The sequence below is a fragment of the Nocardioides marinus genome, assembly GCF_013408145.1.
Classification (GTDB): domain Bacteria; phylum Actinomycetota; class Actinomycetes; order Propionibacteriales; family Nocardioidaceae; genus Nocardioides; species Nocardioides marinus.
In genome coordinates this window covers 2,060,001-2,175,343 of sequence record NZ_JACBZI010000001.1, presented here as the reverse complement: position 1 = coordinate 2,175,343, position 115,343 = coordinate 2,060,001, and the positions used below count along the sequence as shown (strand labels likewise).

Below are 115,343 nucleotides of genomic sequence, written 5' to 3'. Positions count from 1 at the left end.
CCGAGCGGTGGTGCGTGGCGTTGATGTCCACGCCGACGGCCACCTTGTCGGGGAAACCGTGCAGGGCCGCCCCGATCGAGCCGAGGGACTCCGCGAGGACGACCGAGGCCCCGCCGTGCAGCAGACCGTAGGGCTGGGTGTTGCCCTCGACGGGCATCGTCGCGACGATCCGCTCGGGGGAGATCTCGACCAGCTCCACGCCCATCTTCTCGTTGAGTCCGCCCATGCCCTGGGGCATCGCGGCGAGGTACTTCTCGACGGAGGCGAGGTCGTGGTCGGGGCGTGGGAGGTCGCTGCTCATGCCAGGAAACCTAGGTCACCCCGGCTCGGGCGTCGCGCCCGGCCCGTGACTGCCCGAGCCCGGCGCGACGCCCTGCGTCCCTCAGTGGTGCGACGTCATCGACGGCTCACACGCACATCGCGGACTTCGCCGCCGCCGCGATCTTCGCCTGGGCCTCGAGGTCGCAACGCTGGGCGCCGGTGCCGCGGGGCCCGTAGGAGTTCCACCTCATCTTCCCCCACTTGACGTACCCCTCGCCGCTGCCCTCCAGCGCGCTGCAGTAGCTGTACTTGGCCGTGCCCTTGGCCGCCAGGCGGCCGGCGTAGATCACCACCGAGGTGGCCTTGGGGATGACCTGCTTCTTGTAGACGGTGATGTCGTAGGACTCCTTGCTGGTGCTGCCCAGCTTGGTCGTCAGGTAGGTCGCCGCGTTGGCCTCGCCGTAGACGCTCACCACCTTCTTGAACAACCCGCTGGCCTTGACCGAGGCAGTGGCCTTGTACTCGCCCTTGGCGCTGAAGTTGTTGCTCTTGCTGGAGGAGAACGTCGTCTGCTTCTTGATCACGTGCTTGCCCGGCCAGGTGCGCTCGGTGAGGCGCGTGAGAGCGACGTAGGGGCTTCCCTTGACGTCCTTGACCTTGCTCTTGAAGCCCTTGGCGTTGCAGGGCTTGCCCGCCTTCGCCGCGGTCTCGGGGGCCGCCGCCGAGTGCGGTGCCGCCGAGAGCGCGGGGCTGGCGACGCTGGTGCTCAGCGCCAGGGCGGTGGCCGCGACGAGGAGTCGGAGTGAACGTGGCATGGGGGGTCCCTTCAGGGCGAGGGGGCGCTCATCCCGAGGCGCCCGGTGGGAGCGGACTACCCCTCTGCGGCCGACTCCAACCCTGTCGGTGGTCACGGATAGTCTCGTCGGGTGCCCGAGACGAACGCCCGCCCCCGGCTCCTGCTGCTCGACGGCCACTCGCTGGCCTACCGCGCGTTCTTCGCGCTGCCGGTGGAGAACTTCTCCACCACCACCGGCCAGCACACCAACGCCGTCTACGGCTTCACCTCGATGCTCATCAACGTGCTGCGCGACGAGCAGCCGACCCACGTGGCCGTCGCCTTCGACGTCTCCCGGCAGACCTTCCGGATGCAGGAGTACTCCGAGTACAAGGCCAAGCGGAACAAGACCCCCGGTGAGTTCTCCAGCCAGCTGCCGCTGATCGAGGAGGTCCTCGATGCGCTGCACATCCCCTTCTTGAAGAAGGAGGGCTTCGAGGCCGACGACATCATCGCCACCCTGGTGACCCAGGCGCTGGCCGAGCCGGACATGGAGGTGCTGATCCTCACCGGTGACCGCGACTCCCTGCAGCTGGTCACCGACCGCTCCACCGTGCTCTACCCGATGCGGGGGGTCTCGGACCTGGCCCGGATGACGCCGGAGGCCGTGGAGACCAAGTACGGCGTGCCCCCGCACCAGTACCCCGAGCTGGCCGCGATCGTCGGGGAGACCTCCGACAACCTGCCCGGGGTCCCCGGGGTCGGTCAGGGGTTCGCCGCGAAGTGGCTGAAGACCTACGGCGACCTCGACGGGGTGATCGACCACGCCGACAAGATCACCGGCAAGAAGGGCGAGTCGCTGCGCGAGCACCTCGGCGACGTCATGCGCAACCGCCGGCTCAACGCACTGGTGCGCGACCTCGAGCTCGAGCTGCACCCCCGGGACCTCGCGCTGCGGCCGTGGGACCGCCAGGCCGTGCACACGTTGTTCGACGGCCTGGAGTTCCGGGTCCTGCGGGACCGGCTCTTCGAGACGTTGACCTCCGACGAGGACGTCCTCGACGACTCCGGCTTCGAGCTCGCCGGCACCCGCCTGGGCGCCGACGAGGTGGGGCCGTGGCTCGCCGAGCACGCGTCTGGGGACGCGGCGACCGGTGTCGCCGTGCAGGGCAGCTGGCGGGCGGGCACCGGGGAGGTCTGGTCGCTGGCGGTGGCCGCGGCCGACGGCACCGCGGCGTGGTTCGACGCCGCCGAGGTCACCCCGGCCGACGACGCCGCCGTGGCCGCCTGGCTGGCCGACGCCGCGCGACCCAAGGTGCTCCACGACGCGAAGGGCCCGATGCTGGCGCTCGCGGCCCGGGGGTGGCCGCTGGCCGGCCTGCAGAGCGACACCGCGCTCGCGGCGTACCTCGTGCGCCCCGACCAGCGCTCCTACGACCTCGCCGACCTGACCCTGCGCTACCTCAAGCGCGAGCTGAAGCAGGGCGAGGCCGACGACGGCCAGCTCAGCCTCGACACCCTCGGCGACGAGGGGGACAGCGCAGCGGCCGACACGGCCATGCTGCACGCCCGCGCGGTCCTCGACCTGGCCGAGGCGCTCGACACCGCTGTCGAGGAGCACGGCGGCACGACCCTGATGGCGCAGATCGAGCTGCCGCTGGTGCACCTGCTGGCTCGCATGGAGACCCTGGGCATCGCCGTCGACAGCGACCACCTGGAGTCCCTGGAGCAGCACTTCTCCGCCGAGGTGCGCGCCGCGGCCGAGGAGGCCTACGCGGTGATCGGCAAGGAGATCAACCTCGGCTCGCCCAAGCAGCTGCAGGTGGTGCTCTTCGACGAGCTCGACATGCCGAAGACCAAGCGCACCAAGACCGGCTACACCACCGACGCCGACGCCCTGCAGGCGCTCTACGTCAAGACCGAGCACCCGTTCCTGCTGCACCTGCTGCGTCACCGCGACGTCATCCGGCTGCGGCAGACCATCGAGGGGCTGCTCAAGACCGTGGCACCCGACGGGCGCATCCACACCACGTTCAACCAGACGATCGCGGCGACCGGTCGCCTGTCCAGCACCGACCCCAACCTGCAGAACATCCCCATCCGCACCGAGGAGGGCCGACGCATCCGCGAGGCGTTCGTCGTGGGCGAGGGCTACGAGTCGCTGATGACGGCCGACTACAGCCAGATCGAGATGCGGATCATGGCTCACCTCTCCGAGGACGCGCTGCTGATCGAGGCGTTCCGCTCGGGGCAGGACTTCCACTCCATCACCGCCGCCCGGGTCTTCGACGTCGCTGCCGACGCGGTCTCCACCGAGCAACGGGCCAAGATCAAGGCGATGAACTACGGCCTGGCCTACGGGCTCTCCGCCTTCGGCCTCGGGCAGCAGCTGGGCATCGAGCCGGGCGAGGCCCGCGGGCTGATGGATGAGTACTTCGAGACCTTCGGCGGGGTGCGCGACTACCTCGGTGGCGTCGTCGACGAGGCCCGCCGCACCGGCTTCACCGAGACGCTGCGGGGCCGTCGGCGCTACTTGCCCGACCTCACCAGCGACAACCGCCAGCGTCGCGAGATGGCCGAGCGGATGGCCCTCAACGCCCCGATCCAGGGCTCGGCCGCCGACCTGATCAAGGTCGCCATGCTGCGTCTGGAGGAGGGCATCGCCGCGGCCGGCCTACGCTCACGGATGCTGCTGCAGGTCCACGACGAGCTCGTCCTCGAGGTCGCGGCGGGGGAGCGGGAGCAGCTCGAGCAGCTGGTCCGCGAGCACATGGGCGCCGCGGCCGACCTGCTCGTCCCGCTGGACGTCTCCGTCGGCACCGGTCACTCCTGGCACGAGGCCGCGCACTAGGGGGTCGGCTGCGCCTCGACCGGCACCGGCTCCTTGAGCCGCCACAGGCTGATGCCGAGCAGGGCGGCGAAGAGCGCGGCGTCGATGCAGACCACCACGGCCACGAGCGTGCCGAGCTCATCGACGGTGCCGGCCAGGGCCACCATCGCCACGACGGCCATCCACACCAGGTACGTCGTCTTGGTCCCGCGCCGGGCAAGGACCGAGTAGACCAGCAGCTGCAGCATCGCCAGCAGCGTGCCGAGCACGGCGAAGACCCACAGCCGCGACTGCACGTCGGAGTACTCCGCGCCACCGACGAAGACCATCGCGATCCCGCTGAGCAGCCAGGCGCCCAGGGTGCAGCCCACGCCGAGCAGCCCGACGACGAAGAGGCTGCGCAGCAGCGCCCGACGCCGCTGCGCGGGGGTGGACATCGCGGGGAACGCGACGACGACGACGAACTGCGGCAGGAACAGCACCGCCTTGGTGAGGATCAGCCCGGCGGCGTACAGGCCGGCGTCGTGGTCGTCGAGCACGTTGCGGGCCACGACGATGTCGAGGTTGGAGAGCACGAAGAAGGCGAGCAGGGCCAGTGACGCGCTCCCGGTCTCGGTGACCACCCGGCGGGCGGTGTGCTGGTCGCTGTGCCGGTCGCTGTCGCGCACGTGCATGCCTGGGCGCCGCAGGGCCAGCCACCCCACGATCGCGGGGGCGAACATCGCGATCATCACGCCGAGCATGGCGGCGGACTCGGTGGGGGAGACGACGATGCAGATCGTGCCCACCACCACCCGACCCAGCCCCATCGCCAGGTAGATGCCCGCCAGCGAGAACCACCGACGCTCGCCCTGGAGCACGCCGGCCTGGCCGCCCATGATCGTCAGCGGCACCGCGGAGACCGCCAGCAGGACCGCCGGGACGACGGAGTCCAGGCGCAGCACCTGGTGGACCACGGGCGCCAGCACGAGCATCAGCAGGCCCAGCCCGAGGGCCGCGCGGTAGGTGACGCGCAGGACCATGCGCTCGATCTGGCCCACGTGCTCGGGCTCGGCCGAGATGCGGCGGGCACCCGTGGCCTGGAGCCCGAGCTGGAGGACGGCGACGACCATGAGCAGCGCCATGAGCGAGGCGACGGCGCCGTACTCCGTGGGCCCGAGCAGCCGGGCGGAGATCATCTGGAACGCGTACGTCGCGACGTTCATGACCGCCATCGCCACGGCGATTCCGGCGCTGCTGCGCAGCAGCGTGCGCAGGTCGGGCAGCCGTCGACCGCCCTCCGGTCCGCCTGGGGCCCCCGAGGCCCGCTCAGTCGTGGTCGTCACCCTGTGAGACTAGGTGAGGTCCTGTCCGCCCGGGGAAGTGTCGGCCAACGCCGGAGAAAAGGCGAGCGACGGGCGGACGTGCTTTGCTCCTCCGGTGGTGACCCCGGATCCGCGTGCGGCCTGGCAGCGTGTCGTGGTCGCCGTCTGGTCACTCGTCCTGGCGCTGCTGCTCCTGGGGCCGGCCCTGGCTCCGGGCTACGTCCTGTCCTACGACATGGTCTGGGTCCGCGACCTGGCCGTGCGCGCCGACGTGCTCGGGCTGGGCAGCGGGCTTCCTCGGGCCGTGCCGAGCGATGCGTGGGTGGCGGTGCTCGACGAGCTCGTGCCGGGGATACTGCTGCAGAAGCTGGTGCTCGTGGGTGTCCTGCTCGGGGGCACCGCGGGTATCGACCGGCTCCTGCCCCGTGTCGGGCTGGTCGCCCGGCTGGCTGCGGTGACGCTGTGGCAGTGGAACCCGTACGTCGTCGAGCGGCTCGTGCTCGGTCACTGGCCGGTCCTCGTCGGGTACGCCGCGCTGCCCTGGGTCCTCCTGGGTGCCCTGCGCTGGCGCGCCACCGGGCGTGCCCCGTGGTGGCTGCTGCTCGCGGTCCTCATGGGCAGCCTGAGCGTCAGCGCCGGGCTCGCGACGTCCCTGGCGCTGCTGGTCGTGCTGCTGGTCGGTCCCGGGGGCCGGCGCCCCTGGGGTCGCGGGCTGCTGCTGGCCGGTGCGGCCCAGGCGCCCTGGCTGGTCTCCGGGCTGCTGCACGTGCGCGACGCCGTCACCGACCCCGCGGCTGCCCGCCTGTTCGCGCTCTCTGACGAGGGGCCCCTCCCCGGTCCGTTGGCTGCGCTGACCCTCGGCGGGGTCTGGAACGCCGAGGTGGTGCCTGTCAGCAGGACCGGCCCGGCGACCCTGGTCGCCCTGGTCGTCCTGGCAGCGCTGCTCGTGCTGGGCATCGCCGTGGTCCGGCGCAGAGGCACGGAGCCGGCGGTGCCGTGGACCCCGCTGGTGCTGCTGTGGGCCGTCGGGTGGGTGCTGGCGATCCTCACGTGGCTGGCTCCCGGCCCCTTCGGCGTGCTCGCCGCCGTCGTACCGGGTGGGGGAGTGCTGCGTGACGGTTCCCGCCTGCTGGTCCTGTGCGTCCCGCTGCTGGTGGCCCTGGTCGCCGTGGCCGTCGACGCTGCCTGGGACTGGTCCGGCGCCCGCTGGCCCCTGGCCGCCCGGGTCTCCCTGGCGGTGGTCCTGGTGGTCTGGCCGGTCACGGTCCTGCCCGACGGGGCCTGGGGTGCCGGTGGCCGCCTGGGCGCAGTCGACTACCCCGCGGCGTACGCCGCCGCGCGCAGCGCTCTGGGCGACGCGCCCGGCGACGTGCTGGTCCTGCCCCTGTCGAGCTATCGGCAACCGGGGTGGAACGACGGGCGCAAGGTCCTCGACCCGCTGGGGCGGGTGCTGGTCCCGGTGCCCGTCGCCTCCGACGAGCTGGTCGTCGACGACGTGGTGATCGCGGGGGAGGACCCACGGGTACGCCGGGTCCGCGCGGCCCTGGAGAGCCCCACACCGCAGGCGCGGGCGGCGGCGCTCGGTGCCCTGGGCGTCGGTGCCGTGGCCACGGACCTGACCGCTCCCGGGCCGGCCCCCGACATCGCCGGTGCCGTGCTGCACGACGACGACGTGCTGCGCGTGGTGCGACTGGCTGCGGTCGACGAGACCGTCCCCCCGCGCCCCTGGTACCTCGCCATGGGCCTCGCCTGGACCCTCCACCTCGGCGTCCTGCTGGTCTCGGTCGTGGGCGGCGTCCGTTGCGCTCGGCAACGGTTTCGTCGGAATTTGTCCGGATAGGGCGTGAGACTGCTAACGTTTTCCTACCTTTGAGGGAGGGTGGAGAAGTGGGAACAATTCTTGGCACCGTCGCGGCGATGATCGTCGGCGGCGCGGTGGCCACCATCACGGTGGTCGGCGTCGTCTCGTCGCAGACGAGCCCGCAGGGTGACTCCCCTGCGAACGTCAACGCACCTGTCGTGGTGTACGGCTCTACCAACTAGGGCCTCACGCGTACCACCGAAAGGCCGGCAGCCACGAGCTGCCGGCCTTTCGGTGCGCCCACACGAATCGAGGAGGCGCGCCAACGCCGTCCCCTTCCGCTGGTCGAGGTGCGAGGAGCGTCAGCGACCGCACTGGTGGTCGAGCAGGCGAGCGCCAGCGAGCCGTCGTCGAGACCCCGCACGACGACAAGCAACCTCATCCACGGGGCGACTGGAGGGTCTGCCGTGAACCCCTTTCACGCCACGCCCTCCGGTCCGGTTCGACTCCGTGGTCGCCGCGGGTGGGCGCCTGGACGTTCGCGCTGCAGCAGGCCCTTCCTTCATCGAAGCCGTGCTCACGGTAGGCATGGATTTCGGTACCTGGTTGCGGTCCGCCCGAACGGTCCGGCATCGCCGAGGTGCTCGCTTCGGTTGCGGCTGACTCGTCCTCCACAGATTCGTTCGGTGCCCTCACGACCATTCCATTCGAACACTTGTTCTAGTAGAATCTGGTCATGGCACTCGGGCACCGGGATCACTCGGCACAGGACACCGCTCCTGTCCCGACCGGTGACCTGCTGTCCCTCGCCGTCGCGCAGAAGCAGGCCGCCGACGACGCCGACCGTCAGCTCTTCATCACCGTCGCCGCTTGGGCCGACCGCCACACCACCGGCCAGCTGCTCCCCGACCTCTACGGCACCTACGGGCTCGCCGACGACGACGCCCACGCCGCCGCCGAGAACGCCTGGGTCGCCCGGTTCGGGATGCCCGGTGCCGACACGATGCTCGAGCTCGCCGGCCCGGGTGCCCCCGAGGTCTCGGAGTTCGCGGTCATCGAGCTGGCCGCCGCGTTGGGGCGCTCCACCGACTCCGGCCGGGCCCTGGTCTCGGATGCGGTGGAGGCCAAGCACCGGCTCCCCAAGGTCTGGGCCCGCCTCGAAGCAGGCCAGGTGCAGGTGTGGCGGGTACGCCGGGTCACCGAGGTCACCCGCACCCTCACCGCCGAGGCCGCGGCGTTCGTCGACGCCCACCTCGCCCACGTCGTCCACACCGCCTCGTTCGCCACGGTCAAGAGGTTGGCTGCGGAGGCTGCGGCACGCTTCGACCCCGAGGGATGCGAGATGGAGGAGGTCGACACCGCCGCGTCCCTCCACGTCCACCTCGACCTCAGCACCGCCTGGACCATCGGCACCGCCAACGGCGTCCCCCTCACCGGGCTGCTGGACCGCGCCGACGCCGAGGAGCTCGAGCACGCCATCCGCACCATCGCCGACCAACTACTGGCCGCCGGCTCCACCGACTCGCTCGACATCCGCCGCGCCAAGGCGCTGGGCTACCTCAGCCGCGGCGACCTCACCCTCGACCTTGCTGATGAAGGTGGTCGACCAGCGACGAGCGCCAGCGAGGAGCGGGCGTCGAGACCACCCCGCAACCCCCGCCAAGTCGTCCTCCACCTCCACCTCTCAGAAGCCGCCCTCCGCGGAAACGAAGGACCCGGCGCCCCCCAGGTCGACCCCGACACCGGCCGGCTCGGTCTCCACCTCGCCCGCCTCGAGAACCACCACCAGACCCTCACCGCCGACACCGTCCGTGAGTGGCTGACCATGCCCGGCGCCAACATCGTGGTGAAGCCGGTCATCGACCTGCACGACCAGATCGCCGTCGACGCCTACGAGATCCCCGACCGCATCTCCACCCGGGTCAAGCTCAAGCGCACGACCTGCGTCTTCCCGCACTGCACCCGCACCTCAGCACGCGTGGACCTCGACCACATCGAGGAGTACGTCCCACCAGACCAGGGCGGACCACCCGGCCAGACATCAACACAGAATCTGGCCCCCTTGTGCAGACGCCACCACCGAGCCAAGACCCACCCCTCCCCGGCCTCGACAAGCTCGACCAACACCAGGTGGGACTACGACCAGCTCACCCCCACCACCTGGCTCTGGACCAGCCCCCACGGCATCCGCCTGCTCGTCCACCCCGACGGCACCACCGAGCTCTGACACGGAGCTGTGAGGGCGACCGCTGACGGTCGTCGTGCCCACCCGCCCCGGGCGGTCACCCCACCTGGCGCACGAGCACCTCGAAGCGGCGGCCGTCGGTCGAGGCGTCGAACTGCCCGACACGTTCGAAACCGAGTGAGGTGACGGTGCGCAGCGCCCGGAGGTTGAACGAGGCGACCGTGACCCTGAAGGCCGGGGGAGCAAAGGCCGCCCGTCCGTACTCCAGTCCGACGCGGATCGCCTCCCTACCCAGGCCCTGACCGACCAGCTCAGGACGAAGGCCCCCGCCGGTGTCCAGGGCGCTGTCGTCGTACGCCCAGCCCGGCACCTGCCCGTCCACGCCGAAGGAGCGGAAGCCGATGAGCCGGTCGGCATCATCGAGCAGGGCGTGGAACCCCGCATCAGGGTCGAGCAGCTCCTCAGGCCGTGCACCAGCCATGTCGTAGCAGTCGTAGGGCGCCGGGTAGCGCCACGAGCAGATGTCGGCCGCCTGGACCGGGGAGAGCGGGGCGATGCGCACGGGGGACCGGGAGCCGGCGCGGCTCAGGCGCGGGTGGTGCCGGGGTCGTCGGCCTGCAGGATGCGTCCGTCGAGCCGCGCGGAGACGACCTCGGCGAAGGAGCGCTGACTCTGCGTCCACGTGAACCGGTGGCTGACCTCCAGCGCGCCGGAGGAGAGCCGCCGGCGCAGCTCGGTGTCGGTCAGCAGCCGGCGCAGTGCGTCGGTGAACTCCGCCTGCGTGTCGACCAGCAGTCCCGAGTGGCCGTCCTCGATCGACTCCTGCGTGCCCCCGGCCGCCCGGTAGGCGACGGCGGGGGTGGCGTGCATGCCGGCCTCGCCGATGACCAGGCCCCAGCCCTCCTTGAGCGAGGGGAGCGCGAGCACCCAGGCCCGCTCGTAGACCTCGTGCTTGTGCTCCTCGGTGACGTGCCCCTCCAGGACGACCAGGTCGCCCGCCCCCACCTTCTCGACGTACGCCGCCAGCTCGGCCTCCCACCAGCCGGACCCGACCACGTGCAGCCTCAGCGAGGGCAGCTCGGCCTGCAGTGCCACCGCGGCGTCGATGGCGTGCTCGACCTGCTTGTGGGGGACCAGCCGCCCGACGACGGCCACCACGGGGTCGGGGCTCTTCCCGGGGTCGACCGCCCGGTAGGGGTCGGTGCCGTTGTGCACGACGGCGATCCGGTCCCGGCCGATGCCGAGGGCGACCATCTCGTCCCGGGTGGCGCGGGAGACCGCGACGTACTGCTCGCGGCGGTAGAGCCGGGGCGCGAAGCGCCGCTCGATCCACCAGCCGATGCGCCCGCTGAGGCCGGGGTAGACCACGGGCCACTGCTCGCGGTGCACGTGGTGGATGAGCACGATGACGGGGACGCCGGTGACCATCCGGCTGAAGAACGGCAGCCCGTTCTGCACGTCGACGACGAGGTCGGTCCGACCCTGCGGCCCGTCGAGGTCTCCGCGCCGCAGCGCCCGCATGCCGGCGGGGTACACCGACAGCTTCGTCCCCCGCCGGACGAACCGGATGCCGCCGCGGGTCTCCTCCGGGGGAGCCGCGGCGTGGGCGGCACAGAAGATCGTGACGGTGCAGCCGCGCTCGACCAGGCCCTCGGCCATCTTCTCGAGGTAGCGCTCGGCGCCGCCGCCCTCCGGGTTCGCGGTGTCGCGCCAGCTCAGGAAGACGACGTGGCGTCCGTCCAGCGAGCCCTCGTACATCGGGCGGAGCCTATAGGGTCCACGTCGTGCCACGCTCGTCCACCAAGCCCTTCCGGGCCTCGCTGTCGAGGTCGGTGCGCCTGTTGCGGGAGTTCCGCTACGAGCAGCCCGACCCCGCCCGCTTCTACACCGCGCTGGCACAGGACTCCGCCGCGCAGGTGGCCCACTACGCGCCGCTGGAGTCGCGGCTGGTCTTCGACGTGGGCGGTGGACCGGGCTACTTCCGCGACGCCTTCCGCGCCGCCGGTGCCCGCTACCTCGCGCTGGACTCCGACGTCGGTGAGCTGGCCGGTCTCGGCGACATCGCCGCCGGCACGGTGGTCGGCAGCGGGATGCAGCTGCCGGTGCGCAGCGACTGCGTCGACGTCTGCTACTCCTCCAACGTGCTCGAGCACGTCCCGCAGCCGTGGACCATGGCGCGCGAGATGGTGCGTGTGACCAAGCCCGGGGGCCTGGTCTTCATCAGCTACACCGTCTGGTTCGGGCCCTGGGGCGGGCACGAGACGGCGCCGTGGCACTTCCTGGGCGGGGCGCGGGCGCGTCGGCGCTACACCCGGGTGCACGGCCACGAGCCGAAGAACCGGTTCGGGGAGTCGCTGTTCCCGGTGACCGTGGCGGCCGGGCTGCGCTGGGCCCGGGAGCAGGAGGCTGCGGGATCCGTCGACATCGTCCAGCTCACCCCGCGCTACAACCCCTGGTGGAGCCGCTGGCTGCTGCGGGTCCCGGTGGTGCGGGAGCTCGTCACCTGGAACCTCGTGCTGGTGCTGCGCCGTCGATGAGGCGAGCATGAGCAGGTTCGCCTGGCGGGTGCTGGCGGGCTGCGGGCTGCTGGTCGGCCTGGCCTTCACCCAGGACCCCGGCTACGTCGTGGCCGACACCAAGTTCGACCTGGTGGCCGCGCCGGGGGACTTCGTGCTGCGCGCCCTGCACCTGTGGGACGGCGAGGGCGCCTTCGGCCAGCTGCAGAACCAGGCGTACGGCTACCTCTTCCCGACCGGGCCGTTCTTCCTCGCCGGCGTGCTGGCGGGGGTCCCCGGCTGGGTGGTGCAGCGGCTGTGGTGGGGACTGGTGCTGGCCGTCGCCTTCGCCGGCACCGCCCGCCTGGTGCGGGCGCTCGGCGTGCGCAGCGACCTCGCCTGCCTGCTGGCCGGCGTGGCCTACGCGATGTCGCCACGGATGCTCACCACGCTCGGACCGATCTCCAGCGAGAGCTGGCCGATGGCCCTGGCGCCGTGGGTGCTGCTGCCGCTCGTGGTCGGTGCCGAACGCGGGTCCCCGCGGATCGCCGCCGCTTGGGCTGCGGTCGCAGTCGCCCTCGTCGGCGGCATCAACGCCGCGGCGGCCTTCGCGGTCATCCCGCTCGGGGCGGTGTGGCTGCTGACCCGTACGCCGGGTCCCCGCCGCCGTGCGCTGATGCTGTGGTGGCCGGTGCTCACCCTGCTCGGCACCCTGTGGTGGCTGGTGCCGCTGGTCGTGATGGGGGCCTACAGCCCGCCGTTCCTGCAGTGGATCGAGACCGCCTCGGTCACGACCTTCCCCACCACCGTCGCCGACGCCCTGCGCGGCACGTCCAACTGGGTCGCCTACATCGACACCACCTCCCGCGCCGGACGTGACCTGCTGAGCACGCCCTACCTCGCGCTCGACGCCGGCGTCCTGCTGCTCCTGGGTGCCACCGGCCTGACGCTGCGCAGCAACCCCCACCGCGCCTTCCTGGCACGCGGCCTTGCGGTCGGGCTGCTGCTGGTCACGCTCGGCCACGAGGGGGTCGTGCAGGGATGGGGTGCGGCCACGCTGCACGACCTGCTCGACGGGGCCCTCTCGCCGATCCGCAACGTCCACAAGTTCGACCCGATCATCCGTCTGCCCCTGGTCATCGGGCTCGCGTACGCCGTCGAGGCGCTGCGTGCGGCGTCCACCACGCCCACCCCGGCGACCCCCCGGTTCCGCCTGGACCGTGCCGTGCTGACCGCCACCGCCGTGGCCGTCGTGGCGGCGGGTGCCGTGCCCGCGCTGACCGGCCGGATCGCGCCGCGCGAGCCGGTGGTGGCCGTGCCCGGCTACTGGTCGGCCACGGCTCAGTGGCTGGAGGAGCGCGACGCCGCCGACGGCGACGCGACCGCCCTGCTGGTGCCCGGCTCGGGGTTCGGCCGCTACCAGTGGGGCTCCCCGGACGACGAGCCGCTGCAGTGGTTGGCCGACTCGCGCTGGGCGGTCCGCAACGTCGTCCCCCTCGTCCCCGCGGGGCAGATCCGGATGCTCGACGGCATCGAGCGGCGACTCGCCGAGGGCCGCGGGTCGCCGGGGCTCGCCGACGCCCTGGCGCGTGCGGGGGTGCGCTACGTGGTGGTCCGCAACGACCTGACCCGCTCCGACGACGTCCCCGACCCGCTCCTGGTGCGCCAGGCCCTGCAGGAGTCCCCGGGCCTGGTCGTCGCGCAGACGTTCGGCCCGGTGCTCGGGGGCGAGGCGCGGCTGGAGGGGACCGACGAGCGGGTCGTGGTCGACGGCGGGTGGCAGACCCGCTACCGCGCCGTCGAGGTCTGGGAGGTCGCCGGCGCCGAGCGCGCGGTCCTCGCCGAGGACCTCCCCGTCGTGGTGGGCGGCCCCGAGGACCTGGCCGACCTCGCCGACCTCGGGGCGCTCGACGAGCGACCGGTGCTGCTGGGCACCGACCTGCCCGAGGACCTGGGGTCGGAGGTCGACGACGACCTGCGGTCGGCACTGGGGCCGCTGGTGCTCACCGACGGGCTGCGGCTACGGGAGCACGCCTTCGCGCGGACCCACGACGCCGACAGCCCGGTGCTGGAGCCGGGTGCCCCGCGACGCAACGGCAACCCGACCCCTGACTACCAGCTGGACGGGGACACCGAGGGGGACACCGAGGGGGACGACCGGTGGCGTACCGCGGCCCGCCTCGAGGGGGTCGCGTCGGTCGACGCGTCCTCCTCCGATGCCTGGACCAGCTCGCTGGGCCCGGTCCGACGCGCGGCGCAGCCCTGGTCGGCCCTGGACGGCGACCCGCGGACGGCGTTCCGCACCGGCCCGTTCGCGAGCGGGACGCAGTGGTGGGAGGTGACCTTCGAGGAAGCCCGGGTGCTCGACCGGGTGACGCTCACCGGTGGCGACGAGGCGCTCGAGGACCAACGGGTGCGGGTGGTGACCGACGAGGGCGCGACCGAGGAGCTCGCGCTCGGACCGGGTCAGTCCCGGGTCGTCCTGCTCGATGGTGCGACCTCCGCCTCCCTGCGGGTCGAGTCAGCCCTGCCCGACCGCCCGTTGCAGCTGGCGGAGGTCGACGTCCCCGACGTCGAGCCCCGGCGACCCTGGGTGCTCCCGCCGGTGCCCGAGTCCTGGCTGGCGCTGTGGGACCGGCCCGACGTGATCGCCCTGCGCGCGGACCGCGACGCCCGTACGGGGTGCGTGGTCGCCTCGGACCTGCGTCGCACCCGCGAAGAGGTCCGGTGCGTCGACCGCCGCGCCGTCGCCGACGAGGAGCCCGACGGCCTGGACCGGGTGGTGACCCTGCCCGCCGCCGCGACCTACGAGGACGTGACCCTGCGGGGAAGGCCCCGGGCGGGTGCTGCCCTCGACGCCCTGGTCGTCGAGGGCCGCGCGATCACCGCCCGAGCCTCCTCGACCGCGGTCGCCGACCCCCGCGCCGGCGCACTGGCCGCGATCGACGGGGACCCCGGCACCACCTGGATCGCCGATGCTGCCGAGGACTTCCCGAGCCTGGAGGTGTCCTGGCTGCAGGAGCGCGACGTCGCCGGCCTGAGGGTGCGGCTCGACCCCGACACGGCGGCATCGCGGCCCACCGCCCTGCGGCTGACCTGGCCGGGCGGGACCCGCGACGTCGAGCTCGTCGACGGCCGTGCCGACCTCGCCGACGACCCGGTGCGCACCGACCGACTCACGCTCCGGGTGCTGGGCACCGAGCCCACCAGGGACCTCGGGTTCGACGGGGTGGGACGACCCGTGGGTGCCGGGATCAGCGAGCTCCGTCTGCTCGGGGTGCCCTACGAGCCGCTCAAGCCGTCGCTGGAGACCCGGCGCTTCGGCTGTGGCACCGGTCCCGACCTCGAGGTCGGGGACCGGCTCGTCACGACCCGGTTGGTGGCCAGCCCGGCGACGCTGCTGGCCGGCGACGACGTGGAGCTGCGCCCGTGTGGTCGGGAGGTCCGACGCGACCCGGTCCTGACGCTCCGCGCGGGGGAGACCCGTGTCCGACTACGGGACACGGCCGCGGTCGAGGCGCTCTCCGTGGTCCTCGGCACCCTCCCCTCGGGTCCGGACCCGACCAGCGTCACCGTCGACGAGGGGGCCGCGACCCGGGCCTTCGAGCTCCCGACCGGGAGCACCGGGGTGCTCGTGTCCCGGGAGAACGCCAACCCTGGCTGGACCGCCCGCCTGGACGGCACCCTCGCCGCGATCACCGTGGACGGCTGGCAGCAGGGCTGGCTGGTGCCGTCGGCAGCCGGAGAGGACGAGCCGGTCGTCGCGACCTTCGGTCCGGACCGGCCCTACCGGATCGGGTTGGTCGTCGGTGCGCTCACGCTGGCGCTGCTCCTCCTGGGGACCGCGGTCGCCGCGTGGCGCTCCCGGCGCCGGGAGCCTGCCGGGGTGCCACCCGCCCTCGGTGGTCGCAGGCACGGCCCGTTCGTGGCGGCGCTGAGCAGCACCGTGGCGGGCGGGCTGCTCGCCGGCACTGTGGGCGCCGTGCTCGGTCTCGTGGTCGGGGTGCTCGTGCCCGTGGCGTTGCGCCGCCTCCCAGCCGGCGCCGTGGACGCGGTGCCGTGGCTGCTCGCGGCGCCGCTGCTGGCCGTGGGCGCGGCGTACGCCGTGCGTCCCTGGGGCGATGCAGCGGGTTGGGCCGGCGCGTGGGCGTGGCCCTCCTACCTCGCGCTCGTGCCCGTGCTGGGTGCGCTCGCCGTCGCCGCGGACCCCGCCCGGCGGCGGGCCAGCGGGTGGCGCCCCTTCAGGCGCAGCGCGGGCCGCTCGACCAACCGGTAGGCGAGCTCGGCGGCCACCAGGCTGACCGCCAGGGTCGCGAACCACAGCGGCCAGAAGTCCACCGTGAACACGTCCCACGCCGTGGTGGACGTGAGCAGGTGCAGCACGGGCACGTGGAGGCAGAACAGCCCGTAGGACGTGAAGCCGAGGTGCCGGGCGACCGGGTGCAGCAGCACCCGGTCGTACGCCGTGGGGTGCGATGGCACCTCGCGGAGCACCGCGGGCAGCACCACCAGGCCGCCGATCGCGGCGTAGAGCAGGTTCTTGGTGAGTGCCTCGGCGTCGGTGGGCGGGTCGAGCACCAGGGGGCCGGCCAGCGGCGTGGTCGCGATCAGCAGCAGTGACCCGGCCAGGAGCCAGCACACGCCGGGCTGGGCGGCCAGGGAGCGCAGTGCGGCCACTACCCGGCCTCCGCGACCCTGCTCGTGGAGCACCGAGGCCAGGGCCAGGCCGATGCCGACGGCGAACCAGTCGAGGTACCCGACCAGCCACTGTGGCGTCGCGACCAGGCTGTCGCCCAGCGCCCAGGCCGCACCGGAGAGGTGCCACCAGGCGCTGAGGGCGGTGAGCACGACCAGCAGCGCGACCACCCGCGGGGTGCGCAGCCTCCGCCCCACGCCGATCAGCATCAGCAGCGGCAGCAGCAGGTAGAAGTGCAGCTCCACCGCCAGGCTCCACATGTGGGTCAGTCCCGCCGGGAAGCTGACGTCGACGAGCGTGGAGGCCAGCAGGTACGTCGCGACCCGGTCGCCCCAGCCCAGCCCTCGGTTGGCCTCCACCAGGGCCAGCGCCAGCGTGGCGGTGACGACGTAGACCGGCAGGATCCGCAGGGCCCGCTTCCACAGGTAGTGACCGGTCCCCGGGGCCGGGCGGCCCACGGCGGCCCGCGCAAGCCAACCGCGCGAGAGCAGGAAGCCGCTGAGGGTGAAGAAGAGCGCGACACCGACGTCGAGACGCGCCAGCAGCGCGCCGACGGTGCCGTTCGTGCCGTAGCTGGCCGACCAGAAGCCGACGTGCGTGGTGAGCACGGCCAGGGCGCCGACGGCGCGCAGGGTGTCGACGTGGGGGAAGGTCGTGCCGGTCTCGGGCGGCGTCTCCACGCCCAAGCCGGAGTCGACAGGCATGCTCACCGCGCCACCTCCAGCTCCCCGACGACCACCTCGTCGACGCACAGTGTCTCGCCCTCCGGCAACCCGCCCAAGCGCACGGTGTCGAAGTCGCCCTCGACGCGCACGAGCACCTCGCCCAGCCCCTGCACCACCGGCGCCCGCACCGGCTCGTCCCCGTCGACCTCGACCAGCACGTCGGTGCCGGCCGAGGCGAGGTAGCCGATGCGCAGCCACCAGACCAGGTCGATCGTCGGACCGGACAGCGGCACCGTCGTCCAGCCCGACCGCACCCGCCAACCGCAGCCCTCCTCGGGGCCGGTGCCGGAACGGATCTCGCCGTCGACGCTCGCCTCGACCAGCGACCCGCGCTCGTCGAGCACGTGCAGGTCCTCGCTGGCGTCGGGGAACCGCGCGTTGTCCACCAGCAGGGGCAGCAGGTACGCCGTGGTGTTGCGGGGGAAGTGGTAGCCCGGCACCACGTCCTCGGGCACGACCTGGTCGGCGACGTCGACCGGGCCGGCGCCGGCGAGGGAGTCGGTCGCGGCCGTGAGGTAGGCCCGACCCGGGTTGTCGGTGTGCCACTCGTGGACGTAGCGCCACGAGGACGCCGCTCCACCCAGCACCACGGCGACCAGCAGCACGGCACCCGTCACCGAGGTGGCGCGGTGCGGGGCCCCGGCCCGCTCACGGGGCGCGGAGGAGCCCACGGCCCCGGGCAGCCCGAGGACGGCCAGACCCACGGCCAGCAGTGCGACCGGGAGGACGTCGGTGAGGTAGCGCAGCTCGGTGCCGATGACCGACCCGATCACCTGCGCCCGGCTGGTGGCCACCAACGCATAGGCCAGCGCGGCGTAGCCGCCGACCAGCAGCCAGCAGCGCAGCGTCCGGCTGCGGCGGCGCCACAGCCACCCGGCCAGCACCAGCAGCACCAGCCACGACAGCGCGACGGCGACGGCGGGTGGGTCCGCGCGGCTCACCGGCGGGTTGTCGACGGCCCAGCGCCACGGTCCGCCGAGCAGCGCGGTGGGCAGGGCGCGACCGAGCATCTGCCACACGAGGTCACCGGCCACGCCGGAGTCGACGTCCTCCTCGACCACCTGCGGGACCTGCGTGGCGTAGTAGCCGGCGTACGTCGCCGCCAGGACCCCGAGTGCCACGGCGGCCGGCCACGCCCGGACGAACGCCGCGCGCACTCGCTGCACCGGCCCGCCCTCGACGAACCAGCCCAGCAGGAGCGCGGCCAGCACGAGCAGCACCAGCGCGGTCTTGACGTACGCCGTGAGGCCGAGCAGCAGGAGCCCGGCGGTGGCCGCGAGCCAGCGCAGCCGCCCGGTGCGTAGGTAGGTGACCCACGTGGCGAGGCTTCCCCACAGGGCCACCTGCAGCGGCAGCTGGTTCAGGGAGGCCGCCCACCACATCGTCGCCGGCAGGGTCAGTGCCGAGGTCAGGTAGACCGCCAGCAGGGCCAGCACCGCCGGGCGGGCCCCGAACAGGACGACCAGTGCGACCAGGCAGACCAGGCCGGCCAACGCCGAGGCGACGAGCGCGGTGGTGGCGGCGACCGCCCAGCTCTCGTGGCCCGAGGCCGTCACCAGCCACGCCAGGGCGCGACCGAGCGGCATCAGCTGGGAGTCGAAGGGCTCCAGCAGGTCGGCGGGGGAGCGGCCGGTGAGTGCGTCACCGGCGAGACGGTGGTCGTCGGTGTAGAACCACGAGCCGTACAGGGCCCACGCCCGTCCCGCCGTGGCCAGCGCCACCATCAGCAGTCCGGCCACCCAGACCGCCGACACAGTGTCCGTCCGGCCCGTCGGCTGCGGCTCCTCCCCACGCACCGCGCGAGTGTGGCACAGCGTGCGGCGGGGGAAGGGATTGTGGCGAATGCCACGAAAACGTCTGCGGTGCAGTAGCGTGGATTCGTTGCATGACCGTCGCCTGGGAGGGGACGGGACTTTTTCCTGGGGAGGGAATTGTGCGTAGTTGGATCGGCCGTGTCGTCTTCGGCCTTGGAGGGTTCCTGGTCGTCGCCGGCCTGTTGGGTCTCGTGTGGGCCCCGGGCGTGGTGGAGAAGACGCCGGTGGACGTCAGCACCATCACCTACCTCGACGGCGAGGCGGGCAAGCTGGATGCCGCGACGGGTGAGCTGGTGCGCAACCCGATCTACGCGATCAGCGACACCAGGACCGACAGCGAGGTCTCCACCGACGACACCGTCGCGTGGGTCTCCTTCTCCTGCGTGATGATCGACCGCGGCGGCGAGCGCGAGTGCGTCGACGGGTCGCCGGACATGATCACCGCCTCGGTCGACGTGTTCGCCAGCGACCGGGTCACCGCGGAGGCCGTCAACGAGGGCGTGGACCTGCCGGCCGACGCCACTCCGCACGAGGGCCTGGTCAACAAGTGGCCGTTCAACGCCGAGCAGACCACCTACCCGTACTGGGACGGCACGCTGGGCCGCACCGTCGACGCCGTGTTCGACCGTACCGAGGACATCGACGGCCTCGAGACCTACGTCTACCAGGTCTCCGTCGTGGAGGCGCCCGCCGAGATCGCCGCCGGCACCCAGGGCACCTACTCGACCGCCAAGGAGATCTTCGTCGAGCCCAAGACGGGCTCGATCGTCAACCAGACCGAGGACCAGCAGCGCTGGCTCGCCGACGGCACCCCCGCCCTGGACCTGCAGCTCGCCTTCACCGACGAGCAGGTCGAGACCTCCGTGGCCGACACCAAGGACAGCCTCTCGCTGCTCACCCTCATCGAGGTCGTGCTGCCGATCGTCGGCTTCGTCGGCGGTGGCCTGCTCCTGGTGGTCGGCTTCCTGATGATGCGCCGCCCCGCCGCCCGCCCGGTGGCGCACCGTGAGCGCGAGGTCGTCGGCGCCGGTCGCTGACCCTCGATCTCCCCCCGGCACCTGATCGGGTGCGACCTCAGCCGAGGTCGCACCCGATCACTGCTGTTCCGGGCCCGATCCGGCCGCGGACGCCCGACCAGCCGCCCCACACACGCTCGTGCCCCTCGGGCCACTCGGGCTCGAGGAGGTCGGTGATCCGGAAGCCGTGACCGGCGAGGATGCCCACCCAGTCGCCCAGGGTGCGGTGGTGCTCCACGTAGGACACCGCACCGGTCGACTCGTCCACCTCGACGTAGGGCGTGCGGTCCCAGTAGGACTGCGAGGCGACCAGCCCGTCGGTGCCCGGGTCGTCGGGGAACATCCACCGGGTCGGGTGGGTGATCGAGAAGGCGAACCTGCCCCCGGGGCGCAGGACCCGCGCCACCTCGCCCACCGCCTCGCCGAGGTCGGCGACGAACTGCAGCGCGCCGAAGGACGAGAACACCGCGTCGAAGCTGGCCGCCCGGAAGGGCAGGGCGGTCGCGGTGCCGAGGACCGAGGGCACCCACAGCCCCGTCGACTCGTCGAGCCGACGCGAGTGCTGCAGCTGGCGGTACGAGAGGTCCAGACCGACGCCGCGACCACCGCGGGAGCGGACCCAGCGCGAGCACTGCCCTGCCCCGGAGCCGACCTCCAGCACGTCCTTGTCCCGTACGTCGCCGAGGACCCCGGCCTCGGCCTCGGTGAGGCCCTCGGGACCCCAGACGAAGCCGGCGTCGCCCAGGAACTCCCCGTGCGTGGCCTGGTAGTCATCGGCGTAGCGGTCCCAGTCGGGTCCGTTGGCGGCCCGTGACTCGGCCTCGTCCACCGCGCGGCGCTCGACCCGCACCGGGGGCAGCGGAGGGTGGTCGCGCGAGTCGGGGGTGACCGGGGGGAGCTGGTCGCTCACGCCTGGGACCCGGCCGGCAGCGGCCGGCGGCGGTTGAGCGGCAGCCTCCCCGCCAGGTCGCCGAGGGGGCCCACCGCGCGGTGCAGCGCGTCCGCGGAGGTCGACAGGGTGGGCACGACCTCCGCCAGCTCGGCCAGGCGCGGCTGGATGGACTCCAGCGTGTCGCCGAGCGCGACCAGCTGGTCGAGGGTGCCACCGTCGGCGAGCAGACGCTCGACGAACCCGTCGTCGGTGAGCATCCGGTCGGCGAGCCCGCCGGGTCGCAGGACCAGCTCCAGCAGCCCGCCGGGCTGGGTCAACCGGTCGACGGGACCGCCCGGCTCCAGCAGCCGCTCGAGCACACCCTCCTCGGCGACCACGCGGTCCAGCGCCCCACCCTCTCCGAGCAGCCGGTCGAGCGGCCCGTCGGCCGCCAGCAGGCGGTCCAGCACCCCGTCGCGGGCGACCAGGCGGGTCAGGGGTCCCTCGTCGGCGAGCAGCCGGTCCAGCACCCCGTCGCGGGCCAGCATCCTGCCCAGCGGGCGGTCGGGGGCCGTCAGCTCGTTGACGACCGACGCCAGGCGCATCGGGCCGTCCTCGTCGGTCAGCAGGTCGACCAGCTGCTCGGCGTACCCGTGCTCGCCGATGACGCGCAGCACCAGGTCGGCGTACCCACCCGGGCGACGGATCGGGCCGTCGGGGGAGACCAGGGTGTCGAGCTGGAGGGTCGTCTGGGTGGCGGCCACCGCGAGTCGCCAGGGGAGCAGTGCAGCGTCGAGCGCGAACGTGGCAGGGGGACGGGCCATGGGAGCACGCTACGTGGGCACCGCCCGGCGGTGGGAGGATCCGCCCCATGTCGGACGCCCATGATGCCCACTCGCCCACCGGGTTCGCGGACATGCGGCCGCTGCCCGGTGGGTGGTCGGGACGCACCTTCCTCGCCGAGGCCGGTGGCGAGCGCACGGTGGTGCGGGTCCACGAGCCCGAGGACCGTGACGGTCCGACGCGGGATGCGGCCGTGCTGGCCCTGGCCGCCGCTGCGCTGGAGGGGTGCGCGCCCGTCCCGGGCGTCGTCGAGGTCCGGGAGGGGGATCCGGCGAGCGGCGCGCCTGGCCTGCTCCTGACCGAGCACCTGCCGGGGGAGCGGGGCGACCTGTTGCTGCCGCGGCTGGACGACCAGGGACTGGCCTCCGCGGGCGCCGCGCTCGGCGAGGTCGTGGCGCGGCTGGCCGGCACCGTCCAGCCACGACCGGGCCGGTTCGCCGGGGCCACCCTCGAGATCGAGGAGTGGGAGCCACCGTGGGACACGGAGCTGGTGGTGGAGCTGGGGGCGGCACTGGCGCCGCGACTGGGGCTCGACGAGGCCCAGGCCCGTGAGCTGGCCGCCCTGTGCCGGCACGCCGACGACGTGCTCGGGGACTCCTCGGGAGCCGTCCTGGTGCACGGGGACCTCAACCCCAAGAACGTCCTGCTCGAGCAGGACCCGGGCGGGGCCGTGCGGGTCAGCGGGGTGCTGGACTGGGAGTTCGCCCACGCCGGGACGGTCGGCGCAGACCTGGGCAACCTGGTGCGTTTCGACCGGTCACCGGCGTACGTCGACGCCGTGCTGGGCACGGTGGCGCAGCGACGAGGTGTCGACGAGCCGACCCTGCTGGAGCGCGCCCGCGCGGTGGACCTGGTGGCGGTGATGGAGCTGGCCACCAGGAGGGGGACGAACCCGGTCGCCGAGCGGGCCCACCGCCAGCTGGTGGCGATGGTACGAGCCGGCGACCTCCACGCCACGGCGGATGCTCCCTAGACTCCCCTCGGGCCACAGGTGACCCGAGGGGAGCCCCGCCCCGCCATGGTGCGGTCCAGGTTCCCTCCCCGGAAGGGGCTACCTCAGGGGTGCCCCGGGGTGCTGCGGGGGTCGAGCGGGTCGCTGCCCGCCCGGACCTCCTTGCCGTCGCTGGCACCGCCGCGGTCCGTGTCCTTGGTGCACGGGTCGGTGCCGTAGCGCTTGATCTCCTCCCGGTCGGTCAGGCCGTCCCGGTCGGAGTCCTTCCTCTTGGGGTTCGTCGGGCACTTGCCCCAGTCCTTGTTGGCCGTCCCCTTGATCTCGACCTTGTCCTTGAGGCCGTCCCCGTCGGTGTCCTTCTTCAGGGGGTTGGTCTTGTAGCGCTTGACCTCCTGGCCGTCCTTGAGGCCGTCCTTGTCGGTGTCCTTCTGCTTCGGGTTCGACCCGATCTTGAGGACCTCGCGGCCGTCGCTGAGGGTGTCGCCGTCGGTGTCGGCGTCCAGCGGGTCGGTCTTGTAGGTGTTGACCTCCTCGCCGTCGAGCAGGCCGTCACCGTCGGTGTCGGGGTCGTTCGGGTCGGTGCCGAGCACGCCCTCCTCGGTGTCGGTCAGCCCGTCGTCGTCGGAGTCGACGACGTTCTGCTCGTCGTTGGGGGTGTTCGGGTCGGTCGCCGGCGTGGAGGAGGTCTCCTCGCCGTCGGTGAGGTCGTCGTCGTCGGAGTCCGCGTCGAGCGGGTCGGTGGGCTCGTTGCCGAAGGTGTCGTTCTCCGAGCCGGTGACCTCCTCGAGGTTGGTCAGCTCGTCGCCATCGGGGTCCTCGTCGGCGTCGGAGGTGCCGTCGCCGTCGGTGTCGGCCTCGTTCGGGTCGGTGCCGGTGAGGTCGATCTCCTGGGAGTCGGTGAGCTGGTCACCGTCGGTGTCGGCTGCGTTGGGGTTCGTCGGCTCGTTGCCGTAGCCGTCGTTCTCCGAGCCGGAGGTCTCCTCGCCGTCGGTGAGGCCGTCGCCGTCGGAGTCCGCGTCGAGCGGGTCGGTGGGCTCGTTGCCGAAGGTGTCGTTCTCCGAGCCGGTGACCTCCTCGAGGTTGGTCAGGCCGTCGCCGTCGGGGTCCTCGTCGGCGTCGGAGGTGCCGTCGCCGTCGGTGTCGGCCTCGTTCGGGTCGGTGCCGGTCTCGTAGATCTCCTGGCCGTCGGTGAGCCCGTCGCCGTCGGAGTCGGGGTCCCGCGGGTCGGTCGGCTCGTTGCCGAAGGCGTCGTTCTCGTCACCGGAGACCTCGTCGCCGTTGGTCACGCCGTCGTTGTCGGCGTCACCGGCCGGGTCGAGCACGTCGTCCGCGGCGTCGTTGGGGTCGGTCGCCGGGGTCGCGGCGACCTCGTCACCGTCGGGGACGCCGCCACCATCGGTGTCGGCCTCGTTCGGGTCGGTGGGCTCGTTGCCGAAGGAGGTGTTCTCCGAGCCGGAGGTCTCCTCGCCGTCGGTGAGGCCGTCGCCGTCGGAGTCCGCCACCAGCGGGTCGGTGGGCTCGTTGCCGAAGGTGTCGTTCTCCGAGCCGGTGACCTCCTCGAGGTTGGTCAGGCCGTCGCCGTCGGGGTCCTCGTCGGCGTCGGAGGTGCCGTCGCCGTCGGTGTCGGGGTTGTTCGGGTCGGTGCCGGTGAGGTCGATCTCCTGGCCGTCGGTGAGCCCGTCGTCGTCGGAGTCCGCGTCGTTGGGGTTCGTCGGCTCGTTGCCGTAGCCGTCGTTCTCCGAACCGGTGACCTCCTCCAGGTTCGTGATCCCGTCGCCGTCGGCGTCCTCCTGCCCGTCCCCGGTGCCGTCGCCGTCGGTGTCGGGGTTGTTCGGGTCGGTACCGATGATCGGCTCGACGTCGTCGTCGAGGCCGTCGCCGTCGGAGTCGCCGGCCGTGCCGCAGGTGATGCCGCCGGCCGGTGCGGTGGCCGACGCTGCGAGGGGGAAGAGGTCGACCTCGGCGACGTCGATGATCCCACCCAGCGTCAGCTTCACGTGGAGGGCCGTTGCCTCGGCGGAGATCGCGGTCGGGGTCTTCGTCGTCGTGACCAGCCGACCGGCGGACAGCTCCAGCAGCATGGCGCTGCCCGGGATGCTCTCGTCGAGGACGAAGTCGGCGTCCTGGGCGAGGTCGATGAGGGGGCCGCCGTCGATGGAGATGACGGGGGCCGTGTAGGTGGCCTTCGTGCCTGCCGCCGTTCCGTCGGTCTCGACCTTGAGGCTGGGGGCGCTCACGACCTGCAGGAGGCCGAGACCGGCGATCTGCAGGTCGGCGGTGCTGCCCCGGGCCTCGGAGACCAGGGTGCGGCCGCCATTGGCGCGACCGTTGTCGACCAGCGTGGCTCGCTGGGAGACCGAGGCCGTTCCGGGGAGCCCGACCAGACCACCGTCGACCGCTGCGCCGAGGAGGGCGACATCCGCCGTCGAGACCATCGAGTCGGTGAACGGCACGTTCGCAGGGACGCAATTGCCGTTGGCCAGGAACCGGGCCTGCGCCGACGCGTTCGAGACGCCCAGGTCCAGGATCGGGTCCAGGGCGTCGGCGGGTCCACCCGGGTTCAGCACCAGTCCGTCGACGACGGGCTTGACGTTGTTGGGCGGTGCCTCCTGGTGGACGTCGCCGAGCAGGAACTCGTTGAGCGCCGAGGTCAGCGGCGCGAGCCCGGCCACGTCGGCAATGTTCTTGGCGTCGGCCACGGCGCGGGGGTTGGCCCCGTTGAGGCTCCCGCTGGCCTGGGCGACCGACAGGTCCGCCACGCCGCCGACGCCGGGCAGGGACAGGGCGCGGACGTGGGCCAGCTCGGCACTCGCCGCGGCGGTCGCGGTCGGGGGCAGCTGCAGCGGCGCCGCGCTCGCTGCGGGAGCGAACGGGACGGTCATCACCGTGTAGAACGCGGCCGTCGTGAGGCCGAGTCCCGCAGCGAGAGCGCGGCGACGCCGGGGGGTGGGGGGAGATGAGGACGGGGGTGCGGACATGGATGTCTCCTGTGTTTCATGGCGGGGAGGCACCGCGGCGCGCCGGAGGAGACAGACCCGGAGGTGGAGGGAGCTGGACCACCCGGGCGGCTGCGGAGGGGCGAGAGGCGGCCCGGCCGTCCTGGGGGGAGGGCACGGACCGACGTCGCCGTAGGATGGCCGTACCCGACCGCCGCGGTCCGATGCGCTGGGCGCCCACCGGTCCAGACCGGCGGCCGCCGACGGTCTCGTCCGCGGCCTCTCGCGCCGGTTGGACTCCCCGCTCCGCGGCGGCGTACCCTGACAGACGCGCCTGTGGTCTGCCTGCGTCCCGAACGGAGTGGACCTGGCTCGGCCTCGACGGTCGGCGTCGCCCTCACGGGCAGTGCCTCCACCGCCGTCACGTCTGAACCGGACCCTGACGCGTGTCCGAACGACTTCTGCCCATCCAAGGAACCACTTCCCTTATGACGACCCTCTCTGCTCTCCCCGACTACGACGCGCCGCAGGTTGCGGTCAACGACATCGGGTCGGAGGCGGACTTCCTCGCCGCGATCGACGAGACCATCAAGTACTTCAACGACGGCGACATCGTCGACGGCACCATCGTCAAGGTGGACCGCGACGAGGTCCTGCTCGACATCGGCTACAAGACCGAGGGCGTCATCCCCTCGCGCGAGCTGTCGATCAAGCACGACGTCGACCCCCACGAGGTCGTCGAGGTCGGTGACAAGGTCGAGGCCCTGGTCCTCCAGAAGGAGGACAAGGAGGGTCGCCTGATCCTGTCCAAGAAGCGCGCCCAGTACGAGCGCGCCTGGGGCACGATCGAGCAGGTCAAGGAGGAGGACGGCGTCGTCGAGGGCACCGTCATCGAGGTCGTCAAGGGCGGCCTGATCCTCGACATCGGTCTGCGCGGCTTCCTGCCGGCCTCGCTGGTGGAGATGCGTCGCGTCCGCGACCTGCAGCCCTACGTCGGCCAGACCCTCGAGGCGAAGATCATCGAGCTCGACAAGAACCGCAACAACGTGGTCCTGTCGCGCCGTGCCTGGCTCGAGCAGACCCAGTCCGAGGTCCGCCACGGCTTCCTCACCCAGCTGCAGAAGGGCCAGATCCGCAAGGGCGTCGTGTCCTCGATCGTCAACTTCGGTGCCTTCGTGGACCTCGGTGGCGTCGACGGCCTCGTGCACGTCTCGGAGCTGTCCTGGAAGCACATCGACCACCCCTCCGAGGTCGTCGCCGTGGGCGACGAGGTCACCGTCGAGGTGCTCGACGTCGACATGGAGCGCGAGCGCGTGTCGCTGTCGCTCAAGGCGACGCAGGAGGACCCCTGGCAGCACTTCGCCCGCACCCACCAGATCGGTCAGATCGTCCCGGGCAAGGTCACCAAGCTGGTGCCCTTCGGTTCGTTCGTCCGCGTCGAGGAGGGCATCGAGGGCCTGGTGCACATCTCCGAGCTGGCCGAGCGCCACGTGGAGATCCCCGAGCAGGTCGTCCAGGTCAACGACGACGTCATGGTCAAGATCATCGACATCGACCTCGAGCGTCGCCGGATCTCGCTGTCGCTGAAGCAGGCCAACGACACGGCGGCGGCCGCTGACGTGGAGGAGTTCGACCCGACCCTCTACGGCATGACCGCCACCTACGACGAGCAGGGCAACTACGTCTACCCCGAGGGCTTCGACCCCGAGACCGGCGAGTGGCTCGAGGGCTTCGACGAGCAGCGTGCGAAGTGGGAGGCGGACTACGCCAAGGCCCACGCCCGCTGGGAGGCCCACGTCAAGCAGAAGCAGGAGGCCGCGCAGGCCGAGGTCGAGGCCGGCGAGGCCACCTCGTACTCCTCCTCCAACGAGGTCGAGAGCAGCGACACCAGCGGCTCGCTGGCCTCCGACGAGGCGCTGCAGGCGCTCCGCGAGAAGCTGACCGGCGGTCAGTGACCCGCTAGCCGTTCCACGCAGAAGGCCCGCCAGGCTCGACCTGGCGGGCCTTCTGCCGTCTCGGGGTCAGGTCGGCGTGCGCTCGGCCAGCAGGTCGCGGCGCACCTTGCCGGTCAGCGTGCGCGGCAGGTCGTCGGTCACCAGCCAGGTCTTCGGGCGCTTGGGCGGTGCGAGCCGGTCGCGGCACCAGGCCGCCAGCTCCTGCTCGTCGGCGGCCCCGACCACGGCCGCGCACACGCGGCGCCCCCACGTGGGGTCGTCCACGCCGTACACCGCGACGTCGACGACGTCGGGGTGCTCGCGCAGCACCTGCTCGACCTCCAGCGGGTAGACGTTGACGCCGCCGGTGATGATCAGGTCCTCACGGCGGCCGTCGAGGAAGAGGTAGCCCTCGTCGTCGAGGCGTCCGAGGTCCCCGACGGTGAAGGCCGGCCCGTCCGGGGTGTCCCGCCAGGCGGCGGCGGTCTTCTCCGGCGCCGCGTAGTAGCCGAACCGGGCGTGCCGGGGCACGACGCACCAGATGGTGCCGTCGGGGTCGGTGCTGAGCCGGCGTCCTGGCCTGGCCCGCCCCACCGTGCCCGGCCTCGCCAGCCACTCCTCGGAGCGGCAGGCGGTGAACTGTCCCTCGGTGGAGCCGTAGAACTCCCAGGTGCTGCCCGGCGGGAAGGTCCCGAGCAGGCGGCGCTTGACGTCGTCGGGGCACGGCGCCCCCGCGTGGGCCAGCAGCCGGAAGCACGACAGATCCGGTGTTCCCACGGTGTCCCAGTGCCGGAACAGCCGCTCCAGGTGCGTCGGCACGCAGAACGCGGTCGTCGGTCGCTCCTGCTCGATCGCCGCGGTGACCGCCTCCACCTCGAAGGGGCCGGGGACGACCAGGCGGCCGCCGGCGAGCAACGTCCCCATGGCGAAGCGGAGCGGGGCGGAGTGGTACAGCGGGCTGAGGACGAGGTTCACGTCGTCGGCACGGAAGCCCCACAGCTCTCGCTCCTCCACCACCAGCGCCCGGGCGTCACGCTCGTCCAGCAGGCCGCTCCACACGCCCTTGGGGGTGCCGGTCGTGCCGCTGGTGCAGTGCATGGGGCGAGCCAGCGGGAGCCACGCGGTGGCCGGTTCGTCCGGTCGGTGGGTGGCCAGCAGGTCGGCGAGGACGACCTCGTCGGTGACCACCAGGGTGGGATCCAGGCCCCCGAGGATGCGTCGGCGCTCGTGGTCGGTGAGCCGGGGGTCGAGGGGGATCGGGACGATGCCGCGGGCCAGGAGCGCGAGCACGGTCTCGACGTACGCCGCGGTGGCCGGGACGAGCAGGGCGACCCGGTCGCCGCGGTGCAGCGGGGTCATCGGCGTACCCCGGGCATGAGCAGGGTCTCGACGCCCAGCCACTGCGCCAACGCGTCGACCTCGGCGTGCACGGCGTCGCGGACCTCCCGGGTCCAGGGGTCGTCCTCGTGGATCGCGTCCACCCGCAGCACACCCTCGGTCGGCTCCGTGGTGCAGTCGACCTTGCCCACCAGTCGGTCCCCGTGCAGCACGGGGAGCGCCCAGTAGCCGAAGCGGCGCGTGGCGGCGGGCTTGTACATCTCCAGCTGGCAGTCGAAGTCGAACAGCGCGGCCATGCGGGCGCGGTCGAAGACCAGCCGGTCCAGCGGCGAGAGCAGCGCCGTGCGCGGCGCCCAGGCATCGAGGGCCGCGACCTGCGCGGGGTCGACCCGCCAGGTGCCACGCACGCCCTCCACCCGCGCCGGGACGCCCACGTCGCCGACGTCGTGGGGCTCGCCCGGGGCCACCGCCGCACGGGCACGGGCCAGGCCGAGGGCACGGAGCCGGCGCCGCCCGAGCTCGGCCACCGCCTCCTCCAGCGAGGGCACGGGCTCGTCGGGGAAGACCCTCTCGGCCAGGTCCCACAACCGGTGCGGACCCTCGCGTCCGACCACGACGACCTCGCCGCGGGCGGCGAGCATGTCCAGCAGCTTCAGGACCGACTTGTCGTCGGTCCACCCCGACGAGCGCCAGGGGCGCACGATCGAGTCCGGAAGGTCGGGGGCGCTCAGCGGCCCCTCCTGGCGCAGGGCCTCCAGGACGTCGCGACGGCACGCGGCGTTGTCGTGGAGCCACCCGAGCACCTCGTCGTGCCAGGGGCGGTGCGGGCCCGGCCCCGGCCACGCGGCCATCACCGCACGGTGCAGGGGGACCTGCTCGACCGCACGGGCCATCCCGCCGATCTCGACCAGCCGCCCGTCGGTGATCGCGTCATCGAGGTCGGCGCGCTCGTAGTCGCCGCCGATCCTGCTCCACAGCACGAGGTGGGCGCTGGGCGCGACCGCCTTCGTGGGGTCCAGCTGGAGGGCGCCGAGGTGGGCGACGACCTCCACGACGTCGTCGGGGCGGGGGAGCGACAGCAGCTGGGCTCCCACGGCGATGCGCCGAGCCTGCTCACGGCTCAGCTCGACGGTTCCACTCACCCGGTCGAGCCTAGGGCGATGCCTAGGCTGGCGGGGTGACCACCACCCCCGACAGGGCCAGTGCCCTCCTCGACCTCCACCGCGACCCCGCCCTGCTCACCGTCGTCAACGTCTGGGACGCGATCTCCGCCCGGGTGGTCGCCGACGTGCCGGGCACGCGCGCGCTTGCGACCGCCAGCCACTCGATCGCCTCGATGTACGGCTACGAGGACGGTGAGCACATCCCCGTCGACCTGATGCTCGAGGCGGTCGGCCGGATCGTCGCCGCCACCGACCTGCCCGTGACCGCGGACCTTGAGGGTGGCTACGGCGATCCCGCTGAGACCGTGCGCCGAGCGATCGGCCTGGGCGTGGTGGGCTGCAACCTGGAGGACCAGCTGCGGCCCCTGGACGAGGCCGTGTCGCGCGTGGAGGCGGTGCTCGCGGCCGCGGAGGCCGAGGGGGTGCCGGACTTCGTGCTGAACGCCCGGACCGACGTCTTCCTCAGGGCCGGGGACCGCGACCCCGCGGAGGTGCTCGACGACGCCGTACGACGCTGCCGGGCCTTCCTCGACGCCGGCGCGCCGGTCGTGTTCGTGCCCGGCTTCCTCGACGCGGAGCAGGTGCGGACCCTCGTCGAGGCGACCGGCCCGCAGCGCCTGACGCTCATCGCCCTGCCGGGGCACCCGTCGCTGGCGACCCTGGAGGAGCTCGGGGTGGCGCGCGTCTCCTTCGGCCCGATCTCGCAGAACGTCGCGCTCACGGCCCTCCAGGAGCTCGTCGAGGAGGTCCACCGCGGGGGCACCGCGCCGGCCACCACCCGGCGGCTGAACTGAGGGGCAGTCCTACGCTGGTCGTGCCGATCACCCGAGAAGGGGGCACGCGTTGAACGACGTGACCGATGACCTGCCGCAGGCCCCGCGCCGTGCGCGGCACCTGATGGACCCGAACGCTCCCCAGCGCGACACCATCAACTCCGCCGGCACCACCCGGGTGCAGAAGTGGGTGATGTCCACCCTCGTGGTGACCACGATCCTGCACCTGGCGGGAGGCCTGCTCGTGGCCGCCTGGTTCATCGAGCCCGACCAGACCGCGCCACGCGTGGGTCTCTCGGTGATCGCCGGTGCCTTCGGCGTGCTCGCGGTCGCCGCCGGGCTGGCCATCCACAAGCGCCCGCTCGTCACGCCCTGGCTGCTGCTGGGGCTGCTGCCCATGGTCGTGGGCCTCGTGCTCTTCGTGTGAGGCCCGCCGACTAACCTGCGGGCATGCGGGTCGGACTCACGGGGGGAGTGGCGTCGGGCAAGAGCACCGTCGCCGCCATGCTGGCCGAGCTCGGTGCGGTGGTCATCGACGCCGACGCGATCGCGCGGGAGGTGGTCGCCCGGGGCACGCCCGGGCTCGACGCCGTCGTCGCGGAGTTCGGTGCCGAGCTGCTGACCGCGGAGGGCGAGCTGGACAGACCCGCCATGGGCCGCCTGGTCTTCGGCGACGAGGACGCCCGGCGCCGGCTCGAGGGGATCGTGCACCCGCTGGTCTTCGAGCGCTACGCCGAGCTGGAGGCCTCCGCGCCCCCCGACGCCCTGGTCGTGCACGACATCCCGCTGCTGGCCGAGTCCGGGCGCGGGGAGGACTTCGATGCCGTCGTGGTCGTCGACGTGCCCCGCGAGCTGCAGGTGGAGCGGATGCTGCGCGACCGCGGCTGGACGCTCGAGGACGCCGAGTCGCGCATCGCCGCCCAGGCCACGCGTGAGCAGCGGCTCGCGCTCGCCACGCACGTCGTGGAGAACACCGGGTCGCTGGAGCAGCTGCGCGCGCGTGTGGCCGAGGTGCACGCCGAGCTGACCGCATGAGGCGTACGACGCTGGCGGCCGTGGCCGTCCTCCCGCTGCTGGCCGCGGGCTGCTCGACCGTCTCGACCGATCCCGCACCGCCCGACGCCGGCGCCGACCGGTCCACGACCTCGCCGACCGTGCCCGCGACGACCGGGCAGGCGCAGGAGGCCAAGGTCGACCCGGACGCCCCGCTCCCGTGGGGCCCCACGGCCGGTGAGCTGGCCGATGCCGAGGCCCTGGTCGCGGGCTGGGGCTCCGAGCAGCTGGCGGGGCAGGTGCTGGTCGGCCGCTACGCCGGCACCGACCCCGAGGTGCCGGCGGCGCTGGTGCGCGACCTGCACCTGGCGGGCGTCTGCGTCACCGCCGACAACGTGGTCGACGAGGCGCAGGTGCTGGCCACGACCGCGGCCGTCGAGGCTGCGGTCGCCGAGGACGGGCGCGACTTCCCGGCGGTCATCGGTGTCGACGAGGAGGGCGGGTCGGTCGCCCACCTGCGGGGGGTCGCCACCGACTTCCCGGCCTTCGCCGCCGCAGGCGAGGCGATCGCCGACTCCGGGCGCCGTGGCCGGGTCGCGGTGAAGGACGCCGCCCACGCCACCGGTCTGGAGCTGCGGCTGCTGGGCTTCACCTGGGTCTACGCGCCGGTGGCCGACGTGACGATCGGCGCCGCGGACGTCACGATCGGCTCGCGCGCCCCCTCCGACGACCCCGTGCTGGCCGGTGCGGCGGTCAAGCAGGCCGTCGCGGGCTACAACCGCGCGGGCATCGTCTCGACCACGAAGCACTTCCCGGGGCACGGCGGTGCGACCGCCGACTCCCACACGACCCTGCCGGTGCTCACCGACTCCCTGGCCGCGCTGCAGGCGCGCGACCTGGCGCCGTTCGCGACCGCGGTGCAGGCCGGCGCCCCCTCGGTGATGATCGGTCACCTCGACGTGGAGGCGATCGCCCCCGGGGTCCCGTCCTCGCTGGCCCCGCAGGTCTACGACTACCTGCGCGGGGAGCTCGGCTTCGAGGGCGTCGCGATCACCGACTCCCTCGGGATGGGGGCCGTGGCCGGCACGCCGACGCTGGCGGTCAAGGCGCTGCAGGCGGGGGCCGACCTGCTGCTGATGCCGGCCGACACCCGCCGCGCCCACGCCACCATCACCGCCGCACTCGAGGACGGCACGCTCGACCGCGCCCGGGTGGAGGAGGCCGCCGCCCGCGTCGTCGCCCTGCAGCGCTGGCAGGCGCGGATCGCCCAGGACCGCCCGGTCGACGAGAGCGCGGTGGAGAAGGCCGAGGCCGCCTCCGCTGCGTTGCGTGAGGCGGCCTACGGCTACTGATCGGTTGCGACGAGCCCCCGGGTGGGCCCGGGGGTCAGGCGGCGGAGCCCGCCGCCAGGTCGGGGTCGGCGAAACGGCGCAGCTTCTGCAGCGCCTCGCGCTCGAGCTGGCGGACGCGCTCGGCGGAGATGCCGTGCTTGGCGCCGATGTCGGCGAGCTTGTGCTGCCGGCCGTCGGTCAGGCCGTAGCGGGAGCGGATGATGTCGGCGGCACGGTCGTCGAGCTGGCCGACCAGGCTGTTGAGCCGCTCGCGGGACTCCACGTCGAGCACCGTCAGGTCGGGGCCGGGGGCGGTCTCCTGGGCCATCAGGTCGCCCAGCGAGGTGTCGCCGTCCTCGTCGACGGGGGTGTCGAGCGAGACGTGCTCGCGACCCCAGGAGAGCAGGTCGAGCACCCGCTCGACGTCCATGCCGAGCTCGTCGGCGATCTCCTGCGGCTCCGGCTCACGGCCGAGCTGGCGCTCCAGGGTGCGTCGCGCGCCGCCGACCTGGTTGAGCTCCTCGACCACGTGCACGGGCAGCCGCACGACGCGGGCCTGCTGGGCGATGCCGCGGGTGATGGCCTGCCGGACCCACCAGGTGGCGTAGGTGGAGAACTTGTAGCCCTTGGTGTAGTCGAACTTCTCGACCGCGCGGATCAGGCCGGTGTTGCCCTCCTGGATCAGGTCGAGCATCGGCATCTGGGCCCGGCCGTACTTCCGCGCGATCGAGACCACGAGGCGCAGGTTGGCGGTGATGAAGGTGTCGACGGCCTTGCGCCCCTCCTCGGCGAGCCACTCCAGCTCCTCCTGGGAGGCCGACATCGGGGCGCCGCCCTTGCGACGGCCGACGCGGCCCTCCTTGAGCAGGGCCTCGGCCATCAGGCCGGCCTCGATCGTCTTGGAGAGCTCCACCTCCGCCGCGGCGTCGAGCAGGTCGTTGCGGGCGATCTCGTCGAGGTAGAGGCCGACGCTGTCGCGTCCCTCGATCTCACGGGTGCTCGCGCGGTTCGTGCGGGTGGCGGTGGCCATGGGAACCCTCCTTCGGCGCGTGGACGCCGGTCACGTCTCACGATCTCCAACGCCCCACCGGTGCCCGGGATTCCCCTGGGGAAACCCACCCGGCCGGTGAAGCCTTCACACTCCTCGACGTGTGACGCCCGTGGGGAGTTGCGTCCGCAGCCAACTCTCAGACACTTCTCAGGGCCTCACCCGTACGAGGGGTTCGAGACACCGGTGCCCACCGGATGGGTCACCGAAGGGGTGAGATGCCGATCAGGCCCCGGCCAGGCCCATCCGGTCCAGCATCCAGGCCAGGGTGAAGGCCCGGTCGTGCCAGGACTTGTAGCGTCCCGAGACCCCGCCGTGGCCGGCCGCCATCTCCGTGCGCAGCAGGACGTCGGGGCGGTGGTCGGCGGCGGTCGCCCGCAGCTTGGCCACCCACTTGGCCGGCTCGACGTAGAGCACCCGGGTGTCGTTGAGGGAGGTCTCGGCCAGGATCGCCGGGTAGTCCTGCTCGGTGACGTTGTCGTAGGGGGCGTAGGAGGCCATGTAGTCGTAGACCGCGGGGTCGGCCTCGGGGTTGCCCCACTCGTCGTACTCGGTGACGGTCAGCGGCAGGGAGGCGTCGAGCATCGTGGTGAGGGCGTCGACGAACGGCACGCCCGCCACCAGGCCGCTGAAGAGCTCCGGAGCCTGGTTGGCGACCGCCCCGATGAGCAGCCCGCCGGCGCTCGCGCCCTCGCCGACCAGCGTCTCGGGGCTCGCCCAGCCGGTGTCGACGAGGTGCCGGGCGCAGGCGGCGAAGTCGCTGAAGGTGTGCTGCTTGCGCATCAGCTTGCCGTCGTCGTACCACCTCCGTCCCATCTCGCCGCCGCCGCGCACGTGCGCGATGGCGAAGGCGGCGCCCCGGTCGAGCAGGGAGAGCCGGGCGATGGAGAAGTAGGGGTCCATCGAGGCCTCGTAGGAGCCGTAGGCGTAGAGCAGGGTCGGCGCGGGGCCGTCGGCGACGGCCCCGCGGCGGGCCACCCAGGAGATCGGGATCCGCTCGCCGTCCTCGGCGGTCGCCCACAGCCGGTGCTCCTCGTAGTCGGCCGGGTCGTAGCCGCCGAGCACCGGCGCGCGACGCAGCAGGGTGAGGGAGCGGCTGCGCACGTCGTAGTCGTAGACGCTCGAGGGGATCGCCATCGTCGTGTAGCCCAGGCGCACCGTGGGCTGGTGGAAGCCGGGGTTGCCGGAGGCGCCCACGGTGTAGACCTCCTCGTCGAAGGAGACGAGGTAGTCGTCGGTCACGGGGGCCTCGGGCGTGCCGGCGTCGCCCAGCTCGAGGATCCGCAGCTGGGTCAGGCCCTCGCTGCGCTGGTGCACGACGAGGTGACCGGCGAACGCGTCCACGTCCTCCAGGCGTACGGCGCTGTCGTGGCCGACCAGCGGGCGCCACTGCCGGCGCGGGGTCGGTGCGCAGGGGGCGACGGCGAGCTCGAAGTCCGGTCCGGTCGCGTTGTGCAGCACCAGCAGGGCGTCCTGCCCGGCGAGCACGGCGTGGTCGAGGGAGTACTCGATGCCCTCCTCGCGCTCGGCGAAGACCCACCAGCCGCGCTCGGGGTCGTCGGCGTCGAGCAGTCGGTACTCGGTGGTGGTCTTCGAGCCCGCCGCCACCACCATGAACCGGTCGGAGCGGGTGCGGCCGACGCTGGTGAAGAACCGGCCGTCGGTCTCGTGGTGCACCAGCTCGTCGGCGTCCTGGTCGGTGCCCAGGGCGTGGCGCCAGACCTTGTCGGCGCGCCAGGACTCGTCGACGGTCACGTAGTAGAGGTGCTCGCCCGCGCGGTCCCAGGTCGCACCGCCGATGACGCCGGACACGACGTCGGGGAGCAGCTCGCCGGTGCGCAGGTCCTTGACGCGCACGGTGTAGCGCTCGTCGCCGACGACGTCGGTCGCGTAGGCCAGCAGGGTGCCGTCGGGGGAGACCGCGGCACCGCCGAGGGAGAAGAAGTCGTGTCCCTCGGCCAGGGCGTCGAGGTCGAGCAGGACCTCCTCGCCGGGCAGTGCGGGCTGGTCGGGGGCGCAGTCCTCGGCCGGGCGGGGCGGGGTCCAGTCGTCGGGGTCGGCGACGGGGACCCGGCAGGTGGCGCCGTACTCCTTGCCGGCGAAGGAGCGCCCGTAGTACCAGTGCCCGCGGTTGCGGGTCGGCACCGACAGGTCGGTCTCCCGGGTCCGGGTGCGGATCTCCTCGAAGATCCTCGCCCGCAGGTCGGCCAGGTGGGCGGTGCGAGCCTGCGTCCACGCGTTCTCGGCCTCGAGGTGGCCGGTCACCTCCGGTGACTCCTTCTCCCGCAGCCACTCGTAGTCATCGGTGCGGGTGCGCCCGTGGATCTCCCGGCTCGTGGGGCGGCGGGCTGCGACCGGGGGCTGCGACGGCGTGGGCATGTCGCGACCCTAGACGCGCCCCGGGAGCGGCGGGACGGCGGCCGCGCGGGGCACTAGGTTCGGGGGCGTGCGCCACGTCGACCTGAACGCCGACCTCGGGGAGGAGGTCACCGACGACGCCGCCCTGCTCGCCGTCGTGACCAGCGCCAACGTGGCCTGCGGCTACCACGCGGGGAGCCCGGCGATCATGCGGGCGGTGTGCGCCGAGGCAGCGGTGCGTGGGGTCTGCGTCGGCGCCCAGGTCTCCTACGCGGACCGGGCGAACTTCGGCAGGGTCGCGCTCGACGTGCGCCGCTCGGTGCTCCGCGAGCAGGTGGCCGACCAGGTCGGCACGCTCTCGGTGATCGCGGGGGAGGAGGGCACGACCGTGCGCTACGTCAAGCCGCACGGCGCGCTCTACCACCGCACGATGGACGACGAGGAGCAGGCGCTCGCGGTGCTCGAGGGCTCCCGGGACCTGCCGGTGCTCGGGATGAGCGGGAGGCTGCTGTCGCTGGCCGCGGAGCGCGGTCGGCGGGTGTGGCACGAGGGCTTCCCGGACCGCGGGTACGCCGAGGACGGCCGGCTGCTGCCACGGGACCGCCCGGGGGCCCTGGTCACCGACGGCGCGCGGATCGCCGAGCGGGCCGTCGAGCTGGCCGCCACCGTGGACTCGGTGTGCGTGCACGGCGACCACCCCGGGGCGGTCGAGCACGCCCGGGCGGTGCGTCGCGCGCTGCTCGCGGCCGGGCACGCGCTGCGGGGGCTGGTGTGAGGGCCGGGGTGGGAGCCGGGGTGGCGGGGTGACCGGCCCGCCGGCGTACCGCGTGGTGCCGTGCGGCCCGGCCGCGCTGCTGGTGGAGGTGAGCGACGCCCCGGCGGCGCTGTCGCTGGCCGAGCACCTGCGCGCCGGGCTCGGGGCGACCGACGTGGTCCCGGGTGCCCGCACCGTGCTCGTGGACGGGACCGAGCGGGCGCCGGTAGAGGAAGCGCTGCGCCGCTGGGACCCTGCCACGGGCACCGACCCGGGGCCACTGGTCGAAGTGCCCGTCGTCTACGACGGTGCCGACCTGGCCGACGTCGCCGAGGTGTGGGGCTGCACGCTGCGCGAGGTAGTCGAGCGGCACACGTCGCTGGAGCTGGTGAGCGCGTTCTGCGGGTTCGCGCCCGGCTTCGCCTACCTCTCCGGCGCGCCCGAGGAGTGGGCGGTGCCCCGGCTGGCGTCGCCCCGTCCGCGGGTCCCCGCCGGCTCGGTGGCCCTCGCCGACACCTGGTCGGCGGTCTACCCGACCGCCTCGCCCGGCGGCTGGCGGCTGCTCGGGCGCACCGACCTGGCCCTGTGGGACACCCGGCGCACCCCGCCGGCGCTGCTCGCACCGGGCACCCGTGTGGTCTTCCGCGAGGTGCGTGCGTGAGCGACGCGGTGCTGGAGGTGCTGGCGACCGGGCCCCTGGTGACCGTGCAGGACCGCGGCCGTCCCGGGCACGCCCACCTCGGCGTCCCGCGCTCGGGTGCCCTCGACGCCGCGGCCCACGCCCTGGCCCAGCGGCTGGTCGGCAACGAGCCCGGCGCCGCGGGCCTGGAGGTGCTCATGGGCGGGCTCACCGTCCGGCTCACCGAGGACCGGTGGGTGGCCGTCACCGGGGCCGAGGTGCCGCTGCGGCTGGGGGACCGTGCGGTTCCCACGGGACGGGCCCTGCGGCTGCCCACCCACACCCCCCTCACCCTCGGTACGCCGCTGCGCGGGGCTCGCAGCCACCTGGCCGTCTCCGGGGGGCTGGTGGTCGACCCGGTGCTCGGCTCACGCTCCACCGACACCCTCTCCGGGCTCGGGCCGCCCCCGGTGCGGACGGGGGACCGGCTGCCCGTCGGCGTACCCGCGGGGGTGCCGGCCGCGGTCGAGGTCCCGCCCGCGCCCCCGAGCGGCACGCTCCGCCTGCACCCGGGCCCCCGGGCCGACTGGTGCGACGGCGACCCCGTCGACCTGCTGGTGCGGGGCGCGTGGACCTGCGGCCCGGACTCCGACCGGGTGGGGCTGCGCCTCGAGGGCGGGACCCTGCCCCGGGCCCGCACCGACGAGCTGGCCTCGGAGGGCGTGCTGCTCGGGGCGGTCCAGCTGCCGCCGGGTGGGCGGCCGGTCGTGTTCCTGGCCGACCACCCGACGACGGGCGGCTACCCGGTGGTGGCCGTGGTGGAGCCGGCGGACCTGTGGCGCTGCGCGCAGCTGCGCCCCGGGGACCCGGTGCGCTTCAGCCGGGCTCGGTGACGTCCTCGGTCCCGTGCTCGGTCACGTGCTCGGTGCCGTCCGGGTCGTCGGCGACCTCGGGCTGCCACCGGTGCAGCGCCGGGTCGTCGACGGCGAAGGACCGCACCGGCCCGGCCGGGCTCTCCCGGGTCTCGAAGCGCACCGTGACCACCCCGCGTCCCGACCCCCACACCCACCCGCGGCCGTGCTCGTCGTGGACCACGTCGGCCCCGGGCGACCAGCCGGTGGGCCGGGCCCGGGGCGGCTCGGGGAGCTCCTGGGGCTCCTCGGCCCCCTCCCGGGCATCCTCCGGGGTGTCCTCGGCGAGCCCGGCGAACAGGTCGTCCTGGACCCAGTCGGCCAGGCCGGAGACCCCGACGCCGAGCAGTCGCACCCCGCCGCGCAGGGCCGGGCCGGTGTCGACGCCGGCCGCGAGCTCGGCGAGCAGCGCCCGCACCACGCGGGCGATGACGGCCGGGTCGTCGGTGGGGGAGGGCAGCGTGGAGGAGCGGCTGGTGGTGGTGAAGTCGTGCAGGCGCACCTTGATGCTGATCGTGCGGCCCGACAGCCCGGCCTTGCCGAGCCGGGTCGCCACCGCGGCGGACTGCCGCACCAGCAGGTGCTCCATCAGGCGCAGGTCGGAGAGGTCGGAGTCGTAGGTGCCCTCGACGCTGACCGACTTCGCCTCCCGTTCCGCGACCACCGCTCGGTCGTCCTGCGCCCGGGCGAGGTGGAACAGCGAGGTGCCGTGGGCGGTGCCGACCAGTCGCACCAGCTCCTCCTCGCTGACCTCCTCGAGCTGGGCCACCGTCTGCACCCCCACCCGGCGCAGCCGCTCGGCGGTCGCCGGGCCCACGCCGGGGATGACGGTGACGCTCATCGGGCGCAGCAGCTCGCGCTCGGTGCCCGGGGCGACCACCACCAGGCCGTCGGGCTTGTCGAGGTCGCTGGCGACCTTGGCCATGAACTTGCTGGTGGCGACGCCGACCGAGCAGGTCAGCCCGTCAGTGGCCTCGGCGACCCGGGCCCGCAGCAGCTCGGCGTACTCCGTCACCGCCGGCACCTCCAGCGACGCCAGCGCCGGGTCCTCGGAGGCGGCCAGGTCGACGAACGCCTCGTCCAGCGACAGCGGCTCCACGAGGGGCGAGGCCGCACGCAGGACCGCCATCACCGCTCGGCTGGCCTCCCGGTAGGCCGGGAACCGCCCGCCGAGGAACGCCGCGTGCGGGCAGCGCGCCCGCGCCTCGCGGGTCGACATCGCCGAGCGCACCCCGTACCGACGGGCCTCGTACGACGCCGTCGCCACGACCCCGCGACCGCCGGTGCCCCCGACGACGACCGGCCGGCCGCGCAGGGAGGGCTTGTCGCGCTGCTCGACGGCGGCGAAGAACGCATCCAGGTCCAGGTGGAGGACCGAGGACTCGCCGCGCACGTCGCGCACGCTACCCGCGGACCGTCCACAGGGCGGTCCTCGCCCGCGCCCGTCCCCAGGCAGCGGCTCTGCGCCCCCACGGGGCCCCGCGTCCGAGCAGCCTGCCGCCATGGACGCACACGACCGCCACCCCGACCGCCCAACGACCGACCGGCCGACCGACCGGCCGACCGACCGGCCCGTCCAGGGGCCCGACGCCCCCTACGTGGCCCGCACCCCCGAGGACCTGCTCGCCACGGTGCCGCTGGTGCTCGGGTTCGTCCCCGAGGAGTCGGTGGTGATGCTGACCTTCGGGGCGCCCCGGTGCTTCCACGCGCGGGTCGAGATGCCCACGCTCGCCGAGGAGGTGATGCCGATGATCGAGTCCCTCGTCGAGCCCGCGGTGCGGCACGGGGTCGCGACGGTGGCCCTGTTCGGCTTCCACCACGCGGACCGCTGGACCGCCGACGTGCTGCGGGTGCTGGCCAGCGCGCTGCGAGGCCACGGGATCGGCGTCGTCACCTGCCTGCGGGCGCACGGGGGCCGCTGGTGGCGGGTGGGGACCACCGCGGAGCTCGACGACCGGGGGGAGGGGCAGGCCTTCGACGCGGCCAGCCACCCCTTCCGTGCCCGCTCGGTGCTCGAGGGGCGCGTGACCCACCCCGACCGGGCCGCGGTCGCGGCGACCCTGGCGCCCGACCCGGGCGGGGTGGCGGGGGAGGTGCTGGCCGGGCTGGTGGAGCCGGTGTCCGTGACGACCCGTCGCTTCGAGGAGCTGCTCCGGTCGCGGTGCGGCAGCGGGACGCCGGTGACCGACGCCGAGGTCGCCGAGCTGCTGGTCGGGCTGCGGCAGGGCAGGTGCCGGCAGGCGGTGGCGCGTCACCTGCGACGTGACACCGCACGCGGCCAGGTGGACCTGTGGTCGGAGGTCCTGCGACGCGCCCCGCGCGAGCGCGTCCCGGACGCGGCCGCCGCGGTCGCGCTCGCCGCCTGGGTCGTCGGCGACGGGGCACTGGCCTGGTGCGCCGTGGACCGTGGCGTCGAGGTCGAGCCCGAGCACCCCGACTGCGCCATGGTCGCGCGCCTGCTGCAGCGGGCGGTGTCGCCCGAGGGGTGGGAGGGCTCCCTGAGACCCCTCGCCGGGTGAGGTGGGGAGCCCTAGGGTTCGCTCATGGGAGAAGAGGTGGAGCAGCAGGAGTTCACCCGCGCCGATCGCACCCGGCACCGGGAGAAGGTGCGCCGCAACCTCGACGTCTTCGCCCGGATGCTGCGTGAGGCGGCCTTCGACACCGACGACCCGATGACCGGCCTCGAGGTCGAGCTCAACCTGGTCGACGAGGCCGGTGACCCGGCCCTGCGCAACGCCGAGGTGCTCGAGCAGATCGCGGACGCCGACTTCCAGACCGAGCTAGCCCAGTTCAACGTCGAGATCAACGTCCCGCCGGTCCACCTGCACGACGACGGCCTGACCCGCATCGAGGAGATCCTGCGCGAGGACCTCAACGACGCCGAGGAGCGCTCGGCCGCGATCGGCGCCCACCTGGTGATGATCGGGATCCTCCCGACCCTCGCCGACGGACACCTCGGGCGCGACGCCATCAGCGCCAACCCGCGCTACGCCCTGCTCTCCGACCAGATCCTCGCCGCCCGCGGCGAGGACATCGAGATCCGGATCGAGGGCGCCGAGCAGCTGCGCACGACCGCCGACTCGATCGTGCCGGAGGCCGCCTGCACGAGCACCCAGTTCCACGTCCAGACCTCCCCGGACCAGTTCGCGGCGTACTGGAACGCCTCGCAGGCCATCGCGGCCGCCCAGCTGGCGGTCGGCGCCAACGCGCCGTACCTGCTCGGCAAGGAGCTGTGGCGCGAGACCCGCATCCCGTTGTTCGAGCAGGCCACCGACACCCGCGGCGAGGAGCTCAAGGCCCAGGGGGTCCGTCCGCGCGTGTGGTTCGGGGAGCGGTGGATCACCTCGGTCTTCGACTGCTTCGAGGAGAACGTCCGGTACTTCCCGGCGCTGCTGCCGATCACCGACGACGAGGACCCGCTCGCGGTGCTGGAGTCCGGCGGCACCCCCGCCCTCTCGGAGCTGCGCCTGCACAACGGCACCGTCTACCGCTGGAACCGGCCGGTCTACGACGTCACCGACGCCGGGCCGCACCTGCGGGTGGAGAACCGCCTGCTCGCCGCCGGCCCCACGGTCCTGGACACGGTCGCCAACGCCGCCTTCTACTTCGGGCTGGTGCGCAGTGTCGCGGAGAGCGAGCGGCCGTTGTGGAGCCAGATGTCCTTCAGCGCCGCCGAGGAGAACTTCCACGTCGCTGCCCAGCAGGGCATCGACGCCCAGATCTACTGGCCCGGCGTCGGCCAGGTCCGCGCCACCGAGCTCGTGCTCCGGCGGCTGCTGCCGATGGCCCACGAGGGCCTGGAGCGCTGGGGCGTCGCCGCGGAGGTGCGCGACCGGCTCCTGGGCGTCATCGAGCAGCGCTGCCTGTTCGGCACCAACGGAGCGGAGTGGTTCGTGGGCCGGGTGCGGGCCCGGTCCGGCGAGGACCGGTGGGACGCCCTGCGCGCCACGCTGCTGGAGTACCGCGAGCGGATGCACAGCAACGAGCCCGTCCACGCCTGGGACTGAGCCCGAGCCACCGCGTCCTCACCCCCACCCCGTCACCGGGGCCGCCGACGGTCCCGGATCCGTCGCCAGGTGCGGGTGGCGCCGCTGGTGGGGTCGTGCCAGCCGTGCCGGGTGACCACGAGGAAGCGGCTCGCGACGCCGACCTCGGCGCCGGCGGCGCGCCACCCGGCGTACCAGTCGGCATCCACGTCCTGCCAGGACAACGACCCCGTGCGGGTCAGCCACACCAGCGGGCGCTCGTCGCGCCGGTGCCACAGCAGCGCCCCGAGCACGTCGGCGCGCAGCGCGTGGTCGGGACCGTGGTCGGCGGGCAGCACGACCGCGCGGCCGGCCGGATCGCCCACGTGCACCAGCGCGGGGTGGTGACGGCGGTGCTCGCCGCGCGCGAGCTCGAGCACGGCGGCTCGTGCGCGCTGGTCCGGGTCGAGGGGCACCCGCTCAGCCTGCCCCGATCCGCGGACCTGCGGGGTCGCCCATCCACAGGTGCCTGTCGACAGGCACCCGTCCACAGGTGTCGTCCCCGGGCGGGTGGGGCCGGGGTCGGCTACCGTGCCCGAGAGGTCGAGCGAGCGTCCGAGAGCCGGGTCGTCGGTGTCGGCCGGAGCCGGGAGGACGCGATGAGCACGGTCGTGGTGGGGTACGTCGCCAAGCCTGAGGGGGAGGCAGCGCTCGACAGGGCGGTCGAGGAGGCCCGGCTGCGGGGCTCCTCGCTGGTGGTGGTCAGCTCCCACCGTGGCGGCCAGGAGTACGACGAGGCACGCGCCGCGGCCGCCCAGGCCGAGCTCGACGGGGTGCGCGCGCGGCTGGAGGCCAGCGGGCTCGCCTTCACCCTGCGCCAGACCGTCCGTGGGCTGGAGCCGGCCGAGGACCTCATCGAGGTCGCGGAGGAGCACTCGGCCGACCTGCTGGTCATCGGGCTGCGTCGTCGCTCGCCGGTGGGCAAGCTGATCCTCGGCAGCCAGGCGCAGCGGGTGCTGCTGGACGCGCCCTGCCCGGTCCTGGCGGTCAAGGCCGGCTCGTGACCTCGCGCGTCGACACGGGGTGGGGTATCCGTGGGCCGGTGGCTCGTCAGAACGGGTGAGGACGCCTCCTAGGGGCCTCGGTAAAGGCCACGCTCAGCGCTGTTCGGAGTTGTTCGGGAACCGATTCCACGCCTGACGGGCCACGTAAAGCCGCCCAGACTTGCTTCCGTGACCGACCCCCGACCGGTCTCTCGGACGAACTCTGTTGGAGGCTCGCGTGCTCGACGTCTCGATGCCCTCGCCCACCCGGGCAGTGGTCGCGGCGACAGTCCTGGTCACCCCGGTGGACCACGACGACCTGGAGGTGCGGGTCTGGCCGCCCGAGGCGGTGTGGCAGGTCGCCACGAGCCTCGGTGAGGCCGGGCACCGCTGCGACCCGGTGCTGCCGGACGAGACCGGCCTGCCCCAGTCGCTCGTCGTCGCCCGGCGTGGTGCCGCCGCCCTCGAACGCGTGCTCGACGGCCTGGCCCAGCCGGGGCTGAGCGCCATCGCCTACCTCGAGCCCGACGCGCGGGGCGAGTGCCGCCGGGTCGCCGGGCAGGCACCCGAGGGCCGCGACGACGTCGTCTTCCTCGAGCTGCGCGAGCTGCCCTACGGCGGTCGGTGGCAGCTGCGGGGCTTCGGGTCCCCGGCCGCGCTGAGCACCCTGGCCGGCGCCTGCGCGCCGCTGGCGGTCGGCCTGGTCGAGCCCGACCCGACGACGTACGCCGATCGCTCGGTCGTCCTGGAGCTGCCCGGCCGGCCCACCGTCGTCCAGGAGCTCGTCGAGCGCCTCGACGCCGCCGGGCTCGACGGCCACGTGCGGGTGCTGCGCGTCCAGGAGACCGCGGGGGCCTGAGCCGCACTGCCCGCGGCCCTGTGCGGTCGTGCAGGATGGGCGCCATGGCGATCCACATCACCGGCGACGAGGCCGCCGACCAGGTGCTCACCGATGACCCGTTCGCGCTACTGGTCGGCATGATGCTCGACCAGCAGTACCCCATGGAGCACGCCTTCCGCGGGCCCGCCAAGGTCCTCGAGCGCTTCGGGACCCTCGACCCGGCCCGCATCGCCGCGGCCGATCCCGAGGAGTTCGCCGCGCTGTGCGCGACGGCACCGGCCATCCACCGGTTCCCGGGGTCGATGGCCGCGCGCCTGCAGGAGCTCGCGCGGCTGGTGTGCGAGGAGTACGACGGCGACGCCTCGCTGCTGTGGTCCGGGGCCTCCGACGGTCGCGACCTGCTCAAGCGGGTCATGGCGCTGCCCGGCTTCGGCAAGCAGAAGGCCCAGATCTTCGTGGCGCTGCTCGCCAAGCAGCTGCAGGTCCGCCCCGACGGCTGGGAGAGCGTCGTGGGGGACTACGCCCTGGAGGGGCACCGCTCGGTGGCCGACGTCGTCGACCCCGACTCCCTGCAGAAGGTGCGGGACTTCAAGAAGCAGAAGAAGGCCGCCGCCAAGGCCGGCACCTGACGCGTCGTGGATCGTCGCTGAGGCCCTGCTGAGGCGTTGCTGAGAGGCTGCTGAGCCCGCCGGCCCCGTGCAGCGGAGCGGGACAGGCCTGCGAGACCGTCCCCGTTGCGGGGACGTCATCACCCCCGTGGCAGAATGAGCCCGCGGCTCTTGACGACTCCGGGCCCTGCCGCGCCCCCACGCCAGTTCACGAGAGGTGTTCGTGACTTCGAACGCACGCAAGATCCCTGCCGAGGTGCTCTCGCACCCCGCCATCGTGACCCTCGTCGAGCGAGGTGCCCCCACGGGCAGCGTCACTCCCGACGAGGTCCGGAGGGCCAGTGAGGATGCCGCGATCGAGCCACGCCACCTCAAGGCGCTGCTCGGTCACCTGAGCGAGCAGGGCATCTCCGTGAACATCGACGTGGCGAGCACCCGCGCGGTCGCGGCGACCTCGACGCGCAAGACCACCACCGCCACGGCGAAGAAGACCGCCGCGAAGAAGGCGGCCCCGGCGAAGAAGGCCGCCCCCGCCAAGAAGGCGGCTCCGGCCAAGAAGACCGCGGCGAAGAAGGCGACCGAGACCGTCGAGGTCGAGGTCGAGGCAGCCGCTCCGGTCATCGGCCCCGACGGCAAGAAGGTCCTGCCCGACGTCCCGGACGAGCAGTTCGAGAAGGACGTCGCCGCCGACCCGACCATCAAGGCCGACGAGGAGGAGGCCACCGCCACCTCGAGCTTCGTGGTCTCCGCGGCCGACGAGTCCGACGAGCCGGTCCAGCAGGTCATGGTCGCCGGCGCGACCGCGGACCCGGTCAAGGACTACCTCAAGCAGATCGGCAAGGTCCCGCTGCTCAACGCCGAGATGGAGGTCGAGCTCGCCAAGCGGATCGAGGCGGGCCTGTTCTCGGAGGAGAAGCTGGCCAAGGGCGGCAAGATCAAGGCCGACCTGCTCGAGGAGCTCGAGTGGATCGCCGAGGACGGCCGCCGCGCCAAGAACCACCTGCTCGAGGCCAACCTGCGCCTCGTGGTCTCGCTGGCCAAGCGCTACACCGGTCGCGGGATGCTCTTCCTGGACCTGATCCAGGAGGGCAACCTCGGTCTGATCCGTGCGGTCGAGAAGTTCGACTACACCAAGGGCTACAAGTTCTCGACCTACGCGACGTGGTGGATCCGCCAGGCGATCACCCGCGCGATGGCCGACCAGGCACGCACCATCCGCATCCCGGTGCACATGGTCGAGGTCATCAACAAGCTGGCCCGCGTCCAGCGCCAGATGCTCCAGGACCTCGGGCGCGAGCCCACCCCGGAGGAGCTGGCCAAGGAGCTCGACATGACCCCCGAGAAGGTCATCGAGGTCCAGAAGTACGGCCGTGAGCCGATCTCGCTGCACACTCCGCTCGGCGAGGACGGCGACTCGGAGTTCGGTGACCTCATCGAGGACTCCGAGGCCATCGTCCCGGCCGACGCCGTGTCGTTCACCCTGCTCCAGGAGCAGCTGCACGCCGTCCTCGACACGCTCTCCGAGCGCGAGGCGGGCGTGGTGTCGATGCGCTTCGGGCTCACCGACGGCCAGCCCAAGACCCTCGACGAGATCGGCAAGGTCTACGGCGTGACCCGCGAGCGGATCCGCCAGATCGAGTCCAAGACCATGTCGAAGCTCCGCCACCCCTCGCGCTCGCAGGTCCTGCGCGACTACCTGGACTGACGAACCGCCCGCCGAGCCGGCGTATTGATACGCCGGCTCGACGGGTCAGGTCCGGTTCGTCGTCGCCGACCAGCTCAGCCGGCCGCGACCAGGCCCACGGCCAGCGCGCACAGCGCGAGGCCGACGGCCTGGCCGCTGCCGATCTGCTCCTTGAGCACGGTGGCGGCCAGCAGCACGGTGAAGGCCGGGTAGAGCGAGGCGATGACGGCCACGACGCTGAGGTAGCCGCCGTGGCTGGCCACCAGGAACAAGCCGGTGGCCAGAGCGCCCAGGAGGCCCGCCAGGGCTCCCCAGGCAACCGGGAGCGACCGGGGGACCCACTCGCCCCCGACGGCGGCGGCCAGGCCGGCGACGACCACGGCCGCGACGACCTGGTTCAACGCCAGGGGGAGGAGGCCAGCGGAGTCCGGCACCTGGCCGAGCCCGGCGAAGAGGGTCCCGAAACCCAGACCGGCGAGCACGCCGTCCAGGGTCCCCGCCGCCCGGTGCCCGGGTCGAGCGTCCTCCTCGGCGTGCTCCTCGGCGTCCACCTCTGGGCGGGAGACCCACCAGATGCCCGGGAAGGCGGCGGCGACACCGAGCCAGACCAGGGCGGAGGGGCGCTCACCGGAGCCGAGGCCGACCAGCAGAGGGACCAGGGCGGCACCGACGGCGCTCACCGGTGCGACCACGCCCATCCGGCCGCCGGCCAGCCCGCGGTAGAGGAATCCCGTGCCGACTCCGTTCCCGACACCGGCGACGACCGCCCACAGGTGATCGGTCGTCGTGGGGGAGCCCGGGTCGACCCACGCGACCACGGCCGTCGTCGTACCCCCGGCGAGCAGGGCGAGGAACCCCACCGACCACGACGCGCCGGTGCGTCGCGACGTCAGCCCGCCGACGAAGTCGGCCAGGCCGTAGGCAGCGGCCGAGGCCAGGGCGAGGACGACCGGCACGGGGAGTCTCCTGTCTGCAGACGCCGACGGCCCCGGACATCACTGTCCGGGGCCGTGCGGGTGGTCTGGTCGGGTGGGCTCAGTCCAGGCCGAGCTTGTGCGTCTCGTCCTGGACGGTCACGGCCACCTGCTTGAGCGCGTCGCCGTGCTCGCGGGCGTGGTGGGCGCAGAAGAGCAGCTCACCGCCCGTCTGCAGCTCGACACGGAGGTAGGCCTGTGCGCCGCAACGGTCGCAGCGGTCCGCTGCGGTCAGCGCGGTGCTCGGGGCAACGGCAGTAGTCACTTCGGCCTCATTTCTGTACTCACTCGGTGCTGGTGACAACGTAGCGAGGGACCTGAAAGATTCCTCGTCACGTGTGGCGCACGCGACAGTGGGTGGTGCGATGCTCCCATCGGCCGCCCTCCTGTCCGGTTGAGTGGATCCGGTGCGTTCTCAGGTGTCCGGAACGACGTTGTCCCAGGTGATGTTCCCCCACCCGGCGGAAGATCACTCGCCCGCCTGGGTGAAGTCTCTCGCGTCCTGGGACGTCCCGTGGACGGTTCCGGATCCCGAGCCCGATCGTGTCCACATCGTGACGTCCCGGAGGACGTGTCCTGCGGTGCTGCGGTTCATCGGTGGTGCGGTGCTGCGAGGAAGTGATCCGACACTAGACCCGGGTGCGGGGGCGTGCCGCGAGCCGGGGACGGCGTGTCGTCGACTAGATTCTGGCCAGTGACGCAGGCACCCGAGACCGCCCCGAAGCGCCAGCACCAGAGGAGCTCCGAGATCGCCGACAACACCTACAACGCCGCCCACCTCCTGGTCCTGGAGGGCCTGGAGGCGGTGCGCAAGCGGCCGGGCATGTACATCGGGTCCACCGACACCCGCGGCCTCATGCACTGCGTGTGGGAGATCATCGACAACGGTGTCGACGAGGCGCTGGCCGGCGCGGCGGACCGTGTCGAGGTGCTGCTCCACCCCGACGGCTCGGTCGAGGTCCACGACAACGGTCGCGGCATCCCCACCGACAAGGAGCCGCGCACCGGCCTGCCCGGTGTCGAGGTCGTCGCCACGAAGCTGCACGCCGGCGGCAAGTTCGGCGGCGGCTCGTACGTCGCGACCGGCGGCCTGCACGGCGTGGGTCTCTCCGTCGTCAACGCCCTGTCCTCGCGCATGGACATCGACGTCGAGCGCTCACCCGCGGTCCAGGGGCTGTCCTTCCAGCGGGGCGTGCCCGGGGTGTTCGCGGCAGAGGGCCCGGGTGGGGACTTCGAGGCGCGCTCGGGGCTGACCCGCAAGGGCGCCCGCGTCGCCAAGGGCCGCAGCGGCACCCGCATCCGGTTCTGGCCGGACCGCCAGATCTTCACCCGCGATGCCACCTACGTCCTCGACGAGCTGCTCACGCGCGCTCGGCAGACCTCCTTCATCGTGCCCGGCCTCGAGATCGTCGTCCGCGACCTGCGGGGCGAGGAGCCGGTCGAGGAGAGCTTCAAGCACGAGGGCGGCATCACCGAGTTCGCCGACTTCCTCAGCCCCGACGAGCCCGTGAGCTCGATCCTGCGGCTGCAGGGCTCGGACACCTTCACCGAGACTGTCCCGCTCCTGGACGCCCAGGGACACATGACCCCGCAGGAGGTCGAGCGCGAGCTGACCGTCGACGTGGCGGTGCGCTGGGGCACCGGCTACGACACGACGCTGCGCTCCTTCGTCAACGTCATCGCCACCCCCAAGGGCGGCACCCACGTCAGCGGGTTCGAGACCGCGCTGACGAAGACCTTCAACGACGTGATGCGCGCGACCAAGGCGCTCAAGGTCAACGACCCCGACGTCATCAAGGACGACGTGCTCGAGGGCCTGACCTCGGTGGTGACGGTGCGCCTGGCGGAGCCGCAGTTCGAGGGGCAGACCAAGGAGATCCTCGGCACCCCGGCGGCCCGCTCGATCGTGCGCAAGGTCGTCGCACGCGAGCTCAAGGCGTTCCTGACCTCCACCAAGCGGGCCGAGAAGGCCGAGGCCAAGCTGGTGATGGAGAAGGTCGCGGGCGCGCAGAAGACCCGCATCGCCGCCCGTCAGCACAAGGAGACCCAGCGCCGCAAGAACGCGCTGGAGTCCTCCGCGCTCCCCGCCAAGCTCGCCGACTGCCGCTCGGGCGACAACGACCGCAGCGAGCTGTTCATCGTCGAGGGTGACTCCGCGCTCGGCACCGCCAAGCTCGCCCGCAACTCCGAGTTCCAGGCGCTGCTGCCGATCCGCGGCAAGATCCTCAACGTCCAGAAGGCCTCGGTCGGCGACATGCTGAAGAACGCCGAGTGCGCCTCGATCATCCAGGTCGTCGGCGCCGGCTCCGGGCGCACCTTCGAGCTCGAGGCCCGTCGCTACGGCCGGATCATCTTCATGGCCGACGCCGACTCCGACGGCGCCCACATCCGCTGCCTGCTGGCCACGTTGTTCTTCAAGTACATGCCCGACCTGATCCGCGACGGCCGCGTCTACACCGCCGTGCCGCCGCTGCACCGCATCGAGCTGTCCAACCCCAAGAAGGGGATGGAGAAGTACGTCTACACCTATTCCGACGCCGAGCTGCAGCGCAAGCTCGCCGAGCTGCGGAAGAAGAACGTGCGGTGGAAGGACCCGGTCCAGCGCTACAAGGGTCTGGGTGAGATGGACGCCGACCAGCTGGCCGAGACCACCATGGACCCCCGCCGCCGGACCCTTCGGCGGCTGACCATCGACGACGCCGAGGGTGCCACCGAGGTCTTCGACCTGCTGATGGGCTCCGACGTGGCTCCTCGCAAGGAGTTCATCGTCCAGGGTGCCTACGACGTGGACGTCGAGGCCCTCGACGCCTGACGTGACCTGTCTCGTGCGGCTCAGCGCGGTCCATGGCACGCGCTGGGCCGCACGAGGCGGTGCGGCCAGTCCGGCCGGATCAGCACTTCTGGTCGAGCAGGCCGCTGTCGACGTCGTAGAGGAAGCCGCCCACCTCGACCGACTCCGGCACCAGCGGGTGCGAGCGCACCCGGTGCACGTCCAGGCCGAGGGTGGCGACCTGGTCCTCGATGACGTGGAAGCGCTGCCAGGTGGCGTCGACGCCCGCGGAGGCGGCCACGCGCTCGCGCAGGGTCTCCTCGGAGTTGGACGCGACGGCGCAGCGGGTGTGGGGGACCACCAGGACGCGCTGGACGTTGAGCAGGTGTACGCCCAGGACGATCGCCTCCAGCGCCGCCTCGGTCACGCGGCCGCCGGGGTTGCGGAAGATCTTGGCGTCGCCGGGCTCCAGGCCGATCATGCGCAGCGGGTCGATCCGGCTGTCCATGCAGGTCACCAGGGCGATGCCGGCCTTGGCGATGCCGTCGAAGCCGCCGTAGGCGAAGTCGGTGGCGAACTCACGGTTCGCGGCGAGCAGGTCGTCGAATGCGGAGGAGTCGGTCACGAGGGGGAAGTTAGCCGATCCCCAGGCCCGTCCGGGTGGCTGTCCCCCTGGTGGCCGCTCCGCGCAGCAGGACGAGCGCCAGGACGGCTGCGACCAGGGCACAGCCGGCGGCGCCGAGGAACACCGTCTGCTCCTGGGCGATGCCGGCGGCCTTGAGCAGGTCGGAGTACTCCGAGCAGCGCGTCGTCCCGGCCGGGCAGACCTCCTGCACCGGCGGGACCCCCGCCTGCTCGGCGTAGTAGCGGCGCAGCCCGATCGTGGTGAGGGCCGAGATGCCGACCAGCATGCCGACCATCCGGGCCACCACGACCATGGCCGAGGCCACCCCGTGCACCGCGTCGGCGGTGCTGGCCAGGATCGCGGCGTTGACCGGCGCCAGCGCCAGGCCGAAGCCGAAGCCGCCGACCACCAGTGGCACCGTCGACGTCCACGACTCCAGGCTGGTGATGTCCCAGCGGGACATGGCCAGGAAGCCTCCGGAGGCCATCAGCATGCCCGCAGCGGTGACGACGCCCGCGGGCAGGGAGCGGGTGAGGTAGCCGCCCACGACCGCGCCCACCGGCAGCGCCGCGAGGAACCGCAGCAGCACCAGGGCCGCCATCAGCTGGGACTCGGGGTAGACCGTGGTGCGGGCGAAGAGCGGGACGTCGATGAGGGCCGCGATCAGGGCGGCGCCGACGAAGAAGCTGACGACGACCGAGCCCCAGGCCGGGCGCGCCGCCAGGGTGCCGCGGGGGAGCAGCGGGGCCTCGGCGCGGCGCAGGTGCACCACGAAGGCGACGGTGCCGATCGCGGCGCCGAGGAGGTACCACCAGCCCTGCTCGGAGAAGACCTCGACCTTCGGGTCGGCGGTCGCGAACGCCAGGATCACCCCGCCGAGCGCCACGGCGAGGTACGTCGCCCCCACCAGGTCGGCCTCGCGGAGCGAGCGGCCCCAGGCACGCAGGTCCACCAGCGGGCGGCGGGCCGTCAGGGTGCGCACCAGCAGCAGGACCACCGCGGCGATCGCGACCGCCCCGACCGGGGTCAGCCAGCGGCCACCGTCGTCGACGAAGGGGATGAACAGCTGGCCCCAGGTGAGGTCGGTGAGCAGCTGGGTGGGCGGCTGGAAGACCAGCGCCCCGGCGACCATCGCGAGCAGGAGGAGCAGGACGCCGAGCCAGTCGAGGTGGTCTCGACGCCCGCTCGTCGCTGGCGCTCCTCGCTGCTCGACCACCGGGGGTGGCCCGCTCGTCGCTGGCGCTCCTCCCTGCTCGACCACCGGAGGTGGCCCGCTCGTCGCTGGCGCTCCTCGCTGCTCGACCAGCTGCTCTCGACCGGCGACTGCGGCGATCGCGGCGGCGAGGACGAGGCCGACGGCGAGGTTGAGCAGGAAGATCGCCCGCCAGTCGGCGACGGCGAGGACCACCGCACCCAGCAGCGGGCCCAGCACCGAGCCGATCTCCTGGACCGCGGAGACGATCCCGAGCGGGATCGCGCGGCGGTGCACCGGGTAGAGGTCGGCGACCAGGGCCAGGGTCGCCGGCACCAGCCCGCCACCACCGACCCCCTGGAGGAAACGGCCCCCGACCATGGTGGTCATGTCGTAGGCGGCCGCGGTGAGGATCGAGCCGAACGCGAAGACCACCAGGGCCGCGATGAGCACCGGGACCCGGCCGCGCAGGTCGGCGATCCGCCCGATGAGCGGCAGCATCGCGACGTACCCCAGCAGGAAGCCGGAGACGATCGGCGCCGCCCGCTGCAGCTGCTCGGGGGAGAGCCCGATGCCCTGCATCATGTCGACCAGCGCCAGGACGACGACGTAGGTGTCGGCGGCGGCGAACGCGACCGCGCCCGCCGCCAGACCGAGCAGCAGCCGGGACCGGGTCACCGGCCCGTCGGTCGGGGCGCTCACTCGGGGGCGGAGATGCTCGGCTCGGCGCCGTAGTCGGCGAAGGTGATCGAGTAGGTCATCGACCCGGCACCGTAGAAGTCGCCGGTCAGCTCCATCGAGCGCAGTTCGTCGTCGTCGCTGACGGTGTACGTCGCGTCGAAGTCGCCCGTCGCGCTGGGGATGATCCCCGAGACCACGTCGCCGGCGACCGTGCCGGTGTAGGTGGTGAGCACGTCGCGGTTGTCGGTGCCGCCGCGGACCTGCTCGCCCTGCTCGAGCCCCTCGGTCTCCACCAGCAGGGAGGAGAAGCCGGTGTCGGCGTCCATCAGCCCGGCCGGGTCGGGAGCGCCGTACTCGGCCGGGTCGACCTCGGACCAGCCGATGGTCAGCGGCACCTGGGCGTAGACCGTGCCGTCGATCGCCACGACCGGGACGGTCGGCTCGATCCCGGCGTAGCGGACCACGATGGAGCCGTCGAAGGCCGGGTCGTGGGTGCCGACCCCCTCGGCGCGCAGCAACCCGTCGACGCCCTCGGACAGGTCGTCGGTCGAGAGCGTGATCCGCACCCCGCTGGTCTCGTCGAAGGTGGTCTTGGCCGCGGCCATCACCTCGGCAGGGTCGGCGGAGTCCTCACCCGGCTCCTCGGAGCCGCTGCAGGCGGTGACCGGCAGGGCGAGGAGCAGGGCGGCGAGCGGCGCGGCGGCGCGGCGCGCACGCCGGGGTGCACGGGTCGAGGGAGCCATGTCCTCAGCCTTCCACAGGGGCGGTCGCGGGCACCCGGGCCGACACCGGGCCGGCCACCGCCGCGATGGGCTGGCTGGCCGGGAGGCCGGAGCCGTCGCGGCGTCCGGTGGCGTCGGGCAGCTCGACCGGCGCGCCGCTGCTGGCGGCCGCCCGGGCCGGGGCGGTGCCGACCCACGCAAGCACCAGGGTGTCCTCGCCCTTGAGGAACCGGTGGCAGCGCACCCCGCCGGTGGCCCGGCCCTTGGGCGGGTACTCGCTGAACGGCGTCACCTTGACCGCGCCCGCGTCGGTGCCGGCCAGCGCCGAGGACGCGCCGGAGACCGTGACGACCACCGACCCCTCGGGGACGCCCGGGTCGACCGCGCCGAACCACACGACCTGCTGGCCGTCGGTGACCCGCACGCCCGCGATGCCGCCGCCGGCCCGGCCCTGGGGGCGGACCCCGTCGGCGCCGAAGTGCAGCAGCTGGGCGTCGGAGGTGACGAAGCACAGCGTCTCCTCGCCGGTGGCCAGCTCGACGGCGCCGACGACCTCGTCGCCGTCCTTGAGCCCGATGACCTCCCACTCGTCGCGGTTGAGCACCTCGGGGTTGACCCGCTTCACCACGCCCTGACGGGTGCCGAGCGCGAGGCCCGGCCCGTCCTCGCGCAGGGTGCACAGCGCCAGCGCGCGCTCCCCGGACTCCAGGGAGAGGACCTCCGAGAGCGGCAGGCCACCTTGGAGGTTGGGGTCGTTGGCCGAGGCGGGGATCGCCGGCAGGTCCAGCACGGCCAGTCGCAGCAGCCGTCCGCGCGAGGTGAGCACGCCGATCTCGCCGCGCGCGGTCGTGGCGACCACGCTGGTCACGACGTCGTGGTTGGCCCGGCCGCCGCCCGAGCCGGGTGCCTCACCGCTGCTCGAGCGGGCCAGCAGACCGGTGGAGGAGAGGAACGCGAAGCAGGGGTCGTCGGGCACCTCCAGCGGCACCGCGGCCGCGGCGGCGGGCGTCCCGGCGGACTCCAGCAGCACCGTGCGGCGCGGCGTGCCGTAGGTCTTGGCGACCTCGGCCAGCTCCTCGGAGACCACCGAGCGCAACAGGGCGTCGTCGCCGAGGATCGCGTCGAGCTCCTCGATCTCCCGGCGCAGCTGCTCCTGCTCCTTCTCCAGCTCGATGCGGCTGAAGCGGGTCAGGCGCCGCAGCTGCATCTCCAGGATGTACTCGGCCTGCGGCACCGAGAGGTCGAAGACCCCCATCAACCGCTCCTTCGCCGCCGACGCGTCGTCGCTGGAGCGGATCACCGCGATGACCTCGTCGATGTCGAGCAGGGCGATGAGCAGGCCGTCGACCAGGTGCAGGCGCTCGGCCTTCTTGCCCCGGCGGAACGCCGAGCGGCGGCGTACGACGTCGTAGCGGTGTGCGAGGAAGACCTCGAGCATCTGCTTGAGGCCCAGCGTGCGCGGCTGGCCGTCGACGAGGGCGACGTTGTTGATGCCGAAGGAGTCCTCCATCGGCGTGTGGCGGTAGAGCTGCTCGAGCAGCGCCTCGGGCACGAAGCCGTTCTTGACCTCGATGACCAGCCGCAGGCCGTTGGCGCGGTCGGTGAGGTCCTTGATGTCGGAGATGCCCTGCAGCTTCTTGCCCTGCACGAGGGTCTTGATCCGCTCGACGACCTTCTCGGTGCCCACGCCGTAGGGCAGCTCGGTGACCACGATGCCCTTGCGGCGCCCGATGGTCTCCACGCGCGCGGTGGCGCGCATCTTGAACGAGCCCTTGCCGGACTCATAGGCGTCGCGGATGCCGTCGAGGCCCACGATCTTGCCGCCGGTGGGCAGGTCGGGGCCGGGGATGAAGCGCATCAGGTCGTCGAGGTCGGCCTTCGGCTGCTTGACCAGGTGCCGCAGCGCCTGCACGACCTCGACCAGGTTGTGCGGCGCGCAGTTGGTCGCCATGCCGACCGCGATGCCGCTGGTGCCGTTGACCAGCAGGTTGGGGATGGCCGCCGGCAGCACGCTCGGCTCCATCTCCCGGGAGTCGTAGTTGGGCCGGAAGTCGACGGTGTCCTCGTCGATCGAGGCGGTCATCGCGACCGCCGGGGGCGCCATCCGGCACTCGGTGTAGCGCATCGCCGCCGGCGGGTCGTCAGGACTGCCGAAGTTCCCGTGGCCGTCGACCATCGGCAGCCGGACCGTCCAGCTCTGCGCCTGCCGGACGAGGGCGTCGTAGATCGCGCCGTCTCCGTGGGGGTGCAGACGGCCCATCACCTCACCGACGACGCGGGCGCTCTTGACGTGCCCGCGGTCGGGGAACAGGCGCATGTCCTGCATCGTGTAGAGGATGCGCCGCTGCACCGGCTTGAGGCCGTCGCGGGCGTCGGGCAGGGCCCGGGAGTAGATGACGGAGTAGGCGTACTCCAGGAACGAGGCCTGCATCTCGTCCCGGATGTCGGTGTCGAGGATGTGCTCCTCGAAGTCGTCGTCGGGGAGCTCGCTCTTGGTACGCCGTGCCATGGCCCCCATTCTCACTGTCGGCGCCGACGGTCCGGGCAGGGGCGCGCCGACCGGTACATTTCCTGACGTGAGTGCCGCCCCCGAGCAGCCCCCGGCCCCCGCAGCGCCCCCGCGGCACTGGGAGGCCGACGTCCTGCTGCGCGACGGGAGCACCGCGCACATCCGGCCGATCCGCCCCGAGGACGCCGAGCTGCTGGTCGACTTCTACAGCCGGGTCTCCGACCGCTCGAAGTACTACCGCTTCTTCTCGCCGATGCCGCGGCTCTCCGACCGCGACGTCGAGCGCTTCACGAAGGTCGACCACGACCGCCGGGTCGCCCTCGTGCTGGTGCTGCAGGGCCGGATGATCGCGGTGGGGCGCTACGACACCCTGCGCGCCGGCGAGGCCGAGGTCGCCTTCCTCGTCGAGGACGCCCACCAGGGCCGTGGCATCGCCCAGCTGCTCCTCGAGCACCTCGCCCAGGCCGGCCGCGAGCGCGGGCTGGAGAAGTTCGTCGCCGAGGTGCTGCCCGACAACTCCCGGATGATCCAGACCTTCCGCGACGCCGGCTACCGCGTGGCGACGGAGTACGAGGACGGCGTGCTCGTCCTGGAGTTCCCCATCGACGCCACCGACACCGCCATCGGGGTCATGCAGGGCCGCGAGCACCGCGCCGAGGCCGCCTCCATCGAGCGCTTCTTCAACCCCCGCTCGGTCGCCATCATCGGCGCGAGCCGCCGGCAGGAGACGATCGGCCAGACGCTGGTGCGCAACCTGGTCAACGGCGACTTCACCGGCCGGGTCTACGCGGTCAACCCGACCGCCGGCGCGGTGTCGGGGCTGCCGGCGTACAAGTCGGTCACCGACATCCCCGACGACGTCGACGTCGCGATCGTGGCCGTGCCGGCCGACGCGGTGCAGGACGTGGTGCTGGACTGCGCGGCCAAGGGCGTGCACGGGCTGGTGGTCATCTCCAGCGGCTTCGCCGAGACCGGCGAGGAGGGGCGCCAGCGCCAGCGGCGCCTGGTGGGCCTCTCCCGCTCCTACGGGCTGCGGCTGATCGGCCCGAACTGCCTGGGCATCATCAACACCGACCCGAGCGTGTCGATCAACGCCTCGCTCTCCCAGGTCATGCCGCCGCGCGGTCGGGCGGGCTTCTTCTGCCAGTCCGGCGCGCTGGGCTCGGCGATCCTGGAGAAGGTGCAGAACCGGGGCCTGGGCCTGTCCACGTTCGTCAGCGCGGGCAACCGTGCCGACGTGTCGGGCAACGACCTGCTGCAGTACTGGGAGGAGGACGACTCCACCGAGGTCGTCCTGCTCTACCTCGAGTCGATCGGCAACCCGCGCAAGTTCTCGCGGATCGCGCGCCGGGTGAGCCTGCGCAAGCCGATCGTCGCGGTCCGCTCCGGTCGCACCACCCAGGGCGTCCCCATGGGGCACGCGGTGCGCAAGATCGCCGCCCCGCCGGCAGCGGTCGACGCGATGTTCCGCCAGGCCGGCGTGATCCAGGTCGACACCCTCGAGGAGATGTTCGACGTCGCGCAGCTGGTCGCCCACCAGCCGCTGCCGCGCGGGCGCCGGGTCGCCATCGTCGGCAACTCCGACGCGCTCGGGCTGCTGGCCGCCGACGCGGCGGCCGCCGTCGGGCTCGTCGTCAACAAGTCGGTCGCGCTCGGCGCCGAGGCCGGTGCGGAGGACTTCGAGGACGCCCTGGACGCCGCCATCGACGACCCCGACGTCGACTCCGTGGTCGCGGTCTACATCCCCCCGCTCAACGTGTCCGGGGAGGAGGTCGCCAACGTGCTGGCCGCCATCGGCGAGCAGTCCGACAAGCCGCTGGTCTCGACCTTCCTCGGTGTCGAGGGTGTCCCCGAGCTGCTGCGCGTCCCCGACGTGGCGGGATCGACCGCCGGCCGCGGGTCGGTGCCGTCGTACCCCGCCGTGGAGGCGGCCGTGCGTGCCCTGGCCCGCGTCGTGGAGTACGCCGTGTGGCTGCGCACCCCCGACGGACCGCCGCCCAGCCCCGACGAGGTCGACGGCGACCGGGCCCGCGAGATCGTGGGCCGGCTGCTGGGCGACCGGCCCGGTGGCGTCGACGTGGCCCGCGACGAGCTGCGCGAGCTGCTGGCCTGCTACGACATCGACCTGTGGCCCGCCCCGTCCGTCTCGACGCTCGAGGAGGCCGTGGCCGCCGGCGAGGCGTTGGGCTGGGACGTGGTACTCAAGGCCACCGCCGAGCACCTGCGCGAGCGTCCGGACCTCGCGCACGTCTGGCGCAACATCGACGGGCCCGACCACATGCGCGACGCCTGGGCGTCGCTGCACGAGCTCGTCGGCGAGGACGACTCCGGTGGCTTCATCGTGCAGCGCACCGCCCCGCCCGGCGTGCCGATCGCCATCCGCAGCCTCGAGGACCCGCTGTTCGGGCCGGTGGTCTCCTTCGGCATCTCCGGTCCGATGACCGAGCTGCTGGCCGACCGGTCCTACCGCATCCCGCCCCTGGGCTCCCGGGACGCCGCCGCCATGGTGCGCGAGGTCCGCTCCGCCCCGCTGCTGTTCGGCTACCGGGGCGCCGACGTCGTCGACGTCGGGGAGGTCGAGCGGCTGATCCGTCGTGTCGCCCAGCTGCAGAACGACATCCCCCAGGTCAGCGGCCTCGAGCTCGGCCTGGTGCTCGCCGGCCCGCACGGATCCACCGTCCTGAGCGCCGAGGCGCGGCTCGAGCAGGTCTCCGACGCCCGCTCGGACTGGTTCGTGCGCAGGATGCCGACGCAGCCGGGGGACACCCTCCCGTCCTGAGCCACCGCAGGGACTAGGCTCACGGCCATGGTGATCTCCGACAGGGCGCGCCTGCTCTTCGTGCACGTGCAGAAGACAGGCGGGTCGACCATCCACAACCGGCTGACCGAGGTCCTCCCGGACGCTCGGCAGGTCAAGGGCGTGGACCGGCACGGCACCCTGAACCAGATCCTGCGCATCGAGCCCGAGCTCTCGACCTACTGGACCTTCGGCATGGTGCGGAACCCGTGGGCCCGCATGCTCTCCTGGTACAACATGGTCGACCGCTTCCGCAGCTCCAAGGAGGGCGGCGCGAGCCGCCTGGACCGCAAGAACAACTTCATGCGGACCGTGGGGGAGACCTGCCCGGACTTCGAGGCCTTCGTGATGAAGGGGCTCGACGAGTTCAAGCGGCTGCAGACGCCGCAGTGGCGCTACCTGGCCACCAAGACGCGCCGCGCCGACTTCATCGGCCGCCAGGAGACCCTCGAGGACGACCTGCGCGCGGTGCACGCCAAGTTCGACATCGAGTGGACCCCCCTCAACAGCGTCAACATCGACCGCTCCCGCCCCGACTACAAGTCCGGCGAGCCCGAGCTGGGCGGTCGCGACGTGCGCTACCGCGAGCACTACACCGATGCCATGCGCACCCGCGTGGAGGCGGTCTTCGCCCGCGACGTGCAGGCCTTCGGGTACGAGTTCTGAGGTCGTCCTGATGCGTCCCACCCGCACCGACGACCGTGACGTGGCCCCCGAGCTGCGCAAGGCCATCGAGCGCACCGGCTACTACCCCGAGGTCGTCCACGACGCCGTGGACTCCGCCGTGGCCGGCGAGCAGGTCGTCTCCTTCTACGTCCACCACGAGCCGACCTTCGAGCACGACGAGGTACGCCGGCACCAGAGCGTCGTCGTCCTCACCCCGACCCGCCTGCTGCTCGCCCACACCGACGAGCACGCCGGCGACGACCTGCTGCCCGAGCCCTACACCTCCACCTCCACCGAGGCGATCTCGCTGGCCGCGGTCCGCTCGGTGGTGGTCACCCGGATGGTCACCAACCCGACGAAGGGGCCGAGCCGGCCCGCCGAGGCCAACGTGACGATCGGCTGGGGCGGCGTGAGCCGGGTCGACCTGGAGCCCGCCGGCTGCAGCGACCCCAACTGCGACGCCGACCACGGCTACACCGGGGTCCTGGCCTCCGACGACTTCTCGCTGCGCGTCTCGGCCGCCGCCGACGGGCAGGACGCGGTCGTGGGGCTGCTCGCGTTCGCCGAGCAGCTCAGCGCGCGGACCCAGTCCTGAGCAGGGACCCGATGGAGGGGTTCCTCGCGCCTGCCTACGGCGAGTCGTCGTTGGGCGACGTCGTGCCGGCCGTGGGCCGCGCGCTCGGCGTCGGCGTCCCGACCGGCACCGTGGACCCGACCGGTCTGGTGCTGCCCGAGGCGGCGTCGTACGTCGTGTTCCTGGTCGACGGGCTCGGATCCCGCCTCCTGGAGCGCTACGCCCACGCGGCGCCCTACCTCTCGTCGCTGCGCTCGGTCGCCCCCTCGGCCACCGCCGGCGTGCCGTCGACGACCGCGACCTCGTTGACGTCCCTGGGCACCGGCCTGGTGCCCGGCGCGCACGGGGTTGTGGGGTTCACCTCGCGGATCCCCGGCACCGACCGGCTGCTCAACGCGCTGTTCTGGGACAAGGACGTCGACCCGCTGGAGTGGCAGCCGCACCCGACCGCCTTCGCGGGGCTGCGGTCGGCGGGCGTGAGCGTGACCGTGGTCAACAAGCGCGAGTTCGGCGGGAGCGGCCTGACCGTGGCCGCCCACCGCGGCGCGGACTACGTCGGCGCCGACAAGGTGGGGGAGCGGATCGCCGCGGCCGTGGCGGCCTGCGCCGACCGGCCCTCGCTGACCTACCTCTACGACGGCGACCTCGACTGGACCGGTCACCGCTACGGGGTGGCGTCGTCTCAGTGGCTGCAGCAGCTCGCGATCATCGACGCCGAGGCCGAGCAGCTGCGCGAGGCGCTGCCGGCCTCGGTGCGGCTGGTGGTCGTGGCCGACCACGGCATGGTCGACTCCCCGCCCGAGGCGCGCATCGACGTCGACACCGTCACCGAGCTGAGGGACGGCCTGGCGCTCTTCGGCGGCGAGGCCCGCTTCCGCCAGCTCTACTGCCAGCGCGGCGCCGTCGACGACGTCGTGGCCACCTGGCGGGAGGTCCTCGGGGACCGCGCCACGGTGCTGCGCCGCGAGGAGGCGATCGGCCGTGGGTGGTTCGGCGCCGTCGGCACCGGGGTGCTGCCCCGCATCGGCGACGTGGTCGCCGCCTGCCACGGGGACCACGCGATCCTCTCCACGGCCGAGTGGGGCTACGAGGCGACGCTGGTGGGTCTGCACGGCTCGCTGACGCCCGAGGAGATGCTCATCCCGGTCCTCGTCGACTGAGCCGGCCGCGCTGGTAGGGTCCCCCCGTTCGATCTTCCTTTAACGAGGCGTCCCGTGAGGCGCAGAAGGAGGTCCGGGAGCGCGTGTCAGAGCAGCCGCCTTCCAGTCCCGCCCCCCAGTCCGACGGCCCCGCAGGCGAGCCCGAGGGCCGCGTCGTCCTCGACGACCGCGACATCGCGCGGGCGCTGACCCGGATCTCCCACGAGATCCTCGAGCGCAACAAGGGCGCCGCCGACCTGGTGCTGCTGGGCATCCCCAGCCGTGGCGTCCCCCTGGCCCGCCGCGTCGCGGAGCGCATCGCCGCCGTCGAGGGCGTCGAGGTGCCCGTCGGCAGCCTCGACATCACGATGTACCGCGACGACCTGCGCAAGCACCCCGCCCGCGGCCCGCAGCACACCGAGATCCCGGCCGGCGGCATCGACGGTCGCACGGTCGTGCTCGTCGACGACGTCCTCTACTCCGGTCGCACCGTGCGCGCGGCCCTGGACGCGATGAACGACATCGGCCGCCCCGACGTCGTGCGCCTCGCGGTGCTGGTCGACCGCGGCCACCGCGACCTGCCGATCCGGGCCGACCACGTCGGCAAGAACCTCCCCAGCGCACGCACCGAGCGCGTCGCCGTGCGGCTCGCCGAGCTCGACGACGTCGAGGGGGTGTGGATCAGTTGAGGAAGCACCTGCTCTCCATCGACGACGTGAGCGTCGACGACATCGCCGAGATCTTCGCGACCGCGGCCGAGATGCACGACGTCCAGCGCCGCGAGGTCAAGAAGCTCCCGGCCCTGCGCGGGCGCACGGTCATCAACCTGTTCTTCGAGGACTCCACCCGCACCCGGTCCTCCTTCGAGATCGCCGGCAAGTGGCTCTCGGCCGACACGATCAACATCACCGGCAAGGGCTCCTCGACCTCCAAGGGCGAGAGCCTGCGCGACACCGTGCTCACGATCGCCTCCATGGGCGTCGACGCGCTGGTGATGCGCCACTCCGCCAGCGGCGCGGCCCTGCAGGTCAGCCAGTGGGTCGACGCCGCGGTGATCAACGCCGGCGACGGCACCCACGAGCACCCCTCGCAGGCCCTGCTCGACGCCTACACCCTCCAGCGCCGGCTTGGCAGCCTCGAGGGCCGGCACGTCGTGATGGTCGGCGACCTCACCCACAGCCGGGTCTTCCGCAGCAACGTGCTGTGCCTGACCAAGCTCGGCGCCCGCGTCACCGTCGTCGCCCCGCCCACCCTCATGCCCAGCGGCGTGGCCGAGTGGAGCCGCGCAGCCGGGTTCGAGACGTCGTACGACGTCGACGCGGTGCTGCCCACCGCCGACGCCGTGATGATGCTGCGGGTCCAGAAGGAGCGGATGAGCGGTGGCTTCTTCCCCTCACCACGTGAGTACACCGTCGGCTACGGCCTCACCCGCGACCGGCTGGCGCTGCTCGGCCCCGACGTGCCGATCTGCCACCCGGGCCCGATGAACCGCGGCCTCGAGATCGCCGCCGACGCCGCAGACGCCGCCCAGTCGGTGATCCTCGACCAGGTCTCCGCCGGCGTCGCGGTGCGGATGGCCATCCTCTACCACCTGCTCGCAGGGGAAGGGAGCGCCGCGTGAGCGCCGCACCGACCAGGCTCGTCATCCGGGGCGCCTCGGTCCTGGGGGAGGCGACGGCCGACCTGCTCGTCGTCGACGGCGTGATCGCCGAGGTGGGGTCGTCGGTGGACACCACGGGCGTCGAGGTCCACGACGCCGACGGGCTGGTCGCCCTGCCCGGGCTCGTCGACCTGCACACCCACCTGCGCGAGCCGGGCCGTGAGGACGCCGAGACGGTCGTGACCGGCTCGCGCGCCGCGGCCGTCGGCGGGTTCACCGCCGTGCTGGCGATGGCCAACACCAGCCCGGTCACCGACACCGCGGAGGCCGCCGAGCGCGTCCACGACCTCGGTGTCGCCGCCGGCCTGGTCGACGTGCACCCGGTGGGCGCCGTGACCAAGGGGCTCGCGGGCGAGGAGCTCGCCGAGCTCGGGCTCATGCACCGCTCGCGGGCGCGGGTCCGCGTCTTCTCCGACGACGGGAAGTGCGTCGCGGACCCCCGTGTCATGCGCCGGGCACTGGAGTACGTCAAGGCCTTCGGTGGCGTCATCAGCCAGCACTCCCAGGACCCGTCGCTCGCGGGCCCGACCTCGTGCTGCCACGAGGGTGAGCTCTCCGGTCGCCTCGGGCTGCCGGGGTGGCCCGGGGTCGCGGAGGAGGTCATCGTCGCCCGCGACGTGATGCTCGCCCGGCACACCGGCTCGCGGGTGCACGTCGCCCACGCCTCCACCGCCGGCACCGTCGAGGTGCTGCGCTGGGCCAAGTCGCAGGGCATCGCCGTCACCGCGGAGGTGACCCCGCACCACCTGCTGCTGACCACCGACCTGCTCGCCGGCTACGACCCGACCTTCAAGGTCAACCCGCCGCTGCGGCCGCAGGAGGACGTGCTGGCGCTGCGCGAGGCGCTCGCCGACGGCACCATCGACGCCGTGGCCACCGACCACGCGCCGCACGCCCGCCACGACAAGGAGCACGCGTTCGTCGACGCGGCCTTCGGCATGCTCGGCCTGGAGACCGCGCTGCCGGTCGTCGCCCACGTCATGGTCGAGAGCGGACAGATGGGCTGGGCCGACGTGGCCCGGGTCATGTCGACGACGCCGGCCGCCATCGCGGGGCTCGAGGGGCAGGGCCGCGGCCTGGGGGTCGGCGCGCCGGCCAACATCGTGCTCGTGGACCCCGCGGCCGACCTCACCGTCGACCGGGACGCCTCGGTCTCGCTCTCGCGCAACAACCCCTGGCACGGGCGCACGTTCGGCGCCGCGGTGCGGGCGACGTTCCTGCGTGGCCGGGCCACCGTGCTCGACGGGGCGCTGGTCTGACCCGGTCCGCCGACCCGCTGGTCCGGCTGCTCGACGAGCCGCCGGACCTGCCGGTCCGTGCCGGGCTGCCGGCGCTGACGGCGGCGCTCGACGCCGCGGGGACGGCGGTGGTGCAGGCGCCCCCGGGATCCGGCAAGACCACGCTCGTCCCGCCCGCGGTCGCCCTCGCGGCCGGCGGGCGGGTCGTGGTGACCCAGCCCCGGCGGATCGCGGCCCGGGCGGCGGCGGCGCGTCTCGCCCACCTGCTCGGGGAGTCCGTCGGGGAGACGGTGGGCTACGCGGTGCGTGGCGACCGGTGTACGTCGTCCTCGACCCGCATCGAGGTCGTCACCAGCGGGCTGCTGCTGCGCCGGCTCCAGGGCGACCCGGGGCTCGACGGGGTCTCGGCCGTCGTGCTCGACGAGGTGCACGAGCGGGCCCTGGACTCCGACCTGCTGCTCGCGCTGCTGCTCGACGTGCGCGGGGCGCTGCGTGAGGACCTCGCGCTGGTCGCGATGTCGGCCACGGTGGAGGCGGAGCGGTTCGCGGCCCTGCTCGGGGGTGCCCCGGTCATCGACGTGCCCGGGACGCTGCACCCGGTGACGACCAGCTGGGCGGGCCCGCCTCCCGGGGTGCTGCCGGTGGACGACCGGGGTGTCACCCCGGCGTTCCTGGACCACGTGGCCGCCACCGTCCGCCGCGCGCTCGTCGAGCGGGAGGGCGACGTCCTGGTCTTCGTCCCCGGCGCCCGCGAGGTCGACCGGGTCTGCCGTGCGCTGGTGGGAACCGGCGTGGACGTGCTGCCCCTGCACGGTCGACTCGACGCCGCGGCCCAGGACGACGCGCTGCGCGAGCGTCCCGGCCGCCGGGTGGTGGTCGCCACCGCGGTCGCCGAGTCCTCGCTGACGGTCCCGGGGGTGCGGGTCGTCGTCGACGCCGGGCTGTCGCGGGAGCCGAGGTACGACGCGGCGCGCGGCCTCGGCGGCCTCGTCACCGTCCGGGTCAGCCGGGCGGCCGCCGACCAGCGAGCCGGCCGGGCGGGCCGGCTGGGCCCGGGTGCGGCGTACCGCTGCTGGAGCGAGGCCGACCACGCCCACCTCACCGCGCACCCGTCCCCGGAGATCGCGGTCGCCGACCTGACCGGGCTCGCGCTGGACCTCGCGGTGTGGGGCACGCCCGACGCCGCGGGGCTCTCGCTGCCCGACCCGCCCCCGGCCGCGGCCCTCGACGCGGCACGGCGCACCCTGCTCGACCTCGGTGCCGTCGACGCCGACGGCCGCGCCACGGATCGCGGGCGCTCCCTGGCCGACGTGCCGGCGGACCCCCGCCTGGCCCGCGCACTGCTGGACGGTGCCGCGCGGGTCGGGCCGCGGCTGGCCGCCGAGGTCGTCGCGATGCTCCAGGAGGACCTCCCGGCACCGGGTGGCGACCTCGTGGCCGCGCTGCGCCGCGCCCGGCACGAGCAGCCCCGGCGCTGGGCCGCCGACGTGCGCCGTCTCGAGCGGCTGGCCGGCGAGGAGCGGGCCCTGTCCGGTGGTCGAGCAGCGACGAGCGCCAGCGAGGAGCGGGCCCTGCCCGGTGGTCGAGCAGCGACGAGCGCCAGCGAGGAGCGGGCCCTGTCCGGTGGTCGAGCAGCGACGAGCGCCAGCGAGGAGCGGGCCCTGTCCGGTGGTCGAGCAGCGACGAGCGCCAGCGAGGAGCGGGCGTCGAGACCACCCTCCCTCGACACGGCCGTCGCCCTGGTGGTCGCACTGGCGCACCCCGACCGGGTCGCCCGGCGCCGCCCGGACGGACGGTTCGTCATGGTCGGCGGCACCGGGGCGCGGCTGGCCGACCCGGCGCTGGCCCAGCAGGAGTGGCTGGCCGTCGCGGACGTCGAGCGCCGACCGGGGGAGCGGGAGGCACGCGTCCGCTCCGCGGCGGTGCTCGACGAGCAGACGGCGCTGGCGGTGGCCGTCGCCCGCCGCACGGAGAGCGACGAGGTGACCTGGCGCGAGGGCCGGCTGCGTGCGCGCCGGGTGGTCCGGCTGGGCGCGATCGAGCTCTCCAGCACCCCGCGGCCGCGTCCCGACCCGGCGACGGCCGCCGACGCCGTACGCACCGGTCTCGCGCGCGACGGGCTCGGGGTCCTGCCCTGGACGCCGGCGGCCGAGGCGATGCGGGCGCGCCTGGCGTTCCTGCACCGGGCACTGGGGGAGCCGTGGCCGGACGTCTCCGACGCGGCCCTGCTGGCCGAGCCCGCGACGTGGCTGGACCTCACTACCGACACCCCGGACCTCGCCTCGGGGCTGCGCGCCCTCGTGCCCTGGCCGGAGGCGGGCCGGCTCGACGAGCTCGCGCCGGCCCGGCTGGCGGTCCCGAGCGGGTCGACGTACGCCGTGGACTACGCCGACGCCTCCGGGCAGCCGGTGCTGGCGGCCCGGCTCCAGGAGTGCTTCGGCTGGACCGAGACGCCCCGGCTGGCCGGGGTGCCGGTGCTCCTGCACCTGCTCTCGCCCGCCGGGCGACCGCTCGCGGTCACCGGCGACCTGGCGTCGTTCTGGGTCAACGCCTACCCGGGCGTCCGGGCCGAGATGCGCGGGCGCTACCCCAAGCACGCCTGGCCGGAGGATCCGCTGACCGCCGAGCCGGGTCGGTTCACCCGTCGCCGTCCCGACCCTCCTCGGGCCCGCTGACGGGGTCGCTCATGGTGCCGCGCACCGGCAGCTCAGCCGCGGCGGCCAGCTCGGGTGCGTCCGACGGCAAGGTGTCGAGGAAGCGCCCGTAGCGCTGCACGAGCGGGCGGGCGGTGGCGCCGTGGAGCACCGTGCTGGCCAGCACGGTCAGCGCCATCGCGGCCATCACCACGTCGAGGTGGGGCAGGTCGGGCGCCTGCTCGGCCACCACCAGCGCCAAGATGATCGAGGCGAGCCCCCGGGGCCCGAACCAGCCGAGCAGCAGCACCGTCGTCGGTCGCAACCCCGAGCCGACCAGGGCGACCGCCACCGGCAGCATCCGCAGCACCGTCAGGCTGAGTGCGGCGTACACGACGACGGCGGGGGAGACCGCCGCCAGGAACCCGGTGGCGGCCACGCCGAAGACGAAGAACACCACGGCCGTGAGCAGCTGGCCCTCGTCCTCGGTGAACTCCAGCAGGTCCTCGCCGCTGTCCTGGATCACCGCGCCGGTGGCCAGCCCGGCGACGAACGCGGCGATGAAGCCGTTGCCGCCGACCGCGTCGGCCCCGGCCCACGCGAGCACCGCCAGCGCCACCACGGTCAGCTGCCGGAACGGCGCGTTGACCCACCCGCGGCGGTCGGCCACCTCGAGGGCGGTGCCGCCCGCCAGCCCGACCACGACACCGGTCAGGACGCCGAGCCCGATCTGCTGGGTCGCGAACGCGACCCAGTCCAACGCCTCGCCGGCCTCCTCGACCGCCAGCGCCACGAACAGCGTCAGGAACGGCACCGAGAGGCCGTCGTTGAGACCGCTCTCCACGTTGACGGCCTGTCGGATGCGCACCGGCACGAGGCGGCTGGAGACCACGGCCTGGCCGAGCGCGGCGTCGGTGGGGGCGAGGACGGCGGCGATGATCGCGCCCTCCCAGACCTCCAGCCCGCCGAGCAGCACCGCGGCAGCGAGGACCCCCAGCCCGATGGTCAGTGGCATCCCGACGCCGAGCAGGCGCAGGGGCACCGTCCCGCCCGTCCGGCGTACGGCGCCGAGGTCGATGCGGGCCGCGTCGGAGAAGAGCACCACGACCAGGGTCAGCTCGAGCAGCGTCAGCACCGGCCCGCCGGTGAGGTCCTGCTCGACCAGGCCCAGTCCACCGGCGGCCATCCCCGCCGCCGTGAACGCGAGGGGCACCGTCAGCGGGGTGCGCTCGAGCAGCCTCGAGACCAACCCGTAGGCCACCACCACGACCGCCACCACGCCGACCTGGTCCACGTGCGCGAGGCTAGGACATCGGTCCGGGAGGGTCGGGCACCCGGAAGGGGGGCCTGTGACGTGCGCCGCTCGGTGACCTGCCGGTAACACGGGCGCCGCACGCTGGGTGGGACAGCCGGCCACCGAGGGAGACCACCATGGAGCTGACCACCTGTCCCGAGTGCCAGGCCCCGGCCGAGATCGTCGGTCGTGAGGTCTGGTCGAGCACCGACGGCCCCGTCGAGCACGCCCGCGTGCGCTGCGTCCGCCGGCACTTCTTCTGCCTGCCCACCGAGCGGCTGCGCCTGGCGTCCGCACGGCAGGACCGGGCGGGCGCGCCCATGGTGGACGGGGATCGCGAGGTGGCGTGAGCCGCTGATAGTCTCGGCGTCGCTCGAACATCCTTTAACCACCGTCCCGTGAGGCGGAGAAGGAGGTACGGCGTGCCCTCGCATGCCCCCACGCAGCCGGCGCCGGCGATCCTGGTCCTCGAGGACGGACGCACCTTCCACGGCGAGGCATTCGGAGCCGAGGGTGAGACCTTCGGCGAGGCCGTCTTCAACACCGGCATGACCGGCTACCAGGAGACGCTGACCGACCCGTCCTACCACCGCCAGGTGGTCGTGATGACCGCCCCGCACGTCGGCAACACCGGCGTCAACGACGAGGACCCGGAGTCCCGTCAGATCTGGGTGGCCGGGTACGTCGTCCGCGACCCTGCCCGCGTCCCCAGCAGCTGGCGGGCGACCCGCTCCCTCGACGACGAGCTGCGGGCCCAGGGCGTGGTCGGCATCTCCGGCGTCGACACCCGGGCCCTGACCCGGCACCTGCGCGAGCGCGGGGCGATGCGGGTCGGCATCTCCAGCACCACCACCGACGCCGACGCGCTGCTGGCGCGGGTCAAGGAGTCCGGCGAGATGGCCGGCTCCGAGCTGGCCGGCGAGGTCTCCACCGCCGAGGCCTACGTCGTGCCCGCGGCCTCGACGAGCTCGACCACCGACGGCCCGCGCTTCCGCGTGGCCGCCCTCGACCTCGGCATCAAGACCATGACCCCGTTCCGGATGGCCGAGCGCGGCATCGAGGTCCACGTGCTGCCGGCCACCTCCTCGCTCGAGGACGTGCTCGCCGTGGAGCCCGACGGGCTCTTCTTCTCCAACGGCCCCGGCGACCCGGCGGCCACCACCGCGCAGGTCGAGCTCCTGCGCGGCGCCCTGGAGCGCGGCTTGCCCTACTTCGGGATCTGCTTCGGCAACCAGCTCTTCGGTCGGGCCCTGGGCTTCGAGACCTACAAGCTCAAGTACGGCCACCGCGGCATCAACCAGCCCGTGATGGACCGCACCACCGGCAAGGTCGAGGTCACCGCCCACAACCACGGCTTCGCGGTCGACGCGCCCCTCGAGGGCAGCACGACCACGCCGTACGGCGAGGCATCGGTCAGCCACGTCTGTCTCAACGACGACGTCGTCGAGGGCCTCGAGCTCCGCGACGCCGCCGGCGCCCTCAAGGCGTTCTCCGTCCAGTACCACCCGGAGGCCGCGGCCGGACCGCACGATGCCGCCTACCTCTTCGACCGTTTCGTCGCGCTCATGGAGGGTGGTCTCTGATGCCGAAGCGCACCGACATCAAGTCAGTCATGGTCATCGGGTCCGGCCCGATCGTCATCGGCCAGGCCTGCGAGTTCGACTACTCCGGCACCCAGGCCTGCCGGGTCCTCAAGGCCGAGGGCCTGCGCGTCATCCTGGTCAACTCCAACCCGGCCACGATCATGACCGACCCGGAGTTCGCCGACGCCACCTACGTCGAGCCGATCACCCCCGAGTTCGTCGAGAAGGTCATCGCCAAGGAGCGCCCCGACGCGCTGCTGCCCACCCTCGGTGGCCAGACCGCGCTCAACGCCGCGATGAACCTCCACGCCGCCGGCATCCTGGACAAGTACGACGTCGAGCTGATCGGCGCCTCGGTCGAGGCGATCGAGAAGGGCGAGAACCGCGAGCAGTTCAAGCGGATCGTCGAGGGCCTGCCGCCGGAGTGGGGCGCCGAGGTCGCGCGCAGCGTGATCTGCAACGGCGAGGACCTCGCCCCGGGGAGCCGCAAGGAGGAGAAGGTCGCCGCGGCGCTGCAGAAGGCGCTCGACGGCGCCGAGGACCTCGGCTACCCCGTCGTCGTACGCCCCTCGTTCACGATGGGCGGCGCCGGCTCGGGCCTGGCCTACGACGAGGCCGAGCTGCGCCGCATCGCCGGCCAGGGCCTGACCGCCAGCCCGACCACCGAGGTGCTCCTGGAGGAGTCCATCCTCGGCTGGAAGGAGTACGAGCTGGAGGTGATGCGCGACAAGGCCGACAACGTCGTCATCGTCTGCTCGATCGAGAACGTCGACCCCCTCGGCGTGCACACCGGTGACTCGATCACCGTCGCCCCGGCCATGACGCTGACCGACCGCGAGTACCAGCGGCTGCGCAACATCTCCATCGGCGTCATCCGCGAGGTCGGCGTCGACACCGGCGGCTGCAACATCCAGTTCGCGGTGAACCCCGTCGACGGACGCATCGTGGTCATCGAGATGAACCCGCGCGTCTCCCGCTCCAGCGCCCTGGCGTCGAAGGCCACCGGCTTCCCGATCGCCAAGATCGCCGCGAAGGTCGCCATCGGCTACACCCTCGACGAGATCCCCAACGACATCACCGCCGAGACCCCGGCCTCCTTCGAGCCCACGCTCGACTACGTCGTGGTCAAGGTCCCGCGTTTCGCCTTCGAGAAGTTCCCGGGTGCCGACCCGACGCTGACCACCCACATGAAGTCGGTGGGCGAGGCGATGGCCATCGGCCGCAACTTCACCGAGGCGCTGCAGAAGGCGCTGCGCTCGCTGGAGTCCAAGGACGCCGTCTTCGACTGGTCCCAGGAGTGGGTCGACCTCGACAAGGACGCGCTCCTGCGCGAGATCGCCACCCCGCACGACGGCCGCCTGAAGAAGGTCATGGACGCGATCCGGGCCGGTGCCACGCCCGAGGAGGTCTTCGACGCCACCGCCATCGACCCGTGGTTCGTCGACCAGCTCGCGCTGATCAACGAGATCGCCGTCGAGGTCACCGCCGCCGACGAGCTCACCCCCGGTCTGCTGCGCAAGGCCAAGCGGCACGGCTTCTCCGACGCCCAGATCGGCAAGATCCGCGGCATGAGCGCCGACGTCGTCCGCGGCGTGCGGCACGCGCTCGGCATCCGGCCGGTCTACAAGACCGTCGACACCTGCGCGGCCGAGTTCGCCGCCCGCACGCCCTACCACTACTCCTCCTACGACGAGGAGACCGAGGTGGCGCCGCGGGAGAAGGAGGCGGTGATCATCCTCGGCTCCGGTCCCAACCGGATCGGCCAGGGCATCGAGTTCGACTACTCCTGCGTGCACGCCTCGCTGGCGCTCTCCGAGGCCGGCTACGAGACCGTGATGGTCAACTGCAACCCCGAGACGGTCTCGACCGACTACGACACCTCCGACCGCCTTTACTTCGAGCCGCTCACGCTCGAGGACGTCCTCGAGGTCGTCGCCGCCGAGCAGGCGGCCGGTCCGCTGGCGGGCGTCATCTGCCAGCTCGGTGGTCAGACGCCGCTGGGCCTGGCCCAGGGCCTGGCCGCGGCCGGGGTCCCGATCGTCGGCACCAGCCCCGACGCCATCGACCTCGCCGAGGAGCGCGGCGCCTTCGGGCGGGTGCTGGCCGCCGCGGGCCTGGTCGCCCCCAAGCACGGCACGGCGACGTCGTACGTCGAGGCGCAGCGCATCGCCGCCGAGATCGGCTACCCGGTCCTGGTGCGCCCGTCCTACGTCCTCGGCGGGCGCGGCATGGAGATCGTCTACGGCGACGACGCCCTCGAGACCTACCTGGAGAAGTACGTCGCCGCCGGGCTGATCAGCCACGCCGCGCCGGTCCTGGTCGACCGGTTCCTCGACGACGCCGTGGAGATCGACGTCGACGCGATCTTCGACGGCGAGGAGCTCTACCTCGGCGGCGTGATGGAGCACATCGAGGAGGCCGGCATCCACTCCGGGGACTCCTCGTGCGCGCTGCCGCCGATCACCCTGGGCCACCGCGAGATCGAGCGCATCCGCGAGGCCACCGAGGCGATCGCCCGGGGCGTGGGGGTGCGCGGGCTGCTCAACATCCAGTTCGCGCTGGGCTCGGACATCCTCTACGTCCTCGAGGCCAACCCGCGCGCCTCGCGCACGGTGCCCTTCGTCTCCAAGGCGACCGCGACCCCGCTGGCCAAGGCCGCGGCCCGCGTGATGCTCGGTGAGAGCATCGGCGACCTGCGCCGCGCCGGTGTGCTGCCGGAGCAGGGCGACGGCGGGACCCTGCCCGGCGACCAGCCGATCGCCGTCAAGGAGGCGGTGATGCCGTTCAACCGGTTCCGCACCGCCGACGGCTCGCAGGTCGACACGGTGCTCGGCCCGGAGATGAAGTCCACCGGCGAGGTCATGGGCTTCGATCGCGACTTCGGCACGGCCTTCTCCAAGAGCCAGGCCGCGGCGTTCGGGCCGCTGCCCACCTCGGGCAAGGTCTTCGTGTCGATGGCCAACCGTGACAAGCGCTCGATGGTCTTCCCCGTGAAGGTGCTGGCCGACCTCGGCTTCGAGATCCTCGCGACCCAGGGCACCGCGGAGGTGCTGCGGCGCAACGGCGTGCCCTGCCAGGTGGTGCGCAAGCACTACGAGGGGATGGGTCCCGCTGGGGAGCCGACCACGGTCGACCTCATCCGCGACGGCCAGATCAAGCTGATCGTCAACACGCCCTACGGGGCCGGCGGTGGCGGTCACGCGCGCCTCGACGGCTACGAGATCCGCACCGCCGCGGTGATGGCCAACGTCCCGTGCATCACCACCGTCCAGGGGCTGGGTGCCGCCGTGCAGGGCATCGAGGCGATGCGCCGCGGCGACATCGGCGTGCGCAGCCTGCAGGAGTGGGCTTCTCGGTGACGCTCTACGACCACCTCTTCACCCACGTCGCGACCCGGATCGACCCCGAGCGGGCGCACCACCTCGGTTTCCGGGCGGTGCGCCTCGGGGCGCCGGCGCTGCGTGCGGCGCACGCGATGCTGGGTACGACGGGGTCGCCGGTCGAGGCGATGGGGATCCGCTTCCCGCACGTGCTGGGCCTGGCGGCGGGCTTCGACAAGAACGCCGTCGGCATCGACGCGCTGGGTTCCCTGGGCTTCGGGCACGTCGAGATCGGCACCGTCACCGGCCTCGCGCAGCCCGGCAACCCGCAGCCCCGGCTCTTCCGGCTGCCGGCCGACGGCGCCGTGCTCAACCGGATGGGCTTCAACAACGACGGTGCGCACGCGGTCGCCGAGCGGCTGCGTCGGCGCGCGGCCAGGGCCCCCGGTGCGGACGCCCCGGTCCTCGGGGTCAACATCGGCAAGTCCAAGGTCGTCCCCGACGACGACCAGGCGGCCGTGGAGGCCGACTACGAGACCAGTGCGCGCCTGCTCTCGCCGTACGCCGACTACCTCGTGGTCAACGTGTCCTCGCCCAACACCCCCGGCCTGCGCAACCTGCAGGCCGTCGAGAAGCTCCAGCCGTTGCTGGAGCACGTGCGCCGGGTCGCCGACGCCGCCACGGGTGACCGCCGGGTGCCGCTGCTGGTCAAGATCGCCCCGGACCTGGCCGACGAGGACGTCGACGCCGTGGCCGACATGGCGCTCGCGGGTCGCCGCGACGACGTGCTCGACGGCGTCATCGCCACCAACACGACCATCTCCCGCGCCGGTCTCTCCACGCCGGCCGAGGACGTCGAGGCGCTGGGCGCCGGCGGCGTCTCGGGCCGGCCGTTGACCGCACGCTCCTGCGAGGTCGTGCGCCGGCTGCGTGAGCGCATCGGCGACCGTGGGACCTCCGGTCTGACGCTGATCGGCGTCGGCGGCATCACCACGGTCGACGACGCCCGGGAACGCCTCGACGCCGGCGCGGACCTGCTGCAGGGCTACACCTCCTTCGTCTACGAGGGGCCGGGCTGGCCCCGCCGCATCGTGCGCGGACTGGAGGACTGACCCGCCGGATGTGCCGCCGATGAGTCCCGTCCACGTCACCGCGGAGGTGCTGGCCTCCAAGCGGATCGGTGCCTTCCAGCACGTAACGCTGGTGGCGCCGGGCGTGGGCGAGCGGTTCCGGCCCGGCGCGTTCGTGGCGGTCTCGGTCGGCACCGGCGGCTACCACCTGGCTCGCCGCGCCTTCTGGATCCACCAGGTGCGCCCGCTGGGCGGGTACGCCGCGACCGTGACCCTGGTCGTGCAGCCGCGGGGCGAGGGCACCCGCTGGCTGGCCGGCCGGCAGCGCGGCGACCGCGTGGAGGTCACCGGGCCGCTCGGCGGCCGGCCGTTCGCGCTGCCCAAGGAGCCCGTGCCGGTGCTGCTCGTGGGGGAGGGGTACGGCGCGGCGCCGCTGTTCGCCCTGGCCGAGCGGCTGCGCGAGCGCGACTGCCCCGTCAACCTGGTCCTCGGGGCGCCCGACGAGGCGCACCTGCTCTCGGCGCTGGAGGCCCGCCGCACGGCCCGCGCGGTCACGATCGTCACCGGCGACGGCTCGGTCGGGGCACGTGGATCCGTCGCCGACGTGCTCCCCGAGGCGCTGCGGCGCTCGGGCGCCGCGGTCGTCTACGCCGCCGGGCCCGCGACCACCCTCCATGCGGCCGCTCTTGCCGCGGAGGAGCACGGTGCCTGGAGCCAGGTGGCGCTCGAGCAGCGCACCACCTGCGGCACCGGGCTGTGCCTGGGCTGCCCGGTCCCCGTCGTGGGCGAGGACGGTGTCGCCCGCACCGCCCGCGCCTGCACCGACGGGCCGGTCGTCCGTGGCGACCGGGTCCGCTGGGACGACCTGGCCCGGGGAGCGAGCGCATGAGCGTCCGGGTCGCGGGCCTGACGCTGGCCTCGCCCGTCCTGGTGGCGTCGGGCTGCGGCGGGACCGGCCGGGAGCTGGCGGCGTACGCCCCGCTCTCGACGTACGGCGCGTTCACCACCCGCTCGATCAGCCGCGACGCCCGTCCCGGCGCGGGCGGCCCCACGATCACCGAGACACCGGCCGGGCTGGTGCACGCCACCGGGCTGCCCAACCCCGGTCTCGACGCCTTCCTGGCCACCGAGCTGCCCTGGCTGCTCACCGAGGGGGCCCGGGTCGTGGTCTCGGTCGTGGCGCGGGACCTGGGGGAGTACGCCGAGGTGGCGCGCCGGCTGGCCACCGCCCCCGGCGTGAGCGCCGTGGAGGTCAACCTCGCGGTGCCCGACGCCGCCGAGCTCGGCGTGCTGGATGCCCGGGAGCCCTTCCACGTCGGTGCCGCAGTCTCCACGGTGCTGCGCGAGCTGCCGCGCGGGGTCCCCGTGCTGGCCAAGCTGCGCGCGGACCCGGTCCGCGTCGCGGAGACCGTCAGGGTCGCCGCCGACGCCGGTGCCGCCGCGGTCGTGCTCGGCGGCGCCCTGCCCGCGGCACTGCCGGACGGTCGACCCGCCGGGCTCAGCGGCCCGGCCATCGCCCCGCTGGCCCTGCGCTGCGTCGCCGACGCCCGGTCCGCGCTCGACGCGGCCGGTGCCGACTGCGACGTGGTGGCCTGCGGGGGCATCGGCTCGCCCGAGGACGCCCGCCACGCCCTGGACCGCGGCGCGGTCGCCGTCCAGGTCGGCTCCGCCCTGTTCCACGACCCCACCACCGCCGCGCGCACCGCCGCCGCCCTGAGCCCCGATGAGGGAGCATGACCCCGATGAGCACACCCACCTCCCGCCCCACCCCCTTCGGTGCCCGGCTGCACACCGCGGTCGAGCAGCGCGGTGCCTTCTGCGTGGGCATCGACCCCCACGCGGCGCTGCTGCACGAGTGGGGACTCGACGACGACGTGGCGGGCCTGGAGCGCTTCGCGCTCACCGTCGTGGAGGCGGTCGCCCCGCTGTGCTCGGTGGTCAAGCCGCAGTCGGCGTTCTACGAGCGCTTCGGCTCCCGCGGGGTGGCTGTCCTGGAGCGGGTCATCGCCGAGTCCCGCGCCGCGGGTGCGCTGGTGCTGCTCGACGTCAAGCGCGGCGACATCGGCTCGACCTCCCAGGCCTACGCCGACGCCTACCTCGACCCCGCCTCGCCACTGGCCTCCGACGCCATCACGGCCAGCCCCTTCCTCGGCTTCGGCTCGCTCGATCCCATGGTCGAGACCGCCGAGCGGCACGGCGCAGGCGTGTTCGTGCTGGCGCTGACCTCCAACAAGGAGGGCCCGGAGGTCCAGCACGCCCTCACCGCGGACCACGGCGAGGGCGAGACGACGGGGGAGCGGGTCGCCGACCGCGTGCTCTCGCACCTGGCCCGGCTCAACGCCGGGGCGGAGCCGCTGGGCTCCTTCGGGGCCGTCGTCGGCGCGACGATCGGCTCGACGTCGGCCGACCTCGCCTTCAACGGCCCGGTCCTCGCCCCCGGCTTCGGCGCCCAGGGCGGCACCGTCGCCGACATCGCACGGATCTTCGGGGCGCAGGCCCGTCACGTGCTGCCGAGCTCCTCGCGCGAGGTGCTGCGGCTCGGCCCGGACGTCGGGGCGATGGCCGAGGCCGTGCGCCGCACCAACGACGCGCTGGCCGAGCTGTGAGAGCACCGCTGAGGGCCGAGCGGTGAGCCGTCGTACGCCGCGGGGCGGAGTCGGCGCTGTCGTGGTGCTGCCGCTGCTCCTGGGACTCCTGGTCGGCTGCTCCTCCGACCCCTACGAGACCTACTGCCAGCGTGTCGAGGAGCACCAGCGAGCCCTCGGCGAGGCGGTGGCGGCCGGCGGGCCGGACGCCCTGCTCGACGTGCTCCCGCAGCTGCGCGACCTGCGCGACGCCGCGCCTCGTGACGTCGCCGACGAGTGGCAGCAGGTGGTGGGCCGGCTCGAGGCGCTGGAGCGGGCGCTCGACGAGGCCGGTCTCGACCCGTCCGACTACGACCGTGACGACCCGCCCGACGGGCTGGACCCCGCCCTGCGCACCGCCGTCGACGCCGCCGCCCGCGAGCTGGTACGCCCCGAGACCGCACAGGCGATGGCGTCGGTCGAGACCCAGGCGCGCGACGTCTGCCAGACGCCGCTCTACCGCTGAGGCGGCGTCCGCGACGGGCACGATGTTTGCCGGGCTCTGAGAGTTCTGACTAGATTGACGCCCACCTCAGGCCGACCCATCTCGTGCTCCCATCACACTCGCAGTCGAAGGACGACCACCCGTGGCTCTCCCACCCCTCACCCCCGAACAGCGCCAGGCGGCACTCGAGAAGGCCGCAGCGTCTCGCCGGGAGCGAGCAGAGGTGAAGAACCGGCTCAAGAACTCCGGCGCCTCCATCATCGACGTGCTCCACGAGGGGCAGGCCAACGAGGTCATCGGCAAGATGAAGGTCGTCGACCTGCTGCAGTCGATGCCGGGCCTGGGCAAGGTCCGCGCCCGTCAGGTGATGGAGCGGCTCGGGATCGCCGAGAGCCGCCGGGTCCGGGGGCTGGGCACCAAGCAGGTCGCCGCCCTCGAGAAGGAGTTCGGCGGCACCTCGGCGTGAGCGACCAGCACCACCCCGATCACCTCCACCGGACCGAGACCGCTCCCCGTCGGAGCCGCCTGGTCGTCCTGGCCGGGCCCACGGCCGTCGGCAAGGGGACCGTCGCCGCCGCGGTGCGCGACTCGCACCCCGATGTGTGGATCTCGGTGTCCGCCACCACCCGGGCTCCCCGCCCCGGTGAGGTCGACGGCGTGCACTACCACTTCGTCTCCGACGAGCGGTTCGACCAGATGGTGGCCGACGACGACCTGCTGGAGTGGGCGGTGGTGCACAGGGCCGCGCGCTACGGGACCCCGCGCGGCCCGGTCGAGGAGGCGCTGCGCGCCGGCCGCCCCTCGATGCTCGAGATCGACCTGCAGGGTGCGCGCCAGGTGCGCCGCACGATGCCGGACGCACTGTTCGTGTTCCTGAAGCCCCCGTCGTGGGAGGAGCTGGTGCGCCGGCTGGTCGGCCGGGGCACCGAGAGCGAGGAGGAGCGGGAGCGTCGACTGGTCACCGCACGCGAGGAGCTGGCGGCCGAGCCGGAGTTCGACGTGACCATCGTCAACCACGAAGTTCGTGCCGCCGCCGACGACTTGGTAACCTTGATGATGCTCGACCCCGAGGCCGCCGCTCCGGCGCCGCGAGGGTCCACATCTTTGTCCAACGACTCGTGAGGAACGCCAGACCTGTGTCTGCTCCCAACATCGCCGCCGAGGGTGTCACCAACCCCTCGATCGACGACCTGCTGACCAAGACGGACAGCAAGTACCAGCTGGTCCTCTACGGCGCCAAGCGCGCCCGACAGATCAACGCCTACTACTCCCAGCTCGGCGAGGGCCTGCTGGAGTACGTCGGTCCCCTCGTGGAGACCCACGTGCAGGAGAAGCCGCTCTCGATCGCCCTGCGCGAGATCAACGAGGACCTCCTCACCTGCGAGCACGTCGACCCGGCCGAGCTCGCCGCCGAGGAGGCCGCCGCCCAGGCCGCTGCCGCCGACGCCGCGACCGGTCTGGAGTGACGCTCCGCCTGTGACGGAGCCACGCAGCACCGCTGAGGCCGCTTCCCCGACGGGGGAGCGGCTCTCTGCGATTTCTGAGGCCGTGCAGCACGACGCGCCCCGGGTCGTCCTCGGCGTCGGGGGCGGCATCGCCGCGTACAAGTCCTGCGAGCTGCTGCGCCGCTTCACCGAGTCCGGCCACGACGTCACCGTCGTGCCGACCTCCTCGGCCCTGCAGTTCGTGGGGGCGGCGACCTGGTCGGCGCTGTCGGGCAAGCCGGTCAGCGACCAGGTCTGGGATCGCGTCCACGAGGTGCCGCACGTGCGGATCGGCCAGCAGGCCGACCTCGTCGTGGTCGCGCCCACCACCGCCGACCTGCTCGCCAAGGCAGCGCACGGCCTGGCCGACGACCTGCTGACCAACACGCTGCTGACCGCCCGGTGCCCGGTCGTGCTGGTCCCGGCCATGCACACCGAGATGTGGGAGCACCCCGCGACCCGGGCCAACGTCGCCACGCTGCGCGAGCGCGGCGTGCTCGTGCTCGAGCCCGCCGAGGGCCGGCTGACCGGTGCCGACACGGGCAAGGGCCGACTGCCCGAGCCGGCGGAGGTGTTCGCCTTCTGCCGCGAGGTGCTCGAGCGCGACGGTGAGACCGCGCAGGACCTCGAGGGTCGCCACGTGGTGGTCAGCGCCGGGGGCACACGGGAGTACCTCGACCCCGTCCGGTTCCTCGGCAACCGGTCCTCGGGCCTGCAGGGCTACGCCCTGGCCCGGGCGGCGGCCTCGCGTGGGGCGAAGGTGACCCTGGTGGCCGCCAACACCGCCCTGGCCGACCCCGCAGGCGTCGACGTGGTGCGGGTCGAGACCACCGCCGAGCTGCGCGAGGCGGTGCTCGGTGCCGCCGCAGGTGCCGACGCCGTCGTCATGGCGGCCGCCCCGGCCGACTTCCGGCCCCTGAACCGCAGCGACGCCAAGATCAAGAAGGCCGAGGACGGCTCGGCGCCGGCGATCGAGCTGGAGCAGAACCCCGACATCCTGCGTGAGCTGGCCGCCGAGCGACCCGCGGGCGGCCAGGTGGTCGTCGGCTTCGCCGCCGAGACCGGCGACGCCACCGGGTCGGTGCTCGACCTGGCCCGCGCCAAGCTCGCCCGCAAGGGCTGCGACCTGCTCGTGGTCAACGACGTCAGCGGGGGAGCGGTCTTCGGCAGCCCCGACAACGAGGCCGTGATCCTGGAGTCCGACGGCTCCTACGTCGAGGTCCCGCACGGCTCCAAGGGCGCCCTCGCCCACGCCATCTGGGACCGCGTCGCCGCCTGTTGGCGGGCCGTCTAGGCTGGCCCGCATGACGGGACGTCTCTTCACCTCCGAGTCCGTGACCGAGGGTCACCCGGACAAGATCGCCGACCAGATCAGTGACGCTGTCCTCGACGAGATGCTGCGCCAGGACGCGCACTCGCGGGTCGCGGTCGAGACGCTGCTGACCACGGGTCTGGTGGTGGTGGCCGGTGAGGTGACCACGACCGGCTACGTCGACATCAAGTCGATCGTGCGGCAGAAGATCCTCGACATCGGCTACGACCACTCCGACAAGGGCTTCGACGGCACCACGTGCGGCGTGATGGTCGCGATCGGCGGCCAGTCCGGTGACATCGCCCAGGGCGTGGACACCGGCTACGAGTCGCGCCTGGAGGAGTCCGTCGACGCGATGGACAAGCAGGGTGCCGGCGACCAGGGGCTGATGTTCGGCTACGCCTGCGACGACACCCCCGAGCTGATGCCGCTTCCGATCAAGATCGCCCAGACGCTCTCGGAGCGGCTGACCGCGGTCCGCAAGGACGGCACGCTGCCCTACCTGCGTCCCGACGGGAAGACCCAGGTCACCATCGAGTACGACGACCAGGCCCGTGCGGTCCGCGTGGACACCGTGGTGCTCTCCACGCAGCACGAGGCCGGCATCGACCTCGACACCCGGCTGCAGCCCGACATCGCCAAGCACGTCATCGCCCCGGTGCTGGAGCAGTTCGACATCGACTCCGACGGCTACCGGCTGCTGGTCAACCCGACCGGCACCTTCGTGGTCGGCGGCCCGATGGGTGACGCCGGTCTGACCGGTCGCAAGATCATCGTCGACACCTACGGCGGCATGGCCCGTCACGGTGGTGGCGCGTTCTCGGGCAAGGACCCCTCGAAGGTCGACCGCTCCGCGGCGTACGCGATGCGCTGGGTGGCCAAGAACGTGGTGGCCGCGGGTCTGGCGCGACGCTGCGAGGTCCAGGTCGCCTACGCGATCGGCAAGGCCCAGCCCGTGGGCGTGTTCGTGGAGACCTTCGGGACCGGCACGGTGGCCGACGAGAGGATCCAGGCCGCGGTGCTGGAGGTCTTCGACCTGCGTCCGGCCGCGATCATCCACGACCTCGACCTGCTGCGGCCGATCTACGCCCAGACCGCCGCCTACGGCCACTTCGGCCGCGAGCTGCCCGACTTCACCTGGGAGCGCACCGACCGCGCCGAGGCCCTCAAGGCCGCCGTCTCTGCTGGCTGAGGTCTCCGTCGACTGAGGTTTCCGCCGGCTGAGGTCTGACGCTGGTCGAGGTGCGAGGAGCGCCGGCGACGAGCCTCGAGACCCGGTTCGATCAAGCCTCCCGTCGAGCCGGCGTATCAATACGCCGGTTCGATCCAGCCGTCCCGCCGAGCCGGCGCATCAATACGCCGGTTCGGCAGCGGGTCGGGGGACGTCGGTGAGGGCTGGTAGAACTCGCCCATGCCCACCACGCCCCACGATCAGCCCGAGGACCAGGGCGAGCTGATCCCGGGGATGGTGCGCTCGAGCGTCAAGCAGGCCCAGGCCAAGGCTCGCGCCACCCGGGAGCGCAAGGCCGCGGGGGCGACGATCACCGACGTCGACCCGGTCGCCCGGGTGCTGCTCGACCTGCCGCTGGCCCACCTGGACCGCCCCTTCGACTTCTCGGTGCCCGAGACGATGGCGCAGGCTGCGCAGCCGGGTGTCCGGGTCAAGGTGCGCTTCGCCGGCCAGGAGGCCGACGGCTACCTCCTGGAGCGGTCGGCCGAGAGCGACCACCCCGGGCCGCTGCAGCCGCTGCGTCGGGTGGTCAGCCCCGAGCAGGTGCTGACCCCCGAGGTGCTGGGCCTGGTCGGGGACGTCGCCACGAGGTACGCCGGCACCCGCGACGACGTGCTGAGGTTGGCGGTCCCGCCCCGGCACGCCACGACCGAGCAGGAGCCCCCGGGCGAGCCGGCCGGTCTGCTCCCTCGCGACTCCGGGGCCGCCGCCGCGGCCTGGGCCGACCACCCCCTGGCCGGCGCCTGGCTGTCCCACCTGCGCGAGGGCGCCGCCCCCCGCGCGGTCTGGAACCCGCCGCCGGCCGCGGACTGGCCGCGTCTCGTCGCCGAGGCCGCCCTCAGCGCACCCGGTGGCGTGGTCGTCTGCGTCCCCGACGGCAAGGACGTCGAGCGCGTCGACGCCGCCCTGCGCGCGACGGGTGAGCCGGAGCAGCACGCCGTCCTCACCGCCGACTCCGGGCCGGCGGCCCGCTACCGCTCCTTCCTGCGCCTGCTGCGTGGCGAGCGCCGGATCGCGGTCGGCACCCGTGCCGCGGCGTTCGCCCCGGTGCGCGACCTCGCCCTCGTGGTGGTCTGGGACGACGGCGACGACCTGCACGCCGAGCCGCGTGCTCCCTACCCCCACACCCGCGAGACGCTGCTGCTGCGTGCGGACCGCGCCGGGGCGGCGGTGCTGGTCGGCGGGTTCGCCCGCAGCGTGGAGTGCCACCACCTGCTGCACAGCGGCTGGGCCCACGAGCTCACCGTCCCGCGGGAGGTGCTGCGCCGGGCCGTGACCACCACCGTCGCCGGGGCCACCGAGCACGACCTCGTGCGCGACAGCGCCGCGCGTGCGGCCCGGATCCCCAAGCAGGTGCACGACCTGCTGCGCGAGGCCGCGCAGGAGGGCCCGGTCCTGGTGCAGAACCCCCGCCACGGCTACGTCCCGGCGCTGGCCTGCGAGCGCTGCCGGACCCCGGCCCGCTGCTCGGCGTGCACGGGGCCGCTGCGCCTGGGCTCCCCGACCGAGCCGCCCGCCTGCCGCTGGTGCGGCGAGGAGGCGCCGGCCTGGGCGTGCCCCGAGTGCGGGCACCGCGGGCTCCGGGCCCCGGTGATCGGTCAGTCCCGCACGGCCGAGGAGATCGGCCGGGCGCTGCCCCGCGTGCGGGTGCGCACCTCGGCCCGCGACGGGGTGCTGGCGCACGTGGACGGCCGGCCGCAGGTCGTGGTCGCCACGCCCGGGGCCGAGCCGGTCGCCGAGGGTGGGTACTCCGCCGTCGTCCTGCTCGACACCTGGCTGCTGCTCTCGCGGCCCGACCTGCGCACCGAGGAGGAGGCGCTGCGCCGCTGGGCCAACGCCGTCGCCCTGGTGCGTCCCGGCGGGCGGGCGCTCGTGGTCGGCGACCCCGCCCACCCGGCCGTCCAGGCGCTGGTGCGCTGGGACGTCGCCGGGTACGCCGCCCGCGAGGCGGCGTCCCGCGCAGAGGCCCACCTGCCCCCGGCGACCCGGCTCGCGACCCTGACCGGCGGCCCCGGCGCGCTCGACGACGCGCTCACGCTGCTCGACGTCCCGGAGCCGGTCGAGGTCCTGGGTCCGGTCGACGTCCCGGACGCCGCGAGCGAGCCGGGGGAGAGGCAGCGGGTCGTCGTGCGGGTGCCCCGCGCCCACGGCTCCCGCCTCTCCGCCTCCCTCGGGGAGCTCCAACGCCTCCGCTCGGCCCGCAAGCTCGACCCGGTGCGGATCCAGGTCGACCCGCCCACCCTCTGAGCCGCCGAGAGGTCACCCACGCACGGCCGAGGGGGCCCTCACGCGCGGCCGAGGCGTCGTCGACGCACACCGGGAGTTCGGAGCGCCCGGTGTGCCGCACCTACACTCCCCGCCATGGCAGTCCAGCCGATCCGCCTCTTCGGTGACCCGATCCTGCGCAAGCCGGCGATCGAGGTCGTCGACTTCGACAAGGAGCTGCGCCGTCTGGTGCAGGACCTCACCGACACCATGCTCGCCGCCCCCGGGGCCGGGCTCGCGGCGCCGCAGATCGGTGTCGGGCTGCGGGTCTTCACCTGGAACGTCGACGGCGAGGTCGGCCACCTGGTCAACCCCACCCTCGAGCTGTCGCAGGAGCAGCAGGACGGCCTCGAGGGCTGCCTGTCGATCCCCGAGCTGACCTTCGAGTGCCTGCGTGCCCTCTCTGTCGTCGCCAACGGCTTCGACATGCACGGCGAGCCGGTCACGATCCACGGCACCGACTACCTCGCCCGCGCGATCCAGCACGAGACCGACCACCTCGACGGCGTGCTGTTCGTCGACCGGCTCGACGAGCAGACCCGCAAGGCCGCCATGAAGGAGATCCGGGAGGCGGAGTGGTTCGGTGCCGCGCCGCCCACCGTGAAGCTCTCCCCGCACCCGATGAGAGGACTGGGCATCTAGAGATGCGCGTCGTGTTCGCAGGCACCCCCGAGGTCGCCGTCCCCGCCCTGGACGCCATCGCCGAGTCCCGGCACGAGCTGGTCGGCGTCGTCACCCGTCCCGACGCGCCCGCCGGTCGCGGCCGCAAGCTGGTGGCGAGCCCGGTCGCCCAGCGCGCCGAGGAGCTCGGCGTCCCGCTGCTCAAGCCCGAGCACCCGCGCGACCCGGAGTTCCAGGAGTCGCTCAAGCAGCTGCGCCCCGACTGCTGCCCCGTCGTCGCGTACGGCGCTCTCCTGCCCCAGTCCGCGCTGGACATCCCACCCCACGGCTGGGTCAACCTGCACTTCTCCTGCCTGCCCGCCTGGCGCGGGGCCGCGCCCGTGCAGCACTCCATCTGGGCGGGGGACGAGGTCACCGGCGCCACGACCTTCCGCATCGTCAAGGCGATGGACGCCGGCCCGACCTTCGGGGTGATGACCGAGCGCATCCGCGACACCGACACCGCCGGGGACCTGCTCACCCGCCTCGCCGAGGGCGGCGCCGGTCTCCTGGTCACCACGCTCGACGGCATCGAGGACGGGGTGCTCGTGCCGCGCGAGCAGCCCGAGGAGGGCGTCTCGATGGCCCCCAAGATCCTGGTCGAGGACGCCAGGATCGACTGGACGGAGCCGGCCCAGGCCGTCGACCGCCGGGTCCGCGCCTGCACGCCCTTCCCGGGCGCCTGGTCCACCTTCGAGGGCGAGCGCATCAAGATCGGGCCGGTGACCCCGGCCGCCTCGAACCTCGAGCCCGGTGAGATCGCCGTCGGCAAGAACCACGTCCTGGTCGGCACCGGGACCTCCGCGGTGCGCCTGGGCGAGGTCAAGGCCTTCGGCAAGAAGCTGATGTCGGCGGCCGACTGGGCCCGAGGAGCGCGCCTGGAGGACGGCGCGCGACTGGGTGAGTGACGCCGCGCGGTCGGCCGCGCTCGAGGTCCTCGTGGCGGTCCGCGAGCAGGACGCCTACACCAACCTGCTGCTCCCGGCGGTCCTGCGCCGGCACGGGCTGACCGGCCGTGACGCCGGCCTGGTCACCGAGCTCGTCTCCGGGACCGTACGCCGCCAAGGCACCTACGACGCGGTCCTGACCGCCTGCGTGGACCGGCCGCTGCGCCGGGTGTCGCCCGACGTCCTCGACGTGCTGCGGCTCGGCACCCACCAGCTGCTCGCGATGCGGGTGCCGTCGCACGCGGCGATCAGCACGTCGGTCGACCTCGCTCGCGACGCCGCGGGCCGGGGTGCCGGGGGGCTGGTCAACGCGGTGCTGCGCCGGGTCGCCGAGCGCGACCTCGAGGGCTGGCTGGCCGAGGTCGCCCCGCCGCGCGACGAGGGGTCGGACCGGCACGACGCGGTCGTCCACAGCCACCCGGCCTGGGTCGTGGCCGAGCTGCGGCGGGCCGTGGGGGCCGGGGAGGTCGAGGCACTGCTCGCCGCCGACAACGCCCCACCGCGGGTCACCCTGGTCGCGCGCCCCGGGCTGGCGACCCGTGACGAGCTGCCGGGGGAGCCGACCCGGTTGTCCCCGCACGGGGTCGTGCTCGACGGCGGAGACCCCGGTGCGGTCCCGGCGGTCGCCGAGGGGCGGGCCGGGGTGCAGGACGAGGGCTCCCAGCTGGTCGCCCTGGCCCTGGCGGGGGCCGACCTCGACGGGGAGGACCGCCACTGGGCCGACTGGTGCGCCGGCCCCGGGGGCAAGAGCGCGCTGCTGGCGGCGCTGGCCGCGGAGCGGGGGGCCGCCCTCCTGGCGGTCGAGCGCGCCCACCACCGCGCCGGGCTCGTGCGCCGCAACCTCGCGACCAGCCCGGCGTCGTACCTCGTGGTGACGGGGGACGGGACCCGGCCACCGGTCGCCCCGGGCAGCCTGGACCGGGTGCTCGTGGACGCCCCGTGCAGCGGCCTGGGCGCCCTGCGACGTCGTCCCGAGGCACGGTGGCGACGCAGCAAGAGCGACATCCGCGGGCTGGTCCCGCTGCAGCGCCGGTTGCTGGACGGCGCGATCGACTCGACCCGTCCCGGCGGGCTGGTCCTCTACGCCACCTGCTCGCCGGCGCTCCCCGAGACCTCCGGGGTGGTGTCGAAGGTGCTCGAGCAGCGTGACGACGTCGAGCTCGTCGACATGCGCCCGGTCCTCCCGCAGGTCCCGCACGGCGAGGGTCCCCTCGAGGGCACCCTCCAGCTCTGGCCGCACCGGCACGGGACCGATGCGATGTTCATGGCGCTGCTGCGCCGCCGCCTAGGCTGACGCCATGCCCTCGAAGCCGCCCGCCGTCGAGATCGAGGTCGACGACAAGGTGGTGCGGGTCTCCAACCCCGACCGGGTCTACTTCCCGGAGTCGGGGGCGACGAAGCTCGACCTGGTCGAGTACTACCTCGCGGTCGGGCCCGGCATCGTGAACGCGCTCTACGAGCGCCCCTGCATGCTGCACCGCTTCCCCAAGGGCCTGGCCGGCGACAAGGTGCACCAGAAGCGGGTGCCCGCCGGCGCGCCGGACTGGGTCGAGACCGTCGAGCTGCACTTCCCGCGCTGGAACCGCACGGCCGACGAGCTCTGCGTCACCGAGCTCGCCCAGGTGGTCTGGGCGGTGCAGATGTCCACCGTGGAGTTCCACCCCTGGAACAGCCGCCGCGCCGACACCGAGAAGCCCGACGAGTGGCGCATCGACCTCGACCCGGGCCCGGACTGCGACTACGCGACGGTCCAGCGGGTCGCCCACGTCGTGCACGCGGTGCTCGACGAGCTCGGCGTCGAGGGCTTCCCCAAGACCAGCGGCTCCAAGGGCCTGCACGTCTACGTCCGCATCCGCCCCGACCACGGCTTCAAGGACGTACGCCGCGGGGCGCTCGCGTTCGCCCGCGAGGTCGAGCGCCGCACCGACGACGTCACCACCACCTGGTGGAAGAAGGACCGCGACCCCTCCCAGGTCTTCGTGGACTACAACCAGAACGCCCGCGACCACACCATCGCCGCGGCGTACTCCGTCCGGGGGCTGCCCGACGCCCGGGTCTCCACGCCGATCCGCTGGGACGAGATCGACGACGCCGACCCGCGCGACTTCACGATCTTCACCGTGCCGCAGCGCTTCGCCGAGCTGGGCGACCTGCACGAGCGCATCGACGAGGCGGCCTGGGACATCACGCCGCTGCTGGAGTGGGCCGACCGCGACGAGGCCGAGGGCGCCGAGCCCCCGGCCGACCCGGACGAGACCGGCTGAGCGACCAGCGCCCCGTTCTGGGAGGATGACCGCTCGTGGGTATCCAGATCACGCCGAGCATCCTCAACGCCGACTTCGCCGCCCTCGGGGCCGAGGTGGCCCGCATCCCCAGCGCCGACTGGATCCACGTGGACGTCATGGACAACCACTTCGTCCCGAACCTCACCTTCGGCCCGACGATGGTCGAGGCGCTGGCCCGCTCCACCGACACCCCGCTCGACGCGCACCTGATGATCGCCGACGCCGACAGGCACGCCCCGACGTACGTCGAAGCAGGCTGTGCCTCCGTGACCTTCCACGTCGAGGCGGCGGCTGCGCCGGTGCGGCTGGCCCGCGAGATCCGCGCCGCCGGCGGTCGCGCCTCGATGGCCCTCAAGCCCGCGACTCCCGTCGAGCCCTACGAGGACATGCTCGGCGAGCTGGACATGCTGCTGCTGATGACCGTGGAGCCCGGTTTCGGCGGCCAGAAGTTCCTCGACCTGGTGCTGCCCAAGATCCGCCGCGCCCGCGCCCTGATGGACAAGCACGGCGTCGAGACCTGGCTCCAGGTCGACGGGGGAGTCTCCCTGGAGACCATCGAGCGCTGCGCCGAGGCCGGCGCCGACACCTTCGTCGCCGGCTCGGCGGTCTACTCCGCCGACGACCCCGACGCGATGGTCAACGCCCTGCGTGAGCGGGCCGCCGCCGCGCGCGGCTGAGCCCTCCGCGGTCGGGCCGTGTCGGTCCACGTGACGGGAGTCACCGGGAACAAATCCCCGGCGCTGTGGTTGACTTGCTCAGACGAGTGAACATGCTCGCGTGCTCTGGGGGCGGTGAAATTCCGCACCGGCGGTGATCTGGTGAGAGCCAGCAGCCCGCGACCCGGTCACTGCCAGTGACCGGTGGACCAGGTGTGATTCCTGGGCCGACGGTCAAAGTCCGGATGAGAAGCGCACGCAGCGGCAGGTCACCCGCGCGCCGTCACCGACGGGGCGCGAGCGCCCGCCGTCCCCCAGGGTCCGCGACCGGACCGAGGACGAGCGATGAGCGACCAGGGCAGCCCCATATGGAGCGCGGCCGAGGAGAGCGCCATGCGGCGCGCCCTCGAGCTCGCGGCGAGCCCCGGCGTGCCGACCGGCCCCAATCCCCGGGTGGGCTGCGTCCTGCTCGACGACGAGGGTCGCACCGTGGCCGAGGGCCACCACCGCGGCGCCGGCACCGCCCACGCGGAGGCCGACGCCCTCGCCCTCGCGGGGGACCGCGCCCGCGGCACGACCGCCGTGGTCACCCTCGAGCCCTGCAACCACACCGGTCGCACGGGGCCGTGCGCCCAGGCCCTCGTCGCCGCCGGAGTCCGCCGGGTGGTGCACGCCCAGAGCGACCCCAACCCCGTCGCAGCAGGCGGCGGCGACACCCTGCGCGCCGCCGGCATCGAGGTGGTCGGCGGGCTGCTCGCCGACGACGCCCGCGAGCTCAACCGGGTCTGGACCTTCGCGGTCGAGAAGGGGCGCCCCTTCGTCACCTGGAAGTTCGCCGCCACCCTCGACGGCCGCAGCGCCGCCGCCGACGGCACCAGCCGGTGGGTCTCGGGCACCGCCGCCCGGCGCGACACCCACCGGCTCCGGGCGCTCGCCGACACCATGCTCGTCGGCACCCGCACCGTCGAGGTCGACGACCCGCGGCTGACCGTCCGCGACGCCCACGACCGGCCGCTGCCGCACCAGCCGCTGCGCGCCGTCATGGGCCTGCGCGACCTCGCGCCCGACCGTCGGGTGCTCGACGACCAGGCCGAGACCGTGCACCTGCGCACCCGTGACCCCCGCGAGGCGCTGCAGGCGCTGCGCGAGCGCGACCGCCAGCACGTCTTCCTCGAGGGCGGGCCGACCCTGGCCGCGGCGTTCCTGCGTGAGGGCCTCGTCGACGAGGTCGTCGCCTACGTGGCGCCCTTCCTCCTCGGCGCCGGCCAGCAGGCCGTCGCCGACCTCGGCATCACCACCATCGCCGACGCCTGGCGCCCCCGGGTCGTCGACCTCACCGTGCTCGAGCCCGTCGTCGACGGCGAGGAGCCGAACATCCGGCTCACCCTCGAGCCCCACCGAGAGGACCACTGACATGTTCACCGGCATCGTGGAGGAGCTCGGCACCGTCGAGTCCGTCGAGGACCAGGGCGACGCGATCCGCCTCACCGTCCGCGCCACCACCGTGCTCGAGGGCACCGGCCTCGGCGACAGCATCGCCGTCAACGGCTGCTGCCTGACCGTCGCCACCCGCACGGACGACACCTGGACCGCCGACGTCATGCAGGAGACGCTGGACAAGACCAGCCTCCACGGCGTCGCGCCCGGCGACACCGTCAACCTCGAGCGGGCCGTCACCGCCGACAAGCGTCTCGGCGGCCACATCGTCCAGGGCCACGTCGACGGCGTCGGCACCGTCCTGGCCCGCACCCCCAGCGAGCACTGGGAGGTCGTCGAGGTCGCGATGCCCGAGGAGATGGGCCGCTACCTCGTCGACAAGGGCTCGATCACCGTCGACGGCGTCAGCCTCACGGTCGTCGAGGCCCGTCCCGCCAGCTTCACCGTGAGCCTCATCCCCGAGACGCTCGCGCGCACCACCCTCGGTCACCGTCAGGTCGGCGACCGGGTCAACCTCGAGACCGACGTGATCGCCAAGCACGTCGCCAAGCTCGTCGCGGCCTACCTGCCCACGAGCGAGCACAGCAAGGAGCAGCAGGCATGAGCACCATCGACGGCGCCAAGGACGGCCACGAGGCCGACGCGCCCCACGACAACCCCACCCTGCGGAGCATCCGGCTCGACACCGTCGAGCGCGCGCTCGAGGACATCGCCGCCGGCAGGGCCGTGGTCGTCGTCGACGACGAGGACCGCGAGAACGAGGGCGACATCATCTTCGCCGCCTCCAAGGCGACGCCGGAGCTGATGGCCTGGACGATCCGGCACTCCAGCGGCGTCATCTGCGTGCCGATGCCCGGCGAGATGCTCGACCGGCTCGAGATCCCGCTGATGACCCCTCACAACAAGGACGCCTACCGCACGGCGTACACGCTCTCGGTCGACGCCCGCGACGGCGTCTCCACCGGCATCTCCGCCGCCGACCGCGCCCGCACCGCCCGCGTGCTGGCCGACTCCGCGACCGAGCCGTGGGAGATCACCCGCCCCGGGCACGTCTTCCCGCTGCGCTACCGCGAGGGCGGCGTCCTCGTACGCCGCGGGCACACCGAGGCCGCCGTCGACCTGGCCCGGATGGCCGGCCTCACGCCGGCCGGCGTGCTGGTGGAGGTCGTCAACGACGACGGCACGATGAAGCGCGGGCCGGAGCTGCGCGAGTTCGCCGACGAGCACGGGCTGGCGATGATCAGCATCGAGGACCTCGTCCGCTACCGCCGCCGCCACGAGAACCTCGTGGAGCGCAAGGCCGTGACCCGGCTGCCCACGCGCGCGGGGGAGTTCACCGCCTTCGGCTACCGCATCACCGTCGACGGCTCCGAGCACATCGCGCTGGTGCACGGCGACCCCGAGTCGCTGCGCGACGGCGAGCCCGTGCTGACCCGGGTGCACTCCGAGTGCCTCACCGGCGACGTCTTCGGCAGCCACCGCTGCGACTGCGGCCCGCAGCTCGACGAGGCCCTCGAGCGGGTCGTCGAGGAGGGCCGGGGCGTGGTCATCTACCTGCGCGGCCACGAGGGCCGGGGCATCGGCCTGCTCGCCAAGCTGCAGGCCTACCAGCTCCAGGACGGCGGTCGCGACACCGTCGACGCCAACCTCGACCTCGGCCTGCCCGCGGACGCCCGGCACTACGGCACCGCCACGCAGATCCTGCGCGACCTCGGCGTCGAGCAGGTCCGGCTGATGACCAACAACCCCGACAAGATCAGCAACCTCGAGGACTTCGGCATCACGGTGGCCGAGCGGGTGCCCCTCACGCCGCACCCCAACGACCACAACCTGGCCTACCTGCTGACCAAGCGCGACCGGATGGGCCACGTCCTTCCCGGCCTGACCTCCGCCGTGGCAGCGGACCTCATCGAGAACGGAGCCTGACCATGAGCGGAGACGGAGCCCCCACCACCGAGCCCGTCGACTGCAGCGACCTGCGCGTCGCCGTCGTCGCGGCCTCCTGGCACACCGAGGTCATGGACGGCCTGCTCGCCGGCACTCGCCGCGCCCTGGAGACCCACGGCGTCGCCGAGCACCGCCTCGAGCGGGTCCCCGGCACCTTCGAGCTGCCGGTCGTGGCCTCGGCGCTCGCCGGCAAGGGCTACGACGCGGTCGTCGCCCTCGGCGTGGTCATCCGCGGCGGCACCCCGCACTTCGAGTACGTCTGCTCCGCCGCCACCGACGGCCTGACCCGCGTGGCGCTGGACCACACCGTCGCGATCGGCTTCGGCGTCCTCACCTGCGACACCGACGAGCAGGCCTTCGACCGGGCCGGCCTGGAGGGGTCGAAGGAGGACAAGGGCTACGAGGCCACCTCGGCCGCCCTGCTCACCGCCCGCTCGATCAAGCAGATCCGCGGCTGACCCGCCGCCCGCGCCGCCGGACGCGTCGACCACGACGTTGTGCAGGGAATCGGACGACATCTCCTGCACGACGTCGTGCTCCGTCTCACGTCCGGTGTCCCACCGCGGCACGCGGATATCGGGGCGCGCCGCGTCAGCGCCTAGGCTGCGAGGCGTGAAGACGTTCGACGAGCTCTGGTCCGAGCTCAGCGAGAAGGCGCGTACCCGTCCCGACGGTTCCGGCACCGTCAAGCAGCTCGACGCCGGCGTCCATGCGATCGGCAAGAAGCTGGTCGAGGAGGCCGCCGAGTCCTGGATGGCCGCCGAGCACGAGGGCCGCGAGCGTGCCGCCGAGGAGATCAGCCAGCTGCTCTACCACGCCCAGTGCCTGATGCTGGCCAGCGGCATCGAGCTCGACGACGTCTACGCCCACCTCTGAGAGGTCCCCGATGAGCACTGCTCCCACCACCGACCAGCGGCTGCTCCGCGTCGCCGTCCCCAACAAGGGGGCGCTGTCGGAGTCGGCCACGGAGATGCTGCGCGAGTCCGGCTACCGCCAGCGCACCGACTCCAAGCAGCTGACCCTCGTCGACGCCGAGAACGGCGTCGAGTTCTTCTACCTGCGCCCCCGCGACATCGCGCTGTACGTCGGTGAGGGCACCCTGGACGTCGGCGTCACCGGTCGCGACCTGCTCGCCGACTCCGGCGCCAAGGCCGAGGAGGCGCTCCAGCTGGGCTTCGGTCGCAGCCGCTTCCGCTTCGCCGGGCCCGCCGGCCGCTTCTCCGAGCTCGGGGAGCTGGCCGGTGCTCGCATCGCCACGTCGTACATCGGCGTCGTGCGAGCCTTCCTCGAGGAGCGCGGCATCGACGCGACCGTGGTCCGCCTCGACGGTGCCGTCGAGACCAGCATCCAGCTCGGCGTGGCCGACGCCATCGCCGACGTCGTGGAGACCGGCTCGACCCTGCGACGCGCGGGGCTGGAGGTCTTCGGCGAGACGATCCTGGACTCCGAGGCCGTGCTCATCACCCGCAGCGGCGAGGCGCCGACCGGCCTGGAGGTCTTCCGGCGCCGGATCGAGGGCGTCCTGGTCGCCCGCAGCTACGTGATGATGGACTACGACATCCCGACCGACCAGGTCGAGACCGCGGTCGAGCTGACGCCGGGCATCGAGAGCCCGACCGTCGCCCCGCTGCACAAGGAGGGCTGGAGCGCGGTGCGCGCGATGGTCCCGCGCGACGGTGCGCAGCGGCTGATGGACGAGCTCTACGGGTTGGGTGCGCGCGGCATCCTGCTCACCGACATCCATGCCTGCCGCCTCTGAGCCGGCGGCCGGCGCCCCTGCGCTGCCGGTGACCTGGCGCCCGCTCGGGCCCCGGATCGTCGGTGTGGTGCTCGGCGCCGGTCTGCTCGTCGTCTTCGGCGCGGCCTGGCTCTCCTTCGACCAGGAGACCCAGGACAGCTTCACCGGGCTGCAGATCTTCACCGTCCTCGCGGTCGCCGGGCTCGGCTTCGCCTGCCTCAACGCGCTGATGCGCTCGCGGGTGGTCGCCACCCGCGAGGCGCTCGTGGTCGTCAACGGCTACAAGCGGCGGGTGCTGGCGTGGGAGCAGGTCGTCGCCGTCCACCTGCCGCCGGGAGCACCGTGGGTGACCCTCGACCTCACCGACGGCACCACCTGCTCCGCGATGGGCATCCAGGGCTCCGACGGCGGCCGCTCGGTCACCGCGGTCCGCCAGCTCCGCGCGCTGGTCAGCGACCCGCCGCGCTGACCTCGCCGCTCGCCCCGTCGACCACGAGGTCGGCACGCTCGCGCGTCCGGTCGCGGGCGAGCACCTCGGCCTCGGAACGCGCCCAGGCCTCCCAGTGCGGCTCGTAGTCCGCGCCGTCTCGTGCCAGGGCACGTGCGCGGCGCAGGGACGGCGGGGCCTGCACCCACACCAGCACCGTGCCGAGGTGGTCGTACGCCGGGTGGCCGGACCCCACCCCCTCCAGCACCAGCAGCGGGACGGGTGCGACCTGGACGGTGCGGCGGTAGCGACCCAGTCGCCAGTCGTAGACCCGGTAGCGCCCGGGGCGGCCCTCCGACAGGGGCGGCAGCAGGGTCTCGAGCTGCGCCCACACCGACGGGAGGCCGTCCCACCCGTCGTACATCGCGTCCATGTGCAGCACCCGGCAGCCGACCTGGCGCTGCAGCGCCAGCCGTGACACCGCCCGCGCCAGGGTGGTCTTCCCGGAGCCCGAGGGCCCGTCGATGCGCAGCAGCCGCCCGGCGCCCGGGGTGGCCGGTCGCGCGAGCACGGCCTCGAGCACCCGCTCGGCGGCGGGGGAGGGTGCGGTCAGGAGATGCCCCGGCGTCGCAGCAGGGCCTCGATGTCGGCCAGGTCGTCGTCGATGGCGGGCTCGCCCTTGGCACGACGCTCGGCGGGGCCGACCTCCTTCGTCGCGCCGGCCGGACCTGTGCCGGAGCGTGGGGTGGTGCCGAGCTGGCGCGAGGTCAGGATCCCGCTGACCACGAGCAGCAGCGCGCCGACCCCGCCCAGCACGACCCCCACCCAGACCAGGGGGGAGAAGACCAGCCCGAGGGCCCAGTCGCCCACGGCATCGACGATCCGCGTGAACATCCGCAGCGTGTCGGTCAGCCAGGCCGCGGGCACCAGCAGCGTCAGACCCGCCCCGCGCATGCCGGCGGCCAGCCCACGACGGCGGTGGGCGCGCCAGGTGTAGAGGCCACCCACGATCGTGAGGGCCAGGGCGAGAGCGGTCCAGGCGGCGTCGTCCACCCCTCAACCCTGCCACAGCAGCGGCTGAGAGGATGGCCGCGTGAGCGCCCCTGACAACGACCGCCGCCTGCTGGGCAGCGAGTTCCCCGACGACCAGGGGGACGACGACCCACGGCTGCGCGCCGCGCTCACGGCGTACGCCGCCGCCCGCGAGCCGCACGAGCGTCGCGCGCTGTTCCCGGCCTGCCTCGAGGCGCTCGGGGTCAGCCGTCTGCTCGTCCCGGTGGTGGCGGTCCTCGGCGAGGTCGAGGTCGGTGACGACGGGCTGGCGCGTGACAAGTCCAGCGACATGGCCGCGGTCCTGCTCACCGGCCGTGACGGCCGCACCGCCCTGCTCTCCTTCACCCACACCGCCTCCATGCAGGCGTGGGACCCCGAGGCGCGTCCGGTCCCCGTGCGCGCGCAGCTCGCGGCCCAGGCGGCCCTCCAGGAGGGCGCCGCCGCGCTGCTGGTCGACGTGGCGGGACCGACCCGGTTGGTGGTCGAGGGAGTGGACCTCGAGGGGCTGGCCCGCGGCTGGCGGCTGGCCCGCGTCGGCGAGCAGACCGCCTGGGTGCGCGACTGAGCCGTCCGGTCCTGCCCGACCCCGACGGCACCCCGACCACACCCCGGCCACACCCCGGGCGGACCCCGAGGTCCCCCCGAAGGTGGTCGCGCTGCGCGGCCGGACCCGGCAGAGTGCCGCCCACGACGCGTGTGCGCCGGAGAGTGGCCGGCCCGAGGGCGTCGCGAGAGGAGAGCCCCCCACGTGAGCACCACCGCCGAGAGCACCACCGTGAGCCCCCGGGAGCCGCGCGAGGGCGCACGGCCGCCGGGAGTGCGCTGGCGCACCGGTGCGAGGGAGCTGCTCCTGGTGGCGCTGCTCTACGTCGGCTACTCCGCGGGCCGGCTGCTGGCCGACGACGACCTGGCCTCGGCCCGGGACCGGGCGCTGGACCTGCTGGCGCTGGAGGGCCTGCTCGGGCTCGACCCGGAGTGGGCGTGGTCCAGCTGGTTGGCCTCGCACCACGCCCTGGCCGTCGCCGCGTCGTACTGGTACTCGGTGGGCCACTACACCGTCACCCCGGCGGTGCTGCTGTGGCTGTGGTGGCGCCGCCCGTCGGCGTACGCGCGCGAGCGGTGGACCCTCGTGGCCGCGTCGGTGGTCGCGCTCGTGGTCTACGTCGCCGTGCCCGTCGCGCCGCCGCGCCTGGTCGGGTACGTCGACGTGCTGGCCTCGACCGCCGCGGCCGGGTGGTGGTCCGAGCACGCCTCGGCGCCGGCGGGGCTGGGGCACCTCACCAACGAGCTGGCCGCCATGCCCTCGCTGCACGTGGGGTGGGCCTGCTGGGTGGCCCTGGTCGTCTGGCGGCTGACCCGGCGCCCGTGGGCCCGGCTGCTCTCGCTGGCGCACCCCGTCATCACCTCCCTGGTGGTGGTGGCCACCGCGAACCACTGGCTGGTCGACGTGCTCGCCGGTGCGGTGCTCGTCCTGGCCGTGGACCTGGCCGTCGGTCTGTGGCACGACCGGGCCCGCGAGCGACGGGCCGTCCCCATGGATTGGCGGGACCGGGGAAGAAGCGAGTAGTCTCTGCTGTTGACCGATCAGTTCCGCCTGCCCCGGGCTCGCCCGTGGTGGACGGGAGTGATCTCCAAGCGGGGACCAGCACGATCCGTCTCCCACCCGCACCGACCGCCGCCCGGCAGGGCACAGGTCGTCGGGTCCGGTCCGCGAGAGCCACGTGCTCCCGCTGATGCACCCCCCGGGTGACGGGGAGGGGTGTCCTGACTGGGTTCCGCTTGTCATCGAGCCCCAGGAGGACACATCAGCACCGAGCTTCGAATCAACGACCGGATCCGGGTTTCCGAGGTCCGCCTCGTTGGCCCCAACGGAGAGACCGTCGGCATCGTGCCGACGGCTGACGCGCTGCGCCTCGCGCAGGAGGCCGACCTCGACCTGGTCGAGGTCGCCCCGACCGCGCGCCCCCCGGTCTGCAAGCTCATGGACTACGGGAAGTTCAAGTACGAGAACGCCCAGAAGGCCCGCGAGGCGCGCCGGAACCAGACCAACGTCATCATCAAGGAGATGAAGCTCCGGCCGAAGATCGACGCGCACGACTACGAGACCAAGAAGGGTCACGTCGTGCGTTTCCTCAAGGCCGGCGACAAGGTCAAGATCACGATCATGTTCCGCGGTCGTGAGCAGCACCGCCCCGAGCTGGGCTTCCGGCTGCTCCAGCGGCTCGCCGAGGACGTCACCGACCTGGGCTTCGTGGAGTCCTCCCCCAAGCAGGACGGCCGCAACATGATCATGGTGCTCGGCCCGCACAAGAAGAAGGCCGAGGCCAAGGCCGAGATCAAGGCCGCCAAGAACCAGGCGGCCGCCGAGAAGGCAGCCGTCGACGCGGAGGAGAAGGCCGAGCGCACCGCGGCCAACGCCGGACGCACCGGCGTGGCCAAGGAGCGTGGCCGCTCCGAGAACCTCGACCCCGAGATCGAGGCCTGACCAAGCCACCTCGTCCCACCGGGCGAGCAGCACAAGCAGCACAACCGAAAGGCACGACCATGCCCAAGAACAAGTCGCACTCCGGTGCCGGCAAGCGCTTCAAGGTGACCGGCTCCGGCAAGATCCTTCGTGAGAAGGCCGGCAAGCGTCACAACCTGGAGAAGAAGCCCTCCAAGGTGACCCGCCGGATGACCGGCACCGTCGAGCTGGCCAAGGCCGACGTCCCGCGCGCCAAGAAGCTGCTGGGTCGCTGACCCACCCCTGAACCTCACGAGCACCAAGGAGTACTGACATGGCACGCGTCAAGCGCGCAGTGAACGCCCAGAAGAAGCGTCGGACCACCCTCGAGCGCGCCAGCGGCTACCGCGGCCAGCGCTCGCGCCTGTACCGCAAGGCCAAGGAGCAGGTCACCCACTCGCTGGTCTACAACTACAACGACCGGCGCAAGAACAAGGGCAACTTCCGTCGCCTGTGGATCCAGCGCATCAACGCCGCCGCTCGTGCCCAGGGCATGACCTACAACCGGTTCATCCAGGGCCTGAACCTGGCCGGTGTCGAGGTCGACCGCAAGATCCTGGCCGACCTGGCCGTCAACGACATCCCCGCGTTCAACGCGCTCGTCGAGACCGCCAAGGCCGCCCTGCCCGAGGACGTCAACGCGCCCAAGGTCTCGGCCTGATCCCTCCGGTGGTCGAGCCTGTCGAGACCCCGCTGGCCGCGAGCAACCCTCGCGTCAAGCAGCTGCGTCGGTTGAGCCGTCGCTCCGAGCGTTCGGAGCGGCGGCTCTTCCTCGCTGACGGCCCGAAGGCCGTCGAGGGGGCCCTCGCCGCGGGGTGCGTCGTGGAGGTCCTGGTGCGCCCCGACGCGCTCGGGCTCGTGCCCGACCTGCCCGCCGGCGTACGCCGCACCCTGGTCGACGACCGCGCGCTGGCGGCGCTCAGCGACTCGGTCAGTCCTGCCGGTGTCGTGGCCGTGTGCCGCTTCGTCGACGTCGAGCTCGACCGGGCCCTCACCGAGGACTCGCGGCTGGTCGCCGTCTGCGCCGACGTCCGTGACCCCGGCAACGCCGGCACCGTCGTGCGCTGTGCCGACGCCGCCGGTGCCGACTCGGTCGTCCTGGCCGGAAGCTCGGTCGACCTCTACAACCCCAAGACGCTGCGCGCCAGCGTGGGCAGCGCCTTCCACCTGCCCGTGTCCGTGGAGCCGGACCCGGCCGCGGCCGTCCGCGCGGCCCAGGCGGCCGGGCTGGTGGTGCTGGCCGCCGACGGTGCCGGCGAGGTCGACCTGTTCGAGGCCGACGAGCTGCTCGCCCGCCCCACCGCCTGGCTGTTCGGCAACGAGGCCCGGGGCCTGCCCGAGGACCTCGCGGCCCTGGCCGACCACCGCGTCGCCATCCCGATCCACGGCAGGGCCGAGTCGCTCAACCTCTCCACCGCGGCCGCGCTGTGCCTCTACGCCTCGGCTCGCGCCCAGCGTTCCTGAGCCGCCGAGCCGCCGAGCCGTCACTGACGCACGGCCCGAGCCGTCACTGACGCACGCTCGAGAGGTCGCTGCCGCACGCGGCTAGGGTGACGCCCGTGGAGGCGAGTGCGCAGCAGGTGGTCGACGCCCTGCCCGACGGGGTGCTGCTGGCGGGCCCCGACCAGCGGGTGGAGCTCGTGTCCGCCGTCGCCGCACGGATGCTCGGTATCGACGCCGGGACCGCGGTCGGCCGGCCGTTGGCCGACGTGCTGCTGCTGCGCGACACCGAGGGGTGCCGCTGGTACGACGCGCACCGGCCCTACGAGGGGCTGTCCACCCGCACCGGCGTGCCCGAGCAGTCCTGGACCCTGCCCGACGGCAGCGAGGTGCTCGTGGCGGCACGCATCCACCGCCCCGCGACCGACCGTGCGGTGGACCGGGTGGCGATCAGCATCCGGTCCGGTCGCGGCCGGGCGCGTCTGGACCGCGAGCGCTCCGACCTCGTCGCCACCGTCGCCCACGAGCTGCGCTCACCGCTCACGGGCGTCAAGGGCTTCGTGCAGGCGATGCTGAACCGGTGGGACAAGCTCAGCGACGAGCAGAAGAAGCTGATGCTCACCACCGTCCACTCCGACTCCGACCGGCTCAGTCGCCTCATCGCCGAGCTCCTGGACGTCGCACGCATCGACACCGGGCGCCTGCAGCTGCACCCGCGGCCCACCGACGTCGCCGTGCTGGCCGGCCGGGTGGTCGGCTCGGTGGGGGCGGCCACCTCGCGCTCGGTCGAGCTGGTGGCGCCCGACGACCTGCCGCGGGTGGTGGCCGACCCCGACAAGCTCACCCAGGTGCTGACCAACCTGGTGGAGAACGCCGTGCGGCACGGGGACGGCGACGTGCGGGTGACGCTCGAGCACGATCCTCACCGGGCCGGTCCCGGCGGCTCCGGCCCGACGGCGTACGTCGTGGTGACGGTCGACGACCAGGGCGAGGGCATCGCGGAGGCGCTGCGCCGGCAGGTGTTCACCAAGTTCTGGAAGCACGGCGCCCGTGGCGGCTCCGGGCTGGGTCTCTACATCGTCGGCGGGCTGACCCGTGCCCACGGCGGGGAGGTCGTCATCGAGGACGCCCCCGGCGGGGGAGCCCGGGTCGTCGTGCGCTGGCCGGTCGAGGACCACCGGCGTCGCTGAGCACCCGCCCCGGGCCCGCGGGCCGGGGAGGTCAGCGCGTGACTGTCGGCTCGCCGCCCTGGTGGTAGAGCCGCCCCTCGGCCGCCTTCACGGTGGCCACGAGCACGAAGCTCATCGTGACCAGCAGCGACCAGGCGCCGATCTTGGAGGTGTGGACGACCTCCCACACCTCCTCCTGGCCCGGGTAGGCCCAGGCGTCGAGGAACGTGGCGAGGTTCTCGGCGACCCAGAGAAACGTGCCGATGAGGACGAACGACGCCGCCAACGGCATCCGGTAGCGCGCCGGCCCCACGGTGAAGTGGACCCGGCACCGGCGCAGCACCAGCAGCCCGGCCAGGGCCAGGGGGACCCTCAGGTCGACGGTGAGGTGGTGGGTGAAGAAGTTGGCGTAGATCCCGACCGCGACCAGGGTGGTGGGCAGCGCCGGGTAGTGGCTGACCCGCAGGTCCAGGCGACGCCAGGCCTGGCAGATGTAGCTGCCGACAGCGGCGTACATGAAGCCGGAGAACAGCGGGACGCCGGCGACCTTCGTGACCGCCTCCCCGGGATAGCTCCAGGAGCCGACGTGCACCTTGTACAGCTCCAGGGCCAGCCCGAGCAGGTGGAAGGCGCAGATGACCAGCACCTCGCGCCAGGTCTCCAGGCCCGCCGCCCAGAACCCCAGCGTGACCACGACGCACCACACCAGCAGGACGTCGTAGGCAGCCCAGGGCAGCGGGACGAGGAACGTCACCAGCAGACCGGCGAAGACCGCCACCGCGAAGGCGCACGAGGCCGCTTCGGCGACGGCGAAGCGGAGCACTTGGAGCACGGCGTGAGGCACCACGAGACGCTACGACGGTGACCGGTTCGCGCCGCGGCACCACGCCTTCCTAGACTGACCCGGTTGCTCGTCCACAGCCGGAAAGGTGCCTCCATGTCGGGCCCGAACACCGATTACGACCCCGTCGAGGTGACCCCGCTCCAGGCGGAGCAGGTCGAGGCGGCCCGGGACGCCGCCCTCGAGGCGGTCGCCGCCGCGGCCGACCTGGACGCCCTCAAGCAGGTGCGCATCGACCACGCCGGCGACCGCTCGCCGCTGGCGCTGGCCAACCGCGAGATCGGGGCGCTGCCCCCGCAGGCCCGCAAGGAGGCCGGTCAGCGCGTCGGGCAGGCCCGTGGCGCGGTCAACCAGGCCATCGCCACCCGTCAGGCGGTGCTCGAGGCCGAGCACGAGGAGCGGATGCTGGTCGAGGAGACCGTCGACGTCACGCTGCCCACCGACCGTCGCCGTCGCGGCGGCCGGCACCCGATCACCCTGCAGTCCGAGCTGATCGCCGACATCTTCGTCGCGATGGGCTGGGAGATCGCCGAGGGCCCCGTCGTGGAGGCGGAGTGGCTCAACTTCGACGCGCTCAACCTCGGGCCCGACCACCCGGCACGCACCATGCAGGACACCTTCTGGACCGAGCCGGCCGACCGGCACATCGTGCTGCGCACCCAGACCTCGCCGGTCCAGGCCCGCACGATGCTGACCCGCACCCCGCCGATCTACGTCGCCTGCCCGGGCCGGGTCTTCCGCACCGACGAGTACGACGCCACCCACAGCCCGATGTTCCACCAGGTCGAGGGCCTGGTCGTCGACGAGGGCATCACGATGGCCCACCTCAAGGGCTCGTTGGACCACCTGGCCGCGCAGCTGTTCGGGGAGGGCATCGACACCCGGTTCCGCCCGTCGTACTTCCCCTTCACCGAGCCGTCGGCCGAGGTCGACGTGCGCTGCTTCGTCTGCCGGGGCGTGGACGCCGACTCCTGCCGCACCTGCCGCGGCGAGGGCTGGATCGAGTGGGGCGGCTGCGGCGTGGTGAACCCGCGCGTCCTCGTGGCCTGCGGCGTCGACCCGGAGGTCTACTCCGGCTTCGCCTTCGGCATGGGCATCGACCGCAGCTTCATGTTCCGCCACAACCTCGAGGACCTGCGCCCCCTCTTCGAGGGCGACGTCCGCTTCAGCGCCGCGTTCGGCACCGAGATCTGAGTCCGGAGAGTCACGATGAAGGCCCCCAAGTCCTGGATCCTCGAGTACGTCGACGTGCCGGACGGCACGAGCACCGACGAGCTCACCGCACGGCTCACCCTCACCGGCCTCAAGCTCGAGGCCATCGAGTCCGCCGGTGCCGGCATCTCCGGCCCGCTGGTGGTGGGCCGGGTGCTCACCATGGAGCCCGAGCCGCAGAAGAACGGCAAGACGATCAACTGGTGCACCGTCGACGTCGGTGACGCCAACGGCACCGGCGAGCCGCAGGGCATCGTCTGCGGCGCCCACAACTTCCGGCCCGGCGACCTGGTCGTGACGGTGCTGCCCGGGGGCGTGCTCCCCGGGGGCTTCGAGATCAGCGCCCGCAAGACCTACGGCCACGTCTCGGCCGGGATGATCTGCTCCGCGCGCGAGCTGAACCTCGGTGAGGACCACGACGGCATCATCGTGCTGCCCGAGGGGGCCGGCGAGCCCGGCCAGGACGTGCGCGGCATCCTCGGCCTCGACGAGGAGGTCATCGAGTTCGAGGTCAACCCCGACCGGGCGTACGCCCTGTCGCTGCGCGGCATCGCCCGCGAGGTCGCGGTGTCCGTGGCCGGGGCGAGCGGCTTCCGCGACCCGGCGCTGCGCGGGACCCCACCGGCCGACGACGCCGGCCACCCCGTCCGCGTCGAGGACCCCACCGGGTGCCCGGTCTTCGTCGCCCGCACGGTCTCCGGCTTCGACCCGGCCGCGCCCACCCCGGACTTCATCGCGAAGCGGCTCACCGCGGCCGGCATGCGCCCGATCTCGCTGGCCGTGGACGTGACCAACTACGTCATGCTCGAGACCGGCCGACCCATCCACGGCTACGACGCCGACAAGCTCCAGGGCCCGGTCGTCGTGCGCCGCGCCGTCGACGGCGAGAAGGTCACCACCCTGGACAGCACCGTGCGCACCCTGACCGCCGAGGACCTCGTGGTCTGCGACGACACCGGCCCGATCGGGCTGGGCGGCGTCATGGGCGGTGAGTCCACCGAGATCTCCTCGACCACCACCCGCGTGCTGGTCGAGTCCGCGCACTGGGACGCCGTCTCGATGTTCCGCACCGGCCGACGCCACAAGATCACCTCCGAGGCCGGCAAGCGCAACGAGCGCGGTGTCGACCCGACGATCTGCGAGGCGGCCGCCGACCGCGTGGTCGAGCTCCTCACGACGTACGGCGGTGCCACCGCCGAGCCGGGGGTGACCGTGGTCGGCACCCCGCCCGCCCAGCCGCAGGTCACCATGGCGACCGACCTGCCCGCGCGGGTCTCGGGCCTGCCGATCGACGCCGGCACCGTCGTTGCCCACCTCGAGTCGGTGGGCTGCGAGGTCGCCGTCGAGGGCGACACGGTGCGGGCGACCCCGCCGCCGTGGCGCCCGGACGTCACCGACCCCCACGACCTGGTCGAGGAGGTCGTGCGCCTGGTCGGCTACGACACCATCCCCTCGGTCCTGCCGGCCGCTCCCGGTGGCCGGGGGCTGAGCCGCCCCCAGCAGCTGCGGCGCCGGGTCGGCCGGACCCTGGCCGGTGCCGGGTGGGTCGAGGTGGTCGACTTCCCGTTCGTGGGGGAGAGCGACCTCGACGCGCTCGGCCTGCCCGCCGACGACCCGCGGCGCACCGTGCTCCGGCTCTCCAACCCGCTCAGCCACGAGGCACCGGCGATGACCACCACGTTGCTGCCGGCGCTGCTGCGCACCGCGGGCCGCAACGTCGGTCTCGGGGCCACGTCGGTGGCGGTCTTCGAGACCGCGACGGTGACGCTCCCGCGGGCCACCGAGGGCGCGCCGATCCTGCCCGTCGACCGGCGTCCCAGCGACGCCGAGCTCGACGCGCTGCTCAAGGCGCTGCCCGACCAGCCGCTGCACCTGGGCCTGGTGGCCGCGGGCGAGGCCGAGCCCGCCGGCTGGTGGGGCGAGGGACGCCCCGTGGCCTGGGCCGACGCGGTCGAGGCCGTGCGGCAGGTGGCCGACGCGCTGGGCCTGGCGCTCGAGACCCGCCCGGCGACCCTGGCCCCGTGGCACCCGGGCCGCTGCGCAGAGCTGCTGCTCGGCGGCACCCCGGTCGGCCACGCCGGCGAGCTGCACCCGCGGGTGTGCACGACCTTCGGCCTACCGGCCCGCTCCGTGGCGGCCGAGGTCGACCTCGACGTGCTCATCGAGCACGCCGTGCACCTGCGCCAGGCGCCCACCTTCTCCACGTTCCCGGCGGCCAAGGAGGACGTCGCCCTGGTGGTGGACGAGTCCGTCGCCGCGGCCGACGTCGAGGCAGCGCTGCGGGAGGGCGCGGGCGAGCTGCTGGAGTCGATCAGGCTCTTCGACGTCTACCGCTCCGAGCAGCTGGGGGAGGGGCGCAAGTCGCTGGCCTTCGCGCTGCGCTTCCGCGCCGCCGACCGCACGCTCACCGAGAAGGACACCACGACCGCCCGCGAGGCCGCCGTGGCGGTGGCCGCCGAGCGCACCGGGGCCACCCAGCGCGCCTGACCCCGGCTGACGAGAACGACCCTCAGGTCAGCGGCTCACCGACGGCCCCGCGGAACGCGCGGTAGGCCTCCGGGGAGCCGCTGACCCCGATCCCGCTGTCGTCGCGTCGGTTCCACAACCACGCGTCGACGTCGGCGGCGGCGCCGGACACGGTCACGTCCGCAGGAAGCTCGCCCTCGACCCGCACGAGGTGCGCCACGTCCAGCACGGCCCCGCTCGCGGGGTCGGTGCCGACGAAGCGGCCGGTGCGGACCACGAGCCGGTGGCCGGTGTCGGTCAGCTCGACGGCGGTGAGGTGGCCGTCGGGCGTGAACTCGCCCCAGGCCGGTGGCTCGCCGCCGTACATCACCTCCAGGAGCTCGGCGACCCCGTCCGCGGCCAGGTCGCCGGGCAGGGGAGTGGCCGCTCCGGCACAGAGCTCGGCGTCGAGGCGGTGGATCATCGCCTCGTGCGCCTGGCGCCGCTGCGTGAACCCGACGGTCTGCTCGTCGGCCCACGACCAGGCCGGCTCGTCGGGAGCGACCGTCCCCAGGAGGTCGCACAGCCGGGCCGAGACCTCGTCGAAGAAGGCGAGCAGCGCCGCGCGCGAGGCGGGCCGCTGCGGGTGCTGCTCGGGTGGGCCGGCCGGCCGGGCGGCGACGACCTCGCCCCAGAACCACTGCACCTCCGCGAGGTGCCAGAGCAGGTCGTCGGCGTCCCAGTCCGGGCACGTGGGCACGCGGACCCCCGACGGGGTGAGCGCCAGCACGTCGCGGAACCTGATTGACTCCCGGCGCAGGTGGGCAGAGTAGGAGTCGGCCTCGAGTCGGGTCATGGCTGGCAACCTAGGGGCCCGCGCCGACGGTCGGCACCGGGTTTCCCGGCGGCACCCGACCCCGATTCACATATCCATGCAATGCTTTGTATAGTCATGCACATGACTCGGACACGCGTCGCCGTCGCCGGAGCCAGCGGGTACGCCGGAGGTGAGCTGCTGCGCCACCTCCTCGCGCACCCCGACGTCGAGATCGGGGCCCTCACCGGGGCCTCGAACGCCGGACAGCCGCTCGGGGGGCTGCAGCCGCACCTGGTGCCGCTGGCCGACCGGGTGCTGGAGGAGACCACCCTCGAGGTGCTCTCCGGCCACGACGTCGTCTTCCTCGCGCTCCCGCACGGCCAGTCCGGGCCGATCGCGGCCCAGCTCGGCGACGACACCGTCGTCATCGACTGCGGCGCGGACTTCCGCCTGCAGGACGCCTCCGCGTGGGAGGCCTTCTACGGCGGCGAGCACGCCGGCACCTGGCCCTACGGCATGCCCGAGCTCCCCGGCCAGCGCGAGCAGCTGCGCGGCGCCACCCGGGTGGCCGTCCCCGGCTGCTACCCCACCGTCTCGACCCTCACCCTCGCGCCGGCCGTCGCCGCCGGCCTCATCGAGCCCGAGGTCGTCGTGGTGGCCGCCAGCGGCACCTCCGGCGCCGGCAAGGCCGCCAAGCCGCACCTGCTCGGCAGCGAGATCATGGGCAACGCCTCGGCGTACGGCGTCGGCGGCACGCACCGGCACACCCCCGAGATCACCCAGAACCTCTCCGCCCTGGTCGACGGCACCGTCGCGGTCTCCTTCACCCCGCTCCTGGTGCCGATGTCGCGCGGCATCCTCGCCACCTGCTCGGCCCCGCTGGCCCGCGACGTCAGCGCCGAGGAGGCGCACGAGACCTACGCGAAGGCGTACGCCGACGAGCCCTTCGTCCACGTGCTGCCGCCGGGCCAGTGGCCCCAGACCCAGTCCGTCACCGGCTCCAACGCCGTGCACGTCCAGGTCACCGTCGACGAGGCCGCCCGACGACTCGTGGCCGTCGGCGCCGTCGACAACCTCGCCAAGGGCACCGCCGGCGCCGCCGTGCAGTGCATGAACCTCGCGCTCGGCCTCGACGAGGGCACGGGCCTGACCACGATCGGACTCGCCCCGTGAGCATCACCGCCCCCGCAGGCTTCACCGCCGCCGGCGTCGCCGCCGGACTCAAGTTGACCGGCGCCAAGGACGTCGCCCTGGTCGCCAACCAGGGTCCGACCTTCGACTCCGCCACGGTCTTCACCGCCAACCGGTGCCAGGCCAACCCGATCCTGTGGAGCAAGGAGGTCGTCAAGGACGGCACCGTCCGTGCGGTCGTCATCAACTCCGGCGGCGCCAACTGCTACACCGGCGCCGAGGGCTTCCAGACGACCCACGCGACCGCCGAGCGGGTCGCCGAGCACCTGGGCATCGGCGCGATCGACGTCGTCGTCTGCTCGACGGGCCTGATCGGCATGCTCAACGACCGCGACGACCTCCTCGCCGGGGTCGACGCCGCGGCCGCCGGTCTCTCGCCCGACGGCGGCACCGACGCGGCCGAGGCCATCATGACCACCGACTCGGTGAGCAAGCAGGTCGTGGTCGAGGGCGCCGGCTGGAGCATCGGCGGCATGGCCAAGGGCGCCGGCATGCTGGCACCGCAGCTGGCCACGATGCTGGTGGTGCTCACCACCGACGCCGTGGTCCCGGCCGCCGACCTCGACACCGCGCTGCGGGCCGCGACCCGCGTCTCCTTCGACCGACTCGACTCCGACGGCTGCATGTCCACCAACGACACGGTGACGCTGATGGCCTCCGGCGCCAGCGGGATCACCCCCAGCCTCGAGGACTTCACCGCGGCACTGACCCAGGCCTGCACCGACCTGGCCATGCAGCTGCTCAAGGACGCCGAGGGCGCCGACCACGAGATCGCGATCACCACGCTCAACGCGGCCACGGAGGACGAGGCCGTCGAGGTCTCGCGCAGCGTGGCCCGCAGCAACCTGTTCAAGGCCGCGGTCTTCGGCAACGACCCCAACTGGGGTCGCGTGCTGGCCTCCATCGGCACCACCGACGCGACCTTCGACCCCGCCGACCTCGACGTCGCCATCAACGGCGTGTGGGTGTGCAAGCAGTCCACCCCGCACGCCGACCCGGCGACGGTCGACCTGAAGCCGCGCGAGGTCAGCGTCACGATCGACCTCAAGTCCGGGTCCGAGCGGGCCACGGTCTGGACCAACGACCTCACCCACGCCTACGTCCACGAGAACAGCGCCTACTCCTCATGAGCGACACGTCGAAGAACCCCAGCCCCCTCGACCCCGACAACATGCACTTCAGCGAGGTGCAGCCCGCGGACCCCGACAAGGCCTCCGTGCTGGCCGGAGCCCTCCCGTGGCTCAAGCGCTACCACGGCAAGGTCGTGGTGGTGAAGTACGGCGGCAACGCCATGACCGACGACGACCTCAAGCGCGCCTTCGCCGAGGACATCGCCTTCCTGCGCTTCGCGGGGTTCAAGCCCGTCGTCGTGCACGGTGGTGGCCCGCAGATCTCCAAGATGCTCAGCAAGCTCGACATCGAGTCGGAGTTCCGCGGCGGCCTGCGCGTCACCACGCCCGAGGCGATGGACGTGGTGCGGATGGTCCTCGTGGGCCAGGTGCAGCGCGAGCTCGTGGGGCTGATCAACAGCCACGGCCCGCTCGCGGTCGGCATGTCCGGCGAGGACGCCGGTCTGTTCACCGCCGAGCCGACCAACACCATCGTCGACGGTGAGGAGGTCGACCTCGGCCTCGTCGGCGAGGTGGCCAAGGTCCGCCCCGAGGCGGTGCGCGACATCATCGAGGCCGGGCGCATCCCGGTCGTCTCCAGCGTGGCGCCCGACGTCCACGGTGCCGTCCACAACGTCAACGCCGACACCGCCGCGGCGGCCCTGGCGGTCGCGCTGGGCGCCGAGAAGCTGCTCGTCCTCACCGACGTCGAGGGGCTCTACCGCGACTGGCCCGACAGCGACGACGTCATCTACGAGATCAGCCCCGAGACGCTGGGTGAGATGCTCCCGACACTGGCCAGCGGGATGGTCCCCAAGATGGAGGCCTGCCGCAAGGCCGTGGCCGAGGGCGTCCCGCGGGCCACCGTCGTCGACGGTCGCGAGCCGCACGCCGTGCTCCTGGAGCTGTTCACCGACGAGGGCGTCGGCACCCAGGTGCTGCCCGGAGTCGACACCAAGGTCCGCAAGGCCCGGCAGAAGGCGGTGCGGAAGTGAACGACCTGACCAGCCGCTACACCGAGGCCCTGATGAACACCTTCGGGCCACCCAAGCTCGCGCTCGTGCGTGGGAAGGGCACCCACGTGTGGGACGCCGACGGCAAGGAGTACGTCGACCTGCTGGCCGGCATCGCCGTGAACTCCCTCGGCCACGGTCACCCGGCCCTGGTCGGCGCGATCACCGAGCAGCTGCAGACCCTCGGTCACGTCTCCAACTTCTTCACCACCGGCCCCCAGGTCGAGCTCGCCGAGACGCTGCTGCGCCTCCTCGGTGGCGGCGTGACCGCCCAGGGGGGCGGCAAGGTCTTCTTCACCAACTCCGGCGCCGAGGCCAACGAGGGCGCCTTCAAGCTCACCCGCCGCACCGGCCGCACCCACGTCGTGGTGGCCGAGGGCGGTTTCCACGGCCGGACCATGGGTGCCCTGGCACTGACCTCCAAGGCCGCCTACCGCGAGCCGTTCGAGCCGCTCCCGGGCGAGGTCACCTTCGTGCCGTACGGCGACGCCGACGCGCTCGCGGCGGCCGTCACCGGCGACACCGCGGCGATCTGCCTCGAGCCGATCCAGGGCGAGGCCGGTGTGGTGGTGGCTCCCGACGGCTACCTCGCCGCGGCCCGCCGGGTGGCCGACGAGCACGGTGCGCTCCTGTGGTTCGACGAGGTGCAGAGCGGCATCGGTCGCACCGGCGACTGGTTCGCCCACCTGCGCCACGAGGTCGTGCCCGACGTCGTCACCCTGGCCAAGGGCCTCGGCGGCGGCTTCCCGATCGGGGCGGTCGTCGGTCTGGGGCGCGCGGCGGACCTGCTGCAGCCGGGCAACCACGGCACCACCTTCGGTGGCAACCCCGTGGCCTGCGCCGCTGCGCTGGCGGTGCTGCGCACCATCGAGGCCGACGGTCTGCTCGAGCACGTCCGCGTGCTCGGCGAGAAGATCCGCGACGGTCTCGCCGCCGACCCGCGGGTGACCGAGGTCCGCGGCGAGGGCCTGCTCATCGGCCTCGACCTGGTCTCGGAGTCCGCTGCCGCGGTCGTGCAGGCGGCCCAGGAGGCCGGCTTCATCATCAACATGACCACCCCGCAGCGCATCCGGCTCGCGCCGCCGCTCGTCCTCACCGACGACGACGCCGCGTCCTTCCTGCAGGCCTGGCCCGGCATCCTCGACGCCGCGGAGGTGTGAGGTGCCCGTGCCCGTGCTGCGCCACTTCCTGCGCGACGACGACCTCAGCCCGGCCGAGCAGGCCGAGGTGCTCGACCTCGCCGCCGCGATGAAGCGTGCACCCTACGACGCCAAGCCCCTGGCCGGGCCGCAGTCGGTGGCGATGATCTTCGACAAGCCGACCCTGCGCACCCAGGTCTCCTTCGGGGCCGGCATCGCCGAGCTCGGGGGCAACCCGATGCTGGTCGAGGGCAAGCTGGCCGGCATCGGCGTGCGTGAGTCCGTCGAGGACGTCGCCCGCGTGCTCGGACGCCAGGTGTCGGTCGTCGTGTGGCGCACCTTCCACCAGTCCGACCTCGACACGATGGCCGCCCACGCCGGCGTCCCGGTGGTCAACGCGCTCACCGACGACTTCCACCCCTGCCAGCTCATCGCCGACCTGCTGACCGTGCGCGAGCACAAGGGGGACCTGGCCGGACTCACCGTCGCCTTCGTCGGCGACGGGGCCTGCAACATGGGCAACTCCTGGCTCCTGGCCGGTGCCACCGCCGGCATGCACGTGCGGGTCAGTGCGCCGGAGGGATTCATGCCCTCACAGGCGATGTTCGACCGCGCCCACGAGATCGCCCGGGGGACCGGCGGCTCCGCCACGGCCGAGCCCGACCCCAAGACGGCCGTCGACGGCGCGGACGTCGTCGTCACCGACACGTGGATCTCGATGGGCAAGGAGCGCGAGGAGGGCGCGCGGGCCGCGGCCTTCGCCGCCTACTCCGTCGACGCGGACCTGCTGGCCTGCGCCGGACCGGACGCGATCGTGCTGCACTGCCTGCCGGCGTACCGCGGCAAGGAGATCTCGGCCGAGGTCCTCGAGGGGCCGCAGAGCGCGGTCTGGGACGAGGCGGAGAACCGCCGGCACGCCCAGAAGGCCGTCCTGGCCTGGCTGCTGCGGACCAAGGAGGGGGCGTTGCTGCGATGACCGAGTACGCCCTGCGCCCGACCACCAAGAACGCCCGGCACCAGCTGATCGTCGAGCTGGTGGGATCCCACGAGATCCACTCCCAGGGCGAGCTGGCCGTCCTGCTGGCCGAGAACGGCCTGAGGGTCACGCAGGCGACGCTGTCACGTGACCTCGTCGAGCTCGAGGCGGTCAAGGTCCGCGGCGCCGACGGCGCACTGGTCTACGCCGTGCCCGCCGAGGGCGGGGACCGCACCCCGCTCGCTCCCGCCGACACCGCGACCGGCCGCGCGCGCCTGGCCCGGCTGTGTGCCGAGCTGCTCGTCAGCGCCGAGGCCTCGGGGAACCTCGTGGTCCTGCGGACGCCGCCCGGCGCGGCCCAGTTCCTGGCCTCCGCCTTCGACAAGGCAGAGTTCACCGACATCCTCGGCACCATCGCCGGCGACGACACCATCCTCGTGATCGGGCGCGACCCGATGGGCGGGGACGACCTGGCCCGCCGGTTCCTCGGCATGGCCGACCACCCGACGTACGACCCCCAGCACCACCCCCAGCACCACCCCCAGACCCAGAACCTGAAGGAGCACCCGTGAGCAAGGTCCTGACCACGCTGCCGAAGGGGGAGCGCGTCGGTATCGCGTTCTCCGGAGGTCTCGACACCTCCGTCGCCGTGGCCTGGATGCGCGACAAGGGCGCCATCCCGTGCACGTACACCGCCGACATCGGGCAGTACGACGAGCCGGACATCTCCGGCGTCCCCGACCGCGCCTTCCAGTACGGCGCCGAGATCGCCCGCGCCGTCGACTGCCGGCGCCAGCTGGTCGAGGAGGGGTTCGCGGCCATCGCCTGCGGTGCCTTCCACATCCGCTCGGGCGGCCGCACCTACTTCAACACCACGCCCCTGGGGCGTGCGGTCACCGGCACGATGCTGGTGCGCGCCATGCACGAGGACGGCGTGGACATCTGGGGCGACGGGTCGACCTTCAAGGGCAACGACATCGAGCGGTTCTACCGCTACGGACTGCTGGCCAACCCCGACCTGCGCATCTACAAGCCGTGGCTGGACCCGGAGTTCGTCGACGAGCTCGGCGGTCGCGCCGAGATGAGCCAGTGGCTCACCGAGCACGACCTGCCCTACCGCGACTCCAAGGAGAAGGCGTACTCCACCGACGCCAACATCTGGGGTGCCACCCACGAGGCGAAGACCCTCGAGCACCTCGACGTGTCCCTGGAGACCGTCGAGCCGATCATGGGCGTGAAGTTCTGGGACCCCTCGGTGGAGATCCCCACCGAGGACGTGCGGATCCGCTTCGACCAGGGACGCCCGGTCGCCATCAACGGCGAGACCTTCCGGGACCCCGTGGCGCTGGCGATGGAGGCCAACGCCATCGGTGGCCGGCACGGCCTGGGCATGTCCGACCAGATCGAGAACCGCATCATCGAGGCCAAGTCGCGCGGCATCTACGAGGCACCGGGCATGGCACTGCTGTGGATCGCCTACGAGCGACTGCTCAACGCCATCCACAACGAGGACACCGTCGCGCAGTACCACAACGAGGGCCGCAAGCTGGGGCGTCTGCTGTACGAGGGCCGCTGGCTGGACCCGCAGGCCCTGATGATCCGTGAGGCGCTGATGCGCTGGGTGGCCTCCCTGGTGACCGGCGAGGTGACCCTGCGGCTGCGTCGCGGTGAGGACTACACCGTGCTCTCCACGATCGGCAAGGACTTCTCCTACCACCCCGACAAGCTCTCGATGGAGCGCACCGAGAACGCCGCGTTCGGCCCGCTGGACCGCATCGGCCAGCTGACCATGCGCAACCTCGACATCGCCGACTCCCGCGCCAAGCTCGAGATGTACGCCTCGCAGCCGCTGGACCAGGGCCAGGTGCTCGTCGAGAACGGCACGCTCTTCGGTGAGATCGAGCCCGGCGGCGCGAGCCGGATCGCCGCCAACACCGAGCTGGGCGAGGACCGCGGCGACGAGGCGCTCGACGCGGCGGCCATGGAGTTCGGCACCGACTGATGGCGTCGTCCCACGCAGGTCCGGGGGAACAGCGGACCCCCGTCCGACGCGCGACCGCACGGGTGATGCCCGTGAGCCCGTCGGGCGAGGTGCTGCTCCTGTGCGACCAGGATCCCGGTCGGCCGGGCGACCTGCGTTGGGGCACCATCGGCGGCGAGGTCGATGCGGGGGAGACCCACCAGCAGGCGGCCGTGCGCGAGCTGTTCGAGGAGATCGGCCTCCGCGTCGGCCCCGAGCGGCTCACCGCGGCCTTCCACCGCGACGAGCGGGAGTTCAGCTACGACGGCCGGCTCTACCTCGGCGACTCCACCTTCTTCGGCCTCGCGCTGCCACGGGACGTCGAGGTGAGCTTCGAGCACCTCGAGGAGGCCGAGGTCGGCAACGTGTTCGAGGCGCGGTGGTGGACCCCCGAGGAGGTCCGCGCCGACGGCCGCCTCGTCGCCCCCGACCTCCCCGAGATCATGACCCTGGCGATCGCTGCGGTCGCCCAGCACGAGAGGAACCACGCGTGAGCACCAGCACCAACCCCGGCGCCGACCCCGCCACCAACACGGGGAAGCTGTGGGGCGGCCGCTTCGCCGGCGGTCCCTCGCCCGAGCTGGACGCGCTCTCACGCTCGACGCACTTCGACTGGCGCCTGACTCCCTACGACCTGGCCGGCTCCCGCGCCCACGCCAACGCGCTGCACCGCGCCGGCCTGCTGGCCGACGCCGACCACGCCGAGCTGCTGCGCGGACTGGCGGCGCTGGGGGAGCGGTACGCCGCCGGCGACCTGCACCCCGATCCGTCCGACGAGGACGTGCACGGCGCGCTGGAGCGGCTGCTGCTGGAGGAGGTCGGCCAGGACGTCGGCGGCCGCCTGCGTGCGGGTCGCTCGCGCAACGACCAGATCGCCACGCTCTTCAAGGTCTTCCTGCGCGACCACGCCCGCGTGGTCGCCGCCCAGGTGCTCGACCTCGTCGAGGCGCTGGCCGACCAGGCCCAGCAGCACCTCGGCACGCAGGGCGGGCAGCCGACGATCATGCCGGGGCGCACCCACCTGCAGCACGCCCAGCCCGTGCTCCTGGCCCACCACCTGATGGCCCACGCCTGGCCGCTGCTGCGTGACGTCGACCGGCTCGCGGACTGGGACGCCCGCGTCGCGGCCGACTCGCCGTACGGCTCGGGGGCACTGGCCGGCCAGAGCCTCGGCCTGGACCCGACCGGCGTCGCCGCCGAGCTCGGCTTCACGGGCTCGACCGCCAACTCCATCGACGGCACGGCCTCCCGCGACTTCGTCGCCGAGTTCGCCTTCGTGACCGCACAGATCGGGGTGGACGTGAGCCGGCTGGCCGAGGAGGTCATCCTCTGGGCCACCCACGAGTTCGGGTTCGTGACGCTGCACGACTCGTGGTCGACGGGGTCGAGCATCATGCCGCAGAAGAAGAACCCCGACATCGCCGAGCTCGCGCGCGGCAAGGCGGGCCGGCTGGTGGGCAACCTGGCGGGGCTCCTGGCCACGCTGAAGGCGCTCCCGCTGGCCTACAACCGTGACCTGCAGGAGGACAAGGAGCCGGTCTTCGACTCCGTCGACACCCTCGAGGTGCTGCTGCCGGCGTTCACCGGCATGGTCGCCACCCTGGTCTTCCACGGGGAGCGCTCCGCGGAGCTGGCCCCGCGGGGCTTCTCGCTGGCGACCGACGTGGCCGAGTGGCTGGTGCGTCAGGACGTCCCGTTCCGCATCGCCCACGAGCTCGCCGGCGCCTGCGTACGCCGATGCGAGGAGCTCGGCTGCGAGCTGCACGAGCTCTCCGACGACGACCTCGCGGCCATCTCGCCGCACCTGACCCCCGAGGTCAGGGACGTCCTGACCGCCGAGGGCTCCGTCGCCTCGCGGGACGGTCGCGGCGGCACCGCACCCGTGCGCGTCCGGGAGCAGCACGACGAGCTGGTGGCCCGCTCGGCGGCCCTGCGTGAGCGTCTCGCCTGACCTGGGCCTGCTGGCCGGGGACGTCCTCGACGTGGCGCCCCGGCTGCTCGGCGCGACCCTGCGCCACGACGGCGTGACGGTCCGGCTCACCGAGGTCGAGGCGTACGCCGGCTCGGACGACCCCGGCTCGCACGCCTACCGCGGCCCCACCCCGAGGACCCGGGTGATGTTCGGCCCGGCGGGGACGCTCTACGCGTATCTCAGCTACGGGATGCACGTGTGCGCCAACGTCGTCACCGGACCCGAGGGCACCGCATCCGCGGTGCTGCTCCGGGCGGGCGAGGTGGTCGAGGGTGCCCACCTCGCCCGTGAACGGCGCAGCACGACCCGGGACCGTGACCTGGCCCGGGGCCCGGCCAACCTCTGCCGGGCCCTGGGGATCGGCCTCGACCTCGGTGGCAGCGACCTGGCCACGGGCCCGGTGCGACTCGAGCTGACCGCACCCCTCTCGCGTGACCGGATCAGCACGGGACCGCGGGTCGGGCTGCGCGGCGCACCGGATCGTCCCTGGCGGTTCTGGCTCACCGGTGAGCCCAGCGTGTCGGCGTACCGACCCGCCGCCAGGCGCCCCTGAGCGGCGGCTCGACCCCGTCGCGAGCCCGGGCCTGAGACTGGATCCGCCCCCTCCGGGCGGGGGAGGCACCCCCGGATTTGGCGTGCCGGACATGTGTGCGTAACGTTCTTCTCGCCGC

General features: G+C 73.3%; 103 protein-coding genes and 1 riboswitch (1 of these 104 only partly in view). Of the genes, 76 read left to right on the top strand and 27 right to left on the bottom strand.

All coding sequences use genetic code 11. The annotated features are described in order from the left end of the window. Both BKA05_RS10300 and BKA05_RS10295 read right to left on the bottom strand, forming a co-directional pair. Positions 1 to 301 carry the 5' portion of a hotdog fold thioesterase gene (locus BKA05_RS10300; RefSeq protein ID WP_179531349.1) on the bottom strand. Its footprint begins 155 nt before the window's first position, so 301 of the gene's 456 nt are visible here — the first part of the coding sequence; the start codon lies at positions 299 to 301; its stop codon lies off the left edge, out of view. A gap of 106 nt (positions 302 to 407) precedes the next feature. Next, positions 408 to 1,076 (bottom strand): hypothetical protein, encoded by a 669-nt coding sequence (locus BKA05_RS10295; RefSeq protein ID WP_179531348.1) that lies wholly within the window; start codon positions 1,074 to 1,076, stop codon positions 408 to 410. A 111-nt stretch (positions 1,077 to 1,187) separates the two neighbouring features. Between BKA05_RS10295 and polA the strand changes: the two genes are divergently transcribed. Beyond that, a complete protein-coding gene (polA, locus tag BKA05_RS10290) occupies positions 1,188 to 3,887 on the top strand; it encodes a DNA polymerase I (protein WP_179531347.1) in 2,700 nt (899 codons plus the stop codon). Here the strand turns inward: polA and BKA05_RS10285 are convergent. After that, complete coding sequence (locus tag BKA05_RS10285) at positions 3,884 to 5,191, bottom strand: lipopolysaccharide biosynthesis protein (protein WP_343045610.1); 1,308 nt, start codon at positions 5,189 to 5,191, stop codon at positions 3,884 to 3,886. The two genes, polA and BKA05_RS10285, sit on opposite strands and share 4 nt — an antisense overlap. Positions 5,192 to 5,285: 94 nt before the next feature. Here BKA05_RS10285 and BKA05_RS10280 point away from each other — a divergent pair, with 94 nt between their 5' ends. The 3 genes from BKA05_RS10280 to BKA05_RS10275 all read left to right on the top strand — a co-directional run bounded on the left by BKA05_RS10280 (position 5,286) and on the right by BKA05_RS10275 (position 9,198). Beyond that, positions 5,286 to 7,010, top strand: coding sequence for an MmpA family trehalose lipid delivery protein (locus BKA05_RS10280; protein WP_179531346.1), 1,725 nt, complete (start codon positions 5,286 to 5,288; stop codon positions 7,008 to 7,010). A gap of 77 nt (positions 7,011 to 7,087) precedes the next feature. Then, entirely contained in the window at positions 7,088 to 7,213 is a 126-nt protein-coding gene (locus BKA05_RS20040) for a hypothetical protein (RefSeq protein ID WP_281364575.1), read from the top strand. A 494-nt stretch (positions 7,214 to 7,707) separates the two neighbouring features. After that, the gene (locus BKA05_RS10275) at positions 7,708 to 9,198 is read left to right on the top strand and encodes an HNH endonuclease signature motif containing protein (protein WP_179531345.1); all 1,491 of its coding nucleotides are present in this window, start codon (positions 7,708 to 7,710) and stop codon (positions 9,196 to 9,198) included. A 55-nt stretch (positions 9,199 to 9,253) separates the two neighbouring features. Here BKA05_RS10275 and BKA05_RS10270 read toward each other — a convergent pair whose 3' ends face one another. Further along, on the bottom strand, positions 9,254 to 9,718 hold the full coding sequence (locus BKA05_RS10270; RefSeq protein WP_179531344.1) for a GNAT family N-acetyltransferase: 465 nt from the start codon (positions 9,716 to 9,718) through the stop codon (positions 9,254 to 9,256). Positions 9,719 to 9,741: 23 nt separating this feature from the next. After that, entirely contained in the window at positions 9,742 to 10,914 is a 1,173-nt protein-coding gene (locus BKA05_RS10265; protein WP_179531343.1) for a glycosyltransferase family 4 protein, read from the bottom strand. 26 nt (positions 10,915 to 10,940) lie between these two features. On the opposite strand from BKA05_RS10265, the gene BKA05_RS10260 reads away from it, so the two are divergent. Beyond that, positions 10,941 to 11,693, top strand: a complete 753-nt coding sequence (locus tag BKA05_RS10260; RefSeq protein WP_179531342.1) for a methyltransferase domain-containing protein — start codon at positions 10,941 to 10,943, stop codon at positions 11,691 to 11,693. 7 nt (positions 11,694 to 11,700) lie between these two features. Then, a complete protein-coding gene (locus tag BKA05_RS10255) occupies positions 11,701 to 15,927 on the top strand; it encodes an alpha-(1->3)-arabinofuranosyltransferase domain-containing protein (RefSeq protein WP_179531341.1) in 4,227 nt (1,408 codons plus the stop codon). Here BKA05_RS10255 and BKA05_RS10250 read toward each other — a convergent pair. Beyond that, positions 15,810 to 17,051: an acyltransferase family protein gene (locus BKA05_RS10250; protein ID WP_246290186.1), complete on the bottom strand. Its 1,242-nt coding sequence runs from the start codon at positions 17,049 to 17,051 to the stop codon at positions 15,810 to 15,812. The genes BKA05_RS10255 and BKA05_RS10250 overlap by 118 nt on opposite strands. Positions 17,052 to 17,053: 2 nt before the next feature. Then, positions 17,054 to 18,868, bottom strand: a complete 1,815-nt coding sequence (locus BKA05_RS10245) for a hypothetical protein (protein ID WP_179531339.1) — start codon at positions 18,866 to 18,868, stop codon at positions 17,054 to 17,056. A gap of 137 nt (positions 18,869 to 19,005) precedes the next feature. Here BKA05_RS10245 and pgfA point away from each other — a divergent pair, with 137 nt between their 5' ends. Continuing rightward, complete coding sequence (gene pgfA / locus BKA05_RS10240; RefSeq protein ID WP_179531338.1) at positions 19,006 to 19,923, top strand: cell envelope lipid trafficking protein PgfA; 918 nt, start codon at positions 19,006 to 19,008, stop codon at positions 19,921 to 19,923. A gap of 37 nt (positions 19,924 to 19,960) precedes the next feature. Here pgfA and BKA05_RS10235 read toward each other — a convergent pair whose 3' ends face one another. Further along, positions 19,961 to 20,812, bottom strand: coding sequence for a class I SAM-dependent methyltransferase (locus BKA05_RS10235; protein ID WP_343045609.1), 852 nt, complete (start codon positions 20,810 to 20,812; stop codon positions 19,961 to 19,963). Then, entirely contained in the window at positions 20,809 to 21,597 is a 789-nt protein-coding gene (locus tag BKA05_RS10230; RefSeq protein ID WP_179531337.1) for an ABC transporter, read from the bottom strand. The genes BKA05_RS10235 and BKA05_RS10230 overlap by 4 nt, the downstream gene beginning before the upstream one ends. A 47-nt stretch (positions 21,598 to 21,644) precedes the next feature. On the opposite strand from BKA05_RS10230, the gene BKA05_RS10225 reads away from it, so the two are divergent. Next, positions 21,645 to 22,589, top strand: a complete 945-nt coding sequence (locus BKA05_RS10225; RefSeq protein WP_179531336.1) for a phosphotransferase family protein — start codon at positions 21,645 to 21,647, stop codon at positions 22,587 to 22,589. 83 nt (positions 22,590 to 22,672) lie between these two features. Here BKA05_RS10225 and BKA05_RS10220 read toward each other — a convergent pair whose 3' ends face one another. Next, the gene (locus tag BKA05_RS10220) at positions 22,673 to 25,546 is read right to left on the bottom strand and encodes a hypothetical protein (protein WP_179531335.1); all 2,874 of its coding nucleotides are present in this window, start codon (positions 25,544 to 25,546) and stop codon (positions 22,673 to 22,675) included. Positions 25,547 to 25,992: 446 nt separating this feature from the next. On the opposite strand from BKA05_RS10220, the gene rpsA reads away from it, so the two are divergent. Beyond that, positions 25,993 to 27,459 (top strand): 30S ribosomal protein S1, encoded by a 1,467-nt coding sequence (gene rpsA / locus BKA05_RS10215; RefSeq protein ID WP_179531334.1) that lies wholly within the window; start codon positions 25,993 to 25,995, stop codon positions 27,457 to 27,459. 66 nt (positions 27,460 to 27,525) lie between these two features. On the opposite strand, the gene BKA05_RS10210 is transcribed toward rpsA, so the two are convergent. Continuing rightward, a complete protein-coding gene (locus BKA05_RS10210) occupies positions 27,526 to 28,797 on the bottom strand; it encodes a class I adenylate-forming enzyme family protein (protein ID WP_179531333.1) in 1,272 nt (423 codons plus the stop codon). Beyond that, the gene (locus BKA05_RS10205; protein WP_179531332.1) at positions 28,794 to 29,918 is read right to left on the bottom strand and encodes a DNA glycosylase AlkZ-like family protein; all 1,125 of its coding nucleotides are present in this window, start codon (positions 29,916 to 29,918) and stop codon (positions 28,794 to 28,796) included. The genes BKA05_RS10210 and BKA05_RS10205 overlap by 4 nt, the downstream gene beginning before the upstream one ends. A gap of 35 nt (positions 29,919 to 29,953) precedes the next feature. On the opposite strand from BKA05_RS10205, the gene BKA05_RS10200 reads away from it, so the two are divergent. Genes BKA05_RS10200 through BKA05_RS10185 form a run of 4 tightly spaced genes read left to right on the top strand, consistent with a single transcriptional unit; the run spans position 29,954 to position 33,057 of the window. Beyond that, entirely contained in the window at positions 29,954 to 30,733 is a 780-nt protein-coding gene (locus BKA05_RS10200; protein WP_179531331.1) for an isocitrate lyase/phosphoenolpyruvate mutase family protein, read from the top strand. Positions 30,734 to 30,791: 58 nt separating this feature from the next. Continuing rightward, entirely contained in the window at positions 30,792 to 31,139 is a 348-nt protein-coding gene (locus tag BKA05_RS10195) for a hypothetical protein (protein WP_343045779.1), read from the top strand. A gap of 23 nt (positions 31,140 to 31,162) precedes the next feature. Beyond that, positions 31,163 to 31,747, top strand: coding sequence for a dephospho-CoA kinase (gene coaE / locus BKA05_RS10190; RefSeq protein WP_179531330.1), 585 nt, complete (start codon positions 31,163 to 31,165; stop codon positions 31,745 to 31,747). Continuing rightward, on the top strand, positions 31,744 to 33,057 hold the full coding sequence (locus tag BKA05_RS10185; protein WP_179531329.1) for a glycoside hydrolase family 3 N-terminal domain-containing protein: 1,314 nt from the start codon (positions 31,744 to 31,746) through the stop codon (positions 33,055 to 33,057). Before coaE ends, BKA05_RS10185 begins: the two co-directional genes overlap by 4 nt. Positions 33,058 to 33,091: 34 nt before the next feature. Here BKA05_RS10185 and BKA05_RS10180 read toward each other — a convergent pair whose 3' ends face one another. After that, positions 33,092 to 34,066: a sigma-70 family RNA polymerase sigma factor gene (locus tag BKA05_RS10180; protein ID WP_179531328.1), complete on the bottom strand. Its 975-nt coding sequence runs from the start codon at positions 34,064 to 34,066 to the stop codon at positions 33,092 to 33,094. Positions 34,067 to 34,309: 243 nt separating this feature from the next. After that, positions 34,310 to 36,463, bottom strand: a complete 2,154-nt coding sequence (locus BKA05_RS10175) for a S9 family peptidase (RefSeq protein ID WP_179531327.1) — start codon at positions 36,461 to 36,463, stop codon at positions 34,310 to 34,312. Positions 36,464 to 36,530: 67 nt separating this feature from the next. Here BKA05_RS10175 and BKA05_RS10170 point away from each other — a divergent pair, with 67 nt between their 5' ends. The 3 genes from BKA05_RS10170 to BKA05_RS10160 are packed head-to-tail and all read left to right on the top strand — an operon-like array spanning position 36,531 to position 38,708. Further along, positions 36,531 to 37,217 (top strand): LamB/YcsF family protein, encoded by a 687-nt coding sequence (locus tag BKA05_RS10170; protein ID WP_179531326.1) that lies wholly within the window; start codon positions 36,531 to 36,533, stop codon positions 37,215 to 37,217. A 28-nt stretch (positions 37,218 to 37,245) separates the two neighbouring features. Further along, positions 37,246 to 37,857, top strand: coding sequence for a 5-oxoprolinase subunit B family protein (locus tag BKA05_RS10165; protein WP_343045608.1), 612 nt, complete (start codon positions 37,246 to 37,248; stop codon positions 37,855 to 37,857). Then, complete coding sequence (locus BKA05_RS10160) at positions 37,854 to 38,708, top strand: 5-oxoprolinase subunit C family protein (protein ID WP_343045607.1); 855 nt, start codon at positions 37,854 to 37,856, stop codon at positions 38,706 to 38,708. The genes BKA05_RS10165 and BKA05_RS10160 overlap by 4 nt, the downstream gene beginning before the upstream one ends. Here BKA05_RS10160 and BKA05_RS10155 read toward each other — a convergent pair. Then, positions 38,692 to 40,119, bottom strand: a complete 1,428-nt coding sequence (locus BKA05_RS10155; RefSeq protein WP_179531325.1) for a DNA polymerase IV — start codon at positions 40,117 to 40,119, stop codon at positions 38,692 to 38,694. The genes BKA05_RS10160 and BKA05_RS10155 overlap by 17 nt on opposite strands. 109 nt (positions 40,120 to 40,228) lie before the next feature. On the opposite strand from BKA05_RS10155, the gene BKA05_RS10150 reads away from it, so the two are divergent. After that, positions 40,229 to 41,245 (top strand): DUF4192 domain-containing protein, encoded by a 1,017-nt coding sequence (locus tag BKA05_RS10150; protein ID WP_179531324.1) that lies wholly within the window; start codon positions 40,229 to 40,231, stop codon positions 41,243 to 41,245. A 24-nt stretch (positions 41,246 to 41,269) separates the two neighbouring features. Beyond that, complete coding sequence (locus tag BKA05_RS10145) at positions 41,270 to 42,733, top strand: glutamate-cysteine ligase family protein (protein WP_179531323.1); 1,464 nt, start codon at positions 41,270 to 41,272, stop codon at positions 42,731 to 42,733. Between the two features lie 32 nt (positions 42,734 to 42,765). On the opposite strand, the gene BKA05_RS10140 is transcribed toward BKA05_RS10145, so the two are convergent. Further along, complete coding sequence (locus tag BKA05_RS10140) at positions 42,766 to 43,167, bottom strand: hypothetical protein (RefSeq protein WP_179531322.1); 402 nt, start codon at positions 43,165 to 43,167, stop codon at positions 42,766 to 42,768. A 183-nt stretch (positions 43,168 to 43,350) separates the two neighbouring features. Between BKA05_RS10140 and BKA05_RS10135 the strand changes: the two genes are divergently transcribed. The 4 genes from BKA05_RS10135 (at position 43,351) to BKA05_RS10120 (ending at position 46,888) form a co-directional block, all read left to right on the top strand. Beyond that, positions 43,351 to 43,755 (top strand): universal stress protein, encoded by a 405-nt coding sequence (locus tag BKA05_RS10135; RefSeq protein WP_179531321.1) that lies wholly within the window; start codon positions 43,351 to 43,353, stop codon positions 43,753 to 43,755. 217 nt (positions 43,756 to 43,972) lie between these two features. Then, positions 43,973 to 44,593: a hypothetical protein gene (locus BKA05_RS10130; protein WP_179531320.1), complete on the top strand. Its 621-nt coding sequence runs from the start codon at positions 43,973 to 43,975 to the stop codon at positions 44,591 to 44,593. A 44-nt stretch (positions 44,594 to 44,637) separates the two neighbouring features. Further along, entirely contained in the window at positions 44,638 to 45,204 is a 567-nt protein-coding gene (locus BKA05_RS10125; protein ID WP_179531319.1) for an HhH-GPD-type base excision DNA repair protein, read from the top strand. Positions 45,205 to 45,400: 196 nt separating this feature from the next. Further along, on the top strand, positions 45,401 to 46,888 hold the full coding sequence (locus BKA05_RS10120; RefSeq protein ID WP_343045606.1) for an RNA polymerase sigma factor: 1,488 nt from the start codon (positions 45,401 to 45,403) through the stop codon (positions 46,886 to 46,888). 74 nt (positions 46,889 to 46,962) lie between these two features. On the opposite strand, the gene BKA05_RS10115 is transcribed toward BKA05_RS10120, so the two are convergent. Together BKA05_RS10115 and BKA05_RS10110 are read right to left on the bottom strand one after the other, a co-directional pair. After that, on the bottom strand, positions 46,963 to 47,823 hold the full coding sequence (locus BKA05_RS10115; protein ID WP_179531318.1) for an EamA family transporter: 861 nt from the start codon (positions 47,821 to 47,823) through the stop codon (positions 46,963 to 46,965). Positions 47,824 to 47,902: 79 nt separating this feature from the next. Continuing rightward, a complete protein-coding gene (locus tag BKA05_RS10110) occupies positions 47,903 to 48,106 on the bottom strand; it encodes a DUF7455 domain-containing protein (RefSeq protein WP_179531317.1) in 204 nt (67 codons plus the stop codon). A gap of 429 nt (positions 48,107 to 48,535) precedes the next feature. On the opposite strand from BKA05_RS10110, the gene BKA05_RS10105 reads away from it, so the two are divergent. After that, a complete protein-coding gene (locus BKA05_RS10105) occupies positions 48,536 to 50,653 on the top strand; it encodes a DNA gyrase/topoisomerase IV subunit B (protein WP_415836767.1) in 2,118 nt (705 codons plus the stop codon). A 79-nt stretch (positions 50,654 to 50,732) separates the two neighbouring features. Here the strand turns inward: BKA05_RS10105 and BKA05_RS10100 are convergent, their stop codons facing one another. From BKA05_RS10100 to BKA05_RS10085, 4 genes are read right to left on the bottom strand one after another with little or no spacing between them, the layout of a single operon-like run. After that, positions 50,733 to 51,236, bottom strand: coding sequence for a carbonic anhydrase (locus tag BKA05_RS10100; protein ID WP_179531316.1), 504 nt, complete (start codon positions 51,234 to 51,236; stop codon positions 50,733 to 50,735). 10 nt (positions 51,237 to 51,246) lie between these two features. Further along, the gene (locus BKA05_RS10095) at positions 51,247 to 53,130 is read right to left on the bottom strand and encodes an MFS transporter (protein ID WP_179531315.1); all 1,884 of its coding nucleotides are present in this window, start codon (positions 53,128 to 53,130) and stop codon (positions 51,247 to 51,249) included. Beyond that, positions 53,127 to 53,852, bottom strand: a complete 726-nt coding sequence (locus BKA05_RS10090; protein WP_179531314.1) for an LppX_LprAFG lipoprotein — start codon at positions 53,850 to 53,852, stop codon at positions 53,127 to 53,129. The genes BKA05_RS10095 and BKA05_RS10090 overlap by 4 nt, the downstream gene beginning before the upstream one ends. A 4-nt stretch (positions 53,853 to 53,856) precedes the next feature. Beyond that, positions 53,857 to 56,340 (bottom strand): DNA gyrase/topoisomerase IV subunit A, encoded by a 2,484-nt coding sequence (locus BKA05_RS10085; RefSeq protein WP_179531313.1) that lies wholly within the window; start codon positions 56,338 to 56,340, stop codon positions 53,857 to 53,859. A gap of 67 nt (positions 56,341 to 56,407) precedes the next feature. Between BKA05_RS10085 and BKA05_RS10080 the strand changes: the two genes are divergently transcribed. The 8 genes from BKA05_RS10080 (at position 56,408) to BKA05_RS10045 (ending at position 67,089) form a co-directional block, all read left to right on the top strand. Then, the gene (locus BKA05_RS10080; RefSeq protein WP_343045605.1) at positions 56,408 to 59,119 is read left to right on the top strand and encodes a bifunctional acetate--CoA ligase family protein/GNAT family N-acetyltransferase; all 2,712 of its coding nucleotides are present in this window, start codon (positions 56,408 to 56,410) and stop codon (positions 59,117 to 59,119) included. A 27-nt stretch (positions 59,120 to 59,146) separates the two neighbouring features. Next, a complete protein-coding gene (locus BKA05_RS10075; protein WP_179531311.1) occupies positions 59,147 to 59,803 on the top strand; it encodes a sulfotransferase family 2 domain-containing protein in 657 nt (218 codons plus the stop codon). Between the two features lie 10 nt (positions 59,804 to 59,813). Beyond that, complete coding sequence (locus BKA05_RS10070) at positions 59,814 to 60,398, top strand: DUF5998 family protein (protein ID WP_179531310.1); 585 nt, start codon at positions 59,814 to 59,816, stop codon at positions 60,396 to 60,398. Positions 60,399 to 60,409: 11 nt separating this feature from the next. Beyond that, positions 60,410 to 61,537 (top strand): alkaline phosphatase family protein, encoded by a 1,128-nt coding sequence (locus BKA05_RS10065; protein ID WP_179531309.1) that lies wholly within the window; start codon positions 60,410 to 60,412, stop codon positions 61,535 to 61,537. An 83-nt stretch (positions 61,538 to 61,620) separates the two neighbouring features. Further along, a complete protein-coding gene (gene pyrR, locus BKA05_RS10060) occupies positions 61,621 to 62,205 on the top strand; it encodes a bifunctional pyr operon transcriptional regulator/uracil phosphoribosyltransferase PyrR (RefSeq protein ID WP_179531308.1) in 585 nt (194 codons plus the stop codon). Beyond that, the gene (locus BKA05_RS10055; protein ID WP_179531307.1) at positions 62,202 to 63,137 is read left to right on the top strand and encodes an aspartate carbamoyltransferase catalytic subunit; all 936 of its coding nucleotides are present in this window, start codon (positions 62,202 to 62,204) and stop codon (positions 63,135 to 63,137) included. Before pyrR ends, BKA05_RS10055 begins: the two co-directional genes overlap by 4 nt. After that, positions 63,134 to 64,435 (top strand): dihydroorotase, encoded by a 1,302-nt coding sequence (locus tag BKA05_RS10050; protein ID WP_179531306.1) that lies wholly within the window; start codon positions 63,134 to 63,136, stop codon positions 64,433 to 64,435. The genes BKA05_RS10055 and BKA05_RS10050 overlap by 4 nt, the downstream gene beginning before the upstream one ends. A 107-nt stretch (positions 64,436 to 64,542) precedes the next feature. Continuing rightward, positions 64,543 to 67,089 (top strand): ATP-dependent RNA helicase, encoded by a 2,547-nt coding sequence (locus BKA05_RS10045; protein ID WP_343045604.1) that lies wholly within the window; start codon positions 64,543 to 64,545, stop codon positions 67,087 to 67,089. Here BKA05_RS10045 and BKA05_RS10040 read toward each other — a convergent pair. Continuing rightward, positions 67,052 to 68,341, bottom strand: coding sequence for a cation:proton antiporter domain-containing protein (locus tag BKA05_RS10040; RefSeq protein WP_179531305.1), 1,290 nt, complete (start codon positions 68,339 to 68,341; stop codon positions 67,052 to 67,054). The genes BKA05_RS10045 and BKA05_RS10040 overlap by 38 nt on opposite strands. A gap of 137 nt (positions 68,342 to 68,478) precedes the next feature. Between BKA05_RS10040 and BKA05_RS10035 the strand changes: the two genes are divergently transcribed. The 26 genes from BKA05_RS10035 to BKA05_RS09910 all read left to right on the top strand — a co-directional run bounded on the left by BKA05_RS10035 (position 68,479) and on the right by BKA05_RS09910 (position 93,814). Further along, positions 68,479 to 68,691 (top strand): hypothetical protein, encoded by a 213-nt coding sequence (locus tag BKA05_RS10035; RefSeq protein ID WP_179531304.1) that lies wholly within the window; start codon positions 68,479 to 68,481, stop codon positions 68,689 to 68,691. Between the two features lie 72 nt (positions 68,692 to 68,763). Further along, positions 68,764 to 69,924 (top strand): glutamine-hydrolyzing carbamoyl-phosphate synthase small subunit, encoded by a 1,161-nt coding sequence (carA, locus tag BKA05_RS10030; protein ID WP_179531303.1) that lies wholly within the window; start codon positions 68,764 to 68,766, stop codon positions 69,922 to 69,924. Then, the gene (carB, locus tag BKA05_RS10025) at positions 69,924 to 73,283 is read left to right on the top strand and encodes a carbamoyl-phosphate synthase large subunit (RefSeq protein ID WP_179531302.1); all 3,360 of its coding nucleotides are present in this window, start codon (positions 69,924 to 69,926) and stop codon (positions 73,281 to 73,283) included. Before carA ends, carB begins: the two co-directional genes overlap by 1 nt. Further along, complete coding sequence (locus BKA05_RS10020) at positions 73,268 to 74,356, top strand: quinone-dependent dihydroorotate dehydrogenase (RefSeq protein ID WP_343045603.1); 1,089 nt, start codon at positions 73,268 to 73,270, stop codon at positions 74,354 to 74,356. The genes carB and BKA05_RS10020 overlap by 16 nt, the downstream gene beginning before the upstream one ends. 19 nt (positions 74,357 to 74,375) lie before the next feature. Further along, the gene (locus BKA05_RS10015) at positions 74,376 to 75,203 is read left to right on the top strand and encodes an iron-sulfur cluster-binding protein (protein ID WP_179531301.1); all 828 of its coding nucleotides are present in this window, start codon (positions 74,376 to 74,378) and stop codon (positions 75,201 to 75,203) included. Further along, entirely contained in the window at positions 75,200 to 76,051 is an 852-nt protein-coding gene (locus BKA05_RS10010; RefSeq protein WP_179531300.1) for a beta/alpha barrel domain-containing protein, read from the top strand. Before BKA05_RS10015 ends, BKA05_RS10010 begins: the two co-directional genes overlap by 4 nt. 5 nt (positions 76,052 to 76,056) lie before the next feature. Beyond that, positions 76,057 to 76,920 (top strand): orotidine-5'-phosphate decarboxylase, encoded by an 864-nt coding sequence (gene pyrF / locus BKA05_RS10005; RefSeq protein WP_179531299.1) that lies wholly within the window; start codon positions 76,057 to 76,059, stop codon positions 76,918 to 76,920. A gap of 22 nt (positions 76,921 to 76,942) precedes the next feature. Continuing rightward, a complete protein-coding gene (locus BKA05_RS10000; RefSeq protein ID WP_179531298.1) occupies positions 76,943 to 77,404 on the top strand; it encodes a hypothetical protein in 462 nt (153 codons plus the stop codon). Positions 77,405 to 77,525: 121 nt separating this feature from the next. After that, positions 77,526 to 77,849 carry an integration host factor, actinobacterial type gene (gene mihF / locus BKA05_RS09995; RefSeq protein WP_179531297.1) on the top strand — a complete coding sequence of 108 codons (324 nt, stop codon included), beginning with the start codon at positions 77,526 to 77,528 and terminating at the stop codon, positions 77,847 to 77,849. Continuing rightward, entirely contained in the window at positions 77,846 to 78,505 is a 660-nt protein-coding gene (gene gmk / locus BKA05_RS09990; RefSeq protein ID WP_179531296.1) for a guanylate kinase, read from the top strand. The genes mihF and gmk overlap by 4 nt, the downstream gene beginning before the upstream one ends. A 14-nt stretch (positions 78,506 to 78,519) precedes the next feature. After that, positions 78,520 to 78,849 carry a DNA-directed RNA polymerase subunit omega gene (gene rpoZ / locus BKA05_RS09985; protein ID WP_179531295.1) on the top strand — a complete coding sequence of 110 codons (330 nt, stop codon included), beginning with the start codon at positions 78,520 to 78,522 and terminating at the stop codon, positions 78,847 to 78,849. Positions 78,850 to 78,919: 70 nt separating this feature from the next. Beyond that, the gene (gene coaBC, locus BKA05_RS09980; protein ID WP_425489728.1) at positions 78,920 to 80,161 is read left to right on the top strand and encodes a bifunctional phosphopantothenoylcysteine decarboxylase/phosphopantothenate--cysteine ligase CoaBC; all 1,242 of its coding nucleotides are present in this window, start codon (positions 78,920 to 78,922) and stop codon (positions 80,159 to 80,161) included. Positions 80,162 to 80,171: 10 nt separating this feature from the next. Beyond that, the gene (gene metK, locus BKA05_RS09975; RefSeq protein ID WP_179531294.1) at positions 80,172 to 81,371 is read left to right on the top strand and encodes a methionine adenosyltransferase; all 1,200 of its coding nucleotides are present in this window, start codon (positions 80,172 to 80,174) and stop codon (positions 81,369 to 81,371) included. A 219-nt stretch (positions 81,372 to 81,590) separates the two neighbouring features. Continuing rightward, positions 81,591 to 83,657, top strand: coding sequence for a primosomal protein N' (locus tag BKA05_RS09970; protein WP_179531293.1), 2,067 nt, complete (start codon positions 81,591 to 81,593; stop codon positions 83,655 to 83,657). A 114-nt stretch (positions 83,658 to 83,771) separates the two neighbouring features. Then, positions 83,772 to 84,317 carry a peptide deformylase gene (def, locus tag BKA05_RS09965; protein ID WP_179531292.1) on the top strand — a complete coding sequence of 182 codons (546 nt, stop codon included), beginning with the start codon at positions 83,772 to 83,774 and terminating at the stop codon, positions 84,315 to 84,317. Positions 84,318 to 84,319: 2 nt separating this feature from the next. Beyond that, positions 84,320 to 85,243, top strand: a complete 924-nt coding sequence (gene fmt, locus BKA05_RS09960) for a methionyl-tRNA formyltransferase (RefSeq protein ID WP_179531291.1) — start codon at positions 84,320 to 84,322, stop codon at positions 85,241 to 85,243. Continuing rightward, complete coding sequence (locus tag BKA05_RS20300) at positions 85,236 to 86,576, top strand: transcription antitermination factor NusB (RefSeq protein WP_179531290.1); 1,341 nt, start codon at positions 85,236 to 85,238, stop codon at positions 86,574 to 86,576. Before fmt ends, BKA05_RS20300 begins: the two co-directional genes overlap by 8 nt. A gap of 4 nt (positions 86,577 to 86,580) precedes the next feature. Then, on the top strand, positions 86,581 to 87,546 hold the full coding sequence (gene ligD, locus BKA05_RS09950) for a non-homologous end-joining DNA ligase (protein ID WP_179531289.1): 966 nt from the start codon (positions 86,581 to 86,583) through the stop codon (positions 87,544 to 87,546). A 35-nt stretch (positions 87,547 to 87,581) separates the two neighbouring features. Beyond that, positions 87,582 to 88,244, top strand: coding sequence for a ribulose-phosphate 3-epimerase (gene rpe / locus BKA05_RS09945; protein ID WP_179531288.1), 663 nt, complete (start codon positions 87,582 to 87,584; stop codon positions 88,242 to 88,244). Between the two features lie 96 nt (positions 88,245 to 88,340). Beyond that, positions 88,341 to 88,485, top strand: a riboswitch (FMN riboswitch). Positions 88,486 to 88,568: 83 nt separating this feature from the next. Beyond that, the gene (ribD, locus tag BKA05_RS09940) at positions 88,569 to 89,636 is read left to right on the top strand and encodes a bifunctional diaminohydroxyphosphoribosylaminopyrimidine deaminase/5-amino-6-(5-phosphoribosylamino)uracil reductase RibD (protein WP_246289781.1); all 1,068 of its coding nucleotides are present in this window, start codon (positions 88,569 to 88,571) and stop codon (positions 89,634 to 89,636) included. A 1-nt stretch (position 89,637) separates the two neighbouring features. Then, a complete protein-coding gene (locus BKA05_RS09935) occupies positions 89,638 to 90,264 on the top strand; it encodes a riboflavin synthase (RefSeq protein ID WP_179531287.1) in 627 nt (208 codons plus the stop codon). Next, positions 90,261 to 91,586, top strand: a complete 1,326-nt coding sequence (locus BKA05_RS09930) for a bifunctional 3,4-dihydroxy-2-butanone-4-phosphate synthase/GTP cyclohydrolase II (protein WP_179531286.1) — start codon at positions 90,261 to 90,263, stop codon at positions 91,584 to 91,586. The genes BKA05_RS09935 and BKA05_RS09930 overlap by 4 nt, the downstream gene beginning before the upstream one ends. Positions 91,587 to 91,588: 2 nt before the next feature. Beyond that, positions 91,589 to 92,065 (top strand): 6,7-dimethyl-8-ribityllumazine synthase, encoded by a 477-nt coding sequence (gene ribH / locus BKA05_RS09925; protein WP_179531285.1) that lies wholly within the window; start codon positions 91,589 to 91,591, stop codon positions 92,063 to 92,065. A gap of 154 nt (positions 92,066 to 92,219) precedes the next feature. Next, a complete protein-coding gene (locus BKA05_RS09920) occupies positions 92,220 to 92,483 on the top strand; it encodes a phosphoribosyl-ATP diphosphatase (RefSeq protein ID WP_179531284.1) in 264 nt (87 codons plus the stop codon). 10 nt (positions 92,484 to 92,493) lie between these two features. Beyond that, positions 92,494 to 93,366: an ATP phosphoribosyltransferase gene (hisG, locus tag BKA05_RS09915; protein ID WP_179531283.1), complete on the top strand. Its 873-nt coding sequence runs from the start codon at positions 92,494 to 92,496 to the stop codon at positions 93,364 to 93,366. Further along, positions 93,350 to 93,814, top strand: coding sequence for a PH domain-containing protein (locus BKA05_RS09910; protein ID WP_179531282.1), 465 nt, complete (start codon positions 93,350 to 93,352; stop codon positions 93,812 to 93,814). The genes hisG and BKA05_RS09910 overlap by 17 nt, the downstream gene beginning before the upstream one ends. Here BKA05_RS09910 and BKA05_RS09905 read toward each other — a convergent pair. Further along, the gene (locus tag BKA05_RS09905; protein ID WP_343045602.1) at positions 93,795 to 94,343 is read right to left on the bottom strand and encodes a uridine kinase family protein; all 549 of its coding nucleotides are present in this window, start codon (positions 94,341 to 94,343) and stop codon (positions 93,795 to 93,797) included. The genes BKA05_RS09910 and BKA05_RS09905 overlap by 20 nt on opposite strands. A 38-nt stretch (positions 94,344 to 94,381) precedes the next feature. Next, positions 94,382 to 94,825 carry a cellulose synthase gene (locus BKA05_RS09900; protein WP_179531280.1) on the bottom strand — a complete coding sequence of 148 codons (444 nt, stop codon included), beginning with the start codon at positions 94,823 to 94,825 and terminating at the stop codon, positions 94,382 to 94,384. A 40-nt stretch (positions 94,826 to 94,865) separates the two neighbouring features. Between BKA05_RS09900 and BKA05_RS09895 the strand changes: the two genes are divergently transcribed. The 7 genes from BKA05_RS09895 to BKA05_RS09865 all read left to right on the top strand — a co-directional run bounded on the left by BKA05_RS09895 (position 94,866) and on the right by BKA05_RS09865 (position 99,958). Then, positions 94,866 to 95,390, top strand: coding sequence for an SseB family protein (locus BKA05_RS09895; RefSeq protein WP_343045601.1), 525 nt, complete (start codon positions 94,866 to 94,868; stop codon positions 95,388 to 95,390). Positions 95,391 to 95,573: 183 nt separating this feature from the next. Beyond that, positions 95,574 to 96,392 carry a phosphatase PAP2 family protein gene (locus BKA05_RS09890; RefSeq protein WP_179531279.1) on the top strand — a complete coding sequence of 273 codons (819 nt, stop codon included), beginning with the start codon at positions 95,574 to 95,576 and terminating at the stop codon, positions 96,390 to 96,392. A 201-nt stretch (positions 96,393 to 96,593) separates the two neighbouring features. Beyond that, positions 96,594 to 97,310 (top strand): translation initiation factor IF-3, encoded by a 717-nt coding sequence (gene infC / locus BKA05_RS09885; RefSeq protein ID WP_179533108.1) that lies wholly within the window; start codon positions 96,594 to 96,596, stop codon positions 97,308 to 97,310. Positions 97,311 to 97,369: 59 nt separating this feature from the next. Next, positions 97,370 to 97,564: a 50S ribosomal protein L35 gene (gene rpmI / locus BKA05_RS09880; protein WP_179531278.1), complete on the top strand. Its 195-nt coding sequence runs from the start codon at positions 97,370 to 97,372 to the stop codon at positions 97,562 to 97,564. 38 nt (positions 97,565 to 97,602) lie between these two features. Beyond that, a complete protein-coding gene (gene rplT, locus BKA05_RS09875) occupies positions 97,603 to 97,989 on the top strand; it encodes a 50S ribosomal protein L20 (RefSeq protein WP_179531277.1) in 387 nt (128 codons plus the stop codon). A gap of 8 nt (positions 97,990 to 97,997) precedes the next feature. Continuing rightward, entirely contained in the window at positions 97,998 to 98,792 is a 795-nt protein-coding gene (locus BKA05_RS09870; RefSeq protein WP_343045600.1) for a TrmH family RNA methyltransferase, read from the top strand. Positions 98,793 to 98,887: 95 nt separating this feature from the next. After that, positions 98,888 to 99,958, top strand: coding sequence for a sensor histidine kinase (locus BKA05_RS09865; RefSeq protein WP_343045599.1), 1,071 nt, complete (start codon positions 98,888 to 98,890; stop codon positions 99,956 to 99,958). Between the two features lie 31 nt (positions 99,959 to 99,989). Here the strand turns inward: BKA05_RS09865 and BKA05_RS09860 are convergent, their stop codons facing one another. After that, on the bottom strand, positions 99,990 to 100,781 hold the full coding sequence (locus BKA05_RS09860; RefSeq protein WP_343045598.1) for a DUF817 domain-containing protein: 792 nt from the start codon (positions 100,779 to 100,781) through the stop codon (positions 99,990 to 99,992). Positions 100,782 to 100,874: 93 nt separating this feature from the next. Here BKA05_RS09860 and pheS point away from each other — a divergent pair, with 93 nt between their 5' ends. Together pheS and pheT are read left to right on the top strand one after the other, a co-directional pair. After that, the gene (gene pheS / locus BKA05_RS09855) at positions 100,875 to 101,972 is read left to right on the top strand and encodes a phenylalanine--tRNA ligase subunit alpha (protein WP_179531276.1); all 1,098 of its coding nucleotides are present in this window, start codon (positions 100,875 to 100,877) and stop codon (positions 101,970 to 101,972) included. Between the two features lie 15 nt (positions 101,973 to 101,987). Beyond that, complete coding sequence (gene pheT, locus BKA05_RS09850) at positions 101,988 to 104,477, top strand: phenylalanine--tRNA ligase subunit beta (protein WP_179531275.1); 2,490 nt, start codon at positions 101,988 to 101,990, stop codon at positions 104,475 to 104,477. A 22-nt stretch (positions 104,478 to 104,499) separates the two neighbouring features. On the opposite strand, the gene BKA05_RS09845 is transcribed toward pheT, so the two are convergent. After that, positions 104,500 to 105,291, bottom strand: coding sequence for a maleylpyruvate isomerase family mycothiol-dependent enzyme (locus tag BKA05_RS09845; protein ID WP_179531274.1), 792 nt, complete (start codon positions 105,289 to 105,291; stop codon positions 104,500 to 104,502). Positions 105,292 to 105,387: 96 nt separating this feature from the next. Here BKA05_RS09845 and argC point away from each other — a divergent pair, with 96 nt between their 5' ends. Genes argC through BKA05_RS09795 form a run of 10 tightly spaced genes read left to right on the top strand, consistent with a single transcriptional unit; the run spans position 105,388 to position 115,225 of the window. Next, positions 105,388 to 106,425 carry an N-acetyl-gamma-glutamyl-phosphate reductase gene (argC, locus tag BKA05_RS09840; protein ID WP_218842387.1) on the top strand — a complete coding sequence of 346 codons (1,038 nt, stop codon included), beginning with the start codon at positions 105,388 to 105,390 and terminating at the stop codon, positions 106,423 to 106,425. Continuing rightward, the gene (argJ, locus tag BKA05_RS09835) at positions 106,422 to 107,573 is read left to right on the top strand and encodes a bifunctional glutamate N-acetyltransferase/amino-acid acetyltransferase ArgJ (protein ID WP_179531272.1); all 1,152 of its coding nucleotides are present in this window, start codon (positions 106,422 to 106,424) and stop codon (positions 107,571 to 107,573) included. Before argC ends, argJ begins: the two co-directional genes overlap by 4 nt. A gap of 41 nt (positions 107,574 to 107,614) precedes the next feature. Continuing rightward, positions 107,615 to 108,547: an acetylglutamate kinase gene (gene argB / locus BKA05_RS09830; RefSeq protein WP_179533105.1), complete on the top strand. Its 933-nt coding sequence runs from the start codon at positions 107,615 to 107,617 to the stop codon at positions 108,545 to 108,547. Positions 108,548 to 108,579: 32 nt separating this feature from the next. Then, entirely contained in the window at positions 108,580 to 109,725 is a 1,146-nt protein-coding gene (locus BKA05_RS09825; protein ID WP_179533104.1) for an acetylornithine transaminase, read from the top strand. Between the two features lie 13 nt (positions 109,726 to 109,738). Next, a complete protein-coding gene (gene argF, locus BKA05_RS09820; RefSeq protein ID WP_179533103.1) occupies positions 109,739 to 110,680 on the top strand; it encodes an ornithine carbamoyltransferase in 942 nt (313 codons plus the stop codon). Further along, the gene (locus BKA05_RS09815) at positions 110,677 to 111,252 is read left to right on the top strand and encodes an arginine repressor (RefSeq protein WP_179531271.1); all 576 of its coding nucleotides are present in this window, start codon (positions 110,677 to 110,679) and stop codon (positions 111,250 to 111,252) included. The genes argF and BKA05_RS09815 overlap by 4 nt, the downstream gene beginning before the upstream one ends. Further along, positions 111,249 to 112,682: an argininosuccinate synthase gene (argG, locus tag BKA05_RS09810; protein WP_179531270.1), complete on the top strand. Its 1,434-nt coding sequence runs from the start codon at positions 111,249 to 111,251 to the stop codon at positions 112,680 to 112,682. Before BKA05_RS09815 ends, argG begins: the two co-directional genes overlap by 4 nt. Next, complete coding sequence (locus BKA05_RS09805; protein ID WP_281364574.1) at positions 112,682 to 113,194, top strand: NUDIX hydrolase; 513 nt, start codon at positions 112,682 to 112,684, stop codon at positions 113,192 to 113,194. Before argG ends, BKA05_RS09805 begins: the two co-directional genes overlap by 1 nt. Continuing rightward, positions 113,191 to 114,651 (top strand): argininosuccinate lyase, encoded by a 1,461-nt coding sequence (gene argH, locus BKA05_RS09800; RefSeq protein ID WP_179531268.1) that lies wholly within the window; start codon positions 113,191 to 113,193, stop codon positions 114,649 to 114,651. Before BKA05_RS09805 ends, argH begins: the two co-directional genes overlap by 4 nt. Beyond that, a complete protein-coding gene (locus BKA05_RS09795; protein ID WP_179531267.1) occupies positions 114,635 to 115,225 on the top strand; it encodes a DNA-3-methyladenine glycosylase in 591 nt (196 codons plus the stop codon). Before argH ends, BKA05_RS09795 begins: the two co-directional genes overlap by 17 nt. The last annotated feature ends 118 nt before the right edge of the window (positions 115,226 to 115,343 follow it).

What these genes read in the sequence shown, in the direction of transcription:
- BKA05_RS10295 (WP_179531348.1), bottom strand. Translation starts at nt 1,076, where the DNA reads ATGCCACGTTCACTCCGACTCCTCGTCGCGGCCACCGCCCTGGCGCTG.
- BKA05_RS20040 (WP_281364575.1), top strand. Translation starts at nt 7,088, where the DNA reads ATGATCGTCGGCGGCGCGGTGGCCACCATCACGGTGGTCGGCGTCGTC.
- BKA05_RS10275 (WP_179531345.1), top strand. Translation starts at nt 7,708, where the DNA reads ATGGCACTCGGGCACCGGGATCACTCGGCACAGGACACCGCTCCTGTC.
- BKA05_RS10265 (WP_179531343.1), bottom strand. Translation starts at nt 10,914, where the DNA reads ATGTACGAGGGCTCGCTGGACGGACGCCACGTCGTCTTCCTGAGCTGG.
- BKA05_RS10255 (WP_179531341.1), top strand. Translation starts at nt 11,701, where the DNA reads ATGAGCAGGTTCGCCTGGCGGGTGCTGGCGGGCTGCGGGCTGCTGGTC.
- BKA05_RS10250 (WP_246290186.1), bottom strand. Translation starts at nt 17,051, where the DNA reads ATGCCTGTCGACTCCGGCTTGGGCGTGGAGACGCCGCCCGAGACCGGC.
- BKA05_RS10230 (WP_179531337.1), bottom strand. Translation starts at nt 21,597, where the DNA reads ATGGCCCGTCCCCCTGCCACGTTCGCGCTCGACGCTGCACTGCTCCCC.
- BKA05_RS10225 (WP_179531336.1), top strand. Translation starts at nt 21,645, where the DNA reads ATGTCGGACGCCCATGATGCCCACTCGCCCACCGGGTTCGCGGACATG.
- BKA05_RS10220 (WP_179531335.1), bottom strand. Translation starts at nt 25,546, where the DNA reads ATGTCCGCACCCCCGTCCTCATCTCCCCCCACCCCCCGGCGTCGCCGC.
- rpsA (WP_179531334.1), top strand. Translation starts at nt 25,993, where the DNA reads ATGACGACCCTCTCTGCTCTCCCCGACTACGACGCGCCGCAGGTTGCG.
- BKA05_RS10210 (WP_179531333.1), bottom strand. Translation starts at nt 28,797, where the DNA reads ATGACCCCGCTGCACCGCGGCGACCGGGTCGCCCTGCTCGTCCCGGCC.
- coaE (WP_179531330.1), top strand. Translation starts at nt 31,163, where the DNA reads ATGCGGGTCGGACTCACGGGGGGAGTGGCGTCGGGCAAGAGCACCGTC.
- BKA05_RS10185 (WP_179531329.1), top strand. Translation starts at nt 31,744, where the DNA reads ATGAGGCGTACGACGCTGGCGGCCGTGGCCGTCCTCCCGCTGCTGGCC.
- BKA05_RS10180 (WP_179531328.1), bottom strand. Translation starts at nt 34,066, where the DNA reads ATGGCCACCGCCACCCGCACGAACCGCGCGAGCACCCGTGAGATCGAG.
- BKA05_RS10175 (WP_179531327.1), bottom strand. Translation starts at nt 36,463, where the DNA reads ATGCCCACGCCGTCGCAGCCCCCGGTCGCAGCCCGCCGCCCCACGAGC.
- BKA05_RS10150 (WP_179531324.1), top strand. Translation starts at nt 40,229, where the DNA reads ATGGACGCACACGACCGCCACCCCGACCGCCCAACGACCGACCGGCCG.
- BKA05_RS10145 (WP_179531323.1), top strand. Translation starts at nt 41,270, where the DNA reads ATGGGAGAAGAGGTGGAGCAGCAGGAGTTCACCCGCGCCGATCGCACC.
- BKA05_RS10135 (WP_179531321.1), top strand. Translation starts at nt 43,351, where the DNA reads ATGAGCACGGTCGTGGTGGGGTACGTCGCCAAGCCTGAGGGGGAGGCA.
- BKA05_RS10125 (WP_179531319.1), top strand. Translation starts at nt 44,638, where the DNA reads ATGGCGATCCACATCACCGGCGACGAGGCCGCCGACCAGGTGCTCACC.
- BKA05_RS10090 (WP_179531314.1), bottom strand. Translation starts at nt 53,852, where the DNA reads ATGGCTCCCTCGACCCGTGCACCCCGGCGTGCGCGCCGCGCCGCCGCG.
- BKA05_RS10085 (WP_179531313.1), bottom strand. Translation starts at nt 56,340, where the DNA reads ATGGCACGGCGTACCAAGAGCGAGCTCCCCGACGACGACTTCGAGGAG.
- BKA05_RS10075 (WP_179531311.1), top strand. Translation starts at nt 59,147, where the DNA reads ATGGTGATCTCCGACAGGGCGCGCCTGCTCTTCGTGCACGTGCAGAAG.
- BKA05_RS10070 (WP_179531310.1), top strand. Translation starts at nt 59,814, where the DNA reads ATGCGTCCCACCCGCACCGACGACCGTGACGTGGCCCCCGAGCTGCGC.
- BKA05_RS10065 (WP_179531309.1), top strand. Translation starts at nt 60,410, where the DNA reads ATGGAGGGGTTCCTCGCGCCTGCCTACGGCGAGTCGTCGTTGGGCGAC.
- BKA05_RS10035 (WP_179531304.1), top strand. Translation starts at nt 68,479, where the DNA reads ATGGAGCTGACCACCTGTCCCGAGTGCCAGGCCCCGGCCGAGATCGTC.
- carB (WP_179531302.1), top strand. Translation starts at nt 69,924, where the DNA reads ATGCCGAAGCGCACCGACATCAAGTCAGTCATGGTCATCGGGTCCGGC.
- BKA05_RS10015 (WP_179531301.1), top strand. Translation starts at nt 74,376, where the DNA reads ATGAGTCCCGTCCACGTCACCGCGGAGGTGCTGGCCTCCAAGCGGATC.
- BKA05_RS10010 (WP_179531300.1), top strand. Translation starts at nt 75,200, where the DNA reads ATGAGCGTCCGGGTCGCGGGCCTGACGCTGGCCTCGCCCGTCCTGGTG.
- pyrF (WP_179531299.1), top strand. Translation starts at nt 76,057, where the DNA reads ATGAGCACACCCACCTCCCGCCCCACCCCCTTCGGTGCCCGGCTGCAC.
- metK (WP_179531294.1), top strand. Translation starts at nt 80,172, where the DNA reads ATGACGGGACGTCTCTTCACCTCCGAGTCCGTGACCGAGGGTCACCCG.
- BKA05_RS09970 (WP_179531293.1), top strand. Translation starts at nt 81,591, where the DNA reads ATGCCCACCACGCCCCACGATCAGCCCGAGGACCAGGGCGAGCTGATC.
- def (WP_179531292.1), top strand. Translation starts at nt 83,772, where the DNA reads ATGGCAGTCCAGCCGATCCGCCTCTTCGGTGACCCGATCCTGCGCAAG.
- fmt (WP_179531291.1), top strand. Translation starts at nt 84,320, where the DNA reads ATGCGCGTCGTGTTCGCAGGCACCCCCGAGGTCGCCGTCCCCGCCCTG.
- ligD (WP_179531289.1), top strand. Translation starts at nt 86,581, where the DNA reads ATGCCCTCGAAGCCGCCCGCCGTCGAGATCGAGGTCGACGACAAGGTG.
- ribD (WP_246289781.1), top strand. Translation starts at nt 88,569, where the DNA reads ATGAGCGACCAGGGCAGCCCCATATGGAGCGCGGCCGAGGAGAGCGCC.
- BKA05_RS09935 (WP_179531287.1), top strand. Translation starts at nt 89,638, where the DNA reads ATGTTCACCGGCATCGTGGAGGAGCTCGGCACCGTCGAGTCCGTCGAG.
- BKA05_RS09930 (WP_179531286.1), top strand. Translation starts at nt 90,261, where the DNA reads ATGAGCACCATCGACGGCGCCAAGGACGGCCACGAGGCCGACGCGCCC.
- ribH (WP_179531285.1), top strand. Translation starts at nt 91,589, where the DNA reads ATGAGCGGAGACGGAGCCCCCACCACCGAGCCCGTCGACTGCAGCGAC.
- hisG (WP_179531283.1), top strand. Translation starts at nt 92,494, where the DNA reads ATGAGCACTGCTCCCACCACCGACCAGCGGCTGCTCCGCGTCGCCGTC.
- BKA05_RS09910 (WP_179531282.1), top strand. Translation starts at nt 93,350, where the DNA reads ATGCCTGCCGCCTCTGAGCCGGCGGCCGGCGCCCCTGCGCTGCCGGTG.
- rpmI (WP_179531278.1), top strand. Translation starts at nt 97,370, where the DNA reads ATGCCCAAGAACAAGTCGCACTCCGGTGCCGGCAAGCGCTTCAAGGTG.
- rplT (WP_179531277.1), top strand. Translation starts at nt 97,603, where the DNA reads ATGGCACGCGTCAAGCGCGCAGTGAACGCCCAGAAGAAGCGTCGGACC.
- pheS (WP_179531276.1), top strand. Translation starts at nt 100,875, where the DNA reads ATGTCGGGCCCGAACACCGATTACGACCCCGTCGAGGTGACCCCGCTC.
- pheT (WP_179531275.1), top strand. Translation starts at nt 101,988, where the DNA reads ATGAAGGCCCCCAAGTCCTGGATCCTCGAGTACGTCGACGTGCCGGAC.
- BKA05_RS09845 (WP_179531274.1), bottom strand. Translation starts at nt 105,291, where the DNA reads ATGACCCGACTCGAGGCCGACTCCTACTCTGCCCACCTGCGCCGGGAG.
- argC (WP_218842387.1), top strand. Translation starts at nt 105,388, where the DNA reads ATGCACATGACTCGGACACGCGTCGCCGTCGCCGGAGCCAGCGGGTAC.
- argB (WP_179533105.1), top strand. Translation starts at nt 107,615, where the DNA reads ATGCACTTCAGCGAGGTGCAGCCCGCGGACCCCGACAAGGCCTCCGTG.
- BKA05_RS09825 (WP_179533104.1), top strand. Translation starts at nt 108,580, where the DNA reads ATGAACACCTTCGGGCCACCCAAGCTCGCGCTCGTGCGTGGGAAGGGC.
- BKA05_RS09815 (WP_179531271.1), top strand. Translation starts at nt 110,677, where the DNA reads ATGACCGAGTACGCCCTGCGCCCGACCACCAAGAACGCCCGGCACCAG.
- BKA05_RS09805 (WP_281364574.1), top strand. Translation starts at nt 112,682, where the DNA reads ATGGCGTCGTCCCACGCAGGTCCGGGGGAACAGCGGACCCCCGTCCGA.